The organism is Novosphingobium flavum (assembly GCF_014230315.1).
GTDB classification, from domain to species: Bacteria; Pseudomonadota; Alphaproteobacteria; order Sphingomonadales; family Sphingomonadaceae; genus Novosphingobium; species Novosphingobium flavum.
This window is the reverse complement of the sequence record NZ_JACLAW010000005.1, coordinates 173,015-288,357: the sequence shown is the minus strand read 5'-3', so window position 1 is coordinate 288,357 and position 115,343 is coordinate 173,015. Positions and strand designations below refer to the sequence as shown.

Genomic DNA, 115,343 nt, shown 5'->3' with positions numbered 1-115,343 from the left:
CGGGAAGGGCAGGACCTCACCGTGCTCGCCTATGGCACGATGGTCCACGTCACCCGGCAGGTCCTGGCCGAACACGGGATCGACGGGGAACTGATCGACCTCAGGACCCTGGTCCCGCTCGACATCGAGACCATCGAAACGTCGGTAAAGAAGACCGGACGATGCATGATCGTCCACGAGGCCACGCGCACCAGCGGCTTCGGCGCGGAACTGTCGGCGCTGGTGCAGGAGCGCTGCTTCTACCACCTTGAAGCTCCGATCGAGCGGGTGACCGGCTTCGACACGCCCTATCCCCATTCGCTCGAATGGTCCTATTTCCCCGGGCCGATCCGCATCGGCGAGGCCCTTGCGCGTTTGATGCGAGGCTAGAACGATGGCGCGGCTCGAATTCAGGCTTCCCGATATCGGCGAAGGCGTCGCGGAGGCGGAAATCGTCGAGTGGCACGCCGCAGTGGGGGATGCGGTCAAGGAGGGGCAGACCATCGTTGCCGTGATGACCGACAAGGCCACGGTCGAAATGGAATCCCCGGCCGACGGCGTCCTGCTGGAACGCTGCGGCGAGATCGGCGGCACGCTTGCCGTGGGGGCATTGCTCTTCGCGCTGGAGACAGCTGGAGACGAAGTCGCGCAGACCCCGGTTGAGGGCGTGGCTCCACCCCCGCCCCCGCCCTCATCCCCACCGGCGCCCCGCGAGGCGGAGCGTACCTTGCCGGCAAGCGGCCACCGCGTGCTCGCCTCCCCCGCGGTGCGGCAGCGCGCCAAGGCGCTGGGCATTGATCTGGCGACGGTCCCCGCCAGCGGCGAAGTGGTCCGGCACGAGGATCTTGATCGTCATCTCCTTGGCGCAGGTGGCCGCCTCCCCTTACCCGCCCCCACGCCCGTCAAGAGCGACCTGCAAGGCAAGGAAATCGCCGTCACCGGCCTGCGCCGCCAGATCGCCCGGCGGATGCAGGAGGCCAAGGCGCACATCCCCCATTTCACTTTCGTTGACGAACTCGACGTGACCGCGCTGGAAGACCTGCGCGCCGCGATGAACCGCGACCGCGGGGACCGGCCACCGCTCTCGGTCCTCCCCTTCTTGGTCGCCGCCCTGTGCCGCGCCTTGCACGACTTTCCCATGCTCAACACCCACTACGACGATGCGCGCGAGGTCCTGATCCGGTTCGACGCCGTTCATGTCGGTATCGCCACCCAGACCGAGGGCGGCCTGATGGTGCCCGTGCTGCGGGATGCGGCCGGGCTGGACCCGTGGCAGATCGCGGAAGGGATAGCCGCCTTGGCCAGCCGGGCGCGATCGGGCAAGATCGGCGGCGAGGAACTGCGCGGGTCCACAATCACGGTCACCGCGCTCGGGCGGCTAGGCGGGATCGCCGCGACCCCGATCATCAACCGCCCCGAAGTGGCGATCATCGCGCCGCACCGGGTCATCGACCGCGCGGTGCCCGTGGCCGGCGGCGGCATCGAAAGCCGCAAGATGATGAACCTCTCGATCAGCTGCGACCACCGGGTGATCGACGGATATGTGGCGGCCTCCTTCGTCCAGTCGATCCGCCAGATCCTCGCCGCGCCGGCCGCGCTGGCGCCCGCCTGAACCGCTTCACAGCCGGGCGATCGCCTCGCGCACGGCGGCGAGCACGGTGGGGATGTTGGCGAGCCGGTTCGCCTCCTCGTCCAGCATCGCCGCGAAGGCGCGCTTCTTGAGCGCGGAAAAGTCCGGCAAGGCGTGCCGCCTGGATGGGTCGACCGTGCTGGCGACGATGTCGATCAGCCGGTCGATCGCGTGAATCCGGCCCCACAGGTAGTCATGCTCGCGCGCGGCACGGCTGAGAAAGCCGCCGAACCCCAGCGCGGAGACGCCGCGCAGATCCCCGCAGCCGGCCTCGATGCACAGCGAGGTCGCATCGGCCGGACTGATCCGGTCAACGAGGACCTCTTCGAAGGCGCTGCTTTCCAGCCCCAGCGCATTCATCGCCGGGAGCACGACGACATCCCAGTAGGGCCAAGCGAGGTATCCGGTCAGCACGATCCGCCGCAGCGGCGGCGGGAGCGCGGCGACCAGCGGGGATGACAGGACCTCGTCCATTTCCTCGTTGCGCCCCATCAGGCCGCACGTTCGGCCAATCCGGGCCACGACCTTGCCGATCCGGGCCCGCTGGTCCGCCGCGTAGCGGACCGGATCGGGCAGCGGCCCGGTCTCCTCGGCGCGAAACAGCCGGCGCATGGCCGGCATCGGCAGCCCCGGCAGGAACGAGGGATCCTCGACGATGTAGAGCCGGCGCAGGCAATCGTTCACCTGCCGCTTGAGTTCGTCGACCGCGGCGAAGTCGGCCGGGCCGCCCGCCGCCTCGCCGCCCATCTGATAGAGGCTGTTGATGTGCTGGATGACATAGGACGCCCGCCGGATCTTGTAGCGGATGCCGAAGTCCACGATGAAACGCCCGAAGGCGGGCAATTCGGCATCCCGGCCGACCGTCTGGGGGATGTGATAGTCCGCCGGGAACATCCCTTCCAGTTCGCACCAGGCCTCGATCACCCGCCGCGCCCACTGGGCCTGGCGGGACTGCGGCTCGAAGGCGCAGGTGCGGCAGACGAGGCCAAGGATGACGTCCGCCGCCTCGAGCACCAGCGAGCGGACCCAGGCGTTGTAAACCAGCGCCGAACTGGCCAGAAGATTGGACGCCGTCAGCCGCCAGTGGCGCACCTGGGCTAGAGTGACCGGGCCGGACAGGTCACCTTCCGTGGCCTGCTCGAGCAGGGCTTCGACGTGCGCGTTGGAGATCCGGGCGATCGCCTTCAGGCGGCTGACCTGATCGTTGAAGCGGTTGGCTTCCTCCAGTTCCTCGTAGATCGGATCCTGCCGCGGCAGGTCGCTCAGCGCGCCGCGCAGCGTGGCGAAAAAGCCGGGCATCCCTGCGTGCGGGGTCATCCCGGAATGGTCGGGATGAGGATCGATATAGACCAGCCGACGGTCGACCTCGCGGTAGGCGGTGTGCAGGCGGATGGCATCAATCGCGGCGCGCAGGGGCTTGTTGTTGAGAATGCTGCCATCGAGCAGGACAGCATCCTCACCCTTCAGGCCGAGCTGCCGGTAATGCGCGAAATTGGCGGCGAGGAAGCGCTCCCGTCCCGGCCATTCCAGTTGCCGGGCGGCGACCAGCCGGTCCATCTCGTGGATCTGGGCGGGCGGAAAGGCGCCTGGATAGCTGGCCGAGGCGCGCGCGGCGAAGGCCAGCGCGGGCACATCCGCCAGGCCGAGGTCGGAACGGACCAGGCCATGGGACGACTGGACCGCCTGGAAGCGTAGGATCTGCCGGTGCTCGCGGTCCCGAATGACCGGTGGATCGTGAATGTAGATGGGCTTTTCCGCGCCGTGATAGTCGGTAACCGTGATCATCAGGTCGAGCCGCAGTTCCGGCGGCAGCAGGCTGGAGGGCGTAGCGCCGCCCCGCTCCATGGCCATCAACCCGTCGAGCAGCAGTCCCGAAAAGTGTGCGCCGTCGAACGGGGGCTTGAACCAGCGGGAGCGAACGAAGATCGAAAGCCGGCGCCGGATATCCGGATCGGCATCGCGGGGAAGCAGCCCTTCGCGCTCCATCCGGGCGAATAGCAGCCGCATGAACGGCGCGAAGTACCACTTGCTCCAGCGCCCTGCGCGCGCTTCGGGCGCGATCAGTTGCAGGATGTCCGCCTGTTCGAGCCACATTTCGGTAAGCGGGGCGAGGCTGAGATCGTGAACGATGGCGCGGGCCAGGACGATGCCGTTGATGCCTCCGGCAGACGAGCCGGAAATGACGTCGACCACGACCCGCAGATCTTCGAAGCGGCCGATCTGCTTGAGCATGTCGAAATAGACCGGCGCGGTCGATCCGGCCCCGTCGCCTTCCCCGTCCGGCGCAAAGACATACTCCGCCGCCTGCTTTTCGGCAAAATCGCGCGGGCCGTGATAGGCCTTCGAAGCCCGGAGCAGGTTCAGAACCTCGATGTTCACGCCGTGCTGGTAGATCGCGAGCGAGACGCCGCCATAATAAACGAGGGCGAGGCGAAGTTCCTTTTCCTGCATTGCCCGGCATCCGGATCAGGCAAGACAGACGCGACAACATGCCCTGCCAAGGCCGGATTGTACCGCAAGCAGGCGGGCAAGTCGCCCGAAATTGGAATTGTCGATCCGCCTAGGGCGCGGACTTCGGCCCTGACGGCACGTCGCCGCAATGGCTGGTGCAGGTCATGCCCGCGCCGGGGGTGAAGCCGCCACCGGTCACCCTGATCGTGGCACCGCTGCTCGCCCGATAGGCCGGGGCGTCGGTCTCCTCCAGCACGTCGCCGGCGGCGGGGACGGACCGGCCCCGGTGGAGCGCCGCGCCATTGCGGATGGGCGTGCGGTGCGTACCGCCGGGCGGCGCGCCCACGGTATTTGCGGCGGCGTTGATGCTTCCCGATATGGCCGCTCCCAAGGAGCGCATAGCCTTGCCCTGCGCGCCCGAACCGGACAGGATTTGCGCTGTTTCGACCGCCTCCTGCGCGGTGGCGGGAACGCAGGACCCCACCGTCAACAGTGCTGCCAAACCACGAACCGCTGCCTTGCACATCATCGGACTGCACCTCCAGCGAGGGAGCCCCACGCTACAACTCCGGCAAGGCGCTGGCAAGGAAACGCGAAACGGCGTCTATACGCGCATCAGGGCTGCTAGCTGGCGGACGCTGGGCATTTTCTCAAGTTGCCACGTGGCGGCGATCAGGCGCTGCGCGCGCGCCTTGCCCATCACCGGGGCGATGAGGTCAAGCACCTTCGCGCTGACCTCATCGGCCGAGAGCGGGTTCTCCGGGGTGCCCGAAGGGAAACGGGTGTGGTGCTTGAGGACGCGGCCGTCGTTAAGGGTCAGCTCGACGATGGCGCCGCGCGGAGCGGCGGGGTCCATCAGGCTCTCGTCAGGCACGACCGTGGTGCGGGCGCGGATGGCGAGGACCTGCGGGTTCTTCATCAGCGCGACGTCGTGGGCATCGTCGAACGAGACGGCGCCCTTGAGCAGCGCGACCGAGACGAGGTGGGGATTGTTGACGTCGGGCATGGCGCTGGTCCCGACGATGCCGACCGCATCGGTCGGCAGGCGCACGAGGATCGACTTCACCATGTCGGCGGTCAGCTTGTTTTCCCGGCGCAGGGTCAGCAGGGCGTCGAGCGCCGACTGGTTGGGATAGCCCACGGTATAGGTCTTGATCGCCGAGCGGGTGACGAAGAAGTCCTTGCCGAGGCCAGTGGTCAGCGCCGCCGGATCGGGCTTGGCCGAGAGGGCCTTCAGGAGGTTGTGCGTGCCGTCGAGCACGTCGTGAACCCCCGTCATCCCGGATTCGACCATGGTCACGGCCATGACCCCGTTGCGGGCGCCCATGCCGGCAAAGTCGAAGGCCTTTTCGATGTGGTCCTCGTCGTCGATCCACGACCACAGGCCCGAGACCTGCTGCGAGGCATAGGACAGGGCATGGCGCATCCCCGTCTCGCCCAGCGGGGCAAGGATGGCCGAACCGAGGGCGCAGTAAGTGGACGAAGTGCCCTCGGCGCTGCGGTGGCCGGCGCGCACGGAATCGGGCCCGAGCGCCATGAGCAGGCGGCAACCGAGATCGTAGCCGAGGACCACGGCGCGGATCAGGGCCATGCCCGAGGCGTTGTTCTTCTCGCCCATGGCAAGGGCGGCCGGGACGGCCGAGCAGCCCGGATGAGCCTTGGTGACAGGCTCGAAGTCATCCGTCTCGTCGGCATGGGCGAACATCGCGTTGGCGAGCGCGGCGTTGACCGCCGTGGTGCGGAACTGGCTGGCGACGACGCCGACCTCGGGCTTGCCGCCAAGGGCCTGGACATATTTCAGGGCGGCAAGGCCCGGCTTCATCCGCGCGCCTGAGATCATGGCGCCAAAGGTATCGAGGATGCGGTGCTTGGCGGCCTCGATCACCGCAGGCGGCAGCGCGGCGGTGCGCGAGGCGACCATGTGGCGGGCGACGATCCCTGTGACGTCGCCGCGCTCGGCCGCGCCCAGCGCCGTGGGCGCGAGGGCGCCGGTCGCGGCGATCCCGGCGAGCGCGGTGCGGCGGCTGATCGCGGTCACTCGCCGTCCCCCAGGTAGGGCGCCCGCCGGGGCAGACGCCAGGAGACGAAGAAGACCATGACCATCATCGCCGTGACATACCAGTAGAACGCGCCCTCGTGCCCGAGAGTCTTGGACCAGAGCGCGACATATTCCGCCGAGCCGCCGAACACCGCGTTGGCCAGCGCATAGGCGAAGCCGACGCCGAGGGCGCGGACTTCGGTGGGGAACAGCTCGGCCTTGATGATGCCGGAAATCGACGTGTAGAAACTGACCACGGCGAGCGCGGCGGTGATCAGCAGGCCGGCTGCAACCGGGCTGGTCGTGCCCTGCAACGCATTTACAAGCGGCACGGTCATGATCGCGCCACCCGCGGCGAAGATCAGCATGTTGGCGCGGCGGCCGATCCGGTCGGACAGGGCGCCCATCACCGGCTGCAGGCACATGAAGACGAACAGGCAGACGGTCATCACCTCACTGGCGGCGTTGATGTCGAGCCCGGCCGAGTTGACGAGGAACTTCTGCATGTAGGTGGTGAAGGTGTAGAACACGAGGCTTCCGCCGGCGGTGAAGCCTAGCACGGACAGGAAGGCGGCGGGGTGTTCGCGGATCAGCGCGGCGAGGCTGCCGGCGCGCTTGTCCTCGCGCTGTTCCTGCGAGGTGGTTTCCTGGAGCCGCATCCGCGCCAGCAGGGCGACCACGGCGGCAAGCCCGCCGATCAGGAAGGGAATGCGCCAGCCCCAGGCCTTGAGGTCGGCCTCGGGCAGGGTGTGCTGCAGCACCACCACCACCAGCGAAGCGCCGAGCTGGCCGCCGATCAGGGTGACGTACTGGAAGGAGGAGAGGAAGCCGCGCCGGCCTTCGACAGCAACCTCGCTCATGTAGGTCGCCGCCGTGCCGTATTCGCCGCCCAGCGCAAAGCCCTGGACGAGACGCGCCAGCATGAGCAGCGCCGGGGCCCAGGTGCCGATCGTCTCATAGGTCGGCAGGACCGCGATCGCGAGCGAGCCGAGGCACATGGTGAGGACCGAGGTGATCAGCGCACCGCGCCGCCCGTGCCTGTCAGCCATGCGTCCGAACAGCCAACCGCCGATGGGGCGCATCAGGAAGCCGGCGGCGAAGACCCCGGCGGTGTTGAGCAATTGCCCGGTGGGATCGGCCTTGGGGAAGAACAGCGGCGCGAAATAGACCGAGCAGAAGGCGTAGACGTAGAAATCGAACCATTCCACCAGGTTGCCGCTGGAGGCGGCGACGATCGCGCCGATCGAGGCGCGCGGGCTCGGCGCGACGATGCCGGCATCGGCGGGCGAGCTGCTGAAGACCGGTGAGGTCTCTGTTCCGGGGACGGCGTTCACGGCTGCGCGGCACCACGCTGCGGCGCGGCCGCCGCGGCTGAGCCCGAGAGCGTCACGCCCTGCCCCAGCGGCTGGCCCTTTTCCGGCTCGGGAAGCAGCAGGGTCACGATGCTCTGCACACTGTTGCTGGCGTTGGTGTTGTTGTGAACCACGCCAACCGGCAGCACCACCAGGGTGTTGGCCTTGGCGACGTAGGTCTTCATCCCGTAGATCACCGCCATCTCGCCCTTGCGGACGAAATAGACCTGATCGAAGGGATGGAGGTGCGTTTCCGTGCGCCCGCCGCCCGGCAGCATGTCATTCAGCCGTTCGAGCACGTTGAGCGATCCAGTGGCGCGCGAGGCGAGAATCCGCTCGTTGAGCGAGGCGTGGCCGGTGCCGCCGGCCAGTTCGCCGAGCGGCGGGGCAACCCGGACGAGGCTGGCCGCATTGGGCACCCGGCGCGGCGCGGCGGGGCGGATCAGGCCAGCAAGGTCGCGCTGCGGCGCGGGGGTGATAACCTCGAACACGTCCGCCTCCTCGCCCGAGGCATTCCAGATGCGGTGCGGCGTGCCGGCAGGGAGGAGCACCATGGTCTCCGGCTTGATCACGAAGCGCTCGTTGCCGATCTCGACATTGGCCTGCCCCTTGAGCACGAGGTAGGTGTGATCGACCGGGAGGCTGATCGAGCCGAGCGGCGCGGCGCGCGGCGCGAGCCGGGTATAGATGACCCACGAGCTGTCGAGCCCGCTGGCTGGACCGGCAAGGACCTCGCTCGACGAGCGGCCCTTGAACGGAGCGAAGTCGACCGGGCGCAGCGGACCGCGCGCCGCCGAGGTGTGGACGGGACCGGCGGGGGTCATGAGATCGGCCGGGGCGGCGCTGGCCGGGGCCGTGGTTGCGGCGGCGGCGAGCAGGGCCGCCGCGATCAGGTGGACGCGCTTCATGGTCATTTCCTCTTGGCCGCAGCCGGCCGGACGCAGGTGTAGTTCGCGGCATCGGCGCTGTCGCCCTTGCCGGTATAACGGGCGGCGGCCGGGAAGGCGCAGATCGGACGGGTCATGTCGGGCTTCTGCGGCGCCCCCGCGCCGCCATTGGGATTACCCGCCGAAGGCGCGCCGCCGCTGAGGTGCGCGCCGATCAGGCGCTTGGGGTCGGCACCCTTCTCGACCCAGTTCTCCAGCGCGGTGAGCATGTCATGCTCACCATCGGCAGGCTGGCCGGGCGCGGGCGCTATCGACCAAGGCCCCGGCCCGCCCGAGCAGTGGCCCATGCCCGGGATCATGAACAGGCGGTGGTAGCTGTCGACCAGATTGGTTGCGGACGCGACCGACATCTTGCGGCGCTTGACCAGGCTATCGACCAGGCTCTGGCGGAACTTGACCGCTTCCATCGGCGGGATGTTGGGATCGTCCCAGCCGTGGTACTGGATGACCTTGCCGCCGGCCGCGACGAACTTGTCGAGATCACGATTGCGGGTGTTCCAGCTGGAATCGAGGGTTTCCCCGCCGACCTGCATGGCGCGCAGGGCGGTCACGTCCTTGTCCCAGTCGAACTTCAGGTACTTCTGCCCGGGCAGGTAATCGGCATCGCCATAGGCCATGTACATCATGAACCCGCCCCACGGCCGGTCAGGCTTGGCCGGGTTGGTCTTGCCGGTGAAATAGGCGCCCCAGGTCAGCTCGCTGCCGGGCATGATCCCGGAGAACAGCTCGGCCCCGGTGCGAGGATTGCGCGGCCCGGCATAGATTGCGCGGACGATCGCCACCTGGCGCGGATTGAGGCAGGTCTCGCTCGCGGCGCCCGGCTTGCAGGCCAGCGCCTCGACCCGGAAGCGGCAGAGGCGCGGATCGGTCAGGAAGCGGTCGGTCGGCAGGCCCCCGTCCTTGCCCACGCACTGGCGCAGGACTTCCTCGTGGATCGCGGTGACCTGCGGGGCCTTGAGCGCATCGGCCGGGAACAGCAGCGAGGCCTGCAGCGTGTTCCACATCGCGCCCAGTTCTTGGCCGACATGGTCGGGCGTGGCCGCGCCAATTACGTAGCCGTCGAAGTCCTCAGGGTAGCGCAGCAGCTCGGTCAGGCCCTGAATGCCGCCCGCAGAGCAGCCGGTGTAATAGGCGTGATCGGCGGCCTTGCCGTAAAACTTCGCCAGAAGCGCCTTTGAGGCGACCACCGAGCTGTGCTCGCCCCGATAGGCATAGTCCACCACCTTTGCGCCGTGGCCCAGCGCCCAGGTTGCGTCCTCGCTCGCGCCGGGCGCATTGGTATGGCCAAGGTCGCTGGTCATCACGGCATAGCCGCGCTTTACCCCGCCCAGCGCGGAACGGTAGTTGAGGACGCCGAAGAAGCCGCCGTTGCCCACCGCCTGGAACTTGCCGTTCCACTTGCTGCCGACCGGCATCCACAGCTCGAACCTGATCTCGCTGTCCGCCGTGGGGCGCAGGGTTCCGCCGACGCGGCAGAACGGCTGCGCGCTTTCCTTGGCCAGCTGGGGCGAAACCGCGGCGAGCGAGGTCGTGACCTCGGCCGTGGTGACCGTCAGGCCCGCCAGCTTCATCCCGGCAAGGTCGGCGCAGGCGCTGTCCTGGGTCTGGGCCAGCGCGGGAGCGGCGGCGAGCAGCCCTGCCCCGACCAGGCCGACACCCGCCAGAGCGCGAGCCCCGGATCGCATCCGCGCGCTCACTTCCCGGTTCCCGCCGGCGTGGCCGCCGCTTCGAGCGCCTTCAGCTGCGCCTCGGTGCGGAACTGGAAGCGGACCACCTTGTTCGACTGATCGCATGGCACCCAGATCTCGTTCTTGTAGCGGTCATAGCTCATGTGCCGCGAGGCGCAGCCGAGGCTGGGGATCGGGAACATGGCCCATTGACCGGTGGTGGGATTGAGGCGGAAGGCCGCGTTGGCCATGCCGCTGTCGGTCCAGACGTTGTGGTCGTTGTCGACCGTGGTCTTGTAGGGGTGGGTCTTGAACGGCAGCTTGTAGTACTTGATCGCATGGGTGTTGATGTCGATCGAGGCGATGTGGTCCTGTGCCCACATCGGCACCCAGACCTTGTCGCCCTTCTTGTCCGCCGCAAGGCGGCGCGGCATGTTCATGTAAGGCAGCGGCGAGGCCGAGTTGATCGCCCAGGTGCCCCCGCCGATCGAATCGTACCAGGTCAGGTCTTCCGGGGTGGCGAGCGCCTTGCGCGCCGCATAGTCCGGATCGATCATGTCGAACTCGGTGACCTTGCCGGTCTTGGCGTCGCGCATGGCGACCTTGTCGACATAGCTTTCCGACCACCAGATATTGTCGTGCGCATCGACGGAAATGCCATAGGTCGTGCCGTCGCCCGGCGTGTTCTGCTGGAAGTAGTACCAGCCCGGATAGGCCACGTCCTTGCGGCCCAGCTCCGACGGATCGAACATGACCGTGCCGTAGCGGGCATTGGCGACGCCCCGGCCCCTGGAATCCCAGTCGGTCGAATTGCCCATGCCGCCCATCACTTGCGGCCGCTGCCAGTTGTCGAAGGTATCGGTTGTCGGGTTGAGGCGGACCATGTGGTCGCCGTTGTGCATCCAGATGTTGCCGTTGTCGTCAGGCTCGGAGATCTGTTCGAAGTAGGCCAGCCGCCCGCGTGCGTCGCGCGGGTTGAACACCTTCATCGCCCCGGTCTTCGGATCGAGCTTGATCACCGAACGGTTGGTCTCGAACGTCTCGCGCGCCTGGGTGATCCAGGCCTTGCCGTTGGCATCGGCGATCACGTCGTGGATCCCCACCTGGCCGTGCATGCCGACCGACGGCCCCAGCTCCCACTCGGTCCCGGTGAACCACGAGGGATCGTTCTGCGTCTCCTTGAGCGGCAGTTCGTATTCGGTCACCACCGAGCGGGCCGGATCGCCGGTGGGCCGCGCCAGCGGCTTGGGCAGGACCTTTGAATTGGGGCCGCGCGCTTCGGCCAGATACCTGGCCAGTTCCTCGCGGTGGCGGCGGATCACCTGCCCTTCCCAGCGCAGTTGCGCGGCCGACAGGTCGCCCGGCCGGAAGCCGTTGTAGAAGGCGTTCTCCATCGACTGGATGGCGATGTTCCAGCCCTTCTCGTCGAACCGGTTCTGCAGCGCCACGTCGAGACTGTGGCAGCCGGTGCAGGCGACGTAGAGGACCTGCTTCATCCGCTTCTGGGCCGGCGTCGCCTCGGGCAGGATGGTCGACCATTCGTAGCCATTGAGCTGCTGGCCGTAGGCGGCGAGCGGCTTCAGCGAGAAAGCCTGCCGCCCGGTATGGGCGCCGTCGAGCGCGACATCGGCCTTGGCGGCGGAGAAGCCCACGGCCTGGGCCATGACCTTGTACTGACCGGCAGCGAGGTGCGGGAAGATGTAGACCCCGCGTTCATCGGTGTGGACGCTGGTGGCGAAAGCCTGGGCCACGTTGCGCAGGGTCACGGTGACCCCGGCCATCGGCTTGCCCGAGCCGTCCTTGATCGCGCCCATCAGGCCCGGCACTTCGGGTGAGGCCATCTGCGCCTGGACCACGCTGCCCACCGTGGTGATAGCCGCGGCGGCGATGAGAAGGCGGGTGATCGTGCGCGTCAGGGCCGCGCTCTTGCTGGTTGCGGCCATTGTCAGTCTCCCCCGCCCTCTGCGGCACGCCCGCCGCCCTTCGCCCCCGGCAAGCGGCCGGCGAGCTGGTCCTCGGTCGGCTTGGCGCTGGCCGGGATGGTCTTCACATAGGCGATCACGTCATCGATCTGCGCCGGGGTCAGCGCATACTGATACCCGGGCATGTTGTCGGTCCCCTGCACCACGAACATGCGGATGCCGGCATCGCCGAGCGGGGTGATCAATTCCGGATCGAGGAACGGCCCCTTGGTGTTGTAGCTCGGCTGGCCCACTCCGTCATGGCAGTAGGCGCAGCGCTGCATGAAGATCACCCGGCCGCGATAGATGTTGTCGGGCAGGCCGTGCGGTCTGGCGAGGGCGGCGACATCGTAATCGCGCGTCGTGATCTTGAGCCCCGCGGGCGGCGGCGACGCGACATCCAACCCCTGTGCGCGGGCCAGGATCGAGCAGGTCGACAGCGCGACTCCCGCGATCACCGTCCAGCGCAGTGCATGCTTGGGAACCATTACCAGCGCACTCCCGCGATCAATCGGCCTTGGGGAACTTGATGTCGAGGTAAGTGACCGAACCGTCGACCTCGACCCAGCGGTGCGACACCAGTGCCGGGACCAGCACGATGTCGCCCGCCTTCAGATGCTGGCGATAGCCCCCGACCACGTCGGTCCCGGCAAGGTCGCCGGGATTGGACGCGCGCCGCGCCGGGTTGGGATTGGCCGGCTGCGGATCGAGGAACAGATCCTTGTGCGTGGCCGAATCGTGGCCGGTGACCCCGGTGATCGTGCCGCCGGTCTCCAGCACGCCGCCGCCGTCGGTGATCACGAAAACCTCGCTCAGCGTGCCGTGGGCATGGGGGCCCTCGGGCTTGACCAGGCGGATGAAGGCGGTGGAGTGGGTCGAATAGTTGATCAGCCGCTTGCTGAAGCCGCCGGGCTTACCGGTGGTCTTGTCGACCACGCTGGCGGCGATCGCCTGCATCTGCTCGCGGGTGATGTAGGTTCCCTTGTCGCGCGGCTCCTTCGGCGGGCCGGCGGGGGCGGTGGCAGGCGCAGCGGCGGCCGGGGCCTGCTGGGCCATGGCCGGAGCCGCGAGGGCGAGGAGCGCCAGGCAGGGCCCGGCCTTGAACAGGGTCTTCATGAGGTCAGGTCCTTCGCGGGATCAGAGCTTGAACAGGCGGGCAAGGTTGCCGCGCAGGATCAGGTTGCGGTCGCTCTCGGCGAAGTTGGCCTGGTCGATCAGCGAATGCGGCTGATCGAGCATGACGCCGGGCGAGTACATGTTGTCGGTACCAAGGCAGACCCGGTCCGGGCCGACCATCTCGACCATGTAGCGCAGCGAATCCGTCCAGTAGGTGAGGGAATCGAAATAGAACCGGCGGAAATACTGGAAGACCGCCTTGGGATATTTCGCGCCGCCGCGGTTTTCCATGCGCCCACCAATATAGGGGAAGGCGCCGCCGCCGGTGGTGGCGATGAAGTCGATGTCGGGATAGCGGTCAAGCGTGCCCGAGGAGATCAGCTTGCCCACGCAGACCGCCATTTCGAGCGAGTTGCCGAGCGAATTGGTCAGGCCCGGGAAGCGGTTGACCATCTCGTTCTGACCGGGCGTCACCCCCGAGGCCGCGTCGACCAGCCGCTTGCCACCGAACCAGTTGGCCTCACCGTCGAGCGGGTGCAGCAGGATCGGCAGGCGCAGTTCCTGACAGCGGGCGAAGATCGGCTGGAAGGCCGGCTCGAACATGAAGTCGCGGCCCGCCAGAGACGTCGGCAGATGAAGACAGACCATGCCCGGCTGGCCGGCAACGCGGTTCAGTTCGGCCAGCGAGCCGACCGGATCGGAACAGTTGACCTCGATCCCGGCGACGAAGCTCTTCGGATAGGCCTTGTGCGCGGCAATCGCGGCATCGTTGGAGACGCGCGCGATATAGGCGCCCTGCTCCGGCGTGACCCAGACCCACGGCCGGAAGCCGCCGAGGGTGAGGACCGACATCTGGATGCCGAGCTTTTCGGCTCCGGCGATGCGATGCTCGAGATTGTAGTTGATCGGCGGCAGGAAATCCGGCTGGCCCAGATCGGCCTTGGCCTTGAGGTAGGCCTCCGGCGCCCAGTGGCAGTGGACGTCGATCGAAACCGGCTTGGTCGGGCGCTGCGGGATCGTCCACATCTTGGGCGTGGCCCGTTCCGCGAAGCTCTTGCCCAGCAGCGAGGCGCCGGCCGGTGCCTTGGCGGTGGCGGCCACCTTGGCGAGGGCCTCCCCGCCGAGCAGTCCGCTCGCGCCAGCGCCCAGCCCGGCCAGGGCCCCCGCCTTCATGAAATTGCGCCGATCACGCTTCACCATCGTTCTCCCGTTACTGTTTCGCGCCTGGACCTCGCACCTTGCCCGCTTGGCTCGGCTATTCCGTTATGCCGCCCCAGGCGCGAGGCCGAAAGTATTGAACCTGCCCGTCACGCGCACAGCGGGCGACGGGCAGGCACCGCAGGCGGGCACACTTGCGCCCGCCTGCCCTCATCAGAACTTGGCGCGAACGCCGACCGTAAAGTAGCGGCCTTCGATATCATCGCCCTGCGCGAAACCGCCCAGGTAGTTCATCTGGGTCGCACCGCCGGTGCTCGCAAAGAACGGCGGCTTGGTGTTGAACAGGTTCTGGATGTTCAGGTAGGCGCTGATGCCCGGCTTGATGTCGTAGCCGATGTTGAGATCGGTGTAGCCGACGGCCGGGATGTTCGGGATGGCGAACTGGATCGACGCCGTGCCGTTCTGGCGCAGGGCCGCGCGCCAGCGTTCGCGAACGCTGATGTGCAGGCTGTCGATCGGGTCGAACTTGGCGTCGGCCACGACCTTCCACTTGGCGATCGGCGGCAGGCCGCCGACACCGTCTGCCGCGCCGCCCACGTCGACCACGCCGAGCGGGCCGTTGTCATACTTGAGGGTCGGCTGGTAGGTGACCAGCGCCCGCAGCGAGAACGGACGATCGCCGATGCGGTTCGCGTAGTTCAGCTCGAAGTCGATGCCGTGGGTGCTGAGCGAGGCCACGTTGAGCGACTGCGACTTGATCAGCGTCGGGAAGTTGGCCGAAGTGGCATACTGCGGCGTCCCGAAGGCAAAGGGGCGGACATAGAGATCGCAGACCGGACCCACCTGACCCGCATCGAGGCAGGCCTGCCAGGTTGCCGGCTGGAACGCGGCGATGCCGACGATCGCCTGGTTGATCTTGATCTTGTAGTAGTCGACCGCAAAGCTGAAGCCGGGGATGAAGCGAGGCTTGAACACGGCGCCAAAGGTCAGCGTGTCGGCCTTTTCCGGCTTCAGGTTCGGGTTGCCCTGGCTCTGCTGCGGCATGTTCGGGTTAGACCCGCCGGTCAGGATGTCGCTGTACGAGGTCAGGCTGATCGTCGTCGGTGCATAGAGGTCATCCAGCGTAGGCGCCCGGATGTCACGCGACCGCGTGCCGCGCAGGGTCAGGTCGTCCGAGACGTTCCAGACCACGCCGCCCTTCCAGGTCCAGACCACGCCGCTGGTGCTGTAATTGGTGTAGCGCGCCGCACCGTTCAGGGTCAGCGACTTGATCAGCGGCACGTCCTTGAGCAGCGGGACTTCGACTTCGGTCGCCAGTTCGGTCACCGAGACCGACCGCGTCGCCATCGGCACGCCGTCACCGCGGCCCAGCCAGCGCGCGGCATTCACGCTGTTGACGCAGTTGTACTGGATGCCGTTGCAATCGATCGGGTCGGTCGGCGAGGCGTTCGACTGGATGTCGAGCGAGGTCCGGCGCCATTCCCCGACCAGCGCCATCTTCACCGGACCGGCGGGGAGGTTGAAGAGTTCCCCGTTGATGTCGGCGTTGAAGTCGTTGGTCACATAGTGTTGGGTGTTGATGTTCGGCTGCACGAAATAGGCGATGGCCGCCGCGTTGCGCGGATCACTGGCGTTGAAGATGTTGTACGGCGCGCAGTTGGAGAACGTGGGGTTGGTCAGCGCCGCGTTGCAGACGATGTTGCCGCCGCTGTTGACCGCGTTGATCGAGGCATAGAACCGGTTGAGGTTCACGCCCGCATTGTTGCGGCGGGTGAAGCGCGATTCGGTGCGGTAGTAGTCGGCCTGCCACTTGAACCCGCCGATCGTGCCGTCGAGCCCGGCATCGACGTTGTAATAGGTCTCGAACGCATTGTAGCTGAAGATCGGCAGACCCAGTTCCATCTTCGAAAGCTGGAAGGTGTTGCCGGCGGGCTGGGCCGCAATGGTGGCTTGATAGGGCTGCTGAACAGAGGCCAGGAACGGGTTGCTGTATGCAATCAGGATCTTGGAGAACTGCGGGTTCTGCTGGCTGTAGTTCTGCTTGTACTTGGTCAGGATGCCCGAGGTGTGGAAGTGGATATCGTCAGTGATATCGTAGTCCACCCGCGCCATCGCCCGGTACAGCGACTGGGCCGCACCGGCCGTCGAACCCTTGAAGTAGGCGCCGTCGCCGCCAGCGTTGACCGCACCGGTGCCCGTTGGAGTGCCCGCATTGAAGGTGGTCAGGGTGCCTGTCGGCGTGAACTGCAGGTTGATGAGCGGGCCATTGTTGATCAGGCCCCCGAACGTGACCGAGTTGAGCGTGCCGCCGTAGACCACGCCCCAGGGATTGGCTGCCGAACCGGGGCTTGCGGTCGAACCCGCGACCGAGCCAACCATGCTGCCATAGTTGTTGAGGAACGGACGGTCGGCGCGCTTGAAGCCCGCGTTATCGACATATTCGAAGCTGGCGATCACATGGCCGCGACCTTCGTTGAAGTCCGCGCCCCAGCCGGCGCCGAGGCCGATCTTGCGATCGTCGCCATAGTCGGAGATGCCGGCGCGCGCATCGAGCTTGAGGCCGGTGAACTTGGTGTCGGTGATGAAGTTGACCACGCCCGAAACCGCATCGGAACCATAGGCGGCGGAAGCACCGCCGGTCACGACCTCGACCCGCTTGAGCAGGATCTGCGGAATCACGTCGACGTCGACCGCGCCGCCGTTCTGCGTCGAGCCGACCCGGTGGCCGTCGACCAGCACGAGGCCGCGGATCGTGCCGATCCCGCGCAGGTTGAGCGTATTGAAACCGCCGGTGTTGACGTTGGAGGTGGTGTTGATCGAGCCGAGCAGGCCCGGCAGCGAGTTGAGGCCTTCGATCACGCCCGCTGGCTGTGCGGTAAGCATCTGGTCGACGCTGGCCACGGTCAGCGGGGTCGGGCTGCTGTCGCCGTTGGTGACCAGGCGCGAGCCGGTCACGATAATGTCTTCCGACGGCTTTTCATCAACCGCGTCGGCAGCCTGTGCCAGCGCAACCTGCGCACCCACGGCAGCCTGAAACACAAACAAGGCCGTGCCAGCAATCCAGCGCGCGCGCCGGCTCTTCGAAGATCCGATCATACATCCCCCAATGGGCGCCCTGAGCGCCGTCTGGTTCCCAAATTCATATTCGTTCTGGGCACATTGCCGGAAGACGCGCCGGCCTGGGACGATCGCGCCTGCAATCGAGGTCCGCCCTTCCCGGCGATCCTGCGATTGCTGCAATGTGACGATGCCGACTTAGCAATGCTGCGCGGCTGCCGCGCCTAGCCGTCCGTCTAAAGTTGCGGGGGGCTTGGCCGGGGCTTCAGCTGTCGTGGCCGAGATAGCGCGCGCGCGGGGCCATCCCGAGGCTGATCACCAGCACCAGCGCCATCATGCCGGTGACGTAGTAGTAGAACCAGTTCTCGCGGCCGATGGCCTTGAGCGTGAGCGCAGCATATTCCGCCGTGCCGCCGAACAGGGCGTTGGCGAGAGCATAGGAAAAGCCGACGCCGACCGCGCGAACCTCGGCCGGAAACAGCTCCGCCTTCAGGATCGCGCTGACCGAGGTATAGAAGCTGATCATCACCAGCGCGGCGGCGATCAGGGCAAAGGCGGCCCACGGGCTGGTCACGCCGTGGAGCGCCTCGAGCAGGGGGATCGTGCAGAAGGTGCCGAGCGCGCCGAACACGATCATGCTCGCGCGGCGGCCGATCCGGTCCGACAGGGCGCCGAGCACCGGCTGGGCGCACATGAAGATGAACAGGCAGCCGGTCATCACGGCGCTGGAGGTGCGGATCGTCATCCCGGTCGAGTTGACCAGGAACTTCTGCATGTAGATCGTGAAGGTATAGAAGATCAGCGAACCGCCCGCGGTGAAACCGAGCACGGTCAGGAAAGCGGAGCGGTGATGGTTCCAGATGGCCGCGAAGCTGCCCGCTTCCTCGCGGTTGCGATCGGCAGCGGTCACGGTTTCGCTCAGCCGGAGGCGCATCACCAAAGCGCCAAGGGCGGTAATCGCGCCGATCACGAAGGGCACCCGCCAGCCCCACGCCCGCAGTTCGCCCTCGCTCAGCAACTGTTGGAGGATGACCACGACCAGCGAGGCGCTGAGTTGGCCGCCGATCAGCGTGACATACTGGAACGAAGAGAAGAACCCGCGCCGACCGCGCAGCGCCACCTCGCTCATGTAAGTGGCGGCGGTGCCATATTCGCCGCCGACCGAGAGGCCCTGGAGCAGGCGGGCGAGCAGCAGGACGACCGGGGCCATCGGCCCGATCGCGGCATAGGTGGGCATGAAGGCGATCACCAGCGAGCCGACGCACATCGACAGCACTGAGAGGACCAGGGCATTGCGGCGCCCGTGCCGGTCGGCAATCCGTCCGAACATCCAGCCGCCGAGAGGGCGCATGATGAACCCGGCGGCGAAAACCCCGGCCGTGTTCAGCAACTGGCCGGTCGGATCGGATCGGGGGAAGAAGGCCGGGGCGAAATAGATCGCGCAGAAGGCGTAGATGTAGAAATCGAACCACTCGACGAGATTGCCGCTCGACGCGGCCACGATCGAGGAAAGGCGGCGGCGGCGCTGGCCCTCGGTATAGGCACCGTCGCCGGCGGCATCGCCCCCGCGGCTGACGACCGTGACGCGGGCGCGCGGGCCGTCATCGCCTCGTGCAGCGTGGAGGCCGGTCTGCGGCATCAGACTTTCGCTCCTTCCCCTTGCTGCGTCCGGTTCGTTGGCAGCTGATCCGCCTCCTGAGCCGGGCATATGCCCACGCGCGATCAAGGCAAGGATTTCTTTTTGGCCTCGTCCCATGCGCTTTGGTCTATCATCGTGCATTCGGCCGGCGCCTAGCCATTCGTCTAGGCCGATTGCACAAGCCCTTGTTGGACACCCTGCCCGGCGGCTACAAATCTCTCCGGAGAGAACGGCCGGGCCGGAAGGGCCAAGGGAGAGAAAGGCGGCAAACCGTGCCGAGGCGATGACAGCAACCGCGCCGGGAGAGACCGGGTGAACCAGGTCCTGCCCGCCGTTCTCGTGATAACGGTCATTGCCGGCTATGCGCTGGCCCTGCTGCTGGCGGGCTGGTGGGGCGATCGCCGGGGCGGATCGGCCACGACGCGGCGGCTGGGTCCGCTGCGCTACAGCCTGTCGCTTGCCACGCTCTGCTCGGCCTGGACCTATTTCGGCGCGGTCGGCACGGCGAGCGAGGGATCCTGGTTGTTTTTCGCCAATGCGCTGGGGCCGGTCCTCGCGCTGACGGCAGGCTATCCGATGTGGCGCAAGGTGGCCGTGCTGGCCAAGCAGCAAAACGTCGGCTCGCTCGCCGATTTTCTGGCCGCGCGCTATGGCAAGAGCGCGGCGCTCGGCAGCCTCTGCGCGGTCGTGGCCGCGATCGGCGCCTTGCCTTACATCGCACTTCAGCTCGACATTCTCGGCAGTGCCTGGCGCTTCACCGTGGCGCCCGGAGGCCTTGCCAGTCACTCGCCGCTGCCGCCGCTCGTCGTCCTGGTGGGGATAGCGCTGATTTTCGGGGCGCGGCGCCCGAGCCTCAACCAGCAGAGCGCGGGCTTCGTCAACATCCTCTCGCTCGAGTCGATCGTGAAGCTGGTCGCCTTGGTCGCGGTGGCGGGGCTGGCAGCCGTGCTGATCGCACAGGCTCCGGGAACCCACACCGCCCCGGTTTCGGCGGCGGCGGCCGCTCCCGCTTCCGCCAAGACGGTCTCGTTCATCACCGTCATGCTGCTGTGCACGGCCACGTCGTTCACCCTTCCGCGCCAGTTCCACGTCGGCTTCGTCACGCTGGAGGAGGTGAACGATACGCGAGCGGCACGCTGGATATTGCCGGCCTATTTCGCGATCTGGTCGCTGGCGACCCTGTTGATCGCAATCTCGATCCGGTCCGATCCCGCTCTCCTGGCCGTTCCGGCGCCGCTGCGCCTGCTTGCCCTGCCCGGCCACCATGGCTCGTCCACCCTCACCCTGCTGGCCCTGATCGGAGGCATCTCGGCAGGCGCGGCAATGGTCGTGGTCGAGCTGACCGCGATCTCGGCCATGATTGCCAACGAGATCATGCTGCCGCTGCTCAGCCGGGTCACCCATCGCAGCGGTGCGCCGAGCGACGTCGGCCGATGGATCCTGTTCGCGCGGCGGGCCGCGATCATCGGCGTCGGCATCGCGGCGTGGGCCTACCACCGGATCATCGCCGGCACGGAAACGGCCGACCAACTGGGCCTGTCCGCCCTCGCCGTCTTCGCCCAGTTCCTGCCGGCGCTGATCGGCGGATTGTACTGGCGCCGCGCCCATGTCGACGGTGCCTTTGCGGGTATCGCGGCAGGCGCCACGCTGTGGCTGGTGACTATCGCCGCACCTTCGGTCATCGCCGCCAGCCACGGCGGCAGCCCGCCAAGCTGGGGGCACGAGACCGGGCGGACGCTGGAGATGGCGATCCTGCTCAGCCTCACGGTCAACGTGCTGATCTACGTCGTGCTGTCGCTGCTGGCCCGGCCGCGCCTGGTCGACACGGTCCAGGCCCGGATCTTCGTGGGCGACCTGCCCGAAGGACCCGACCCCGGCCACGGCCCCATCCGCGCCCGCCTGCGCGACATCGAACACCTGCTGGCGCGCTTCATCGGCCCGGAAGAGGCAGGCAAGGCGGTGCTGGAACTGCGCAGCCATTCCCTCAGCGGGCAGCCAAGCGACGACGAGCCGATTACCCCAACCCAGGTCAGGATTGCGGAAAAGCTACTGGCCGGCGTGATCGGCGCACCTTCCGCCCGTAACGTGGTCTCGCTCGCAATCTCGTCCGACGATCTCAGCAGCGGGGAGATCGACCACATCCTCGACGATGCGGCCGAGGCCGTCCATTTCAGCCGGGACCTGCTGCAGATCGCGCTGCAGGGGCTGGATCAGGGCGTCAGCGTGGTCGATCGCGACCACCGGTTGATCGCGTGGAACGGCCGTTACATGCAGTTGCTCAACCTGTCGGCGGCCGAGGTTTACGTCGGCAAACCGCTGTCCGACCTGCTGCTCGAACGGTCGGACGGGGAGGTGGTCAACGCGATCCGCTCCAACCTGCTCGGCCTCAATGGTTCGATCGCGCGGGGCGAGCCGCTGCAGGAGGAATGGCACCTCGAGGACGGGCGCATTCTCGAGGTCACCGGCAAGCCGCTTCCCCGGGGCGACTATCTCTCGACCCTGGCCGACATCACCAGCCTGCGCGAAGCCGAACGGGTTCTGGCGCAGGACAAGGAAAGCCTGGAGCGGCGGGTCGAACTGCGCACCCGCGAACTGACCGCAGCCAATTCCGCGCTCGCCGAGGCCAAGCGAGCCGCCGAGGATGCGACCGGGGCGCAGAAACGCTTCGTGGCCGCGGCGAGCCACGACCTCGTCCAGCCGCTTCACGCCGCCCGCCTGTTCATTTCCAGCGTCAAGGAAGGGGCCGATCTCTCGTCCGCCCACTCCGACCTGCTGCGCCGGGCCGACGATGCCGTGGACGGCGCATTCCGGCTGATGCGCGCCCTGCTCAACCTGTCGCGCCTTGAGACGAGCGCGGCCGAACCGGCGGTCGAAACCGTCGCGCTCGACCCGATCTTCGCCTCGCTGTGCGAGGAATTCGCCGATCAGGCCGAAGCGCGCGGCCTGCGCTTCGTGGTCCGGCCCACGACCTTTCATGTGACCAGCGACGGCGACCTCCTGCGCTCGGTGATCCAGAACCTCGTGCTGAACGCGATCCGCTATACCCCGAGCGGGACGATCCTCGTCACCGCACGGCCCGCCGGCACGAACATCCGGCTGGAAGTGCGCGACACCGGCATCGGCATCGACGCGGCCCACCTCGAGGCCGTGTTCAGCGAGTTCAACCGCCTGCCGCAAGCCGAGAAGCTGGCGGCCGGATCGGGGCTCGGCCTTTCGATCGTGGCGCGAATCTGCCATTTCCTCGGCCATCCAGTATCCGTACGCTCGAAGCCCGACCAGGGCAGCATCTTCTCGGTCGTGATCCCCCGGGCCAAGGCCGCAGCATCGCCGCGACGGCTTGCGGAGCCCACCGCGGGCCAGTCTCTCGACGGGATGACCGTGCTGTGCATCGACGACGAGCCCGACGTCCTGCTGGGGATGAAGGCCCTGCTCGAGCGGTGGGGAGCCCGGGTCGACACGGCGGGCAGCGGCCCGGAAATTCCGGCTACGGCGCATGGCTGGTCGGCCATCGTCGCCGACCAGCTCCTGCCCGGCGAGACCGGCATTTCCATCCTGCGCCGGCTGGCCGGACAGGCCCGGCTCCGCATCCTGCTGACCGCGACGGCCCAGGATGACTGGGAGGACGAACTCGCGGCAGAGGGCATCCGGCTGATGCGCAAGCCCGCGCCGCCGCTGCAACTGCGTGCGCTGCTAGCCTCGGTGTGCGCTCAATCCGCCGTCGGCACCTCGGCCACGACGGCCAGCAACTGAGCGCGGGTCTGGCAGCCGAGTTTCCGGAAAATCCCGGTCAGGTGGTACTTGATCGAATGCTCGCTGAGACCGACTTCCCAGGCGATCTGCTTGTTCATCTTGCCGCGCTTGACCCCATCGAGAATCCGCATCTGGATGGGCGACAGGCGCTCGCTGTCGTCCTTGTCCTGGCTGCCCGGCGGAAACCAGTCATGGCCGCCAAGCAAGGTGCGCAGCGCTGCCGACAGCGTGGCCGGACTTGCGCTCTTGGGAATATATCCCGCCGCGCCGCAGGCCAGCGCGGTCGCCACGGCGTGCTCGTCATCGCGGCCCGAGACGATCGCCACGGCAAGTTCGGTATAGCGCGCCTTGAGCCCGATCAGGCCGACCATGCCGGTCGCGTCGGCCAGTTGCAGATCGAGCAGCACAAGGGTCCCGGCGCCCCCCTCGCCCAGCCCGTCATACAATTGCTGCAGCGTGTCGAACTGTTCGACCACGGCAAGGGCATCGAGCCCCTCGACCGTGGCGGCCAGCGCTTCACGAAACATTGGGTGGTCATCCACCAACAGGATGCGCATGCCGCGCCTCTCCCTCAACCAATTCCGTTTTGCAGTAAAACTAACGGCAATCCCCCCCAAGGGCAATTGCCGCCGCAGCAAGAATGCCGGCTCAGTTTCGGGCCGAGCTGTCGATCAGGGTCGATACCAGCTGGGCGCGGCTATAGCATCCCAGTTTGCGGAATATTCCGCCGAGATGATATTTCACCGTATGTTCGCTCATGCCCAGTTCGTGGGCGATCTGCTTGTTCATCAGGCCTCGGCGGATGCAATCCAGCACCCGCGTCTGGGCGGCAGTAAGTTGCTCCTGCGGCTGCACTTCCTCCTGGTCGGGGAACCAGTCCTGCCCGGCCATCAAGGCTCCCAGCGCGGTGATCAGGCTGGATCGGCTCGCGGTCTTGGAGATGAACCCCGCCGCCCCGCAGGCCTGCGCTGACAGGACCGTCGCGCTGTCGTCATCCCCGGAAACGATCGCAACCGGCACTTGGGGAAAGCGCCCCTTGATTCTCATCAGGCCTTCCATGCCCGACTGACCGGGAAGATGCAGGTCGAGCAGGACCAGCGCCTCGCCCGGATCCCTTTCCAGCGACGCCTCGGCTTCCTTGACGGCCTCGAGCTGCTCTACCGTCACCGCCGGATCGATCGCCGCCACGGTGAGCGCGAGCGCCTGACGAACCAACGGATGATCATCTACCAGCATGACCCGCACAGCTTAGTGTCCTCTTCCTGCCTCCGGCGCTGCTTCTCCACCTGATGGGGCACGACCTGGAACGTGCGGGGACCAGACCACCTTTTTCGGGATTCGCCAAGCAGACTCGCGCCGGCAAGGCATGAGCGTCCAGTCCCCCAAGGCCGTCGGCGCTGGTTTGAGGTCCTTGCGGCAGGCACCGCCCGCCCGCGGTTCACGGAATGATGGGCGCCCATTCCTTCCGGATGGCGACGACCACCGTGGCCGCGCCCAGCAAAAGGAACACGAAGATCAGCGTCATCGGCGCCACAAACGAGCCGGTGAGGTGCAGCAGCCAGCCGGTCATCAACGGGGCGACGATTCCCGCTATGGCGACCGCGGTGTTCTGGATCCCCTTCACCCGGCCCACGATCGGACCCGGGATGAACATGATGCTGCACAGCGCAAGGTTATTGGCCGTGGCAAGGCCCAGCCCGGACAGCGAGAGCACGTTCCAGAACAGCGCAGCCTCGACGCTTTGCGACCACGCGCCCAGGACGACCGTGCTGGCAGCAGCGAAACCCGCCAGCACGAAGGCCTTGCGCACGAAGACGGCGCGCCCGACCCGCCCGATGATCACGTCGGCCAGCCAGCCCGACGCGAAGGCAACGACGGCGATCCCGGTAAAGCTGAAGAAAGTGTAGAATCCCATCTGCTCCAGCGACAGGCCGCGCTGTTCGATCAGATAGGCCGGCATCCAGGTGATGCAGAAGAACAGGAAGTAGTTGTAGCAGAAGTACACGACCAGCGTGGCGAGGATGAACGGGTTGGCCAGCAGCGACGAGAGACTGATGTTCTTCGCCGCGAGCCGCTGGACCACCTCTGCCTCGGCCTCGGAAGACACGCCGGCCTCGATCGGCAGGGCCCCCGTCCGCTCGCGGGCGACCAGCATCCACGGCACCAGCCAGATCACGCCGACAAGGCCGGTGATCAGGAACATGACCCGCCAGTCGAACATCACGATCAGCCAGGCCGCGGCCGGGGCGCCGAGCGCGGGGCCGAACTTGGTACCCAGGGCATAGAAACCCAGCGCGGCGCCGCTCCGGTCGGGATCGAAGTTGTTGCGCACCCAGCGATAGGTGGCCGGAACCACGATGGCCTCGGCCACGCCGATGATCAGCCGCATCAGGATCAGTGCCCACAGGGTCGACACCAGGCCGATCAGGGCGGAGGCCACGCACCACACGAAGAAGCAGATCGCATAGGGCCATTTGACCCCGTAGCGGTCGACCACCCAGCCCATCGGCACCTGCATGACCGCATAGGACCAGAAGAACGCCGAGTTGATCCATCCCCGGGCAATGTCCGAAAGGCCGAAGTGCGCCTTGAACGAGGCCACGGCGAGGGCCGAGGAAATGCTCACCCGGTCGACGAAACCGATCAGCGCGCCCAGCATGAGCAAGGTGAGGATCACCCAGCGCCGCACCAGCGCGGCCCGGGCCATTTCCGGGGAAGGCGAAACTATCGTGGCCATCTGACCTTACCCTTCTTTAGACTGCCAGACCCGCAAGAGCTCGGATTCGCGGGATACGCCTTGCGGCCCGGACCGAACCGGCCCGGACCCGCCGCGCCAGTTACTCGCCCTGCCGCTCACATCAAATGTTAACATTACGCGCGATGAAAGCCTTGGCCATCTTGTGTGCCCGGTCGGTCTGCGGCCCCGGCACGGCCACCCACTGATGATCGCAGCCCTCGAAGATCGTGTAGTCGCACTGGCCACCGGCCGCCCTGTAAGCCTCGACGAAACGGGTCTGGATGGGCGTCGGCACGTTGTCGTCCAACTCGCCCTGCATCACCAGCAGAGGCTTCAGCGTGAGATTCCCGCCGCGCTCGACGATTTCGCGCGGATTGGCCTCGTGAATGGTCTCCCACGGCACGAAGAACGTCTTGAGCTTTTCGATCATGCCCGTGTTCTCCAGCGACTGCGTGGTCTGGTAAAGCGCAAAGGTGTCGCTGGCAGGCGAGCGGGCGATCACGTAGTCGACTGCCGCGTCAAGCTCGGGATGCTCGGGAAACGGCAGTGCGGCATAACGCGGATTGCGCGGCTGCATCATCATGACTTCGGCCATGTGGCCCCCGCTCGAACTGCCGAAGATCCCGAACCGCGATGCATCGCCGTTCCACTTCGAGGCATTGGCCTTGAGCCAGCGCACGGCATAATTGGCATCCTGAAAGGCGGCCGGATATGGTGCCTCGGACGCCAGGGTATAGTCGATGGCCACGACCACGGCGCCGGCCACCGCCATCTTGCGGTCGAACAGTTCCTCGGCCTGCCGGTCCTTCTCATTCCAGCCGCCGCCGTGCAGGTCCAGGATCACCGGGAACGGGCCGGGTCCGACAGGCTGATAGATCCGGGCCAACAGCGGCGTTCCCTTCGCGGTGCGGCGATATTCGACTTCGCTGACCTTCAGCTTGAACCGCGCATCCGGATCATAACGGACCGTTGTGGCCGCATGACCCATGGAAGGAACGGCAGCGGCAAAGGCTGCGGCGGCCGTGCCCAGCAGCAAATCCCTGCGCCCGATTTCAGTGCGTTTCATGGCTTGGCTCCCTTAGTTCCTTGCCGTCCATTTGACCGGCACCATGCGCCGAGCGCACGGCGTCTTCGCCGCTGCCTTGGCCGGGTCCGTCACACAGACGAGATCGGCCATGTCGACAACGCCGACGCCCCGCAGCGATCCGTCTTCTTCGTCGAAGCCGGTCAGCGTCACCTTGACCTCCGCCTGCGTGCGCGCCGCTGCCGGCAAGGCGCGGCGCCCTTCGATCGTCGCAAACAGGTAGAACGCCGAGCCATCCGGATCACGCTGCCCGGTGAGAACGGCCTTGCCGGGGGTCAGCGGATATGTACTGCCCCCAAGGTCGATAGTCCCGGTGGCCCGGCCGGCGGCATCGACAGTGAACTGGAACCGGTAGGAAGGCGCCAGTCCCTGCCGCTTCAGCCACCCGGAACCGGGATTCAGCTGACCAGACCACACCTTCTTGCCGGGCTCCGCCGCGCCGACCAGCCCCGCCGCAACCGCCGACACCGCCACGACCGACGCGACGGCGGTCCGTCTCAACCAAACCAATGCCATGACATCGTACTCCTCAACCCCAGCCCTTGGGCTGAATATTCTTGTGTGTGATCGGACCGGAAACGAAGGCAGCCGCGATCAATACCTGAGGCGGACGCCGACCGTGAAATAGCGGCCAGCCACATCGTCCGTCGCGGAAAAGCCGCCGAAATGCCCTGGCGCGCCGCCGGTGCCGGGCGCGTTGCCCACCGGCGGATCGGCGTCGAACAGGTTCTGGACGTTGAGGGACAGCTGGAACTGCCTGTCGATGCTGTAGGCGACGTTCAACGACGTCTGCGCATAGGGCCTGATCCGGTTGTCGCCGGCGACGAAGGCCAGCGTCGGATCGCCCGACAGCTTCAGGGCGCTGCGCCACCGCTCCATGATGTCGACACGCAGATTGTCGGTCACGTCGTAGCTGAGGATGCCAGTCAGGCGCAGCGACGGGCTCGCGGTCAGACCGGCGGTGCCGAAGGCAACCCCGCCTTGGTCAACGGTGGGCACGCCGGGCTGGATATAGCGGATGTGCGGTTGGTAGGCCGCCAGCCCGCGGAACATGAACCGATTGCCGAACAGCCGGCCCTGGTAGTTCAGTTCTGCGTCAACCCCATGGGTGGTGATCTTGGCAAGGTTGATCGGCTTGGTCACCACCGCGATGAGCTTGCCGGTCGAGTCCCGCTCGATCAGGTCGCAATAAAGCGCGATGCCCGAAAGGTTGCAGCCGTTCTGAATGATCGCCTGCGAACCCTGAACGGAAACGATGGCGTTATTGATCGCGATGTCGAAATAGTCGAGCGCGAGGCTGAAGCCGGGCAGGAAGCGGGGCTTGAACACCAGGCCGACGGTCTTGGTATTGCCGATTTCCGCGGTCAGTCCGGGATTGGCCTGGTTGCGCTGGGTGACCGGCAGGCTCACGATGTTCTTCTGGTCCGCCACGGTCGCCACGCTCTGCACCGTGGGCGCGTAAAGGTCGCCCAGGGTAGGCGCACGGATATCGCGCGAGATCGTGCCGCGGAAGCGCAGGTCATCGCTGACGACCCAGCTTCCGCCCAGCTTCCAGGTCGTATAGCTGCCAACGCTGTTGTACTTCGTATAGCGCGCGGCCCCGGTGACCTCGACCAGTTGAAGCAGCGGCGCATCCTTGACCAGCGGCACGCTGGCCTCGACCGCGGCTTCCCACACGTTCATCGACACCTTGGGGCTGGACGAGAAGACGTTCTGCAACAGCAGGGTACGGCTGCCGGTCGCCACGCAGTTAAAGCGGAGATTGGTACAATCGGCCACCCCGTCGGCCGCGGAATTGCTCTGCGACTGGAACGACTGCGTGCGCCATTCGCCCGAAAGCGCCACGTTCACCGGGCCCGCCCAGGTTGCGAACGGCGATCCGCTGATGCTGGCGGTGATGTCGTCCTGCTTGGTGGTCGCAACATAGTGCGTATCGTCGAAGATGTAGTCGCGCGCCGCGGCGCTGGAGGCAGATGGCCCGAACACGTTGAGCGGCACGCAGTCCGCATAGGCCGCCGCGGTGGCCGCCTGCGTGGCGGCGTAGCAGACCGGCTGCCCCCCGCTACCCGGCACCGCATCGAGAGCGGCGGCCAGCTTCTGCTGGTTGGGGTTGTTGTAGAGGTCCGTCGTCAGGCGGGATTCGCCGTGAACATAGCCCACATCCCACGAATAGCTGCCGAACTTGCCGTCGAAGCCGGTCACGAACGACAGCTGCCGCGTATTCGGCACCATCGTCAGGCGCGATTCCTGCTTGAAGACCTGGCCGAACGTGAAAGTCGCCGCCGGAATCAGCGCCTGATAGACCGGTGACAGGAAAGCGTTCGTCTTGCTCATCGTGATGCCCGACAGGCTCAGTTCATCGCCGTAGAACACGTTCTTTTTGAAGTTGGCGCTGGCCGAGGCGAAGAAGTTGACCGTGTCCGAAAGCTCGGTGTCGAACCGCGCGAACACCTGGTGCGAGCGCTGCGAGGCTTTCAACGAGGTGTCGAAATATCCGCCTGCGCCCCCGCTCTGGGTCGCGGTCACGCCGGAATAGGTCGTGCCGGCAACAAACGGCGACAGCACGCCGTCCGCCGCGAAGTACTGGCCGGCCAGCGTGCAGCCGGTGCCGCAGGCGGTTATCCGGCCACCGAATGGCTGATTGGGCAGAGCGGAATCGCCGATGGAGAGATAGGGCACCGTCGTGCCGTTGCCGATTACCGTCGCCCGGTTGAACCATTCACGCTCCGAGCGGCGGGCGATGCCGTCGCTGTTGCGATATTCATAGCTGATTTCGAAATGGCTGCGCTCGCCGATCTTCGTGCCCCAGGCCAGGCCCAGTTCCTGCGAGCCATCGTCGTGCCGGCTCGAGATGCCGCCCTGCGCCTGCGCCTTCAGGCCGGTGAACGCGGTATCGGTGACGAAGTTGATGACGCCGGTCACCGCGTCGGAGCCATAGACGGCCGAAACCCCGCCGGTCACCACATCGACCCGCTGGATCAGCAATTGCGGGATGACATCGGCATCGACAATCCCCGTGAACGAGGTCGGCGGAACGCGCCGGCCGTCCATCAGCACCAGGTTGCGCTGCGAACCGATGTTGCGCAGGTTCAGCTGTGCCGCCGAGCCGTTGCCGCCGCCCGTCGCGCCAGTCGCCGAAGGGTTGGCCGTCTGCCCGCGCGAACCGGAGAACACCGGCATGACCTGGATCGATTCGGTGAGGCTGGTCGGCCGCACGTTCTGCAGCGTTTCCGTAGTCACGACCGTTACCGGGGTCGGACTGTCATCGCCGTTCTTGATGGTGCGCGACCCGGTAACGATGATTTCCTCGGGCGTGGCCCGCTCCGCTTCGGCCGGCTCCACCGGCGCACGGGGCGCCGAGGGGGCAGACTGGAGCGCGGAAACCGGCGTCCTGACCGCCTGTTCCTGGATGATGAATCCACTACCCGAGGCAACGTAGGTCAGGCCCGTACCCGCCAGCAATTGCCTGAGCGCGGCGACGGGCTCGTAAGCACCGTTCAGGCCCGAGGTCATGCGGCGGCCGATAATCTGGGGGCGATAGATGATCTGGAGCCCGCTCTGGCGCCCGAGTTCGCTCAGCGCCTTGCCCAGCGGCTGCGGCGCGATCCTGATCGCCAGCGGCTCGGCCCAGGCCGCCTGCGGCACCGCCGCGACACTCGCCAGGCAGAATGCAAGATATCCTCTCATCTGATGCCCCTCTTCCATGTTCGCATTTTTTGCTTTCAATGGAGAAGAGTGGCCATCGCGCCTTCCCCTCAGGGCGCGGCGAAAATATATTCGCCTAGGGACTGGTCAGCACGATCGCATCACGGTCCCGCGACGCCACCCTTGCCATCTTGAGGTCCACCAGGGCCGATACGAACGTCTCCGCATCGCCGGCGCGCAAGGCCGCGCTGAGGCGGTCGTCGGCCAGACCCGCGCCGGAGATCACGATCTTCTGCCGGCTGTAACGGTTCACCAGTTCGGCAATCCGCCCGATCCGTTCCTGTTCGAAGATCAGGCGGCCGTTCATCCACCCCTCCTCGGCGGCGAAGTCGGTCTTGATGAGCGTCCAGTGTCCCTTGCCGTCGTCGGTCAGGCCGCGCCCGGCGGTCAGGCTGACGGGCGCTTGCCGGGGGGCCTGCGGCAGCGCAGGGCTCGGCAGGGCCGCCACGACCACACTACCCTCGATCATCGCGACCTTGGCCGTGGCCCCTTCGCGGTCCACCACGAACCGGGTTCCCGTGGCGCGGACCGTCATACCGCCCTGGGCCACGATGAACGGGCGCGCTTCATGCGCCACCTCGAAGAAGGCCCGCCCGCGCTCGAGCACGATGTAGCGCTGGTCCTTGCCGAAGCGCAGCGCGATCACCGATTGCGCGTCGAGCACCACTTTCGAACCGTCGGACAGCGTCAGGCGGGAAACCTCGCCAACCCCGGTCGACAGGCTGGTCGAATGATCCTGCCCCCCGGCATCGGCCAGGCGCGCCGGCCTGGGGCTGTCGAACAGCGCCGGCATGAGCAGCGCGGCCGCCACCGATGCGGCCAGCCCCAGCCCGCCAATGCCCATCCACACCCACCGGCGGCGGCTGCGCACCTGCTCGCGCATCCGCAGGATCGCCGGATTGGTGCGCACGCTGTCGAGCGCCTCCCAGGTCGCGCAGCACTGTTCGTAAGCGGAGCGATGCGCCGGATCGGCATCGAGCCACTGCTCGAACGCCTGCTGCTGGGCCTCACTCATGTCGCCCGAGCGATCGCGCGCGAACCAGCGCGCAGCGTCCTCGGCCGGATCGGGCAGGATAGGAGCGCGGCGTTCCATCACTCCCCCCTGCCGATCGTGGCGGAAAGGCTGCGCAAGGCCGCCATGATGTGCTTTTCGACCGCGCTGACCGAAATGCCGTAAAGCGACGCGATCGCGCCGTAGGTCATGTCCTCGAAGCGGTGGGCCACGAAAATTTCCCGCGTTCGCGGCGACAGGTTCTCGATCGCCTCGACCAGCCGCGCCGCGTCGAACCGGGCGATGACGATCCGTTCCGGCGTCAGCCCGTCACTGTACTCCCCGGAATCCTCACCGTTCGATGGCAGGATATGGGGGCTGCTGCGCGCCCCCTTCAGCACGTTGGCCGCGACCGTGAAGAGATAGCCCTGCAGGTTCTCGATGCCGATTTCGCTGCGCCGGCTCTGCATCCGCACGAAGACTTCCTGGACGAAATCCTCGACGTCGGCGGCCGGCGCCCGCTTGGAAAAATACCGCCGAAGCGCCGGGGCGAAGCTTTCGATGCCTTCGCCCTCGTCCCGCTTCTTAGGAGTTTGCCGTGAAGTCATCTCGCCGAACGCACCTAGCCACCTGATTGCAAGAGTGCCCGATGCGAAAACCCCTCACCCCCAGCTGCAAATTTTTAGCACAGTTCTTCCGCGATGCCCCATCGAAGCGGCCAGGCCCGTCACAAATCTGCGCAATTGCCGCTCACGCTCAGCCCCCGCCCTCCCCGGCGGACAATGCTTACGCCTTCACCACCCGCTGCGCGATGGCACCGAACGGTTCAGTGCCGTCATCGGCCCGACCCACCATCCGCACCCGGTCCCCGAAGGCCATGAACGGCGTGGCCGGTGCGCCCCCGGCGATGATCTCGATCGCCCGGCGCTCCGATATGCAGGCCGAGCCGCGCACCGCATAGTCGCGGTTGGAAACGGTGCCGGACCCGATGATGGTCCCCGCCACCAGGTCGCGGGTTCGCGCGGCATGAGCGATCAGCTCGGGGAAGGAAAAGGCCATCTCCCCGCCATTCACCTGGCCAAAGCGCTGGCCGTTCCACTCGACGAGAAGATCGAGGCACACCCGCCCATCGCGCCAGCCCTCGCCCAGTTCATCGGGCGTTGCCGCGAAGGGCGCGGCACTGCACGGCGGCTTGGCCTGAACCCAGCCGAAGCCGGTCTTCATCTCGATCGGAGCGATGGCCCGCAGCGACCAGTCGTTGATCTGGACGATGAGCCGGATGTGCCGCTCCGCTTCCGCCGGGCTCACCCCCATCGGCACCGCGTCGACGATCACCCCGAACTCCCCCTCGAAATCGATCCCGTCGGCTTCGGAGACGAAGGGGATGTCATCGCCCGGTCCGTAGAACCGGTCGGACTGCCCCTGATACATCAGCGGGCGGTCGGTTGCGATCGGCGGCAGGTGAAACGCGATCTGCATCAGCTCGCCATGGTTGTGGAAAGCCGACCCATCCAGCCACTGCCACGAGCGCGGCAGCGGAGACCGGAGGGCGGCGGCATCCAGTTCCTCGCCTTCACCCGCCGCAAGGCGGTTGCAGTGTCCTTGCAGTGCCGTTGCAAATTCGTCCCAATTGTCCATTGCGGAAAGCAGGTTCGGGGCTGCATCCCCTGCAGAAATGCAGCGTTTCCCGTCACTTGAAACGAGAACCAGTTCGCCGTCGGGCGTTCCGTTCGCCCGGGTCGCAACGCGCACCGATCAGTCCTCGAAGATCGCCACGGCGCGGGTCCAACCCGCCGAGGCGCCCTTGATCTTGTGGGGAAAACAGGAAACGGTGAAGCCGTCGCCCGGCAGCACTTCGAGGTTATGCAGCTTCTCAAGGTGGCAATAACCAATCTCGCGCCCAGCCTTGTGCCCTTCCCAGATCAGCGAAGCATCGCCGGTTTCCGCGAATTTCTTGGCGGTATGGACGAAGGGCGCATCCCATGACCAGGCGTCGGTTCCGGTCACCCGCACACCCCGGCTGGTGAGATACATCGTCGCCTCGTATCCCATGCCGCAGCCGCGGCTGACATAGTCGGGATCACCCAGCGCCTTGCCGGCAGCCGTGTTGACCAGCACGATGTCAAACGGCTGAAGATCGTGCCCAATGCGCTTCAGTTCGTCCTCCACGTCCTGCGCTGTGACCACGTAGCCATCGGCGAAGTGGCGGAAATCGAGCTTTACGCCGGGCTGGAAGCACCATTCGAGCGGGATCTGGTCGATCGTCAGGGCCGCCGCGCCGCCATCCTGCGTGGGATGGAAATGCCAGGGCGCATCAAGATGCGTGCCGCTGTGCGTGGTAAGCTTGACCCATTCGGCCGCCGCGAAGCCGGCTGCGTCGGGTGTCTGCTCGGCCGTGACCCCGGGAAAGAAGTGCGCCAGTTCCGGCATGGTCTCGCCGTGGGTCTGGTACGTGATCTCCGGCTTGAGGAACGGCGGATCGGACACCACATCGTTGCACAACGTGATCGAGAGGTCGATGAAGCGGCGTGTCATGGGATGGCTGGCTCTTCGGTTGGGGGCATTGAGAAAATAGTGCCCGGAAGGCGAAACGCCAACGCCGCGCAGAGGCCGAGCAGGACCGCGATGCCAAGGGCCGAGGCCACGGCGGGCGCCCCGCCCAGCACCGGGGCCCAGCTGAAATAGAGGCTGCCGACCAGCGCCACGCCGAGCGCGGATCCGAGCTGCATGCAGGTCTTGAGCAGGCCCGAGGCGGAGCCGGCATGATCGCGGTCAACCTGGGCAACCGCGATCGGCCCGGTGCAGCCCGCCGCCATGCCCATGCCGATCCCGGCGACCACCATCCCCGGCACGATGGCGCTGAGCGGCCAGCCGAACGCAATGGCAAAGAGCACCTGGACCGCGCCGCCCGCCATGAGCAAGGCGCCCCACAGCGGCACCCAGCGGCCGAGGACCGGCAGGAGGCGGCGACTTACGACACCGATCCCAAACATCGCGCCAAGTCCGAACGGCATATGCAGCAGACCGGTCACGAGGGCCGACTGGCCCCGCTCGGCCTGAAGCGCAAAGGCGAAGACGAGAAGGAAACCGGCACTCGCAGCATTGAATGCAACGGCCATTCCGAGACCGAGCCGGAACGTAGCGATGCCGAACAGGGCGGGATCGAACAGCGCGGGCCTGCCCGCGATCATCCGCGCCCGGACGTGCCTCCAGCCGAGCATGGCGAGCGGCACCACGGCCACCAGCGGCAAGAGGTCCCAGGCATGGGCGCCCTGCCCTTCCGCGTCCATCAGCGGCCAGAGAAGCGTTCCGACGGCGGCGGCGAACCAGAGCATTCCCATCCCGTCGTAACCGACGTGCCGCCCGGACCGGACCGGGGGGAGGAACGCGCGCCCGGCCGCAAGGGCGGCGATGCCCACGGGCAGATTGATCAGGAACACCAGCCGCCAGCCAAGGCCGAACAGGTCTGCCTCGATCAGCAGACCGCCCAATATGGGCCCCGCGATCGCGGCCAGCCCGCCGATCACCCCAAACAGGGCCAGCTTCGCCACCCGTTCAAGAGGCTCGAACAGGACCTGGAGCAAGGCCATCGACTGCGGCGCCATGAGAGCGCCGGTCGCCCCCTGCAGCAGGCGGGCGATCACCAGCTCGTCGCCGCTGCGCGCCAGCCCGCAAGCAACCGACGCGAGCGTGAATCCGGTCACCCCGATCAGGAAAAGGCGGCGGTAGCCATAACTGTCACCCAGCCGGCCGCCGGCCATCAGCAGCAGCGCGAAGGCCAGAGAATAGCCCGCGACGATCCACTGCGATTCCAGCGCATCGACCCCGATCCCGGTACGGATGGCGGGCAGCGCCGTGTTGACGATCGTCAGGTCGACGATTTCCAGAACGAGCGCGACGATGAGCGTGAGGAGCGCGAGCTGCCTCTGCCTGGGAGAAAGACTTTGCGGGTCGGCCACGTCAGATCCGGCCCTCGCGCAGCATCGAAACCGCCGCGTCGCAGGCCCGCGCGGTCAGGGCCATGTAGGTCAGCGAGGGATTCTGACAAGCCGACGAACTCATCTGCGCGCCATCGGTGACGAACAGGTTGGCCACATCGTGGGCCTGGCTCCACTTGTTGAGTACCGAAGTGGCCGGATCGAGCCCCATGCGCGCGCCGCCCATCTCGTGGATCGCGGTGCCGCCCGGGCCCGGACTGTCGGAGCCCATCAGGACCTTGCCACCGGCTGCGGTGAGCATCTCGGTCGCATCGGCCTTGGCCTGTGCGAGGGCCGCGTGCTCCTCTTTGCCAAAAGCGAAGTCCACCTTGAGCACGGGCAGGCCATTGGCGTCGGTGCGGGATCGGTCGAGCGTCAGGCGGTTGGTAGGGCGCGGGACGCAGTCGGCAAAGCCGACGAGAACCACACGCCACATCCCCGGATGGCGCAGCTTTTCCTTGTAGTCCGCCCCGATCCCGGCCTCGCGCTTGCCCGCGCCCCAATTGCTTTGCAGCGCCCCGCCCTGGAATGAGAAGCCGCGGCTGTGCCCGGCCCCGTCCATCGTCTCCATGTTGCGATAGCGGGCGAGGATCACCCCGGTGGGCCGGTTACCGAAGCTGGTGTGCCCCTCGAACCCCGGCATCAGGGCCATCGCGGACAGCGTGTTGGCATGGTCCATGATATGCGTACCAAGCACGCCGCTCGAATTGGCGAGCCCGCCGGGCATGGCTTCGCTCACCGAATTGAGCAGGACCTGGACCGAGTTGAAGGCGCCTGCATTGAGAAACACGATCCGGCTGGTGGCGCGGCGGCGCTGTTTGGTTTTCGTCTCGATCCAGCGCACGCCGGTGATCCGCCCGGTGGCAGGATCATGGTCCAGCCCCTCGACCACGGCATCGGTGATGACCGTCAGCCGCCCGGTCTTCTGCGCCGCCGGCAGGGTGGACGACTGGGTGGAGAAATAGGCGCCGTAGGAGCAGCCGCGCGCGCAGATCGAGCGGTACTGGCAAGGAGCGCGGCCTTCCTCCAGCTTGGCCTGGGTCAGATTGGCGGTGCGGCCGATGGTCAGGCAGCGTTCGGGCCAGCGCTCGCGGATCGCCGCGCGCAGGTGCTGCTCGACCGCGTTCATCGCCATCGGCGGCTGGAACTTCCCATCGGGCAACTGAGCCAGGCCTTCGTTCTGGCCCGAGACGCCGATGAACTGCTCGACCTTGTCATACCACGGGGCAAGGTCGGCGTAGCGGATCGGCCAGTCGGTGCCGTGCCCGTCACGCGCATTGGCGCCGAAATCGTAGTCCGACCAGCGGTAGGCCTGCCGCCCCCAGGTGAGAGAGCGGCCGCCGAGCTGGTAGGAGCGAAACCACGTGAACTCGGTGCCCGGCCCCTTGGCATAGGGGTTCTCGGCGTCGTTCACGAAGTGGTTCTGGGTGAATTCGGTAAAGTGGCGGTTGAGCTTCTGGACCGGATATTCGCGGTCATAGAGCGCGGCGTCGCCGATCCCACGGAACGGCATCTCCCACGGCGCCTTGGTTTCGGTCGCATAGTCCTGCTGGTGGCGGATTTCGCGTCCGCGCTCGATCATCAGGACCTTGAGCCCGGCCTCGGTCAGTTCCTTGGCCGACCACCCGCCGGTGATGCCCGAGCCGACGACAATCGCGTCGAAATCCATCGTAATGCCTTTCGGTTCAGCCGAAATCGACTGCGGTCCAGTCGCTCGAGTAGGCGACCGTGGCGGGGGTTGCGGGCAGGTCCGCGTCCCAGCGGCCGGGGACGAGTTCGTAGCGCAGTTCCTGCGCTCCGCCGGTTTCGGACGTGTAGTAGCCAGTGAGGATAAGCGCCTTGATCGTGCGCCACGGGTGCGCCCCCACGCCTTCGGCGAAGGCCTCGACATCAAGCGCGGCGAGCAGGGACGCTCGGCCGGGCGCGGCGAGGAAATTGCCGCCGGCGCGGCGATTCAGCTCATGCTCCAGCCAATCTGCGTGGCGCAGCGAGCCATCGGGACGGGCAAAGCTAGCGAATGCCGGCAAGGCCGCCCCTGCATTCGGCGCGCGTGCGCCCTCGAGGCCATGGGCAAGAGCAAGCAGCACGAAATCACCGGTGCCGACCTCACCCGCGCCGGGGGTGCCGGTGCGGGGCAGGACCAGCTGACTGACCTCGCGCAACAGGGCGCGCAGCGCCTCGCTCGGCGCCTCGTCGTCAGGCAGCTCGGAAAGGCGCACGGCGGCGGCGGGCAACCCCGCCGCGAGCGCGACGAGGGCAGCAACGCCAAGGAAATCGCGGCGGTTCCAGCTGGGGCTTGCAGTGCCGGTCACGCAAATAATCCTTAGGCAGGTATGATCGAAGGGGGCGGGCGCTACAGGCCCGCTCCCTCCTTCAGGCGGCTCAGAAGTCGGCGGACACGCGGATGCCGTAAGTGCGCGGCGCGCCGAACTGCCAGTTGATGATATCGTCGGTGTTGGCAGCGGTGTAGGCCGCATAGAGCACCGGACGATAGTTCTCTATGTTCTGGACGTAGGCCTGGACCGAGTAGCGCTTGCCCACCGGCTTCCAGGTCAGGCTGGCGTCGGACTGGGTGAAGGCCTTTTCCTGCATGTCGCGGTAGTTGAAGATATCAGTGAAGTACTTGCTCTTGAACCGCGTCGACGCGCTGGCCGTCACGGTGCCCGCGCCGCCCAGATCGAATACGTGGTCATAGCCGACCGAGATCACCCAGCGCGGCGCCTGCGGAATGGCATTGCCGGAAAGGTTGGCGATGTCGCCCGGATAGGTCACGAGATCGAGGCCTGTGCGGGTGGGCACCGCCGGATCGAACACGTTGTAAGTGGCGGTGAAATCCTTGTATTCGGCATGCAGGTAATTCACGTTGGCCGTGAAGGTATCGTTCGGCGAAAGGCGGATCACCGTCTCGGCCTCGACACCCCAGATCACCGCCTTGCCCGCGTTGAAGGTCTGCCCGCCGACCGACGGATTGAGCAGGACGTCGTTCTGCAGGTCCTTGTAGTCGTAATAGAAGCCGGACAGGTTGAAGATGTTGTGGCCGCCGGGGCCGAAATTCAGCTTCGTGCCCACTTCGTAGGCGGTGTTGGTTTCCGGCCGGAAAGTCGTACCGGTGCCGTCGAAGCCGCCCGCCTTGTAGCCGGTCGAGACCTTGGCATAGACCAGGGTGTCGCTGTTGGGCTTGTAGTTGAGGCCAGCAAGCCAGTTGAACTTGTTGCCCTTGTAAGTGAGGTTGACCAGCGGCAGCGTGGCCTGGTTGGTCAACTCGATCGGACCGGAATTGAACGCGAAGGCGTAATTGGTCCAGGTGCCCGAACGGGTATCGTCGGTGTAGCGACCGCCGAAGACAGCGGTGATCTTCTCGCCCAGCGGCACTTCGACCTGGCCAAAGACCGACCAGTTCTTCGACGTCGTGGGATGGCGGAAGTAGTTCACATAGCCGCCGTTGGCGCCGATGAACGGAATGTAGAGGCCGCCGTTGGTGTTGAGCTTCTCCTTGAAGAAGAACGCCCCTGTCTGCCAGGTGATGCCGCTGGTCACGCCGTTGAGGCGCAGTTCGTGGCTCTGCGTTTCGACCGGGCTGCCGAAGTTGGTGAAGGCATAGGCCGGGCTGAGCGTGTTGACGCCGGTGGCATTGGTCTTGCGGTAGCCGCCGGTATACGTGAAGGTCGCGGCGCCCAGGTCGTAGGCGATGCGCCCGCGGACGGCATCGCTGGTCTGCTTGAAGGTGCTGAGCCCGGTGAGGACCTGATTGTAAGAGCCGCGATCGATGTTCGCGAGGAAGTTCGTGTTCGCGGGGACGCACTGCACGCCCGGCGTGCCGGGGCCGACTTCCTTCCAGCCGTTGAGCGCGCAGGTCGCGCCGGGACCGTTCGCCGCCTGGGTCAGGTCGACATAGGCCTGCGAGGCCGGGATGATATCGGTCTCGATGTGTTCGTAAGCCGCGTCGACCGTGAGATTTTCAGTCGGATTGAGGCGCAGGCTGGCGCGCACGCCCCAGCGGTGATCGTCGCCGCTGCGATTGCCCTGGCGGGTGACGTACCCACCGAGCTGGGTCGGAACCGTGTTGGGATGGAAGTTGTACCCGTCTCGGTCGGTATAGATGCCGGCGACACGGATTCCGCCGATATCCCCGAGCGGAACGTCGACGCCGCCTTCGAGCGTGACAAGATTGTAGTTGCCATAGGTCGCCGACGCATTGACGCCGAAATCCTTGCCCGGCTTGCGGCTGATGAAGTTAACCGCGCCGCCGGTCGAGTTACGACCATAGAGCGTGCCCTGCGGACCGCGTAGCACCTCAACGCGCTCAAGATCGAACGTGGCCGCGTTCAGGATGGTCGGGCGGTTGATATATTCGCCATCGATGTTGACCGCGATCGACTGGTCCTGCGCCTCGCCGATGCTGCTGGTGCCGACGCCGCGGACCGAGACCTTAACGTTCGTCGTGTCCTGCGTGATCTGCACCGAGGGCGAAATCTTCATCAGCGACGAGAAGTCGGTCACGCCCTTGTCACGCATCGTTTCGCCGGAAACGACGGCGATGGCGATGGGCACGTCCTGGACGTTTTCCGCCCGGTTCTGCGCGGTGACGACGATTTCCTCGTCCAGCCGTTCATCCGCTGCCGCCGCCTGAGCGAATGCGGGCGTCGCCAATGCCAGCGATCCCGCGCCGCACAGCAAGCCGAACGCAATCTTGCGAATAGCCATCTTCAAACACCTCCCGAGATGGTGGGCTCTTGCCGAGTCCACAAATTAGAATTTAAGTTTTATAATATCAGGAGCCCCTGTCAAGAACTATCATTCTAGTTCCTCGGGTTCCATTTTTGGCCTGTCAGGCGGTCTGCCCTTGGAGCGTCTCTGCAAACCAGTCGGCGATGCAGTCGCGGCCGTAGGCCATGTTGTCGGCGCCAACGTGCTCGACCCCGCCCTCGCGAGCGGTGAAGATCACCTTCTCGCGGCGGGGTGAGTTGACGAGCTGGTCGTAGAGGTCATCGGCGTAAGAGACGCTGATCTGGCGATCCTGTGCCCCGTGCGTAACGAGGAACGGCACGGTGATCCGGTCCATGTGCCCGTTGAGGTTCATGTCTTCCGACTTGGCGAGAAACTCGTCCATGTCCCTGGCGCCGAAGGCCCACATCACGTGGGCCCAGTAGTGCGGCACGGGGTTTTCACCCTCGCGCTTCATCCGCTTGTCCTGCACTTCACGCCAATTGTGGTTGGCGCCCCAGACCGCGCCCGAGGCGAAGCGCGGCTCGTAGGCGACGGCGCGCGGCGCAAAATGACCGCCGAGCGAAATGCCGGTCATACCGATGCGCTTGGGATCGACGTCGGACTGCCGTTCAAGCCAGTCGACCGCCTTCGAGGCCCAGCTTTCGGAATGTGGATCGACCGGCAGGCCCTGGAGGCGCAGCGCTTCGCCCGAGCCGGGCTGGTCGACGCAGAGGGTGGAAATGCCGCGCCGGGCCAGCGCCTCGGGCAGACGCGACCAGAAGAGCAGTTCCTTGCAGCTATCGAGGCCGTTGCAGTAGACCACGACCGGATGCGGCCCCGGCCCGGCTGCGCGCGTGTAAAGCGCGGGCATCGTACCGGTCTCGAGCGGGATCTCGACCCGCTGGCGGTTGATCTGGCCGAGGCGGGCCGAGCGTTCGAAGGCGGCGAGCGCCTTGGCGTAGGTTTCCTTGCGGCCGGGGTGGCCGTGGCCCTGCATCCGTTCGGCGGTGATCAGGTAGAGCGAGGCGCGCTCCAGCTTGTTCGAGGCGCTGAAGGCGCGGCCCCTCGCCTCGTCCTCAACGGCCAGTTCGATCAGCTTTTCGCCCATCGCGGCCCATTGTTTCATGAACTGCGGCGTACCGGCATCGGCGCCCGAGGCCGCCGCGTCGCGGATCGGCTGGCACATGTCGACGATTTCGCCGATCTGCGCCCCGCTCTCCAGCGCGATGGCGACCGATAGGTTCCAGATGTAGTTGGGGAAGTATTCGAACAGGGCCATGGGTACCGTCAGAAATAGGGGTGTGGATTGATGGTGGTTGGCTGGATCGGCTGCAGCACGTCCCAGTGCTCGACGATCTTCCCGCCCTGGAGGCGATAGATGTCAGCGACCGAACCGCCCTGACCTTCCGCGCCGGACCGCCCGCGGAGATGAATCACGGCCGTGTCGCCATCGACCACGATCCGCTTGATCTCGAACACCGAGCCGGGTGCGGAAAAGATCGGCCCCAGCGCCTTGACGGCCGCTTCGCGGCCATCCGCGATATTCGGATTATGCTGCACGTATCCGCGCGCGACGTGCGCTTCGAAGGCGCCCCGCACATCCTTGAGATCGTAGAAGCGATGCGCGAAGTCCTTGACCACGGCACGGTTGCGCTCGGTCAGCGAAGGCGCCGGGCGGGCCGATACGGGCCCGCTGCCGGCGACGATCGCCGCCACGACAAGGGCAAGACCGGCCTGCCGACGCATGTCAGGCTTCCGCCGCCTGGAACAGGCCGGGATTGGCATGGGGATGCGGCAGGGTCTGTGGTCCGCCAACGCCGATGCCCCACTGGTCCATGACCATCGGCGCGGGGGTGTAGACGGTGGGCTCGCGCGTCTCGAAGTCCACCACTTCCAGCTCCGAAGTATATTCGGTGACGAAGCCTCCCGGCGTAACGAAATAGGAGAAGGTGTTGTTGCCCGCCGTGTGCCGGCCCGGCCCCCAGCCGATGTCCACGCCCTTGAGCTTGAGGCGGTGCGCCCCGCGCATCATGTCGTCGACGGACAACATGTCGTAGGCGACGTGGTTGAGGCACGGCGGTCCGGGCAGGATCGCGAAACGGTGGTGCGCCGAGTTGCAGCGCAGGAAGCACATGAAGTCCCCCAGCCAGTCCGACACCTTGAAGCCCAGCACATCGGTGAAGAATTCCACCAGCGCATGATGGTTGGGCGAGTGCAGCACAATATGGCTGATCTTGACCGGGACCCCTTCCCAGTGGACCAGTTCGCGGCTTGGGCCGCGCGCGACATCGGCGGAGATTTCGAGTTCGAGCCCGTCGGGCGAGAAGAAACGGAAGCCGTAGCCGCCGCCCGGCGAGGTCAGTTCATGGGGCTGATTGACGATCCGGCAGCCGGCAGCTGCGACCTTGGCGCAGAGGGCATCGACATCGGCACGGCTATCGGTCGCCAGCGCGATCACGTCGATACGATTTTCAGGCGCCTGCCGCAGCCGCACCACATGGTGCTCGTCGTGACCCGGGGTCTTGAACCAGGCCATGCCGTCGTCCGACGGGACCGAATCGAGCCCCCAGACATCGGCGTAGAATGCCTTCTCGGCATCGAGGTCGGCAACGCCGTAGCCGACATAGCGGATTTCGGTAACGCGGGTCATGGATCTGTCCTTCAAATCGGCTGCGAGACGACCGCGAACATTTCCGCGGTGGCCTTGTGATTATCGACCGGCGGGCCCTTGCCGATCTGGCCGTTGCAGATCGCGAGGCTGGCGCGGACAATGTAGGCGCAGCGCTCGAACCGCCGGTCGCGGTAGGCTGCGAGCGCCTGCTCGACGCTCTCTGCCTGCTCGATCTCCTCGGCCAGCACGATAGCGTCCTCGATCGCCATGCCCGCGCCTTGCCCCAGGTGCGGGGTGGTGGCGTGAACCGCGTCGCCGAGCAGACCGATCCGGCCCTTGTTCCACGGTCCTTCGACCAGCATCCCTTCGAGCGGACGATAGACCACGCCGGCATCGTCGGTGATCTGCTCGCCCAGATCGCGGATCGCCGGGGCGCAGTTCGCCAGCTTGCCCCGCATGGCGGCGGCAAGGCCTTCCGTCGGGTACTTGGGGTTCCCCAGCTCGGGCGTGGTAACGTACATGTACATCAGGTCAGCGCTCATCGGGACAAGGCCGGCCCCGGTGGGACCATTGTAGACCTGCAAGGCATCAAGGCCGGGGCTGCGCGGAAAGTTGTAGCGCCACACCGACTGGCCGGTGAACTCGGGCCGCTCCGCCTCGGGCAGGATCATGTCGCGGGTCTGCGAATAGACCCCGTCGGCGCCGATCACGGCATCGTATGCGCCCTCGGTGCCGTCGGAAAAGCGCGCGCGGACCTTGGTGCCGTCATCGTCGAGACCGGCGACCGTCAGGCCGAGCCGAAGTTCAGCGCCCAGCGCCTTGGCCCTGTCGCCCAGCACCTTTTGCAGCGCGCGGCGGCCGATGCCAACGTTGGCGGGCTTGCCCTCGACCAGCCGCGGCGTGGGAATGCGGGCGACCTTCGTACCGTCGGGCGCGAAGACTTCCACCGCGTCGAATCCGCAGGCCGCATCAAGGAAGGCATCGAGCACGCCGAGTTGGTCCATCGCCCGGACCACGTTCGACTGCTGGATGATGCCCACGCCATAGACCGACCACTGCGGATCGCGCTCGATCAGGGTAACCAAATGGCCCTTGCGCCTGAGCGCGATGGCCGCAGAAAGCCCGCCGATGCCGGCGCCGATAATGAGAATATCGAGATCGTTCATCGTTCTGTCGCGCGCGGCGCAAAGCCCGCTGCGCGTTTCTCCCATGTGCGGCAGACACATTGTCCGCTCGATCGTCGCAGGCAGAATTAGAACGCGGGTTGCAATTATCCGAATGATTTGTTTGTATGGTTTTCCATTCACAGGACAAATGGAACATGCACTTCAAGGGACTGGACCTCAATCTGCTGGTCGCGCTCGACGCGTTGCTCGAGGAAGCCAGCGTCACGCGCGCGGCCAAGCGCCTGCATCTCAGCCAGCCGGCTGCAAGCGCGGCCTTGCGGCGCCTGCGCGGCTGGTTCGGCGATCCGCTGCTGATCCAGCATGGCAAGCGCCTGATGCTCACTCCCTATGCCCTGCGCCTGCGGCCGCAACTGGCGGAACTGCTGGCCGGGATCGACGCCTTCGCCAGCCAGCCAGCCCTGTTCGATCCTGCAGCCACGCACCGCCGGTTCCGCGTTTCCATGTCGGACTATCTCGCCAACGTGGTGCTGCGCCCGCTGACCATAGCCGTTGCTGCGGCGGCGCCAGGCATCGAACTGGAGATCGTCTCGCCCGACGACAATTCGGCAGACCTGCTCGATCGTGGCGAGATCGACCTGCTGATGATCCCGCAGGAGTTCATTTCCCCGCAAAACCCGTCAAGGTTGCTGCTGGAGGAACAGCACGTCGTCGCCGGATGGAAGGACAACCCTCTCGTCCAGCGCCCGCTCACCGCCGAGGCTTTTGCGGCGGCCGGGCATGTCTCGGTGCGGGTCGGACGAATCACGCGCCTGACCTTTGCCGAGGCGCAGTTGCGCGCGCTGGGGATTACCCGGCGCGAGGAAGTGATCGTCCCCTCCTTCGCCATGGTGCCCGACCTGCTGGTGGGCACTTTCCGGCTGGGGATCATGCACGAACGCCTGGCCCGCCTGGCTGCGCGGCGGACCGACATCGCCATCGTGCCGCTGCCGTTTGCCTTCCCGCCGATGCGCGAGATGGTCCAGTTTCACCGCGCGCGGACGGACGATGCCGGTCTCAACTGGCTCCTGCAGCAAATCGATCGCGTCATTCGCGCCAATGACGCACCGGCCGGATTCCCCCTTGACGAAGCAACCTCACAATGAGAATGATTGTTCTAATAAAGTAGCGACACGCCAAGTCGCCAGGCATACGGGCCGGGATCTCGCAAAGGAGCCGGGCCGCGGGGCCGCCATTTGGGAGACTGACGTGTTCCTGGCACCCTGCATCGAGTGGCATTTTGCCGAATACCCCAATCTTGCGGACCGCGTGCGGGCCGCCGCGCGCGCGGGATTTACCGCTGCCGAATTCCATCTCTGGCGCGACAAGGACATGGCCGGCATCGCCGCCGCGCTGGACGAGACGGGGCTGGCCCTGACCGGGGTCTGCGTCGATCCGCGCCGCTCCATCGTTGATCCGGCAGAGCGCCGTGAATTGGCGGCGGCCGTACAGGAGACGATCGCGGCAACCGCAAGCCTCGGCAAGCCGCCGCTGATCGTAGCTTCGGGCTTCCGGGTCGAGGGCATGAGCGAGGAAGAGCATTTTGCCAACGCCGTCGCCGCGCTGAAGGAGGCCGCCGCTCTCGCCGAGCAAGCCGACGTGACCCTGCTGCTCGAACCGCTCAACACCCGCCTGTTCTCGGCGATGTACCTTGTCAGCACCAAGCTGGGGCTCGACCTCATCGATGCGGTGGCAAGCCCCAACCTGCGCCTGCTCTACGACGTCTGGCACAGCGCGGTCATGGGCGAAGACATGGCGGAGGTGCTGACCGGCCGCATCCATCTCGTCGCACACGTTCAGGTCGCCGACATGGACGAACGCAACGAGCCAGGCACCGGAACGCTCGATTGGCCGCGCGTCATGCAGACCCTGCGCGATCTCGGCTATCAGGGCGGAATAGGGCTGGAATACTTCCCGACCCTGCCGATCGACCAGTCCCATGCCAAGGCTCGGGAGGCGCTGGGGCTCTAGGCCCCGCGCCGACCCGCAACCGGGAGAGTTGCCGTGGCCCAGAACAGACCACCATTGGCCGCCAGACTGCCTTTTGCCGAACGCCTGAGCTACGGCTTCGGCGATCTTGGCACCAGCCTCGCCTACAACATGGCGAGCGGCTTCCTGCTCTATTACTATACCGACGTGGTCCGCCTGCCGGCGGCGGCTGTCGGCACGGTGTTTCTAGTGGCGCGCCTGCTCGATGCGATCATCGACATTCTCGTCGGCATCGCCGTGGATCGGACGCACAGCCGGTGGGGCCGCACCCGTCCCTGGTTCCTGATCACCGCGCTACCCTATGCGGTGGTCACCGTGCTGGTCTTTTCGGTCCCGGCGGGATGGTCGCAGGGTGCGCAGCTGGTTTTTGCATTCGTCACCTTCAAGGCGCTCGGCCTGCTGATGTCGTCTCAGGCCATTCCCTATACCGCCCTGATGCCGATGATGACCAATGACCGGCACGAGCGCCTGAAGCTGGGAGGGATGCGCTCGGTGGGCACTTCGGTGTCGGTCGTGCTGGGCACGGCGGCGACCATGCCGCTGGTCGGGCTCTTCGGCGGGGGCGACCTCAGGCACGGGTTCCAGGCCGTGGCCGCCCTGTTCGCGGTGGTCGGGCTGACGGCCACGGCGGCGCTCTTCCACTTTTGCCGCGAGCGTTTCGAGGATCACGCCAGCCCCCGCTTCGCCATCCTGCCCGCCGTGCGGCAGATGCTGGGAAACCGGGCCTGGCTGGTCTGCTTCGGCTTCTGCCTGACCTATTTCATCCGGTTCGGCCTGATGATGTCGGCCACTACATATTTCGCGATCGAGGTGCTTGGGCGGCCTTGGATGATCTCGGTCATGCTTCCGGCGGTTTCGGGGATGTTGTTGCTGTCTTCCTTTGTGGCGCCGCCGATCCTTGCGCGGACCGGGCTCAGGGCCGGTAGCACAGCGGTGCTGGCTGTCGCCGCCGCCCTGTTCGGGCTGCTGCCGCTGGCCGAGAACAACACCGCCCTGTTCCTGGCGCTCTATTTCCTCGCCTGCCTTGCCACCTCGATCACCATCACGGCTGCTTTCACGATGATTGCCGAGACGGTCGATCACCACGAGGCCCAATTTGGCGTGCGCCGCGAGGGCCTGCTCTCGGCCGGGGTCAGCCTGTCGACCAAGGTCGGCATGGCGGTTGGCACGGCAGGGTTCGCCTGGCTCCTCGGCGCGGTCGACTATACCCCCGGCGCCAATTCCGAAACGGCGCGGGAAGCGATCCGCTGGGCCTATTATGGCAGCGCCGTCGTGCTGCTCACGCTGCAGACCGTGATCGTGCTGGCCTGGCCCACCCTGCGCCGCCCGGCGCCCGTGCCGGCAGCAGCCTGAAAAACCACAAGAACCCAAGGGAGAGAGAACGATGAAAGCGAATGCGCTTGCCCTGTTGCTGGGCGCCGTAGCGATGCCCGCCGCCGCGCAGGTCATCGTCACCATAGACTATCGCCCGCCCGAGACCGTGCAGCGTGTTGGCATCCCGGTGAATCCAAAGGAACAGCGCATCAAGGTGCTGATCATCTCCGGCCAGAACTCCTATGAGCACGACTGGACCGGCGTGAACAACATGCTCCGCACCCTGATGCAGGACACGAAGCGGTTCGATGTGCGGGTTACCGAAGACTTCGACCACGGCGACCTTGCCACGCTCAAGGGCTACGACGTGGTGCTGCTCAACTACTCCAGCCGCTGGAACTATGCCGATCCTGCCCAGCACCTCTGGTCTGACGAAGCCTTCAAGGCGCTGTACCAGTATGTGCGAGAAGGCGGCGGGCTGGTTGCCTATCACTCGTCGTTCACTTGGGGACGCGACGTGCCGGAATACAAGCGGCTGATCGGTGCGGCGATGGAGCCGGGGTCCAGCCGCCGCGCGCCGCCGGGGGCCTTTCCGGTGCATATCGTGGATCGCTCACACCCGATCACGGCGGGGATGCGCGAGTTCGTCTGGACCTACAACGACGATATGTACACCAACATGGCCTTCGATCCGGAGGCCCGGATTCATGTCCTCGCGACAGCACGCGACTCTTCAGCAAGCTACGACCCGAAGCTGACCGGGCCCAAGTATCCGGTGGCGGCCTACACACCCGAGAAGCTAAAGGCGATGAAGGGCATGGATGCGGACCATCCGCAGGTCTGGACCGCGGACTATGGCAAGGGCCGGGTGTTCTCGATCACCCTCGGGCACGACGAGGTCAGCCTGCACTTCCAGCCGCTGCAGACCCTGATCCTGCGCGGCACCGAATGGGCGGCGACGGGTGCGGTCACCTTGCCTGTGCTGGAAGAGGCGAAGGACTATCCCACGAAGTAAATTCGTTGCGGAGGGCACCTTTTAGGGTGCCCTCCGCAACGAACCTGATGAATCAGTTGAGCCCCAGCTTTCCTCCGGCGGCCGCATAGGCGCGAAAGGCCTCGAAGCGCGCGGGCGAGGATACCGCAGGCCGCATCCCAGGCCGATCGCCGATTACCATCGCGTTCACCGTTGTGGCCCCGATCTTGGGCCACGCACGCGCTTTGAGCGACGGATTTCCGGTGCGCATGAAGGCGAGGACAATATCCTGCCATTGCCGTGAAACGGCGTGGTCGGCCGCGGTGAACACCCGGTCGCCGTGGCCCAGCGCACCGAACACGTAGGGCAGGCCCGAGGAGTGGAACGCGCCCCATGCCTTGCCGCCGCGGGCCGGCGGATAGGGATGGTCGTAAAGATAAGTATGGACCGGCTGGCCGGAGGCCGCCGTTCGCGCGCGCGACCACAGGATCAGGCCGGCCATGTAGCGATCCCGGCTAATCAGGACGTTCGACCTGGACACCTCGTCCTCCGTCGCGTGCGGATAAAGCGCCTGCAAACGGTCTGCAAAGGCACCATATCGGCCGCGCACCGCACGTTCAAAATCGGCGGGAGTGCGTACGGACAGGTCGATCATCTCTGCCGCATTGTAACCCGTCAGCAACGGCACGGCAGAGACCACCCGCCCCGCCGCATCGCTCGGATCGTGGGGCAGGACCACGCCATCGACATGGGGCACGTAGACGAAGCGGGGGACGCCCCCACCCTCGGCCGGCCCCATCCGGGTTGCCTCTACCAGCCGGTCGGCCGAGGCGGCTCGCAAGACCTCGACCGAAGGCGCATCGAGACGTTTTCCCAGCGCCGCGCCATCGCTCTCGCCCACGATCCGATTCGGCGCATCGATCGCCATGCTGGCGCCGCTGAACGAGATCGCACGGGCGAACAGGCCCTTCGCCAAGGGCGAGACGAGCAGGTCGTTGACCGAGGCGGCGCCGGCGGATTCACCCGATACGGTGACGTTCGCCGGGTTGCCGCCGAAGCCGGCGGCATTGTCCCTCACCCAGCGCAGGGCAGCGATCTGATCGAGCAGGCCGTAGTTGCCCGAGGTCTTGAGAGGAGATTCGGCGGTAAGTCCCGGATGGGCGAGAAAGCCGAACACCCCCACCCGGTAATTGATCGTGATGACCACGGCGCCCCGCGCGGCAAGGCCCGACCCGTCATAGACCGGCAGACTCCCGGCCCCGCCCTGAAACGCTCCGCCATGGATAAAGACCAGCACCGGCAGGCCGCGCCGGCCCCCGGCGGGCTTCCAGATGTTGAGCGTCAGGCAGTCCTCGCTGATCGGCGCACCGGCCACGAATTCCGCCGTGTAAGGACCCCATGCCCCGGCTAGCGCCTGATAGCAGGCCGGACCGGGACGGGTGGCATCGCGATGGCCCTGCCACGGACTGACTGGCAAGGGCTCTCGCCAGCGGCGCTGCCCCGTGGGCGGGGCGGCATAAGGAATGCCGAGGAAGGCCTGGACGGCGCCTCGCTCGATCCCGCGGACTGATCCGGCCTCGGTCTGCGCAACCGGATCGGCGAGCGCAGCGCCCGCCGAAACGGCGAGGGCGAGCGCGAGGCAATGACTGATGTGAACCATGGCGCGCTCAGTACTCGAAGGTTTCGGACATGGTGCGATAGGGCACCGGCGGCGGGGCATCGAGGGTCTGGCCGGTATCGGTGCGATAGGGATTGTTGCGCATTTTCGCCGGCCCGTCGGGCTTCGGCATCAGCACCGGCTTGCCGTCCTCGCCGAAGTACATGAGATCATCGCTGAAAGGGTTGTCCTGCGACTTGGCGGCGAAGGGAATCCAGCCCATGCCGAGCGGACTCCGGGCGATCTCGTAGCAGTGGAAGTGCCAGATCTTCCACTGGCCGTCCTGACGGATGAAATCGACCCCGTACTTGGCGAGGATCTCGTGCATCCACACCCGCTTGCCATCGACCATGACGTCCTTCACGTACATGAATTCTGGCGCGAGCTTGGCGGCTTCGGGATCGGTCAGGCCCGATTCCACTCCAGACATGACCCATAGGCCCTTGGCCGTCTGCCCATCGGCCGCGACCTCTATCAGCGGCGAGGCGACATAGTGGAACACCAGCTTGCCCTTCGGGTTGGGCCGCTGGGCGTGGTAGGCCGTGATCGACTCCCACGACGTGTAAACCCCGTTGTTGCTGTATTGCGCGCGGATTCCCGGCGTGCCCTTCTTCGCCCAGAGCGGGACGATCTCGGGATCATGGAAAGCGTTGTGCAGGTACATGTAGCGCGAGAACAGATTCTCGATCTCGCCCCGGTCCCGGCTCGCGCGGGCCAGCGTTCGCAATTCGGCGATCTCTGCCTTGAGCGACGACACCTCGGTTCCGCCTCCCTTCGTAGCTGCGGCGGCCGGAACGGCGATGGCCAATAATGCCGTGAATGCAAGCACCTGCTTCATATTTCTCTCTCCCTTTGTAAGATGCCGTGAGCGAGCGCCGCGACCAACAGAAGCAGCGCGATCAGCACGCCGTTCTGCGGCAAGGCCGCAGTCTCGCCGCGCACCGTGTGGACGGCGGCGGCAATCAGCTGATTGGCGATGAGGACCAGCGCCGCCGACCGGCACCAGCACAAGCCGGCCGGAAGCACCGCGCCCAGCAGAGCGAGAGCGCAGACCAGTTCGCTCCACCCGACCGCCCTTCCCAGCGCCGCGGGCAAATGCACCGTCCAGGCGCCGTGGCGGGCCAGTTCAGCGAGCGGCGCGAAGGCCTTGTTCCAGCCGACGAAGCCGAAAATTGCTGCCAGCATCAGCGCGGCCACGAACAGACTGGCGCGGCACAATCCTTGCGCCACGCGGCTCCCGCGCCCTTCTGCCGAACTGCCCACGGCGATCTCCCCATTTCACCCGGCCTGCCAACCTGACCGTATTTTTCAGAAGAAATATATTGATTCTAAATTTCGATCAAGGCACCACAATCGCGGCTTGACGGATGGGCCGATTTATACGAATATCCGTTCCAATTAGGGCCCAGGCCCCAGGGGAGAGAGTCTGAACGCAGGCCCCGCCGCAATCGCGGCGCAGGCCTGCCTCACCTCACGCCCCGCCCCCTGAACAAGCAACCTTGCGGAGGTTTTCATGGCCAGTGCAATCAAACGGGGCGTCAGCCTCTATTCCTATCAAAACGAGACATTCCAGGGGAAGATGACCCTGGAAGACTGCATCCGCACCAGCGCGGAACTCGGCGCCAAGGGCATCGAGATCATCGGCGAGCAGACCTTCTGGGGCTGGCCCGAATATGGCGCGGCCGACGCCGACGTGGCCAACTGGCACAGCCTGATCGGCAAGTATGACTGCACCCCGGTCAGCCATGACTTCATGCTGGACTACAAGCGCTACAAGGGCCGCGAAATGGCCTTCGAAGAACAAGTCGCCAGCGTGAAGAACGACATCGATTTCGGCGCCCGCCTCGGTATGAAGTTCATCCGCGCGCTTGTCTCGATTTCGCCTGACGTGCTGGTGGCGGCTGCGCCCTATGCCGAGGAAAAGGGCATCAAGATCCTGATCGAGGTGCACGCCCCGCTGCACTTCGATCATCCGTGGATCGTCCGCCACGCCGAAGCCTATGAAAAGAGCGGGTCCGACGCGCTCGGCTTCCTGCCCGACATGGGGATGTTCCTCCATGCCTATCCGCCGGTGTGGAAGGAGCGCTTCCTGCGCCAGGGCGCCCAGCCCGAAATCGCCGACTACATCGAGAAGGCCTATCAGGACCGCGTCCTTTCGGAATACGTGATTCTTGGCGCGATGCAGATGGGCGCAAACAAGGCCGCGATCTCCATGGCCGAAGCCCTGCGCCACAACTCGGCCTTCGAGCCGAAGCGTATGCTGGAATTCATGCCGCGCATCCACAACATCCACGGCAAGTTCTACCAGATGACCGAGGACTGTGTTGAGCCGTCCATCCCCTACGACAAGATCGTCGAGGTGCTGCAGAAGGGCGGCTATCAGGGCTACATCTGCTCGGAATACGAAGGCAACCGCTGGATCGAGGACGTGGAAGAACCGGATTCGGTCGAACAGGTCCGCCGTCAGCAGGTCATGCTGGCCAAGCTGCTTGGCGAAGAAACCGTCCCTGCCCTCAAGACGCCCGTCGCGGCCTAAGGAGTACCGAGCCATGATGGACAACAAGATGATCGTCGAAGGCAGCCTGCGCAACGTCGAAGGCGGTTTCGCCTTCCTCGGCCGCCTTCCCTACTATCGCGGCCTCGGCCTCTCCATGATCGAGGACATCCAGATCACCGTGGACGGCGAAACCATTGCCCGCGAGGACGTACGCTTCACCGTGCGCGGCAAGACCTACACGCTCGACGAAATGGAAACGGTTTACGACAACCGCTGGAACTTCGGCGAAAAGGCTCTGATCAGCGCACTGAAGCCGGGCGGTCTGGGTGCGGGCGGCCACGAGGTCACTTTCGCCGTGCGCTATCGCGTATCCTACCTGCCCTTCGTGCCGACCACGAAGGACACCAAGGAACTGGCGCTGGCCGCCTGAAAACCGGGGAGCTGAGAATGTTTGATCGCCGCGACGTGCTGAAGGGGGGCACGGCTGGCCTTGCGGCTGGCTGGCTCAATCTTCCGCCTGTCGCGGCGTCAGCATCGGAGCAAGGCTGGCGTCCGCTCTTCAACGGACGAGACCTCACCGGTTGGACCATGTTCCAACAAGGCGCCGAAGGTGGTGATCCCCACCACGTCGTCTCGATCGAAAAGGGGACGCTGCACTTTCTCGGCCCCCACTATGCCGGACCTGACAAAGCAACCTTCGGCCATGTCGCCACAGAGGCCGAGTATAGCGATTATCACCTGCGGCTGGAATTCTGCTGGGGGGAGCGGCGCTTCGCTCCAAGGGCCCTTCAACGCCGGAACAGCGGCCTGCTTTTCCATATGAGGCCAGAACGTGACCGCCTCTTTCCGGACTGTGTCGAATTTCAGATCGAGGAAAGCGACGTCGGTGACGCGATCATGGTCAACACGCGAGCGCTCCAGGGCCCACTGCTGGGCGGAACTCCCCTATGGCCCAACTATCTGCCCTTTCTGCCGCGAACCTATCAAGAACCGGTCATCGCGGGAGACATCGCTCGGCAATGGCATCGTCATTCCGGTCAGTTCGAACGGCTGGATGGTTGGAACACACTCGACCTGTACGCTTTCGCTGACAAGGCCGCCCAACTGGTCAACGGGCGGATCGTCAACACCCTGTTCGGGATGATCGACCGAACGGGTACCGCCTTACACAAGGGCCGCATTGCGCTTGAGTTCGAGGCGGCCGAAATCCGGTTTCGCAACGTGGTGATCCGCAACCTCTCATCAGATGAAATCGCACGGATAAATTCGGGCGCCTGAATGCCCAGAGAACGTGCCAAGGGGAATGAGGCATGATCGATCGTCGCAACCTTCTCGCTGCCGGCGCCCTGACCGGAATCGGTGCCATGGCCGGAGCCGCGCCGCGCCGCATGGCCCGCCCGGCCCCGGTCGACCCGCGCTTTCCGCAAGGCTTCCTCTGGGGCGCGGCGACGGCCGGGCATCAGGTGGAAGGACAGAACGTCAATTCCGACGTCTGGTTTGCCGAGCATGTTACCCCGACCGTCTATGCCGAGCCCTCGGGGGATGCGGCCAACAGCTTCAACCTGTGGCCGACCGACATGGACCTCGTGCGCAGTCTCGGCCTCAACACCTATCGCTTCAGCCTCGAGTGGGCGCGGATCGAGCCGGCACCGAGCGAGTTCTCGCTCGCCATGCTCGATCACTACAAGGCGATGATCGAGGGGTGCCGGGCGCGCGGGCTCAATCCGGTGGTCACTTTCAACCACTTTGCCTGCCCGCGCTGGTTTGCCGCGCGCGGCGGCTGGAGCAACCCGCAAGCGCCGGAACTGTTCGCCCGCTATTGCGACCGCGCGGCGCGGCACCTTGCGGCCGGGATCGCCTATGCGCTCACGCTCAACGAGCCGAATCTTGCGGGCGTGTTGCAGGAACTTCTTCCCGGCAATCTGCTCGAGGCCGACAAGGCCATGACCGCCGCCGCCGCGCGCGCCTTGGGCGTCGATCACTTCGAGGCGGGCAACAACCTTTCGATCCGCGATCCTGCGGCAACGCAGGCGGGGCTGCTGCGCGCCCACAAGCTGGGCCGCGCCGCTATCAAGGCCGTTCGCCCGGACCTGCCGGTCGGCGTGAGCCTGGCCATGCTCGACGAGCAGGCGGTCGGACGGAACAGCCTGCGCGATGCCAAGCGCGAACGCTATTACGGCCCCTGGCTGCGCGCGGTTCGCGGCGACGATTTCGTTGGCGTGCAGAATTACGAGCGCAGCGTCTGGACCGACAAGGGCAAGCTCCCGCCCCCGCCCGGCGCGCGGACCAATATGATGGGCGCGGAGGTCTATCCGCCCTCGCTGGCGGGCGTGGTGCGCTATGCCCATGCCGTGACCGGCCGGCCGGTGCTGGTCACCGAACATGGCGTCGGCACGGACGACGACACGATCCGCCAGTGGCTGATTCCGGAGGCCCTGGCCGAACTGAAGCGGGCCATGGCCGAGGGCGTGCCGGTGCTGGGCTACATCCACTGGTCGCTGGTCGACAATTTCGAGTGGGTGTTCGGATACCGCATCCACTTCGGCCTGTGCTCGCTCGACCGTGCGACCTTTGCCCGCACGCCCAAGCCCAGCGCCCATTTGCTGGGGCGGATCGCCCGCGCCAACGCGCTGGGCTGATCCGCCCGCCAGCCTTACTTGCCCCCAGTCTCGGCGCGGCGCATCTGCATCAGCCTGCGCCGGGCCCGGATCGCGCCTGCATCCGAGGCAAGGACCAGCGGGCGCATGTCCCAGAAGTCGGTCTCGCCCATCGCGGCGGCCTGGGCCGAGATCATCGGCTCATCCTCTTCGAGGAACACCCGCCGGGCGAGTGCTTCTGCCTCGGGACCGGGCTCGTGCGTGAAGAAATAATGGGTCGAGCCCTGCGTTTCGGGGGTCAGGATATGCGGGTTGGCGATCGGCGGAATGATCAGGTCCTGTCCGCCCGTTCCGGCCCGGGCCATGCGGATGAACAGGGCAAGGTTGGCCGGGGCATGCCAGCGCATGTGGAGCGACTGGTCGACCGTCTGCCCTTCCCCCACCAGCGGCATCGACCAGCCCGGCGGCGGCGCGCCGGCGGTATCCCACTTGTTCCAGATCGCGCCGGTCGCATCGGTTTCGACCGTCTGGTTGCCGTGGCTGAACAGCGATCCGTTGGTGCCGAAGCTTTCGACGTGGAGGAATTCGGCGTGGCTGAGATCGAGCAGGTTGTCGGCGATCAGCTCGTAGTTCACCTCCATCACATAGCGCGAGCGCCCGACCGGCGGGCCCGCGTCGATGAAGGAAAAGTCGGGAACGAGCGCCGGATCGGCCATGGCTGGGTCACCGGGCCAGAACCACAGTCCGCCATGCGCCTCGACCACCGGGCAGATGCCGAGGCGGGCCGTGGCCGGCAGGGGATTGCCGAAAGGGTTGTGGATGCAGGCGCCGCTGCCGTCGAAGGTAAGGCCATGATAGCCGCAGGTTATCCGCCCGTCGGCAAAGCGCCCCATGCTGAGCGGGACGAAGCGGTGCGGGCAGCGGTCGGCCACCATGACCCAGCGGCCGTCGCCTTCGCGCCAGATCAGCCAGGGCTTGTCGAGCAGCTTGCGCGCGAGGAAGCCGCCTTGCGGCACCTCCTCCGCCCATGCGGCCATGTACCATGCGTTGCGGACATATTCGGACACCGTTTCGCCTCCTTGCAAGAAGGGCACGGACAATGACTGGAATGTAGCTGCATCGCCCGCACCCACCGCGGGCCAGATGCCCGCAATATGCCGTGGGGCCTGCAGCTGGCAGCCCGCATGCAGGCTACCCTCCCAAGCCGGACGCGCTGTCCGGCTACCAGGCTGTCTGTCCACCGAAGTGGACAGAGGCCGTCTAGTTTAGAATCAATATTCGCGTCAACCGATTCCCATCAGCCGTTTGTTGAGTTCGCGGTCGGCGCCGCCGGCGGCGAAGTCGTCGAAGGCGTGCTCGGTAACCCGGATGATGTGGCGGTCGATGAACGGCGCGCCCTCGGCCGCGCCCTGCTCGGGATGCTTCAAGGCGCATTCCCATTCCAGCACGGCCCAGCCGGGGAAATCGTACTGCGCCATCTTGGAAAAGATCGCGGCAAAGTCGACCTGCCCGTCACCCAGGCTGCGGAAGCGCCCCGGCCGATCGGCCCACGACTGGTAGCCGCCATAGACCCCCATCCGGCCGTTCGGGCGGAACTCGGCGTCCTTGACGTGGAAGCACTTGATTCGCTCGTGGTAGATGTCGAGGTAGGCGAGGTAATCGAGCTGCTGCAGCACGAAGTGGCTGGGGTCGTAGAGGATATTGGCGCGCGGGTGGTTGCCGACCCGCTCGAGGAACATCTCGAAGGTCGCCCCGTCGTGGAGGTCCTCACCGGGATGGATCTCGTAGGCGGCATCGACCCCGTTGTCCTCGAACACGTCGAGGATCGGCTTCCAGCGCCGGGCGAGTTCATCGAAGGCGTCTTCGACCAGACCCGCCGGACGCGCCGGCCACGGATAGAAGTAGGGCCAGGCCAGCGCGCCGGAGAAGGTCGCGTGGGCAGTGAGACCGAGGTTGCGGCTGGCCTTGGCGGCCAGCTTGACCTGCTCGGTCGCCCACTCCTGCCGCGCCTTCGGGTTACCCCGCACATGGGGCGCGGCGAAGGCGTCGAACTGCGCGTCGAAGGCTGGGTGGACCGCGACGAGCTGGCCCTGCAGGTGGGTCGAAAGCTCGGTGATGGACAGCCCCTTCTCGGCCAGCATCCCGGTGATCTCGTCGCAATAGGTTTGGCTGGTCGCGGCCTTCTCGAGGTCGAACAGGCGCGCGTCCCACGAGGGGATCTGCACGCCCTTGTAACCGAGCCCGGCGACCCAGTCGGCAATCGACTCCAGCGTGTTGAACGGAGCGCCATCGCCCGCGAACTGGGCGAGGAAGATGGCGGGGCCCTTGATGGTCTTCATGGCGGTTCCTCTCAGACGGTCAGCTTGACCCAGCCGGCGTTATCGCGGCTGGCGGCCACGGCGGTGGCGATGAAGGCCATGCCGCGCAGGGCCGTGTCGATCCCCGGCAGCAGCGGGGCTTCTTCCCCGCGCAGCACGGCGGCGAAATCGCGGTAGATATTGGCGAAGGCCTCGAGATAGCCCTCGGGGTGCCCGGTGGGGGTGCGGGTGCGCAGGGCGGCATCGGGGCCGAGCTGGCTGCCCCCGGCATGGACGATCTCGGTGCGCCCATCGAGCGTGTTGATGGTGAGCGTATTGGGCACTTCCTGCTTCCAGATCAGCCCGGCCTTGTCGCCATAGACTCGGATGCGCAGGCCATTCATCTCGCCCACCTCGATCTGGCTGGCGAGCAGCACGCCCCTCCCCCCGTTCTCGAAGCGCAGCAGGACCGAGCAGTCATCATCGACCTGCCGACCAGGCACCACGGCACCAAGATCGGCGAGCAGCTCGGTGACCTTGAGGCCGGTCACGAATTCGGCCAGCTGGAAGGCATGGGTGCCGATATCGCCGATGCAGCCGCCCGGCCCCGAGCGCGCCGGATCGGTGCGCCATTCGGCCTGCTTGCCCGAGGCCTCCCCGGCGAGCCAGCCTTGCGGGTACTCGACCACGACCTTGCGCACCGTGCCCAGCGCGCCCGAAGCGATCCGTGCGCGCGCCTCACGCACGAGAGGATAGCCCGAATAGGTGTGCGTCAGCCCGTAGGACAGGCCCGAGGACGCGACATGCCCGGCCAGTTCCTGCGCCTCGGCGAAAGTCGCGGTCGCCGGCTTGTCGCTCAGCACCGGCAGCCCTGCCGCCAGCGCCGCGCGGGCAGCGGGCAGGTGGTGGAAATTGGGGCTGACGATCGCCACGAAGTCGATTCCGTCGCCCCGCGTCTTCTCACCCGCGAACATCGCCTCCATCGAGGGGTAGGCCCGCTCCGGATCGATCCGGTAAGTCTCCGCCGCCGCCCGGCTGCGCCCGGCATCGCTCGAAAAAGCCCCGGCGACCAGCTCGATCTCCCGGTCCAGCTCCGCCGCGATCCGGTGGATCGGGCCGATGAATGCTCCGGGACCGCCTCCGATCATCCCCATGCGCAATCGGCGCATCTCAGTTCTCCCAAAATTTGATTTGTAATCTCTATTCTAGTTATGTAGTTTGGACGTCGTCAAGTGGGAACAGGCTGGAACAACGGCCGCCCCAGCATGCGGAGATGGCATTGCTCAAAGGATTCTTCCGGTCACTAACCCTGCGACCGCAGGGTTTTACCATGATCGTCGCCGCCTTCCTGCCGGTCTTCGCGATCATCGCGATGTTTCCGGTGGTCGCCTCGATCATCACCCACTTCAAGGACGATCCGGACGCGGCGATAAAGGTTCCAGCCATGGTGACCGCACCGGGCTATGCCATCGCGGTCCTGGCCCCATTTGCCGGACTGTTCGTCGACCGCTTCGGACGCCGGCGACTGCTCCTGATCTGCACGTTCTTTTACGGGATCGTGGGGACCGCCCCCTTCCTGCTGGAAGACCTTGACGCCATCATTGCCACGCGCATCCTTCTCGGGGTCTGCGAGGCGGGTATCCTGACCATCGTCAACACCCTGATTGCCGATTATTGGGACGATTCCGGACGGCGCAACTGGCTGATGTTGCAGGGGCTGGTCGGCCCCGCCTTCCAGCCGCTGGTCTTCTTCCTTGTCGCCGCAGTGGCGGCCGTGCGCTGGAACGGCGGTTTCCTTGTTTACCTGATCGCGCTGCCGATCTTCATCTCGATGTATTTCTTCCTGTTCGAGCCGAAGCGGCCGGAGGGCGAAGCCGCCTCGACGGTCGCCGAGGATTCGGGCCCCTTCCCGCTCGCCACGGCGGCAATGGTCGGGGGCATGACCCTTTTCGCCTCGGTTCTCTACTACGTGTTCATCGTGAACGGCTCGATCGTGTGGGGTGAACTCGGGGTGAGCGACCCGATGGACGTCAGCAAGGCAACGGTCATTCCCAGCCTGTTCATCCTTGCCGGGGCTTTGCTGTTCCGGTTCGTCTCGCGTTATTCCAACGCGGTGCAGATTGCCGTTTTCATGGCCCTGTTCGGGCTGGGCCTTGGCGGGATCGGCCTCGCCCGAAGCATCGGCTCGATGCAGGCTGCCTTGATCGTGCAGCAAACCGGCGCCGGCATGGCCGTTCCCGCCCTGATTGCCTGGGCGCAGTCCAAGTTCGGCTTTGCCCACCGCGGCCGGGGCATGGGGGTCTGGACCAGCGCCTTTTTCCTGGGCCAGGCGATATCACCGATCATCGTTGGCGCCGTGGCCAAGGCCAGCGGCTCGATGCAGCACGCCTTCCTGGTGACCGGCATGACTGCCCTTGCCACCTCGGCGGCCCTGCTGGTCGGCTCTCGCGGTTATGCCCGGGAGGCCCTTGCACGCTGACGAACCACAAGAGTTCGCACGCTAAATGTGCGATTGGAGCAGGGGGAAAACCGGGCTATGCGAAGCGCCGTCAATTCTAGTTCTCCCATTCCGATCTCCAGGGCAACACGTGCATGACCGGTAAGACTCCCAGCAAGACCAAGGCCAAGGCAACGACGTTCACGGTGGAAACCGTCAGCCGCACTCCGCAGCAGGGCCGCAGCAAGGCCTCGCTGGAACGGATGCTCGGCGCGGCCCGCGCCCTGATGGTGGAGCGGGGAAGCGAGGACTTCACCCTGATCGAGGTGAGCAAGCGCGGCAATGTCTCGATCGGTTCGATCTATCTGCGCTTCGAGAGCAAGGACAACCTCGTCCGCGCCGTGATCGCCGAGACGATGGAGCATATGGAGCGCAGCGAGGATGCGATGCTCGCCACGCTCGAGCAGGGCTGTTCGAGCCTGCGGGAATTCGTTCCCGCATTCGTCGAAGCCTACGCCGGGGTCCTGACCGACAATGCCGCGCTGCTGCGGCTGGCGATGACGCGGGCGGAAAACGACCCGCTGGTCGCCGAGCCGGGCAAGCGGGCCGCGCTGCGGGCGGTCGCCTTGGTGAAAGCGGCGCTGCTCCATTACGCCGACGAATTCGGCGGCACCGATCACGAGACGCGCGCCGAAGCGGCCTATTACATCATCTTCGCCACCCTCGCCCGCCAGTTGAGCCTCGGCTCTTCGCGGGAATCGGTCACCGACTATGACTGGGCGGAACTGAAGCGGGAACTCGGCCGGATGTGCCTGGCCTATCTGACCGCGGCGTGACGCAGCCCTGAACCGGGTTCGGCACGACCGCATGAAAAGGGAGAGACGTCGAATGCTGAAACCCGCGCTACTGGTCGCCGCGCTTGCCATCTTGCTGCCGGGCGGGAACGCCACGGCGGCCGAGCCCGGCCCGCCTGCGTTCCGGGTAGTGCCCGCCCCCGCTTCGCTGCGCCCCGCGATCGAACTGGGCAGCGGAGCCGGCCGCGAGCAGTGGGAAGCGTTCACCGATCAGGTGAGCGTCCGCAATGTCACCGGGGCCGCGCTCTATCCCGTTCTTCCCGCCGCCGGACGTGCCAATGGCAAGGCGGTGATCGTGGTGCCGGGCGGCGGATACCGGTTCGTCTCGATCGAAAGCGAGGGCTTTCGCATGGCCGATGCCTTGGCCGCGGATGGCTATGCGGCCTTCGTGCTCAAATACCGCACCATGCCGACCACGCGCGACATTCCCACCTACCTCGGCGAGACGATGAAGCTGTTCGCGAGCATGGGCAAAAGCACCCTCGCGGACAACCCGCCCGCCGTCGATGACCTTGCCGCCGCGATCGACTACGTGCGTTCGCACGCCGCTGACTGGAAGCTCGATCCGGCGAAGATCTCCGTGGTCGGCTTTTCGGCGGGATCGCGCACGGCGATCCGGCTGATCGAGAACAAGCCGCAGGCGCGGGCGCTGGAAAACGTCGCCCTGCTCTACCCGCCGATGACCGAGGCGGTGAAGCCCGGCCCTCGCCCGCCGCTGTTCCTGGCGATCGCCAACGACGATCCGCTGTTCCGACAGGGCGGCCTTGGGCTGGTGCAGGCGTGGCTGGGCGAGAGCCGGCAGGTTGAATTCCACCTCTATTCCGGCGGTTCGCACGGCTTCGGGATGCGTCTGGGCGGCACGACCAGCGACTTGTGGATCGGACAGTATATCGCCTGGCTGAACCGCCATTAACGGATCGGGAGAGCGGGATTGCCCCGCTCTCCCGAAACGGTCAGCTGGCGAGAATCCGGCGGCACATCGCCTGATGGCGGCGGACCTGCTCGAAGGCATCGCGCGTGTCGTAGGCGTGGCCTTCCCATTCGGAAACGATCGTGCCGGTGAAGCCGCCGTCGCGGAACAGCGGCAGGATCGTCTCGTAGTCGATCGCTTCCTCGACGCCGTCATCGTCCACCCCATAGAACTTCCCGTGAATGTGGACGGTGCGGTCGACCAGCGCGGCCCAGCTCTTCGGATCGTTGTTCGCAAGGATGAAGAAGGCCAGGCTCGCCGCCTGGATGTGCGCGGGGGCATGGCCATCGGCCAGCGCCTTTTCGCGCAGCTTGCCGGCCTTCTCGTGGCTCATGCCCGGCTCCAGCCAGATCTCCTTGAGCATGTCGAGCAGGCTTTCCTTTGCCCCTGCCCGGCGCGCGGCATCGAGCATCGAGGCGGGAATGCGGCTGGCCGTGCCGCCGAAATCTGGAATCCACCCCAGCGCGGGCGAATTCAGCTTGTCGTACATCTCGCCATAGGCCTGTACCGCCGGGTGCCCGGCCCACATCGGCGCGTGGACTTCCACCCCCATCACGATGCCCAGTTCCTCGGCATAGGGCGCGATCTCGGGCAGGAGGTGAACCGGCAGCGCGAACTGCGACCGTGCCACTGGGAAGCCCAGCTTGGCGGCCGAGCGCAGCTGGCGCTTGTGATATTCGACCAGCGTCGCATCGTCGATCGGCTGCTGGCCGGGCTTCAGGAAGCGGTCGGAATTGATTGCCAGAGAGGTCGGATTCAATCCGGTTTCCGCGATGAGGTCCTTGAACCGCGCCGCGAAATCGTCGCTGATGTCAGGGAATTCCTTGAGGCTCTGGAAGCCGATGATCTCGATGTTCGGCCCCAGCCCGCGTTTTGCCACCTCGTGCAGCAGCCCGGGCAGGTCGAACTGGCGGCTAAGCCATTCGTTGGTGAAGGAATAGAGCGTGACGCCGACTTGCGGCCCCGTTGCGCTGGTCATTCTGGAAATCCTCTCGCTCGCTCAGTTCACGCTGAGCAGTTCGGTCTGCGGGTTGGCCCGCTTCATGCCGGGGATGTAGGGCGGGTTGACGTTGATCGTCAGCGCCACCTTGTGCTCGGAACCCGGCGCCAGGCAGCGGCCGGGCAGCACGAGAAAGGCGCTGTCGCGCACGAACCAGAAACGGTTGGTCTGCTCGCCCAGCTCGGCAAGTGGCCACGACGCGCCGTCGTATTCGACCTGCGCTTCGGACAGGTCGACCGGCTCTCCGTCGATCGCCAGTGCCGCCACTTCAACGGTCGAAAACGGCAGCGAGCGATACCACGGCAAGCGCATGGCAAGGCGCAAACCGGCGGGCGTCGCGCTCAGCCCCTCCTCTCCGATCACGCGTTCGACTGGCAGCATGGAAGGCTCTCCCTTTCGCATAATTAGAAAGGCGGTTCTAATTATCGCTTGACAGGAGGTCAAGGCCCGTGCTCAAGAAAATCGAACGAAAATTCTACTTATCTACGGACCCCAGGAGAGCATGGACCAGTTCGACTACATCATCGTGGGGGCAGGCTCCGCCGGCTGCGTGCTGGCCAACCGGCTCAGCGCGAACCCACGCAATCGCGTCCTGCTGATCGAGGACGGGGGAACCAACCAGCACCCCTTCATCAGGATGGCCGGCGGCTTCGTGAAGATCATGGGCAACCCTGAGTATTTCCGGGTCTTCCCGCTGAAATCGCGCCCCGGGATGCGCCCTGGCATTCACACCTACGGGCGGGGCCTCGGCGGATCGTCAGCGATCAACGGCACCTGGTATCTGACCGGGATGCCGGACGATTTCGACGGCTGGGCAAAGCAGGGACTTGCCGGCTGGGGCTGGGACGAGATTTCCCGCTGCTACAAGAAGTTCGAGGACTACCGGGATCCCGGCGCGCACCCGGGCCGAGGCCAGGGCGGCGAATTGCAGGTCACGCCGTCGACATACCGGTCGCCCGTGTTCGATGCCCTCGCCGCCGGCTTCGGTACGCAAGGAATGCCCTGGCTGGACGACATCACAACGCCCTATGCGCACGGCGTCGGCCGCTCGCAATATACGGTGGACCGCAAAGGCGAACGGGAATCGTCCTACAAGGCCTTCGTCAAGCCTGTGCAGAACCGCCACAACCTCACGATCGCCACCTTTACCGCGGTCAAGCGCGTGCTGATCGAGAACGGCCGCGCTACCGGCGTGCTGTGCGAACGCAATGGCGAGGAAGTGACCTTCGGCGCGGGCGAGGTAATCCTCTCGGCCGGGGTCTATGGCTCGCCCCAATTGCTGCAATTGTCCGGCGTCGGACCCGGCGCGACGCTGCAATCCCTTGGCCTGTCCGTCGTGAAGGACCTCACTGCGGTCGGTCAGAACCTTGCCGACCACCAGAAGTTCGGCGTCTCGTTCGACCTCCATAACCACCCCGGCACCAACCGCGAATTCTTTGGCTGGCGCCTCTATCGCAATGCGCTGCAGTATTTCGCGACCGGCACGGGCCACCTCGCCCGCGTCGGAATGCCGCTGACGGGCCTGGTCGCCAGCGAGGGCGTCGATCCGCGCTGGCCAGATTTCCAGGTCGCCGCCGCGCCCTTTGCCATGCGCACCATCAACGAGATGGCCGAACGCCCGGGCAGCCCGCTGACCCCCAAGCCCGGCCTCACCTTCTCCGGCTATCACCTGCGGCCCCGCAGCCGCGGGGCGGTTACCCTCACCTCTCCGGATTTCCGGCAGGCGCCGCAGATCGATCCCGCCCTATGGTCCGATCCCTACGACAAGGCGAAGGCGATCGAGCTGTTCAAGCTGTTCCGCGCCATCGCCGTGTCGGATCCGCTCAAGGCGTTCATCGGCACTGAGCGGATGCCCGGTCCTGCCGTTCAGGACGACGAGGCCATTGAGGCGGAACTGGCCAAGATGGTGGAATGCGGCCTTCACGGCACCGGCACTTGCTCGATGGGCACAGACCCGGCGAACTCGGTCGTCGATATCCACTGCCGGGTCCACGGGATCGCGGCCCTGCGGGTGGTCGACTGTTCGATCATGCCGACGCCGGTTTCCGGCAATACCAATGGCCCGGCCATGGCCGTGGCAGAGCGTGCGGCCGAACTGATCCTGGCCGACCAACAGGGATAGCATCCGGAAAATCGGGCGGCGCTGTGACGCGCCGCCCGGTCACCTCAGACCCGATCGCAAAGCTGACGGAACGATGCGAGCGCCTCGGCGGTCGAGGCTCTGGTCGGATAGCATTCAACGCCGATCAGCCCGGAATAACCGACTGACCCGAGCAGCGACAGCTGCCGCTCCCAATCAACCGTGCCCGAACCCGGCTCGCCCCGCCCCGGCACGTCGGCCACCTGCACATGCTCAAGCAGGTGGCTCACCTGCGGCAGGATCGCGGCGGGGTCCTCGCCCTCCACGATCGAGTGGTAGATGTCATAGAGCAGGCGCACGCGCGGCGAGCCGACCTGCGCGATCACCGCCAGCGCATCCTCGGTCTGGCTGAAAAGGACGCCCGGGTGGTCCATCCGGGTATTCACCGGCTCGAGCATGATGATGAGCCCCAGTTCTTCCGCGATCGGCACGATAGAGGCAACGGCCTCGGCCACGATCGCCAGCTGCACCGGCCGCTTCATGTAAGGCACGCCCGGCCCCGACCCCACGACGATGCGCGGGCAGCCGAGCGCGACCGCATCTTCCCCCGCCTTGCGGAACAGGTCCCGAAAACCGGCATGGGTATCGCGGTCGACCAGGCGGGTTCGCGGATCGGCAACAACGCTCACCAGGCTCGCCCCATTGTCGGCCAGCGCGGCAGACAGGCAGGCAAGATCCCGCCCGTCGGTAGTGAACAGCTCCACCTTCGTAAAACCCGCGTCCGCCGCAGCCGCCACACGGTCCTCGATACGGTCGCCCGCTTCGTGGAACATGTACTCAAGGTTCACTGAAATATCGAATGACACAGCCTTTTCTCCTCCCGGCACGTCTGATCGACAGGTGGCTGGAGGAGCCCCTCCGCTCGCCTGTCGGCGCGGCGAAACTTCGCCATTGCCTCGCGCCAAATATACGAATAGATATTTTATTTCTATAAAAAAGGGGAGAGAGAATGCTCAGATTGTCCCGCCAACTCGACTACGGCCAGCCGGCGCCGCCATTTGCCCTGCCCGATACAGATGGACGGATTCGCACGCTGGAAGAGTTCGCCCCGGCTCCGGCCCTGCTGGTTGCCTTCATCTGCAATCACTGCCCGTTCGTGCTCCATCTGCTCGACGGACTGATCGGGCTCGCGCGCGAATATGAGCCGAAGGGCCTGCAGGTCGTGGCGATCTCGTCGAACTGGCCTGACGAATATCCGGACGACGACTATGCCCACATGCAGGCACTGGCTGCGGACAGGGATTTCCCCTTCCCCTACCTGCACGATGAAAGCCAGGACGTGGCCCTGGCCTACAACGCGATCTGCACGCCGGACTTCTTCCTCTACGATGGCGAGCGCCGCCTCTACTACGCCGGCCAGTTCGACGAGAGCAGGCCGAGCATCAACCGCCCGCCCATGCCCGGCATGCCGCCGCTGCGGACCGATCTTCCCGTTACCGGCGATGACATGCGCGCCGCGCTGGACGCCCTGCTGGCCGGCCTCCCGGCGCCTCAGCCGCAGCGCCCGAGCGCTGGCTGCTCGATCAAGTGGCGGCCGGGGAAGGATCCCTCATGGGCGTGACCTCTCGCATCTGGGTCCCGGCCGCGAGCGTGCAGCCGCAGGAGCGGGGGCCTGACTATTTCGCGCCGGTGGACGGAGCGCCGTGGTCGGAAGGAAGCGGGTTCTACCGGGGGTTCTTCAGCGCTTTTCGCTTGCGCGGCGGCAAGGATGCCTGGTTCCACTTCCCCATTCCGGCCATCGTCGAGCAGGACGGCCAGACTCTGCACCTCACTGAATTGCAGCTCATGTGGGAAGTGCTCGATGGCGCGCGCCTGTCATGGGCGACGCTCCAGCACGGCGGCATGGAGCGGGTCGAACTGATCCCGCGACTGACCTCGCCTGACAGTATTGCCGTGCCGGCCGACATCCCCGCCGAAGCCCGCCCGTGGCACCCGCAATGCGACCGGCGGCTCAGCACCTTCACGCTCGAACGCCCGCTGCCGCTGCGCTTCGGCATACAGCTGTGCGTGATGGCGAGTGCCGCGGAAACGGACGGAACGGTGCGATTTTTCGGCGCGGGAGCAAGACTGACGGCCGGCTGACCGGCACCGCATGGGTGGCGACAAAAGTCCGCACCCGATGGGAGAAGTGCAGTGAAACCAATGGTACGCATCAAGCATCGGTTGAATTGGCCAGAGCGCATCGCCTGGATGATCTGCGCCATGCCGGAATTGCTCAAGTCCTTCGCATGGGACGCTTTCGTCCTGTTCTTCTACGCGCAGGTCGTGGGTCTCAAGGGCTGGCTGCTCGGCTTGGCCATTGCCGTGATCATCGCGTTCGACACCATTGTCGACCCATGGATCGGGGCCTTCTCCGATCGCCTGACCAAGGCGCCGCTTGGCCGCCGGCACTCCCTGATGTTCGCGGCCATCCTGCCCTTCACCATCGGGATCGCCGCTGTCTTCAACCCTCCGGCCGGGATGGATCAGCTGCAGATATTCGGCTGGCTGCTCGGCACAGGCCTGCTTGCGCGCTGCGGCATCTCGCTGTGGACGGTCCCGGCCTATGCCCTGGGCGGAGAACTGTCGACCGACGTGACGGAACGGCGCCTGATCGCCGTGATGCGCAACATCGGCAATCAGCTGATCATCCTTACCGTGCCTGCGGTCGCATTCGGGATATTCTTCGTGCACAGCGCCGCCTTTCCCAAGCCGCAGCTCAACCCGGCCCCCTACACCCCGTTCGGCGTGTTCGTGGCACTGCTCGGCGGCGTGCTCATGCTGATCGGGGCGCTCGGCACCTATCGCCGGGCCCGCGCGATCGAGGCCACCACGTGCGACATCGCTCCGGACGGGCCCGGCAGCAGCCCCCTCGCCATTCTCAAGGACATGGCGCGTGCGATCCGCATTACGCCGAATGTGGGGCGATTGCTGTTGGTGGCCTTTCTGGTGCTGTTCACCAACTCGGTCATCAACCAGCTGTCGCTGCACCTTGCCACCTACTTCTGGCAGCTGGACGAGACGTGGACCCCACGCCTGCTGATGGCGGCGACGTTCGGCTCCATTCTCGCCATGGCGCTGGCCCCTGTTTTCCTGCGGATGTTCAGCACGCGCGACGCCATGATGCTGGGCTTGGGCGCCTTCTTCGTCGCCCAGGCCTTTGCCATCATCCTGCCCCTGTCCGGCCTGTCCCCGCCGCCCGGCACTGCCGGCATCGGCGCCCTGATGTTCGCCCTGCGCTTTATCGGCGGCCTCGCCTACGGGCTCTACGTCGTACCGTTCAACGTGGTGACCTACGACATCGGCGACGAGCACGAGGCGAACACCGGCCGCCCGGCACAGGGCATGGTGGCCAGCTTCATGTTCATCGGCCTCCAACTGGGGAGCGGCGCGGTTGCGCTTCTGGCCGGTTCGTTCCTTGGGCTGATCGACTTTCCCGTCGGCCTGCCGGTGGGGCAAATGCCGGCGGGCAAGGTACAGGCTCTCGCGTGGTTCGTGCTGACGCTGGTCGTGCTGGCGGGCGGCGCCATGGCAAGGCTTGTCGGCACTTTTCGGATCGGGCCCGCCCACGGCTAAAGGCCGGCGGGGAGGCCTAGACAAGATCACGGCTCGGCCCGCAATAGGCATGTAAACGTCGAGGATGCCGTGAGTATTCGATCAGATCCACGATGCTCATGGCACTCACGCGGTGAAGCTCGATGCGGGCGACATGCTGCTCTATGACGGGGGCACGATCCACGAAGTCCGCCCGGTAACATCCGGCGAGCACACCGGCGCCTTCTTCTGGATCCAGAGCGGCGTGCGCGATGCGGCACGCCGCCACCTGCTCCATGAGCTGGACAAGACCATCAGCGCATTGCGGGAAGCAGCCGCCCCGTCCGGAGAAATTATCCGCCTCACGGCGCATTATCACGCCCTCATCCGGATGTGGGCCGAAGTCTGACGGTATCCGGTTCCCGATGCTCGGGTTCCCTCTGTCATCGGCCCGCCGAAGGTAGTACAGTCCCTGCTACGGCGACATGGCCACGACCTTGCAGCAAGCGGGTCGGACATGACCGCCGATGACTGAGTGTACGGGATACGCCGGCGCTCCTGAGCCATGCCTCGATCGGGCATGGGGCAACGCCGAGTCGGCTCCCATGACCAGAATGGAGAGCGACTGATGGCAATTGCCCACCCATCTTCCATCGCCCCGGCAATGGAAGACATTCGCATTCGCAAGATCACGCTACGTGACTTGCGCACCGCCCTTTCCCAAGGCTGGGAAGACTTCATGGAGAAGCGGGGCGATCTGGTTTTCGTCGGCCTGATCTATCCGATCGCGATCGCGCTGGGGACGCTCTATGTCCTGCGCGTGTCGATCCTGCCCCTGCTCTTTCCGATTGCCGCCGGATCGATCCTGCTCGGGCCTGCCGCAGCTAGCGGATTTTACGAACTCGCCCGGCGGCGCGAGCAGGGATTGGATGCCCGCTGGCGTCATTTCCTCGACGTGCTGCGCGGCCCGCGCGCCGAACCGCTGTTCGCGCTGTCCGCCATCCTGACGGCGCTGTTCGTGCTCTGGATCGCAGTGGCCTGGTACATCTATGTGAATACGATGGGCCTGGATGCTCCGCGCACCCCGCTGGCGTTCCTGCAGGCCGTACTGGCCACGCCGGAAGGCTGGGCCATGATCGTCGTCGGCAATCTCGTGGGACTGGGGTTTGCGATCACCGTGCTGGCGATCAGTGCCGTGTCCTTCCCGATGCTGGTCGATCGGCCGGTGTCATGGAAGGTCGCGCTGCGGACCTCGGTTCGGGTCGCCTGGAAGAATCCGGTGACGATCGCGGCATGGGGCCTGATCGTGGTCGGATTGCTGGTCCTGGGAGCGCTGCCGGCGCTGGTCGGCCTGGCGGTTGTCCTGCCCGTGTTGGGTTACGCCACCTGGCATCTCTACACGCTGGCGGTTGAGCGCTAGTTGCTCGCAACCTTGCCTGCCCCGGCCGCCGGAAGCGGCTGGGGCAGCGGCGGAGGACTATCCCCCATCGTGGCGAGATAACGGATGACGGCAGCCCGGTCCTGCGCCCCGGAAATTCCGGCGAAGGCCATCTTAGTACCCGGCACCATGCGGGCCGGCGAGGCAAGGTAGGCAAACAGCCGTTCGTAACTCCACGCGCCCTGCTGGGCCGCCATGGCGGCCGAATAGGAAAAACCGGGCCGCGATGCCACGCTCCGGCCGACGACGCCCCACAGATTGGGCCCGATCCTGTCCGGACCTCCCTTTGCGAAATCATGGCAGCTCGCGCAGACCTGCGCCCTGCTCTTGCCAGCCGCCAGGTCGGCGCCGGCCAGCAGCGCGCCGAGATCGACCGGCCCGGCCGGGACCGGCGCGGCGCGCCTGACCGGGAGCGGGGCCGCGTGTGCATTGTCCTCTTGAAAGGCCGTCAGGCGGTTGCGGTCGGCCGGCCCGTCCAGTCCGCTCGGCCATTGCTGCTGGAGCCTTGCCATGTCGACAGGCGGCGGCAGGTCTTCCACCGGCCGGTATGCCAGCCGTCCCGTATCGCCGACCGGCACCATTTGCCTGACGATCCAGCCAAGCGACCAGGCGACCGCCAGCGATCCAGCAATGGCCGTGGCAATCGCGAGCCGCCTTGACCGGATCATGGCTCAGCCTCCACCGTTCATGAAGATCGCCCTCGTCCAGAACACGTAGTCGGACTCGAACAGCATGATTCGTACCAGCACGAGCAGCGCGAGGGGCGGCACCAGAATGGCATAGACGAGCGAGAGCCGCTCCCATGCCATATGCATGAAGATCGAGATGATCAGACCCGCCTTGAGCAACATCAGGGTTACGATCAGTCCCCAGCGGACTATGCCCTGGAACTGGAAGTAGTCGACCATGTACGACAGGGCGCTGAGCACGAAGAGATAGGCCCAGACCTTGAGATAGAGGCCGATCGGATGCTGCTGGGGCATGTCCGGCGCGGCGGGTGACGCATCCTTGTCCATGGCGGCTCCTTCCCCCTCACCAAAGGTAGAAAAAGGCGAAAATGAAAACCCAGACGAGATCGACGAAGTGCCAATACAGGCCCGCGATCTCGACGGCGGAGTAATCGCCTGTCCGGTCGTAGTGCCCACGCAGGACCTTCGAGGCGACGATCAGCAGCAGGATCACCCCGCAGGTGACGTGCAGGCCGTGAAATCCGGTGATCATGAAGAAGCTGGCGCCGAATTGCGGCGCGCCCATCGGATTGCTCCAAGGGCGGACGCCTTCCTCGAAGATCAGCTTTGTCCATTCAAAGGCCTGCATGCCGACGAAGGTCGCGCCGAACAGGGCCGTTGCCAGCATCAGTGCGGCGGTCTTGCGGCGGTCTCGCCGGTAGCCGAAATTGACCGCCATCGCCATGGTGCCGCTGGAACTGATCAGCACGAAGGTCATGATCGCGATCAGGATCAGCGGGATCGGATGCCCGCCGATGGTGAGCGCGAACACCTCGGCCGTATCCGGCCAGGGCAAGGTCGCCGAGGCCCGCATCGTCATGTAGGCGGTGAGGAAGCAGGAAAAAACGAAGGTGTCGCTGAGCAGGAAGATCCACATCATCACCTTGCCCCAATGGGTCTGGCGAAAGACTTCCTGATCGTTCGACCAATCGGCCGCAACATCGCTCAGGTCCTGACGGGCCTGCCGATGCTCTTCCTGCTTCATCATCAATTGCGACATGACGACATCATCCCGCTGCGATTTTCACGTCGATAACAGCAATACCAGAAGCACGATCCACACGAGCAAAAGGAAATGCCAGTAGATCGCGCAAAGCTGGATCCGGAGCCGGGCATCATGCCCCCCGGCCGGAGGATAGGGGGCATGCAGGCCGGCAATCACGCCGCCCGCCAGGTGCAGCCCGTGCAGGGCGGTCAGCAGATAGAAAAAGGCATTGGCTGGGTTTGCGGCGAGGAAATAGCCGCCGGCCTGATAGTGCCGCCACAGCAGCAGCTGGCCAAGCAGGAACAGTACGCCCAGCCCGTTGCCCAGCGCGGCGGCCGAACGCATCGGCGCGGCCTCGCCGCTCCGGGCCAGGCGCCGCGCCGCTTCCCAGGCCAGGCAGCCAAGCGCGAGCAAGCCGGTGTTGATCCAGAGCTGCGGCGGCTTCGGCAACGGCCGCCAGTCTCCCGCCGTACCGTGGCCCATGTTGCCGTGGATGCCCATGCGCATCAGGTAGGCGGCGGACAGCAGGGTGAAGATCACCGTAGCCACGCCCATGAAGGCGACAAGCCCCACCTTGGCGGCCGGCGGGCGATAGTCCGCCGGATCGCTGCGCCCGTCGATGCCCGGGTTCTGCCAGCTCTTCTCGGCAAGGCGGGCGATCAGGCTCATGACGGCGGCTCGGTCTGGGGGATGAAGTCCCGCGCCGCGCCGGGCACGCTGTAATCGTAGGCCCAGCGATAGACGATGGGGAGGTGCGCCCCCCAATTGCCATGCCCCGGCGGGGTTTCGGGCGTCTGCCATTCGAGGCTCGCCGCGCCCCAGGGATTGGGCTCCGCCTTGGGACCCCAAAAATAGCTATGGATCATGTTGTAGAAGAACACGGCCTGCCCGGCGAACACAACGAAGGCGGCAATGCTGATCATCTCGTTGGCGGTGTGGACCGACTGCGGGATGAAGCCCGTTTCGCCCAGCGCATAGTAGCGCCGAGGCACGCCGAGGATGCCAATGTAATGCATCGGCAGATAGATCACGTAGACCCCGAGGAAAGTGATCCAGAAATGGATCTTGCCCAGCGCGTCGTTCCACATCCGGCCGGTGATCTTCGGATACCAGTGATAGATCGCCCCGAAGATCACCAGGATCGGCGAGACGCCCATGACCATGTGGAAGTGACCGACGACGAAGAACGTATCGGAAAGGGGCACGTCGACGCTGACATTGCCCAGGAAAAGCCCCGACAGCCCGCCGTGGATGAACGTAAAGATGAACCCCAGCGCGAACAGCATGGGGACGCGCAGATGGATGTCGCCGCGCCACAGGGTCAGCAGCCAGTTGTAGACCTTGATCGCGGTCGGGATGGCGATGATCAGGGTCGAGGTTGCGAAAAAGTACCCGAAATAAGGGTTCATTCCGCTCACATACATGTGGTGGGCCCAGACGACAAAGCTGAGCCCGCCGATGATCACGATCGCCCAGACCATCATTCGGTAACCGAAGATGTTCTTGCGCGCATGGACGCTGATCAGGTCCGACACGATGCCGAACGCAGGCAAGGCGACGATGTAGACCTCGGGATGGCCAAAGAACCAGAACAGGTGCTGGAAGAGGATCGGGCTCCCCCCCATGGTCTGGCTGGTCTGCCCCATCGATTGCATCGCGGGCATGAAGAAACTGGTGCCCGCCAGATGGTCGAGCAGCATCATGACGGCCGCCACGAACAGGGCCGGAAAGGCCAGCAGCCCCATGATCGAGGCGATGAAGATGCCCCAGACCGACAGCGGCATCCGCATCAGCGTCATCCCGCGGGTCCGCGCCTGCAGCACGGTCGTCACGTAGTTGAGGCCGCCCATCGTGAAGGCCACGACGAAGATCGCCAGGCTGACCAGCATGGTGACGATGCCCCACTGGTGGCCGGGAGTCCCCTCGCTGATGGCCTGGGGCGGATAGAGCGTCCAGCCGGCGCCGGTCGGCCCACCGGGGACGAAAAAGCCGGACAGCAGGACCACCACCGAAAGCAGGTAGATCCAGTAGCTCAGCATGTTGACGAAGGGGAACACCATGTCCCGCGCGCCGACCATCAGCGGGATCAGGTAATTGCCGAAACCGCCGAGCAGCAGGGCCGTAAGCAGGTAGACCACCATGATCATCCCGTGCATCGACACGTATTGCAGGTAGTTCTCGGGAGTGATCCCCGAATAGGCGCCGGGGAAGCCCAGTTGCAGCCGCATCAGGACGGAGAGGACCAGCGCGACCAGCCCCACCGCGATGGCGGTCAGGCTGTACTGGATGGCGATGACCTTGTGATCCTGGCTCCAGACATATTTGCCGGCCCAGGTCTTGGGGTGATGCATCGGCCTGAGGTCGTCTGCGATCGTCGTCGCCATCAGTGTTGCTCCCCGTGGCCCGTGGCGGGCCCACCTTCGACATGGGCCGGCGCGGCCGCATTCACTTCAGGTGCGGCCCCGGTGATAGTCTGCCCGAAGGCCTGCTGCCCGGAGAGCCAGGCATCAAAGGCCTTGCGGCTCTCCACGATGACCGACCCGCGCATCACGTAATGCCCCGATCCGCACAGTTCGGCGCAGAGGATATCGTACTTCCCGGCCCGCGTCGGCTTCATCCAGAAATAGGTCACCATGCCCGGCACCAGGTCCATCTTTGCGCGGAACTCTGGCACGTAGAAGTCGTGCAACACGTCTTTCGAGCGCAGCACCATCTTCACCGGCTCACCGACCGGGAGGTGCAATTCACTGGCCTCGACAATGATGTCGTCGCGGCCGAACGGGTCGTTGGGGTTAAGGCCAAGAGGGTTTTCCGGGGTCATGTACTGGACCGCGGCGGTTCCCAGCGCCCGGTCCGCGCCGGGGAAGCGGAAGGACCACTGCCATTGCTGCCCCACGGCCTCGACGACCGCCGCATCCTTGGGGATGGTCACGAAACGGCCCCAGGCGACCAGTCCCGGCGCGAGCATCGCGGCGATGCCGACGGCCGTCCAGAATGTCAGTCCTTTCTCGAGTGCGGCGTTCTCGGGCTCGAACCTTGCCCGGCGCCCGGGACGGTGCCGGAAGCGCCACAGCGAATAGGCCAGGAACAGGTTGAGCAGGACGAAGACCACGGCGCAGATCGCGATGGTTATGCGCAAGGCGGAATCAATTGATCCCCAATCGGCGGCAAGCGGCGTCTGCCACCACGGACTGAGCCAGTGGAAGGCGATCGAGCCTATCACCAGCACGACAATTGCAATCGCAACGGGCATAGGCCCCTGCCCCATGCTGCGCAGCAAATCCCGCCATGCATTCCGGCAGAATTCGACTCGCCGCGCGGCCTAAAACCGCGCGCGACAATTTTAGGCCCAAAAGTGACGGAAGGAAAGCAGGGTCACGGCGTGATCCCGAAACGGGAAATCACGAGCCGCAGAACCTGCGCCGTCCGCCGACCCGGCTCGGTCCAAGCGCTGTTCACGCTCACCATCCGCCGGGTCGAAACCGTCAGTTAAATCGTCCCGGCTTGGCGAGCCAGTTGGCGACGTAGTCGAACAGGCGGGCCTTGGTGTCCCCGAACTGGGGACCGCAGGAATTGAGGAAATGCTCCGACCCTTCAACGCCGACCTGCTCCTTGTCGCGAGCGCCAAGGTGGTCAAACACCAGTTCGCCCGGCACCACGAACTGGAAGCAGGTGTTGGTCATCACCAGACTGGGGACGCGGACGCCCTCGGCCTGCCCGATCGGGGTGGACAGGGACGACGACCAGTCGACCCCGGTGATGTCGTCGGCGGTCAGGGCGAAATTCGCCGACACGCGGATGGCATCGTTGGCCAGGTAGCTGCGCAAGGTCGAATTGGATGGCGAAGGCGCGGCGCGGCGGGCGTCGACCCTGCGCAAGGCATCCTCACCCACCGGCGCGGCAGGCCCGCGGATCGAGCGCAGGACCGTGGTTTCCCGCGTCCCGTCAGCCTTGAGCAGGAGGTGTGGGCGCTTGGACCGGGACAGGATCGAAAGGTCGGCGTAGTGCAGGCTGAGCGCACCGCCCTGGATGTCGGCGCCCATGAAAGTGAACGGCTCGTCCGCCCCGGCGCCCGTGGCGCGTTCGAGTTCGCGCAGACGGGCGGCGGACTTGCTGACGATCGTCTGGTACCGGGCCGACTGGGCCGCGAAATAGCGCTTCCGGAACGCCGGCGAATAGGTGCCCGCGCCCTTCGCCACGTCGAACCCGTTGGCGGGGCTGAAGACATCGAGATCCATATGGCTGCGCTTGCCGTCCGGCGCATAGGTCGGATCGATATTGCTGGTGCGCGAGGCAGCGCCCGGGCCCGGGTCGAACAGGATCAGCCCATCGGGCGCGGCAAGGCCCTTCGCCTCGGCGGCGGTGCAGCGGTAGATCAGCGTTGCGCGCTGGCAAGCCGCAACGCCGTTGGCGGCGACATTGGCGTAGAGCGTAGTCGAGGTGGCCCCGCCGCCCCAGCCGGTCAGCACCACCTTGCCCGCCTGCGGCAGCGCCCGTGCGGCGTGGATCGCGGCCGAGAGCTGGGGAAAGCCGAGGAAAGCGCTGGAGAAGTGACCCGCCGGAGCCTCGGGCGAATGGACGTAGAGCACGCGGTACCCGCGCGTGGCCAGTTCGGCGGCGATGCGGTTGAAGGCAAGGTGATCGAACGAGACCAGCACCACCCCGGTCCGCGCCTGTCCCTTGGGCTCATAGAGCAGGGCCGTGCCGAGCCCGCCCGGCAGAGTCACCGGGCTGGACCGGTAGGCGGCGGTTTCCAGCGGATCGATCGGCTTGCGCGGGCGTTCGCGCGGGGCGTCGGGTGCGGGCGGTACCGGCGGCGCGACCTGCGCGAAGGCGGTAGCGGCAATCAGGCCTGCCGCCAGGGCAAACACACGGCTCGCGCGCTTCATTGGCAGTTCTCCCATTATGAATTGACGGATTATCTCTTCGGCCGTGTGTAGCGACTGTCGGACCGGCGGGGTGATGCGAAAGAGGTGCGACGCTATTGCGCTTGCGCCGGCGAAGGACACAAGCCCGGAACGAATATGGGTCCCGAAGCGGCGGGCGAAACAAGGCCGCCCACCGCCAGGATTGTTCAGGCCGACAACCCAATCAGATCTTCAGCCGGAAGCCGAAGGTGAAGTAACGGCCAATCGGATCATCTCCGGAAACCGGCGAAGCGAGGCCCGCCTGGTTATTCGCAAGGTTGTTGAACGGCGCCGGGGAGCGGTTGAACAGGTTCTGGACGTTGAAATAGATCTCGCCCTGCTTGATCTTGTAGCCCAGATTCAGGTTGGTGTACCAGCGCGCCGCGATGTTCGGCGGCATGGACGGATCGAAGATGTAGGTCGTCGTCGAGTCCTTCGGCGCCCAGTTGATCGGGCCACGATAGCGTTCCTGCACCGTTATGTCGAAATTGTCGGTGACACCCATGCGGGCAACGATCGTCCCGCGCCAGCGCGGGGTCCATGTCGCAAAGCTGCCACCGGCTCCGCCGTAGTCCACAGTCGCCCCAGAAAGGTCGATCGTGATGTTGTGCGGCTGGTAGCTGAACAGGGCCCGGATGCTGAACGGACGATTCAGCACCCGGGTGACGTAGTTGCTCTCGATGTCTACGCCGTTGGTCTTTTGGCGACCGACGTTCAGCGACGTGGTGTAGAAGGTGGTCGCCGCATTGGCGAAGCTGGTATCGGTACAGCAATTGTTGTTGCCGCGGACAATCAGGGCGCACAGAGGCGACGAACCGCCGCTGCTGATGCACGCCAGCTGCGTGGCCTGCTGCGTCCCGTTGAAAGACAGGATCGCGTCCTTCACACGGATGTTGAAATAATCGACCGCGATGCTGAAGCCCGGCATCCACTCGGGCCGGTAGACCGCGCCCAGGGTGAAGGTATCGGCCTTTTCCGGGACCAGGCTGGAATTGCCTTGGGCAACGCTGAGGGCCGGCGCCGGATTGCCGCCCGTCCCGTTCAGGAGAACCGACGGGCGGATCAGGAAGTCCTGAACGCTCGACGAACTGAACGCCGACGGCTGATAGAGCTCATGCATCGTGGGCGCGCGGATGTCGTGGGAGCGCGTGGTCCGGATGGTCAGCTCGTCGGTGACCTTCCAGTCGAGTCCGGTCTTCCACGACCAGATGCCGCCCGTGGTCGAGTAGTTGGTATAGCGGGCGGCGCCGTTGAAGGTCAGGCTCTTGGCGAGAACGAAGTCCTGGAGCAGCGGAACCCCAGCTTCGATCGCGGCTTCCTTCACCGTCACGCCGATTTCGGGGCGCCCCAGGGTTTCGCCCTGGAGGAAGGCCTGGGTCGTCCTGCCGCAGTTGGTGGTATTGGTGTTGAAATTGAACAGCAGCCGCAGCCCCGAACAGTCCAGCGGATTGGTGGGCGAGGCCGGCGTGCTCGAGGCCACCAGCGCGTAGGTGAGCCGGCGGGCCTGACCCGAAACAGCGATCGTGACCGGGCCGGCCCAGGTGCTGAACGGCGAGCCCGCGATATAGGCTTCGACATCGTACATCTTGGTGGTGGTGGTCGATTCCAGCGGATCGAAGAACCAGTCCGCCTCGGCCTGGGAGATCTGGCCGCCGAAGGCGTGCGTGAACGGGACGCAGCCCGCATAATATTGCTGCATGGCCGGCGTCAGCGACGCCTGACCGGCCGCCGTGCTGACGTAGCATACCGGGTTACCGCTGGAGTCGAGCACCACGTCGAGCGCGGCATCCATCTTGCGGGAGTTCATGGCGTTGGTCTGCAGCACGCGCATCACGTTCTTCGTGTAGACGCCGGCGACTTCCCACTTCCACCCGCCGAAATTGCCGTTGAAGCCGGTATCGATAGTGAAATTGTGGCCGGTCGTATCGGTGAACTGGCGGTATTGCGGTGTGCTCGGATCACCCAGGGTGCGGCTGAAAGCGAAGGTCGCATAAGGGTTGGCGGCGAGGAAGGCGGCCGGGGTCGTGCCCGATGGCAGGTTGGCCAACATCGCGTTGCGCGCCGCGACCGGCAGCAGCGGGTTGTTGAGGAACACCGGTACTGCGTTGCTCGCGTTGTCCGCGCGGGCCGTGGCGTTGTAGATCGAATAGCCGCCGTTCTTGTTGATGGTCCCGAAGGCCTTGGCGTAGAACTTGATGTTGTCGGTCAGTTCATAGTCGAACCGGCCGAAGAACTGGTGCATCCGCAGCGAGGCCTTCAGCGAGGGATCGAAATAGGAGCCCGTGCCGTTGACGTAGGTACGCGTGCCGTAGAGCGTACCACTCATCGGCAGGACCACGCCGGTCGGCGAAAAGTAGGAGCCAGGCGCAGTGGCCAGCGGATTGGTCAGCGTTCCACTGCTCAGACCGCCAATCGCGCCAATCAGGCCGCCGAACGCACCGTCATAACGCGTGGTGTTCGAGTCGAAGCGATAGGTGGCGGTGCCGGCCGCCGAGGTCAGGGCGGTGGTGAGATAGCGAGCCCGGCCCCAGTCACGCGAGGAGCGCTTGTCGATGCCTTCGTCGTTACGATACTCATAGCTCAGTTCAATATGGCCGCGCTCGCCAATGTTGGCGCCCCAGGCCGCGCCCAGGGTCTGCTGCCGGCCGTCATTGAGGTTGGAAATGCCGTACTGGCCGTTGACCTTGAGGCCCTTGAACTTGCTGTCGGTGATGAAGTTGACCACGCCGGTTACCGCGTCGGCACCATAGACGGCCGAAACACCGCCCGTGACCACGTCGACACGTTGCAGGAGCAACTGCGGGATCATGTCGATGTCGACCGTGCCGTTCGGTGCGTTCGGGGCAACGCGGTGGCCGTCCATCAGGATCAGGTTGCGGGTCGGCCCGAAGTTGCGAAGGTTGAGCACGTTCGCGTTGGGATTGGGGTTGCCGTTGTTGGCCGAGCCGGCCTGCGGCTGGGTGAACTGGCCCTGCGAACCGGCGAACTGCGGCAGGCTGTTGAGCTGATCCGCGACCGTGCCCGGATTGACCTTCTCGATTTCCTGGATGTTCACCACGGTGGTCGGCGTCGGCATATTGTTGCCGTTCGATACCACGCGAGAACCGGTGACGACGATGTCTTCCGTTGCAGCCGTGGTCGACGCCGCACTGCCCTGCGCGAGGGCCGGTTGCACGGCAAGTATGCTGACGCCGGTCAGCAAAGCGATTCCAGTGATCTTTCGCATTGGCAAAATCCCCCATTTGCACGCTGACGAGCTCGGCCCGTTCTTTTAGCCCTCCTGATCAGACTCAGGATCATGGTCCGTCAGAATGTTTGTTGTGGCCCAGTAACGGGGGCATTCGCCTATCACTTCTGCTATCAGGGGCCTTTGCCTGCGCCGACGGAGACCGCCAAGATGCGCGGCCCTTCCGCCGGAGGGCATCACAAATGCTTCGCGCCGGCCTCGCATTTGCCGGCTGGACGGGAACGGTCACAAAAGGGACTTCGTCCAACAACCGACCAAGGATCACGGATGACGACCTCTTGACCTCTCCACGGACGGAACATAATAAGAACATATGAGAATCGCCCCTGCCCCGATGCACGACAGAGCGGCGCCGGCTGAAGCGCCTCGCCGGGCCTTCGGCATCGCCTCGCTCGATGCCACGCTGGGCGGCGGGCTGGCGCGGGGGCGGGTCCATGAGGTCTATGCGGCCGAAAGCGATGATGCCGCCAGTGCAACCGGATTTACCGTGGGCGCGGCAATCGGCATGGTCGATCCGGGGCGAACGGTCCTGTGGCTCCGAACGCTGCGCGCTGCGCGGCTTGGCGGCGTGGCCCAGGCCAATGGCTGGAGCGAACTGGGCGGCGCGCCGGGGCATGGCCTGGTGGGCGTGGTAGGCGATGCCACGGCCCTGCTGCGCGCCGCCGTCGATGCCTTGCGCTGCACGGCGCTGGGGGCGGTGATCGTGGAAAGCTGGGGGACCATGCGCGAACTGGACCTGACCGCCAGCCGCCGCCTGGCCCTGGCTACCGAACAATCGGGTGTGCCGCTGCTCCTGCTGCGCCATGACGCTTCGCCCGTGCCCAGCGCGGCGCAGACCCGCTGGCAGGTAGCCGCTGCCCCGTCGCAGGCGCTGCCCGGCCATGCGCCGGGGCGGCCGACTTTCGACGTGACCTTGCTGCGTCAGCGATCCGGCCCTTCCGGCTTTGACTGGCGACTGGAGTGGGATCGTGACCAACGCATGTTCCGTGAAGCGCCGCTATCTGGCGTTGTGGTTCCCTTTTCTGCCTGCGGACAGGTTGCGACTGGAGGAAACGGATCAGCTTTCCCGGACGATCGCCGCGCCGCTTGATGCGCCGCTGGCGCTTGTTGCCAAGGTCAGGGGCGCGCTGCGCCTGCGTGCGGTCAATACCCAGGCCCAGGCCTTGGGGATCGCGCCTGGCCAGACGCTGGCGGATGCGCGGGCGCTGCACCCCGACCTGCAGGTGGCCGACATGGACGAGGAAGCCGACCGGCACTGGCTGAAGCGGCTGGCGGAACATTGCATCGCCTGGTCGCCGCTGACCACCACCGCGCCGCCCGACGGCATCACGCTGGACATTACCGGGGGCGAGCATCTGTTCGGCGGGGAAGCAGGCCTTGCCGCCCAGGCGGAAGATGCCTTTACCGCAATCGGGATGACGGTGCGCGTGGCCGTTGCAGCAACCGCGCAAGGGGCGCAGGCGCTCGCCCGCCATGCCCCCTTGCCCATCAGGGACGAACGAGAGGCTCTGCGCGCCTTGCCCGTGCTCGCACTGGGGCTGGAGGACGAGGCGACGCTGGCCCTGCGCCGGGCAGGATTGAAGACCATCGGCGATGTCGCCGCGCGCCCGGCGGCCAGCATCGCCGCGCGTTTCGGTGCGGAAGCGATGACCGCGCTGCGCCGCCTGCTGGGCGAGGAACAGGCCCCGATTACCCCGATCACCCAGCCTGAACCGCTGCATTTCGAGCGCCGCTTTGCCGAACCGGTTGCCCTTCAGGCCAGCATTGCCGCCTGTTTCCTCAGCCTTCTGCACGAAGCCGCGCGCACGATGGAAGAGCGCGATCTGGGGGGAAGGCGCTTTGTCCTTACCCTGTTTCGCAGCGATGGCGCGCGCCGCCGCTTGGCCATCGAGACCGGCCTGCCCACACGCGATACCGCCTCGGTGCTGCGCCTGTTCGATGAGCGGATTGCCGCCCTGGCCGATCCGCTCGATCCCGGGTTCGGCTACGACCGCATCACGCTGTTCCTGCCGGTGACCGAACTGCTCGTCGCCAGCCAGCCCGCGCTGGACGGCAACGCGCAGGACACGGCAGCGCTGGCCGACCTGATCGACCGGCTGAGCACTCGGCTCGGCCCTGCCAGCCTGTGCCGGTTGGCCCCGCAGGACAGTCATATTCCCGAGCAGGCACAGCTCGCCCTGCCCGCAATCCACGAACGCATGCCGGTCCCCTGGCCTCAGCCCTCCGCAGGCGAACCACCGATACGGCCGCTGTTCCTGTTCGATCCGCCCCAGCCCGTCGAAGTCATCGCAGAAGTGCCGGACGGACCTCCCCACCGCTTCCGCTGGCGGCGCAAGCTTCACGAAGTGCGGCTTTACGAGGGACCTGAACGGATCGCCTCGGAATGGTGGCGACGCAAGGGCGGCGAGGCCCCCGGCAAGGGCGGGCTGACCCGCGACTATTACCGCATCGAGGACGCGCGCGGACGGCGCTACTGGATTTTCCGCCATGGGCTTTACGAGGAAAAGCCCGATCCGCGCCAAGGACCCAGGTGGTACATGCACGGGCTGTTCGCATGAACGGCGCTCCGCCCTTTGCCGAACTTGTCGCGGCCACCAACTACAGCTTCCTGCGCGGTGCCTCGCATCCGGCGGAAATGGTCGCCCGCGCCCATGCGCTCGGGATGACGGGGCTGGGCATCGCCGATCGCAACACGGTGGCCGGGGTGGTCCGCGCGCATGTCGCTTGGCGCGAGGTGGGAGGACTGGCCGGTGGGTTCCGGCTGGCAGTGGGCGCGCGGCTGGCCTTTGCCGACGGCACACCGGACGTGATCGCCTATCCCGCCACCCGCCATGGCTGGGGCCGCCTGACCCGGCTGCTGACGCTCGGCAACCGGCGCACGGAGAAAGGCGATTGCCGGCTCACCCTGCCCGACCTGCTGGACCATGCGGAGGATCTGCTCCTGATCGCCACCGGAAGGGAGCAGGCGTTGCTGGACAGGCTGGCCGAGGTCCGCCCCGGCGCGGTCTGGCTGGCGACGGCCATGCTCAGGGCCGGCGCCGATGCCCGGCGGCTGGCGGGAGCGCAGGCCCTGTCGGCCGCAACGGGCGTGCCCCTGCTCGCCACCAACGACGCACTTTACGCCCGGCCGGAAGCACGGCCGCTCCACGACATCCTGACCTCTATCCGCGAAGGCACGACCATCGCCGGGGCGGGCCGCCGCCTGCTCGCCAATGCCGAGCGGCATCTGAAGGCTCCGGCCGAGATGAGCCGCCTGTTTCGCTCCTGCCCTGAAGCGATCTGCGCCACTACGGATTTCCTCTCCCGCATCGACTTCACGCTCGACGACCTGAAATACGAATACCCGCACGAATCCGTGCCCGCCGGGTGGGAGCCACAAGGCTGGCTGGAGCACCTCGTGCAGGAAGGCGGCCGGGCCCGCTTCCCGCAAGGCCTGCCGGAGACATACCGAGCCGTCCTGAACGAAGAGTTCAAGCTGATCCGCAAGTGCAATTACGCTTATTACTTCCTCACCGTGCACGACATCGTCCGTCATGCCCGCAGCCTCGATCCGCCGATCCTGTGCCAGGGGCGCGGCAGTGCCGCCAATTCGCTGGTCTGCTACTTTCTCGACATTACCCCCATCGATCCGGTCCGCGAGAAACTGCTGTTTTCCCGCTTCCTGTCAGAAGCGCGCGACGAGCCGCCCGACATCGACGTGGATTTCGAGCATGAACGCCGCGAGGAGATCATGCAGTACATCTATGCCCGCCATGGCCGCGAGCGGGCAGGCATCGCCGCCACCGTGATCCACTATCGCCCCCGCAGCGCGCTGCGCGAAGTGGGCAAGGCGCTGGGCCTGAGCGAGGACGTGACCGCGCGGCTCGCCTCCACCATCTGGGGCCACTGGGGCGACGACGTGCCCGAAGCGCGCGTGGCCGAAGCCGGGCTGGACATGGCCAACCCCGCGATCGCGCGATTGAAGGCGCTGGTCGACCAGTTGCTCACCTTCCCCCGCCACCTCTCGCAGCATGTCGGCGGCTTCGTGCTGACCGAGGGGCGGCTCGACGAACTGGTGCCAATCCACAACGCAGCAATGCCCGACCGCACCTTCATCGAATGGGACAAGGCCGACATCGAAGCTCTGAGGCTGATGAAGGTGGATGTGCTGGCGCTCGGCATGCTCACCTGCATCCGCAAGAGCTTCGACCTGTTGCGCCGACACGGCCTTGGCGATCACGATCTCCAGAACGTGCCGCTGGAAGATGAAGAGCAGGAAAAGGTCTACAGAATGCTCCAGCGCGGCGACAGCATCGGCACGTTTCAGGTCGAGAGCCGCGCCCAGATTGCCATGCTGCCACGGCTGAAGCCCAGGGAACTGTATGACCTTGTCATCCAGGTTGCGATCGTTCGGCCGGGCCCGATCCAGGGCGGCATGGTCCACCCCTATCTGCGACGGCGAAACGGGGAGGAGGATGTTGCCTTTCCCAGCCCGGCGCCGCCACACGACCGGAACGAATTACACGAAGTGCTTGGCAAGACGCTGGGTGTGCCGCTGTTTCAGGAACAGGCGATGAAGCTGGCGATCACGGCGGCGGGCTTTTCCCCGACCGAGGCCGATGGCCTGCGCCGCGCCATGGCCACCTTCCGCAATCGCGGAACCGTTGCCCCCTACCGTGATCGCATGGTCGGCGGCATGACCGCGCGCGGCTATGAGCGCGACTTTGCCGAGCGCTGCTTCGAGCAGATCAAGGGTTTTGGCGAATATGGCTTTCCTGAAAGCCACGCACAGGCCTTCGCGTGGCTGGCCTATGTCTCGTCATGGCTGAAATGCCGCCATCCGGCCGTGTTCACTTGCGCGCTGCTCAACAGCCAGCCGATGGGGTTCTATGCCCCCGCCCAACTTGTCCGCGATGCGCAGGAGCATGGGGTCGAAGTCCGCGCGGTAGACGTGAACGCCAGCCATGGCGACTGTACGCTGGAAGGACCGGACGGCAGCCCACTCGCGCTGCGGCTGGGCTTTGCCCGGATCGACGGCTTTCGTGAGAACTGGGCCAGGGAAATCGTCGAGGCCCGTCGCGGCGGTGCTTTCGCTTCGGCCGAAGACCTTGTCCGGCGAGCAGGCTTGCCCTCGCTCGCACTGCGCAAACTGGCCGACGCGGATGCCTTCGGCTCGTTGGCGCAATCGCGCCGCGATGCCTTGTGGGAAGTACGCCGCACACCGCCCACCCAGTTGCCGCTGTTCGCCTCTGCCGATGCCCCCGAACTGGGAAGAGAAGTCGGCCCACGCCTGCCCGCGATGCCCCTGTCGGAGGAAGTGGTGGCCGATTACCAGACCGCCCGTCTTTCACTCAAAGGGCATCCGATGCAGTTCCTGCGTGAAAGCCTAGCCCGCGAAGGCGTGCTGGCCTGCGCCGATGCCAATGCAGCGCCGGATGGCCGGAAAGTCCGCGTCGCCGGCGTGGTCCTCACCCGCCAGCGTCCCGGCAAGGGCAACGCGGTGTTCATCACGATCGAGGACGAGACCGGAATCGTCAACGCACTGCTCTGGTCACGCGATCTGGAAAGGCAGCGCCGGGCGGTCATGATTGCCCGCCTGATGCTGATCGAGGGCGAGATCCAGAAGAGCAAGGAAGGCGTGGTCCATTTGATGGCCACCCGCGTGATCGACCGCACCGCGATGCTCGGCGGTCTGGCCGATCAGCCGCAGGTGATCCCGCAAACTTCGCGCGGCGACGAGATCCGGCACCCCCAGCGCCCGCGGACGCACGGCCATCCCCGCAATGTCAGGATCCTGCCCAGGTCACGGGATTTCCACTGACGCCGCCCGGCTACAGGCCAAGCCTTGCCCAGAACTCGCGGGCATCGGCAATTTGGCTGGTTCCGCCATCCGGCCTGCCGGCAACGACCAGCCGCCAAGACGGATGCGGCAGGCGCGGCACATAGCCCTTTGCAAGAGGGGTACGACGGCGGTGCAAGCGTGTTGAATTTGCCATTTTCGTTCCTTCCAGGTCAGGAAGCACGAGCCGGCGTGGTCGCGTAGGCGTCGTGCGCTTTAGCCGTTGGTGACGCGGAGCAAGCTGACAGAATCAAAAGCCGCGGCTGACATGCGGGGCAGGCCCGGTGCGTCAGCGAGATAATGCCTACCAATTCGATAGAGTATTTCCAGAAAGAAAACCTTGAGCACTCGTGACCGTTGCTTTCCGGCCCCGGTTTCTCAGCCGCCCACCGTCACGCCGTGCCGGCCGAGGAGGGCCGCCGCATTGCCAAACAGCACCCTGGCGTGATCGGCAGGCGCCAGCCCCGCTTCGGCAACATGGCGCACCACGCCGCCGATATCCGCGGAAGGTCCGTAGTCCGAGCCGAACACGACCTGCGACGCGCCGAACACGCGCGACGCCGCCGCGATCGCGGCAGGCCCCTGCCCCGCCGCCCCTGTATCGAACAGCAACCGCTTGAACCGGGGGCTGAGCGCTATGCCGGACCGGGTGACGGACTCGGCCAACAATGCGCTCACCCCCGATCCGCCGAGCATGGCGATCTGCACGGTTACGTCGGGATAGGGATCGAGGAACTCGGTATAGCCGAGGGTGACGACCGACGAAGCGAACTGCCACGCTGTGTCGAGTGCGCCGCGCACCTCGGCCGTATCGGCATGGAGCGTGAGGGGCGGCTGGCCGGAAACGGACTGGTGAGCGAAGCCGGTGTGCAGGAAAAGATGGCTGCCGAGGCGCTGGGCCGCTTCGAGGATCGGCGCGAAATGGCTGGCGGCATCGAGGCTGGCGAAGCCGTTGACCGGCAAGACCCCGCCGATGAAGCCGAGCTCCTGATGTCCTCGCTGCAATTCGCGCACCGACCAGCCGATGTCCGAGGTGGACAGCGCGGCAAGGCCGCTGAACTGGCGGGGATGAGCGCGCACGACGGCGGCAAGATCGGTGTTGTAAGCGGACCACAAGGCCACCGATTCCGCCGGGCTGAGGTTGGGATCGATGCCGAGGGTCGTCGGCCAGGACAACAGCTGATGCGCGATTCCGAGGGATTCGAGATGGGCCAGCCGCACGTCGATATCCAGCCATGACGGCCCCAGTACCGCGGCCGGGCCAGCCTGACCCGCAAGCGGACGCGCCAGCAGCGTTCGGCCGCGATCGTCGTGCAGGACGCGCGGGCCGGACAGGCGCTGGCCGAGCGAGGCCAGCACGGCGGGCGAAATCCAGTGGCTGTGCAGGTCGATGATCGGACCCGAGACGGCGGCGGCAGGACGCGGCGCGGGCCGAGTGGCCGCATCCAGGGCGCCCGACAGGGCAAGCGACGCTCCGGCAGCCCCCCGGATCAGCGCACGGCGGGAAAGGTCCATAGGGAAAGTCCTCGAGTGAAAGGGAGCGCAAAGGCGCGAGAGCGGGCGGGACGGCACGCGGCCGCCCCGCCCTTGCCGGTCAGAAGTTGTAGCTCAGGCGGCCATACCAATAGCCGCCGCTGGCGCCTTCCGGATGGATGAAGCCGTAGCGGTTGATGCCGTTGACCTGATTGGCGACCAGATACTGGTGAGGATAGACGTCGAAGATATTGCGGCCGCCCGCCGCCAGTTGCAGCTTGGGCGTGACCTGCACACGAACTTCCGCGTTCACGAACCAGTCCGGCCCGTAATACTCGTCGTAGGCCGCCGTGGTCGGATGGGTGTACCAGTAGGAGCCGTAGCGGACTTCATCGACCTGCAAGGTCCACGGACCGCGCGTGAACACCTGCCCCAGCAGCAGCTTGTTTTGCGGCGTGCCACGTTCGAGGTCCAGCTTCTGCCCGCGCGTGAACAGCGTAGCGCCGGCCACCCCGGTCTTGAGGTTGTAGGCGCGGGTGGACATCAGGCTGTAACCGGCCGTCAGCGTCACCTCGCCGAAATCGAACTGGTGATGGAAGCGGCCCACCGCATCGACGCCGCGCGTGCGGGTGTCCATGCCGTTGGTCAGGAACGAGGCGGCGGTGATGTTGGCATCGCCGGCCGCCGTGGTGGCATCGGTCACCACGGTTCCGGTGAGACCGTTGCCGGTGGCCGCAGCGGCCAGCAGGATCAGGCCGCTGAGCTTGATCTGGTAGGCATCGACCGTGAACGACAGATCGCGCGAGGGTTGCCAGACCGCGCCGGCCGACAGGTTGACCGACTTCTCCGGCTTCAGGGCGCCGCCGCCGAGCGCGATGGCGACGGCAGAATCGGGGCGATAGGTACGGGTGCGGGTCGTGGTCAGCACCGTGCCGGAATGGCTCCAGTTCGAGGAGAAGCCGGTGCTCTGATTCTGGATCTGGCCGATGCTGGGCGCCCGGTAGCCGTTGGAGACGCTGCCGCGCAGAGCAAAGGTTGGCGTGATGTCATAGCGCAAGGCAATCTTGCCGGTGGCCGTGCCGCCGAAGTCGGAATAGTGCTCATACCGCCCGGTGACGCTGATCAGCAGGGGATCGACCGGACGGACATCGAAACCGAGGTAACCACCGACCGTGGTGCGGGCGCGCGAGCCAAGGTCCCACGGACCAAGGCCGCTGGCATCGGCGGTTCCCCAGCGGGTGGCGGCCCCGGCGTTCGGCCCGTCGAGAACGGGCACGCCGCCATTGTTCCACGATTGCTCGTCGCCGCCGACATAGGCCCCCCAGGTTTCATGGCGATAGGACAGGCCGCCGATCAACTGGACCGGGTTGGACAGGCCCAGATCGGCATCCTTGGACCAATCAAGATTGGCATTGACCTGATCCGAACGGTATTGCCCGAGGTAGAAATCGGTCTGGCTGGCAAGGCCATAGCTCGGCGCGTCGAGGTTATGGATGAAGCGGTCGAGGATGTTCGTGCCGTAATTGGCGCTGAGATCGAACTTGCCGAGGCTGCCACCATCGATCTTCAGGCCGAGCGTGCCGGTGTAATCGGTGAGGCGCACATCGGTGATCGGCTGAAACCCATTGGGGAACAACGCACGGACGACGGCATCGGCGGAGGGAACCTGCGGGTTCACCCCGTTCTGGGTACGGGTGTAGGAATAGTCGAACCAGCCATAGAGCCTGACGTTGCTGCTCAGGCCGGTTTCGGCATTGACCAGGAATGCATCGTGGCGCACCTGCGCATTGCCCCAGGCGCCGACGGAGTTGCGGTCTGCCGTGATTTCGCGCGGGTCCCACGAAAGTCCGGCCGGCAGCACCGCCGATGGGCTGTAGTTCGTGGGCGCGGAAGCCGAGACGACGGAATTGCCGCCGGCATCGACCAGGAAATAGCGGCGGCGGATGTCGGGGCCCGAACGATCCGTCTGCCCGCGATAGGACAGGTCGGCGCTGACGTTGATGAAGCCGTCGCCCGGCAGCGGCGCCGCCGCCCAGCCGTTGATCGCGCGGGTCGGGCCATCCCCTTCGTAATACTGGCCAACCTCGGCATTGATCCCCCCGCCATGATCGTCGCGCCGCAGGACGAGGTTGAGTACGCCCGCGATGGCATCCGAGCCATATTGCGCCGAGGCCCCGTCGCGCAGGACTTCGGCCCGGGCCAGTGCACTGACCGGGATCTGGTTGATGTCGACATAGTTGGAACCCGGCCAAGGATCGACCCCGCCGGTCTGCGCCGAATTGTGCAGGCGCTTGCCGTCGACCAGCACCAGCGTCAGGTCAGGGCTCAGCCCGCGCAGCGAGGCGGAACGAATGCCGCTGGAACCCTTCGACGCGTTCTGACCCTGCGGGAACTGGAAGGAGGGCAGGATGTGCTGAAGCGCCTGATTGAGCACGACGCCGCCGGTGCCGATCTCCTGATTGGAAACGACGTCGACCGGGGTTGATGATTGCAGGACCGTGGTGGCGCGGGTCGAACCTACGACCACGATGGCATTGCCGTCACCGCGCGATGCATCGGCATCCGCGGCCGCATCGTCGGCGGCGCCGGCTTCTGCAGCGACTTCGGCCACGGCATCATTCGACGTGGCTGCGGCAAGGGCGGGCGTGGCAACTGAGGTTGCGAGCAGGGAAACAAGTGCAATTCGGGAGAGAGTCATGACAGGAATCCAAGGGGAATGGGCACGCGGCGGCCTCCGGCGAGAACCGGTGACGGCGAGGCCAAGGAAAGGGAGAAATGGAGAGGCCGGGCGCCCGTTCAGCGATCGATGATCGGTCCGTCGAGCGGCACGCCCACGGCGCCGCCGCCGAACGGGCCGTTGTTTTCCACACAGATCCGTTCGGGCTGTTCGTTGAGCAAGGGCTGTCCCGGCCGATTGGCGGCGATCACCTCGTAGTGCCAGCCATCAGGCTCGTCGGCCTCGGTATAGCGGCGGGCGGGGATGAGCGCGGTCCACGGGCGGGTATAGACGCCGGGATCGGTGAAGGTCGCCCGGTAGTCATATCGCTTGCCGTCGGGATCGAAGATGAAGCGCTCCTCTATCGCGGCGTTCTCGCTGGCGAAATCGCCGGTGCGCCCAAACAGGGCCTTGCCGTTGCTGTTGGTCGTGCTGACGACGAGCGTGTTGCCTTCCCAGTGGCCGCGCGAATCCGCGTTCCACAGCTTGATCTGCGGCGGAAGATGGGGCGACTGGTCGAGCTTGATGATCCGGGTGCCGGAATTGAACAGGAGCACGACGTAGCCGGGATACTGGCGGATTTCATAACCGTGCCAGATGAACGACTTGGGCACGCCGGCCGGGGCGCAGCGTGCCAGCGGTTCGATGTAGCGGGGCAGATCGGGATTGGAAAAGTGCGCTTCGAAGTCCTTCTGCAAGGCGCGTGCAGCGGGGGTGTAAGGCACCTGCCCATCGGCCGGATCGACGACCCGGCTGGGCGCGCGTTGCTCGCGCGGCAGGCCCGCCTGCTTGCTCGGCTCTCCGGGCGGTCCGGCCTGCGGATCGGTCCAATTGCTGTGGTTGGCGATCAGGTTGGACCAGTGCCCTTCGACGTCGGGCTGGCCGTCCCGCCGGCGCTTGCCGGTCCATGCGCCGGCCTTGACCGGGGTGAAGGAGCTGACGAAGCGCAGGCCCGACCCGGCCGGGACCTGGGAACGTTCGGTCGCTGCTGGCGCGGCGGGCTGGGCCGAAGCGGCGGCGCCGGCAAGCGCGACGGCGAGGATTGCAGCCGTGGTCTGGATAGCGGTGCGCATCACTTGCCCTCCTTGTGCGGGTAGTAATTGTCGTAAGGCAGGGTGAAGCAGTAATCCTCGATCAGCTGGAAGTTGTCGTCGCGCCGCCGGTTGAGCAAAACCGACAGGTTCCACGGCTTGGCATAGACTTTCGGATCGTCGATCGTGGCCGAATAGCGGATCGTATCGCGATCGACGAACGACCACTTCTCCACCACGTGAAGGTCTTCGCTGTGATAGTTTCCGGCGCGGTCGAGCCATGTCTCGTCGTTGAACTCGGTCACGTCGACGACCAGGGTGTCGCCTTCCCAGTGGCCGCGCGAATCCCCCAGCCAGTAAGGCTCGTCGATATCCTTCGGGTGGCCGGTGCCATTGGTGTTGATGGTGCGGACCTGATGGCCGAACTGGTGCACGAGAGTGATATCGCGCTCACGCTCGAATATCTGGAACGGCGCAGGGTAATAGACGCTGCGCGGCACGCCCAGTGTCCAGCACTTGAGGCGCGGATCGTCCTTGGCGCGATTGGCGAAATTGGCCTGCCGCTGGCTCAAGGCCTCGGCGCGATAAGGCAGGTTGCCCCCGGCCACCACGCCCGCCGAGGGCGGCGCGTCACGGCGGCCCGAATGGGGCTCCAGATCGTAGTCCGCCTCGCTCAGCGTCTGCCAGATTCCGGAGAAGTCCGGATGACCGTTCGGCAGGCGGGGAATGTCCTGTTGCTGGGCCAGCGCCGGATGCGGGGCAGCCAGAAGAAGCGTTATTGCCGATGACAGGGCAAGAACAGCCTTGCGCCCTCTTGCAGTAAAATCCGCCCTGATGCGGGTTTTGTTGTTTGGCATGAAATTCTCGCACAGATTTTCAGCGCCATCACCTGGATCGGTCCGGCGCGTCACTCCGGCCTAACTTCGCCACCATTGCTGCGGAACGCACGATTCCTCGTTTGCTTAGCGCGATCTCTTATAAGCCCCTGCCCCGCCGCAAGCGCGCACCTTTAGCGCGATCGGTCAGATCGATATGCTCATGCGTTCGTTCCGCTCGGCCGCGCTCCCCGATAGCCCTTGCCGTCACGCCCGGACTGGCCGGGCCGATTCCGCAAGATCAGGATGGACGACCGATGATTTCCGAATGGCTCGCCGGCCTGCAATACCGGCTGGGCGCCACGATCGACACCGCGGGGCACATCGTGCCCGACACGTCCTGGAGCGCAAGGTTGCAGGGCTCGGACCGGCTGTGGATGCTGATCGAGGGCACGCATGTCCTGTCGCTGATGCTGTTCGCCGGCACGATCCTGTTCGTTGACCTGCGGTTGCTGGGCGCGGTTCTGCGGAGCGTGCCCGTTTCGCGCGTGGCGGGCAGCCTGCTGCCGTGGACGGTTGCGGGATTCCTGGTCACGGTGACGACCGGCTCCGCGCTCTTCTTCTCGGACCCGCTGGAATACTTCCACAACTTCGCATTCCGCCTGAAGGCCCTGTTCCTGCTCGGCGCCGCCGTGAACATCTTCTGGTTCCACTTCCGGGTTCAGGCGAACCGGCCGCAGTGGGACGGCGCCGAAGTGCCGCCGCGCGCCGCGCGGATCAGCGCGGCAACCTCGCTGGCGGTGTGGTTCGCGGTGATCGTGGCCGGACGCTACATGGCCTACGACTGGGTCAAGTGCATGAACCCCGGCGCGCTGGTCAGCGAGATCGCCCAGTGCAGCACCTATGACGCCACCCTTGCAGAAATAGATGCGGAGACCGCGCAATGAGCATCAGCATCAACAGCCTGATCCCTGCCGTGCAGGCGCCGCTGGAACGCTTCGGCCAGACCGAATGGGTGCGCGAACTAAACCAGACCGCCTGGCTGTTCGCCCTGGTCGAAACGATCCACCTGATATCGCTGGTCGTGCTGGGCGGGGCCGTGCTCGTGCTCAACCTGCGGCTCCTCGGACTGGTCCTCGGTGACGTGCCGGAGCAGGTGATAGAGCGGAATACCCGCCCGTGGCTGCGCGCGGGCGTGATCGGCACTATCGTGACCGGCACCTACATGGCCGTGGCCACGGTCGTCACCTTGCTGCCCAATGCCGCATTCCTGGTGAAGATGGTCGCCCTTGTTGCGGCCATCCTGCTGAGCACGGCCGTGGCGCGGCGGCTGCGGCTCGGCCAGTCGGACAATCCGGCCGGCTCGCGGCTTCTCGCCGGATCGGCCGTGGCGCTGTGGCTGGCCGCCCTGATCCTGTTCGCCGCCACCCGCACCATTGCCGCCGGGGCACTGCTGGTCGGGCTGGCCGGGCTGGCCCTGCTGCTTGCCGGGATCGCCGTGCGCCGCGATGGCGGGAACTGGACGGCCCTGCTGCGCTCGCCGCAGCGGCTTGGCGCCTTCTCTTCCACGCTGGCGTGGGTGACGGTTGCCGCTGCCGGCAGGTGGATCGGTTTCAGCTGAACTTCCTCTCCCACCCTGGAGCCCTGCGCCGCGCATCCCCGTTGATGCGCGGCGCTTTTTTGCGTTCCGCTCAGCGCCGGGTTCCCGCTATCGTCATAAGCATATTCGGTTTGATTGGTTCTGCGCCCACGGCCCGACCCTTAAACGCCCCATGACTTCAACGATTTGGGGCCTGATCATGTTCGTTCTTCGCACTCACCGTCGCCGCAGCACGCGGCTTGCCGGCGGCCTCGCCGCCACTGCCCTTGCGCTCGGCCTCGCTGGCGGGGCTCCGGCCCTTGCCCAGACTGCCGCAGTTGCCGCGCCTGCCGCTGCGCCCAAGCTTTCCCGCGCTCAGGTCGACGCCCTGCTCGCAACGCCCGACAAGGTGGTGTTCATCGACCTGCGCCGGCCCGACGAGATTTCCGCGTTGGGGACATTGCCGGTCTACCTCAACATCCCGATCAGCGAGCTCGACCGCTTCCTTGCCTATATCCCGCGCGACCGGCAGGTGGTGACCGTATCGAACCATGCCGGCCGCGCCGCCAAGGGCGCGGCCATCCTTGCGGACAAGGGCTTTGCCGTGGCCGGGGTGGTCGGCGTCGAAAACTATGCCGAGGAAGGCGGCGCCCTCTACGGTCGCAAGGTCGTGACCCCCGCCATCGCGGGCGTGGTCAAGGCCGATACCCGGGTGGAAGTGATCCGCGAGGGGTTTGCCGGAACCGAAGGCCCGATCGCCCTGGCCGACGGCTCCGTCCTGTTCACCGAAGGGCGCGCCGACCGCATCGTCAAGCTGGGCGCGGACGGCTCCGTCTCGACCTATCTGGAGCACATCGGCGTCCCCAACGCGCTGGCGCTCTCCGCCAGGGACGAACTGCTCGCCGTGCAGACCGCGCCTGCGGCCATCGCTGTTCTCCAGCCCGCTCCGAAGGTTCTTGCCGCCAAATTCGCCGGCAAGCCCTTTGGCCGGCCCAACGATTTCGCCCTGGCCCGAAGCGGCGACATCTACTTCTCCGATCCCGGCGCCCCGCAGCAGCCGGGTGCGGCGCCGGCCACCCCCAATCCCGCGTTTTACTGGCTCGACCACAAGGCGAAGGTCCACCTCGTCGCCAGCGACATTGCCCGCCCCAATGGCGTGGCCCTGAGCCCGGACGAGAAGACGCTCTATCTCGCCAACACGGCCGGCGAATACCTGATCGCGTTTGCCGTGCAACCCGATGGCAGCCTTGCCGGGCGGCACGATTTCGCGAAGCTTGCCGGCTTCAGGCAGACGGCGAACGGTCCTTCGAGCGGGGCGGACGGCATCGTCGTGGACAAGGATGGCCGCGTCTACGTTGCCACCAGCGCCGGGATCGAGGTCTTCGCGCCGGCGGGGCAGCCGCTTGGCGTGATCACCCTGCCCAAGCAGCCGCAGAACCTCGCCTTCGGCGGGAAGGACCATGCCTTTCTTTACGCAGTCGGCCGGGGCTCGGCCTACCGCATCGCCACCCAGACGGCCGGCGTGAACCGGCCCGGCAAGTAAGCCGGGCCGCAGCAAAGCCTTTGCAAAGGATCATTGACGTGAAGAACCCGAGCCCGCGCGCACGCCTGCGCCGCGCTGCCTTGCTTGCCGGCACCTTGTTGCTGGCCCCCACCCCCGCACTGGCCCAGGGCGCGGCGGTAGCGCCCCTTGCCGCCGATGCCGAAGCGGCCGCCGATGCCGGCGATGCCATCGTCGTCACCGCCCGCAACCGCGACGAGAACATCAACGATGTGCCGATCCCGATTTCGGTGCTGGGCGGCGAAGCCGTGGCCAGCCAGCGTGTTTTCACCCTGGCCGACCTGACCCAGCGCGCGCCGGGCCTGACCGCCACCACTCCCAATGCCCGCCGCACCGGGGTTTCCCTGCGCGGCATCGGCAAGACCAGCGGCAACGACAACATGGAGGCCGCCGTCGGCGTGATCGTCGACGACGTGTTCCTCGACCATGTCGGCATGACCTACCAGGACTTCACGGACCTGGCTCAGGTCGAGGTCCTGCGCGGGCCGCAGGGCACGCTGCTGGGCAAGAACACCTCGCTGGGCGTCATCAAGTATTCCAGCAAGGCGCCAAGCTTCACGCCGGAAGGCAGTCTTGAACTGGAAGGAGGCCTGTCCGTGCCTTCGTTCAAGGCGCGCGCATCCTATTCGGACGCGCTGGTGGACGATGTCCTCGCCTGGCGCGGCAGCTTTTCCTACGACAGCCAGCGGGGCGACATCATCAACGTCAACCCCTCGTTCAACAACCGCTTCCACGAGCGCAACCGCTGGGCCGGGCGGTTCCAGCTACTGCTCAAGGCGAGCGACAACCTGTCGTTCCGGCTCAACGTGGATGGCGCCGAAACGAACGAGAACAGCAACACCAAGCCGTTCATGATCGATCCCACCACGCTCGCCGACGGTTCGCCGCGAACCGGGCTTTCTTACACCAGCCGCCTCGCCCGGGCCTATTTCGGTGGCTACACGCCCATCATCGGATCGTGGACGACGATCGACATGGATCAGGCGCTGCCGCTGATCACCCGCAATTACGGCGCCTCATTGGTGACGACGTGGGATGCCGGGCCGTTCGAGGTCAAGTCGATCTCCGCGATCCGCAAGTTCCACTTCGACGCCAACAACGACAGCGAGCAGACCCGTTTCGCGATCAACCGGGGCGGCACGCTGGTCGACAGCGAGCAGCTCTCCGAGGAGCTGCGCCTTTCAGGCAAGCTCGGCCGGACGCTGGACTATCAGGCCGGGGCCTATTTCTTCGGGATCGACACCAAGACCACCAGCCGCACGCTTTATGGGGCGGATGCCGGCGCGTTCTATGCCACCGACGCGCAATATGCCGCGTTGGCGGCCAACCAGCTGCTGCTGCAGAATTCGCTCAAGAACGTGCGCTCGACCACTTTCCAAAACCCGGTATCGACCAGCCAGGCGCTGTTCGGGCAGGTGAACTGGAGCCCGGTGGACCGCTTCACCCTGACCACCGGCCTGCGTTACACCTGGGAGCAGAAGCGCTCGGTCACCAGCAAGTCGGCGAGCTATGCCGACGGCACGGCGCTGGTGGCGACCGGCAATAGCGCGGCGGACGCGATCCGCGCCAGCCAGCTTGGCGCAAGCTTCACGAACGTTACCGGCATTCCGATCCATGCCGGATCGGTGGCCTGGCTGGTCAACCCGAGCTTCAAGGTGACGCCCGACCTGCTGCTCTATGCCTCGGCCAGCGGCGGCGGGAAATCGGGCGCGGTGGCCTTCGACAATACCGGCCTGCCGCGCAACGTCCTGCCGGAAAACACGACCGATTTCGAGCTGGGCTTCAAGGCGCAGCTGCTCGATCGCAAGGTGAATTTCAGCGCCAACCTGTTCTACACCAAGGTCCGCAACTACCAGGCGACAACAAGCATTGCCGATGCCACTTCGTCCACCGGCTACAGCTCGGTCTTGGGCAATATCCCCGGCATCCGCGCCAAGGGCGTGGAATGGGAAGGGTCGTTCACCCCGGCGGAAGGCGTTAATTTGAACTTTGCCGGTACATACAACGACGCCCTCTATACCGACTGGTCAACCGCAACCTGCCCCCGCTCCTATACGGCGGCGGTCTGCAACAACACCGGCCGGCAGATCGTCGGCGCGCCGAAGTGGACCCTGATCTTCGGCTTCGACGTGGAGCGGGAGATTTCCGGCAGCGGCCTCACCCTCCACGTCTTCGGCAATGACACCTACCGCACGGCGCACAACCTGGAGCAGCTGCTTTCGCCCTATGGCTGGCAAAAGGCCTATCACATCACCGACGCCGGGATCGGGGTGATCACCAAGGTCGGCCAGGTGCGGACCGAGTTCAGCATCGTCGCCAAGAACCTGTTCAACACCTTCTACACCACCAGCGTGAACGACTTCAGCAACAACGCCCCCGTTGGCTACGACGGCATCGGCCCCCGCCGCTACGTCGGCGCGCTGGTTCGCGCCAAGTTCTGAGCACAGGAGCCCTGATCATGTCCAAATCCATTCCGCTCATCGCCGCTGCGCTGGCTGCCGGAGCCGTGCTGGCGCCGGCAGCGGCCCTCGCCCACCACGCCTTCGCCGCCGAGTTCGATTCCTCCAAGCCGGTGGTGCTCGACGGGGTCGTGACCAAGGTCCGCTTCGTCAATCCGCACAGCTGGGTCTATCTCGACGTCAAGAACCGGGACGGCTCGGTCACCAACTGGGGCTTCGAGTTCGGCACGCCGAATTCGCTGCGCGCCAGCGGAGTGACGCGCGAGGTGGTTTCGGCCGGGACGCCGATCCGCCTCGCCGGATACAAGGCCAAGAACGGCGGTCCCTTCGGTTATGCGACGACCGTGGTCCTGCCCGGCGGGCGCCAGGTTCGCACCGGCAGCGCGCCCGATGCCCCGCCGCCGCCGATCACCCGCTGACACCGCAGCCAGCACAACGAAAAAGGGGAGGTCCGCAGATCGCGGACCTCCCCTTTTTTCATGCGGCAGCAGCTATGGTCAGCCGAACTTGCGCGCGAGAAGATCGGCGGCGGCGGCCGCATCGGCCTGCTCGATCGGCGCCTTGTAGACGTTGACCATCTTGGCCACCGCATCGCGCCAGAACTGGGCGCCCTTTCCGCGCGGCTGGGTCACGATATAGTCGAGCGAGTGGCAGGCCGCGCAATTGTTGACCACCACGGCGGCCTCGTCACCGGCAAGCTCGGCTGGCACGGTGCCGACCGGCAGTTCGATCGACACCGGGCGCGCGGCAATCACGGCGGGCACGGCAATCAGCGCCGCCCCGAAGAGAAGCATCCCGGCGCGCATCACACGGCCTCCACTGTCAGCGTTTCGACCACGTTGCGCATATAGCCCGCGGGCTGCCAGCGCGGCTCCAGCGGCTGGCTTTCCCCGCTCACCGAAATGGCACGCACCTTGATCCGGTGACGGCCCCGGTCCAAGGTCAGGCCCAGCCGCCACGGGCGGAACGAATAGCGGCCCAGATCCTCACCCAGCCGCGCATCCTGCCAGGTGCGGCCATCGTCCGCCGATAGCTGCACCCGGGCAATGCCGCTTCCGCCGTCAAAGGCGATGCCTGCCAGTTCGACCACCCGGCCAGCCGCGATCCGGGCGCCATCGGCATGGCTGGTCACAAAGGAGCGAATGTTGAACCGGCCAATCGGCTTGGTCTTGTCGGGCTTGCCGCCCGGCGCCACGCAATTGCAGTCATTATCCGGGATTCGATAGGCGGTCTTCATCCAATAGCCGTCAAATTCGGAATCCACGACGTTGATTTCATTGAGATGCTTGACCCAGTAGGTGCCATAATGGCCGGGCACGACCAGCCGCAGCGGATAGCCGTTGAGGAAGGGCAGGTCTGCCCCGTTCATCTGGAAAGCAACCATCACCTCGCCGTCGCGGGCGTGATCGATATCGAGCGCCTTGACGAAATCGGGCACGGTATCGACGGGCGGATTGTCCAGCCCGTTGAAGGTGACCTGCCGCGCCCCGGCGCGAACCTCGGCCCGGTCGAGCAGGGCCTTCAGCGGCACTCCGCGCCAGCGCGCATTGCCCATGGCCCCGTTTCCAAGCTGCCCGCCCCCGACGCGCGGTTCGACGAAGCCGCGGCTGTTGCCCGAACACTGGTTGACGGCGACGATCTCCCGCACAGGGAAATCGCGCTTGAGCTGTGCCAGCGACAGGCGCAGCGGCGTGCCGACATGGCCCCCGATCTCCAGCCGGAAGCTGGCCGGATCGATCACCGTGGGCAGGCCCGACAAGTGATAGCGCACGAAGAACGCGTCATTCGGCGTGATCAGTCCTTCCCGGAACACCGCCCACGGCGTTTCCGCCTGGGGCGGGCGCGCCGTGAGCAGGATCATCGGCCGTTTCTGCGGCAATTTCGCCAGCTGCCTTTCACCATTGGCGAAGGGCAACTGCACGGTCGGGCCGGCAGCAATGGCGGCCTTGCCCATCAGGGTGAGGCCGGCTCCGGCCACGAAGGCCCGTCGATCAAGCGGCGACATCGAATTGAATTTCCTTTGCTGGGACAGAGCTGAACTGCAGGTCGTGGCGTTCCTCGAACCGGTCGATTGGTCGCGGGACGGGCTGGATCGGAGCCCGCCTGCGTCCGCTCAGCACTTCCGGATCGAGATGCGGCGCCAGCATGGCAATCAGCTGATAGGCGTAGTTTCGCAGCAAGGTGCCCTGCTGCACCGCGATCTTGGTGCTGCAGGTGCCGAAGAAGCCCTTGGTCGCCGGGATCGGCACCAGCCCGCCTTCGGGGCCGTTCTCGATCGCCATCTGGGCCACGATGCCGATGCCCGCGCCCAGCCGGACATAGGTCTTGATGACGTCCGCATCCATCGCGCGCAGGCGGATGTCGGCATTGAGCCCGGCTTCCTCGAAGGTCTCCTGAACGCGCCCGCCGCCGGTGAATTCGGGACTGTAGGTCACGATCGGCCATTGCGCGAGGTCGGCAAGATCCGGCGCGGAAACGTCCAGCAGGGGGTGGCCCTCGGGGGCAATGACCACGTGCTCCCAGCTGAAGCAGGGATAGGTATCAAGATGCGGCTGGTTATCCACCGCCTCGGTGGCGACACCGATATCGGCGTCGCCGCGCAGGAGGGATTCGACCACGAAATCGGGGCTGCCCTGACGCAATTCCACCTCCACCTCGGGAAACAGTTCGCGAAAACGCAGCAGGACCGGCGGCAGGACGTAATTGGCCTGGTTGTGCGTGGCCGCAACAACGAGCCGCCCCTTGTCTGCGTCCACGAACTGGGCCGAAAGGCGCTTCAGATTATCGGCTTCCTGCAGCAGTTGGTCAATCACCCGCGATGCCGCCTCACCCGCCGGGGTGAGCCCGACCAGCCGCTTGCCCCGCCGCACGAAGATCTCGATCTTGAGCTCCGCCTCAAGCTCGCGGATTTGCTTGCTGACGCCGGATTGCGACGTGAACAGCTCTCCCGCCACCTTGGTCAGGTTAAGCTCGTTCTGCACGGCGGCGCGCACATAGCGCAATTGCTGGAAATTCATGCCCCTCGCCCCCGGCCGGAGGCAAAGCTGGGGCGTGGTTTGGCATTGAATGATGGTTCGCTCATGGTCCCTGCGCCTTGTTGTTTCGCATCCAGCGCAGGGTAGCGATTTAATTGACTACTGATTTAGTAGACATTTGACCGACAGGCAAGCCGGCCTAAGGCGCAATCGTGCTTTGCACATGAAAAGGTGTTCTTTCCCCGATCCCGCCAGCCTCGCCTATGGAGCCGCCCGTCATAGGAGAATTCGATGTCGTCGAGGTCAGTTTCCCGCATTGCGCTGCTCGCCGCCGCGGCATTCGCCTCGGTGGCGGCCATGGCGGAAAACCCGTCCAGCGACATTCCGCTGCCCGAATTCATGGGGCACGTCCTGCAACGCAACGCGGAACAGTTGTGGGCCTGGAGTGCGGAAGAAAGTGACGGCACCGGCGCCCATTCGGGGGCGCCCCGAACCGAGGAAGAATGGGAAGCCGCCGAAAGCGACGCGCTGACGCTGGATCAGCTGTCCTACGTGCTGCAGGGCCTGGCCAGCCGCCCCGACGATCCGCGCTGGGACAAGCTGGCCACCGATCTTCGCAGCGCCGCGACAGCCAGCGCAAGCGCTGCGGAGCGCAAGGACTACCCCGCGCTTCTTGCCGCCGGCGAAGATATCAACGCCCGCTGCGTGGCCTGCCACTGGACCTTCGCGCCGCAGTTGGAAGTTACCCCGCCGCCGGTTCCCCTGTCCTGACCGCCGAGGGCCGGCCAGCGCCGGCTCGCCCGCAGCGCCCCGGCAGCCAGAGCGCGAATGCGCCGAGCAGAAGGCATCCATCCAAGGCGGAAACCGGCCATTGGCCTGCCCTGAAAATGGCGAGATGCAGCAAGGCCGTGGCGGCCAGTGCGCAGGCAAGAACGATCCGCATTAACGGACCATCCATCAGCGACGGTCTGGCAATCGCGGCACCCAGCCCGGCAGCCAACGTCAACCAGAACAGGGCCGTCAGCGGCGCGTCCGGCCCGAGAAGCCAGCGCTCCCACGCGGCAAGGACCAGCGCGAGCGGGGTTCCCCAGACGACGAGGTTCCAGGCCGCCGCGAGACGGGCCGTCGGCAGGCCCTTGCGGCGGCGCTTGTTGAGCCACAGGGTCGTGCCGGTTGCGGTAAGGACGCAGAGCGCCAATCCCATCGCAGCATAGGCCAGCTGCATGGGCAATCCGGCATAGTTCCCGAAATGCAGTCCATAGGTCGATGCCGCCGCCTGCCGCCCGGTGGCACCATCTGACAGCCCGACCTTGCCGAGATAGTCGCCCGCGCCGCTGAAGCCGTAGGATTCGCCGTAGATCAGCCTGCGCGGATGCTCCGCCAGCACCTGGACGAACTGGCCGCGCGTGGCGGGATCGTGAACGATGACATAGACCGGCCGGGCCTGCGCAAAGCGGGCCTGAACCGAGACAACAGCCCGCCCGGCATTGGCGAGCGGCGCGGGCGCAGGATCGTGCGCTGGTTCGTTACCGAAGATGCTGGCACTGACCGCCTCCCGGTCTCCGCCCTTGTCGGTCTGGGCCAGCAGCGCGATCCCGGCGGAGCTGAGCCCGATGGCGGCCCCCGTCAGCGCGATCATCAGCGCGAATGGCAGGGTCAATGTCCCCAGCCGATTGTGCCAGTCCGCACGGGCGATCTGCGGATCGCCGCGCATGCGCAGGCGAAAGGCGTCCTTGAATATCTTCGGCAGCGCGAGCACCCCGGTCACGCTGACGGCCGCCAGCACCGCGCCCAGCGCACCGACAAGCAACATTCCCCACTGGACCGGCAGGGTCAGGTTTATGTGCAGGGCGAGAAGAAATTCGCTCCAGCCGTTCGCCTCGCGCACAGTCGGCCTGCCCGCGGCGTCGACGTACCAGGCCGAATGGTCGGTCGTGACCACGGCGCGCGGCAGGTCTGCATCGGGCATCCGCAGGTACAGGTGGGTGGTTCGCGGCTTTCCTTTCTCCAGCGCAAGAGCCTGCACCATGGCGTTCTGGACCGCGGCGGGAGAAAGGGTCTCGTATTCGGCGACATTGGGCTGTTCCCATCGCTGCCACCGCTCGGCCACGACGACGATCATCCCGCTCAGGGCGACGATGTAAAGCGCTGCGCTCGCCAGCAGGCCGATGGCGCCGTGGCCGGACAGGGCCTGCTTGGCGAGACTCGGCCGCCGGACACGGATCTGGTTCACGAAATACCCCACAGGAAAGCGCCCAGCAGCGCGGCGCTGAGCGGCGGCAGGACCATGCGAACAGGGCCGGGCAAGGTCATTTGCCAGCACATCAGCGCGGTCCAGATCACCGGCTGCAGGAACAGGGCGAGCGCCAGACTGTCGGCATCGAGGTCCGACCCGCCCCTGACCAGCGCCTGCACGGCAAAGGCCAGCCACTGTGCTGAGCAAAAGGCCACCGGGACGACCAGGACGAAGACCGCCAGCCGCCGCGCGACATCGCCCCAGTCCAGCGGCGTGGCCAAGGCAGCGGCTTGCCGGACGGCGTTGGGCGCCGAAGCCGGTGACCGCCAAGCGGCGTGAAGAACAAATCCCAGCGCCGCGATCATCCCGATCGTCAGCCCCGTGGCCATGCCCCAGGCACCGCCGCCCCGCGCGAGGACGACCAGCGCCACCGCGCCAAGCGCCCACCCGGCAAGGGCGACGGACCTGCGCCCGCCCCACCCCGCGCGAATTACGGCGACCGACAGGCCGGCCATGATCCATCCGATGGCAGTAAAACCGGTCACCGCGCCGCTCGTCAGTACTTGACCGTGAGGGTGCCCAGCACCGTTCGCGGCGCGCCGTAATAGCCCTGTTCGAAAGTCAGCGAGGTGAGGTATTTGACGTCGGTGACGTTGCGCACATTGGCGCTCAGCGTCACCCTGGGCGTGATCGCGTAACTCACCAGCAGGTCGAGCAGCGCATAGGCTTCCTGCTCAAGGCGAACCGTTTCGCCCGTGGTGGAAGATACCGTGCCCGGATCGAAGTAGAAGCCGCTCTGGTATTGCAGCGATGCACCGAGCTTGAGTGCGCTGAGCGCGGGCGGCGAATAGGTGGCGTTGAACTTGGCAGTCGTGCGCGGAACGAAGGTGCGGGCCGGATCGCCGTTCTCGTCGCGGATGCGCATCGTGGTGAAGCCGCCGGTGAGTTGCAGCCCTTGGGCGGGCGAACCGGCAAGTTCGAACTCCACCCCTTCGGAGCGGGAATCCACCCCGGCATAGATGGTCCGGCCAAGCACCGTGTCGAAGCCGGCCGCCTGTGCCGTGTTGTTCTGCCGGGCACGGAAAACGGCGGCCGTTGCCAGCAGGCCCCCGCCGAAGAACTCACCCTTCACCCCCGCTTCGATGTTGTCGCCTTCGATCGGATCGAGCAGGCGGTTGTTGGCGTCGAACTCGGTCTGCGGATTGAAGATGGTCGCATAGCTTGCATAGAGCGTCACGTTGGCCGTGACGTCGAAGGTGGCGCCGGCAAAGGGAAGGAATTTCTTCCGGTCGTAGTTCTGGGGCGTGCCGTAGGATGTGCCGTCGCTGCTCGCATGGGTGTAGTTTCCGCCCAGCATCACCTTGAACGGATCGGCCAGGTTGAGCCGCACCAGGCCGTAGACCGTCTCCTGCTTGCGGTTGATGTTGAGGCTCTCGGTAAAGTCCGGAAAGTCGGGTTCGGGAAATGTGCCGGAGAAAAGCTGATCGAGCGAGATCGGCACGCCGACCGTGCTGTAGTCATAGGCCGAGTCCTGGATATAGCCCTCCGCGCTGCGGACGGCGCCGAACAGGACGTCATGCTTGCGCCCGCCGATCGAAAGCTTGCCGGCCACATGGGCGTCAATCGTCAGGTTGCGGGTCTGGCCGCGGAACGCGCCGGGATAGGTGTAGATGCCGTCGCCGGTCTCGCGATCGGGATTGCCGTAGACGTAGAACAGCTTGTCGTTCTCGTCGTTGGCCCGGCGCAGCACCGTCAGCGTGGCGGTCCAATCCTCGCCCCAGTGATGCGTGAGGTCACCGAATATCTGCCGCTCCGTCACGCCCCAGCCCGCCCAGTCGGGGCCCGTGTTGTCGGACCGGGCGAAGTCGACCCTCGTGCCATCGGTGTAGTAGAGCGGCACCGCCCCCCACTGCGCGGCGCGGCTCTGGTGGTGCTGATAAGCAAAGCCCGCGCTCGCAACGGTGTCCGGCCCGAGGTCAGCCTCGACGATGCCATAGCCGGTCCAGCGGCCCAGGTGATAGCGGTCGAGGTAACTGTCGGTATCGAGATAGGCGCCCACTGCCCGCGCGCGCACCGAACCATCCGAGGTGAGCGGCACGCTGATATCGCCATCAAGACGGAGGTTGTCGTAGGAGCCATATTGCGCGGAAACCGATGCCCGCAGGTCGCGGTACGGACGCTTGCGGATGAAGTTCACGACGGCCGAGGGATTGCCGGTCGGCGTCAGCAGGCCGGGAGCGCCGCGCACCACCTCGATCCTGTCGTAGATCGCCGTATCGAGCGAACCGGTCTGGATGCCGAAGGCGAAGGGCATGCCCACGCCATCGATCTGGAAGGTCTGGATGTCGTAGCCGCGCGCTGAATAGTAAACCCGGTCGGTCTCGGCAGCGAGCACGTTGACGCCGGGAACAGTCGCCAGCAGCTGGTTCACGTCGTTGAGCTGGAAATCGTCGATCTGCGCGCGGGTGACGACGCTGACCGATTGCGGCGTTTCCTTCTGGCTGAGCGGCAATCGCGTGGCCGTGCGCTGTTCCGCCACGCCGTAGTCTTCGTTGCCCTCCGTCCGCTGCCCCGTGACGACGATCGTCGCATCGCGCTGCTCCTCGGCTGCAGCATCGGCGGCGGCACTGGCCGCCATCAGCGAAAAGTCGGCCACTGCCGGAGTCGAGTTCGCTGCCGCAGCAGCCAGGAGCGCGGGAATAAGGGCCGTCATAGGGGCTTTCTTTCTCTTCGGAATAGGTAACCAGGGACCAGCACGAATGCGAAGTAAGCTGCTAATGCGACTGATTATCATTTACAAGAAGAGTTTTGTCGACAGACTTATACGCCTGGACCAATGCAGGAATCGTCCGCCCACGGCTCCGCGCCCCGATGGCGAGGCGGAGGATGGTCAGGTCATTTTCCGGAAACCTTGGGCCGCACGCTTGCGCGCCTTACCCGAAGAACAGGCAATGCCGCGCAGCCCTATGCGAGCGGCAACCCCGACCTATGAGCTTCGCCGCAAGCGCGCTCAGGCAGGCTCTTGCCCGTCCTTCGCCTCAGGGCATTCTCTCCGCGCCATTGCCCCTCGCCCTCCGCCTGACGAGCCGCGCGGCAAACAGGATCGCCAACCCGGCGATCAGGGCCATCCCCGCCCATACCCCCACCACCAGCGGCGAGCGGCCGCCATTTTCCAGCCGCAACCGGCGCACGCTTGTGGCATCGACCGGGCTCCCCGCAGCATTGCCGAACTGCGCGCGGACGTAATTCGCGACCAGCGCGATCTGCGCATCGTCCAGCGCGTTGCCGATCCGGGATGCGGCGCCGAATGCGGGCATGAACGATTCGCCCCGCCCGCCGCGTGCGGGAACGCCGTGAATGATCGCCAACACGGCATTGTCGGCCCGCGCAGCGCCAAGCGCGCTGTTGCCAACAAGGCCGGGAAAGCCCGGACGCCCCGGCACCGAAGCCGTTCCGCGCCCGTCGAGGCCGTGGCAGGAGGCGCAGGCCGCGACGTAGAGACCACGGCCGGTCGGCAGTCCGTTCCCGCCGAGACTGAAGCTCAGGCGGTCCGGATCGGGCCGGCCGTATCCGCTGCGCGGCGCCGTATCGCCCGGATTACGCAGCGGCTTCTGCCCTTCGAGATAGGCTGCAATGGCGGAAAGATCCTCACGCGGGAGGAAACGCAGACTGTGTCCGACCACCTCGCCCATCGGCCCACCAGCCACGGCCCGGCCGGGCAGGCGGCCACTCGACAGGTATGTGACAATGTCCTCGCGCGACCATCGGCCGATCCCGCTGACCGGATCGGGCGTGATGTTGAAGGCCTGCCAGCCTTCCACGATACCACCGGCAAGATTGCGGCTCATGTCGAGCCCTTGGGTCAGCGTACGCGGGGTGTGGCATTCGTTGCAGTGCCCGAGCGCCTCGGCAAGATAACGGCCGCGATTGTATTCCCCGCCCCTGCCCGGCTCCGGCGCGAACCGCCCTGGCGTGAAGTTGATCCACTTCCAGACACGCAGCAAGGGCCGGTAGCCAAAAGGGAACAGCATGTCATTGGCAGGCGCCGTCCGCCGCACCGGCGGAAGCGAGAACAGATAGGCCTTGATCGCCAGCACATCGGCATCGGACAGGCGGGTGTACTGGACATAGGGAAAGGCCGGATAGAGTTGCTCGCCCGCGCGGCCGACGCCATCGTGCAGGGCGCGCAGGAATTCCGCATCGCTCCACGCTCCGATGCCGGTTTCGCGGTCGGGCGTGATGTTGGGCGCATGGATGGTGCCGAACGGCGTGGCGATCGCCTTGCCCCCGGCGAATGCGGGCTGGCCTTCCACCGTATGACAGGCGACGCAGTCGGCTGCCGTCGCCAGAATGCGCCCGCGCCCGATCAGCGCAGGGCTCGGCCCGCCCTGGCCGAACGCGGGGGCGGACAGCACCAGCAACGGCGCGGCGACGCGAAGAAAAGCGCGCATCCTCACACCTCTCCCGCCAGCATTTCACCAAGGCGCAGCCCGAGCGCGACCGCGGTGAGGGTCGGATTGACGGTCGAAGCGGAAGCGAAGACGCTGGCCCCGGCAATGAACAGGTTGGCGTGGTCATGCGAACGGCAATCGCGATCGACCACCGACGTCGCCGGGTCGTCGCCCATGATGGTCGAGCCCATCGGATGGGCCGGGAGCCGGAACGTGGTGCGATCGCCAAATCGCTCCTGCATGGCCAGCGCCCGGTCGAGGGCGGCGAAGTCCGCGGCCACGCGGGGACCGGCGCGGCGCGTATAATCGCTGATATCCATGTGAATGCGCGGCGTGGGCAGGCCGAGGCTGTCACGCCGGCTGCCTAGGTCGATCCGGTTCGCGGGATCGGGTAGGTTCTCCGCCCCGGCCAGCACGTTGACGTAGCGGGCCGAATCATGCCGGATCCGCTCATCCAGTTCGCGGCCGATGATCCCCTGCTGGAGCAGCCGCCGGGTGACCATCGCGTTGGGCGCGCGGTTGTTGCTGAAATAGCGAATCGCGCTGTGCTCGCGCCGGTGTGCGCCATCGCGCAGTTCGTTGGCCGTGCCTTGCTGCACGGGCCCCTGCCCCGGCCACAATTCATCACGCGCCAAGCCCTCGAAGGCCAGCGACGGATGCGTCATCAGGTTGCGGCCGACCTGATCGGACCGATTGGCGGCTTCGGACATGAGCAGCAGCTTGGGCGTCTCGATCGTATGGGCGGCAAGCACCACGGCACGGGCGCGGCGCCGACCCAGCGTTCCGTCCGGGGCCATGGAGTGAACCGCCTCGATCCGGCCGCCCGCCCCCTTTTCCAGCCGGTGAACCACCGTGTCGGGCACCACCTTGACCCCGGCCCGCTCGGCGCGGTCGATCGCCATGTCGCCGGAATACATCGCGCCGATCGGACAGATCGGCGAACAGTTGTTGTTGCCGGCGCAAGCCGGGCGGCCGTCATAGGGGCGGGTGGCGCGCAGGTTCGGCTCGTCGATGAACCGGAAGCCGATCTGCGAAAAAGCCCCGGCGATGGCCCTGGTGTAGTCGCTCCACTGCTCTGCCGGCAGCGGATAGGGTGCCGAGCGCGGCGGAAACGGCCCCACGCCCTGCCCGCTCTGGTCATCCTCGTCGCTGCCCGCGCAACCGGTCAGCTGCTCGGCAAGGGTATACCACGGCTCCAGCTCGTCGTAGCCAAGCGGCCAGTCCCGCCCCACGCCGTAAACGGACTTCATCCGGAAATCGTTGGGCAGCATCCGCCAGAAGGCCGCACTCCAGTGCCAGGTCGTTCCGCCCACCAGCCGGATGTAGGACGGCAGCCACTTCATCGGCCCGACATTCTCGATGTACTGGTCGGAATAGCGGCCGCCCGAACTCTTCGGTGCGTGGGGAAGTTCGGGGTAGAAGGCGTTGAAATCATTCTTGTTCGCGCCCGTGCGGAAGGCCTGCAGCATCTTCCAGCGCGAGGTGCGCGGACCGGCTTCGAGGATCATCACCGACTTGCCCCTGAGGGCGATCCGCTCTGCCACGAAGGCGCCGACAATCCCCCCGCCGATCACGATCACGTCGGCATCATAGTCCCCGCTCACGCCGGTTCGCTCCGGTTCCACCAGCCGGGGCCGCCCCGGGCGTAAGTCGGCGTGGGCGTCTTGTCCCCGGTCGGCCGATACATCAGCGCTTCCTCGAGGCTGACGTTGCGGCTCGGCCGGTCGATCCCGGTCGATCCCAGATAGAGCGCGGCGATCAGGCTCAGCGCCGGGCCCATCATCGCGGGATCGGCCGCCAGCGCCGAGGCGCGGAATGCCTCGACGTCGGCAAGCCGGGCCGCGCCGATAGCCGCGTCGAGCGCGCGCAGCCGCTCGCCCATGGCCGGCTCATCTGCGATCAGGGCGGAGACTGCCCGCTCCACGAACTCCGGCGAAAGATCGGGCTTTGCCGTGAGGAAGCGGGCCAGCCGGGTGACATCGGGAACGCCGGAAGATGCGGCCGCAGTCGCGGCGCCAACTGCGCCGTTGCGACTGAGCAGCAGTGTGGAGGCCCCCAGCGTCGCCAGCGCGGTACCGGCAACGAACCGGCGCCGGTCGGTGCCTCGCCGCCGGTCGGTAGGTCCGTCCGCGCCCGGCGCGTCCGTGGCTTGGGCCTTGTCATCCATCCCGCTTTTTCCTCTCCGATCGGCGATGAGCCGCGCGGCCGTTGTGATCGGTCCCAATATCGAACGCTACCGCGCATTTGCGCAACGCCGATGCATTTTTGCCGCGCTGCCTGAACCAGGCAAGCTCCCCCGCGCGGCGCGACTGATGACGGCCAGAACCCGCCCGGCCTCATGCCAGACCGCCATCCGAACCGCCCCTGCGCAAAAAACTATCAGCCGAATGCAAGTTCCCTGTGGAGCGCCACAGACAAGCCGATTATCGTTCCGATCAGCCCAGACGTCGACTGGACGTCCAAGAGAATGGGCATTGGCGGAGAGAGGCGAGACCGATGAAAGCCGTGGTTCTGGAAGGCATCAACCGGATCAGCCTGGCCGAGCGGGCTTCTCCACCCGCCCCGGGGCCGCATGAAGTGCGGATCAAGATCCACACGGTCGGCATCTGCGGGTCCGACGTCCATTACTACACGCATGGCCGCATCGGGCCCTACGTGGTCGAGCAGCCGATGGTGCTCGGGCACGAGGCCTCGGGAACGGTCACTGCCATTGGATCGGAAGTCCGGCACCTGTCCCCCGGGGACCGGGTCTGCATGGAGCCCGGCATTCCCGACCCGCTCTCGCGCGCGGCGCGGCTCGGCATCTACAACGTCGATCCGGCGGTGACCTTCTGGGCGACCCCGCCGGTCGATGGATGTCTCACCGAAGAGGTCATCCACCCTGCCACCTTTACCTACCGGCTGCCCGACCACGTCAGCTTCGCGGAAGGCGCGATGGTCGAGCCGATGGCAATCGGCCTGCAGGCGGCCACCCGTGCGCGGATTCGGCCGGGCGACACCGTGGCCGTGATCGGCGCCGGCACGATCGGCATGATGACCGCCCTCGCCGCCCTTGCCGGCGGTGCCGCGCGGGCGATCGTTTCCGACCTGTCCCCCGTCAAGCTGGAGATCGCCGCCCGGTATCGCGGGGTCATCCCGTGCGATCCCGCCGTCCGCTCGCTGAACGATACCGTCCGCGAAGTGACCGAAGGCTGGGGCGCCGACGTGGTGTTCGAGGCCAGCGGCAGCGACCGGGTGTTCGAGGACATCTTCGACGCGGTCTGCCCCGGCGGAGCCCTCGTGCTGGTCGGCATCCCGTCGGCGCCGGTTCCGCTCGACGTGGCCGCAGCCCAGGCACGCGAGGCCCGGATCGAAACGGTGTTCCGCTATGCCAACATGTACGACCGTGCGCTGGCCCTGATCGCCTCGGGCAAGATCGATCTCAAGCCGCTGATCGGCGAAACCTTTCCCATCGATCAGGCGGCAAGCGCCTTCGCCCGCGCCGCCGAGGGGCGGCCGGGCGACATCAAGCTGCAGATCGCAGTTTCCGGGGCCGAGGGCTGAATGGCCGCGCCCGTGCCCGATGCCGAAGCCGGCGGGGGCTTGGCCAGTTCGCTGGTCGGCTGCCATTCGGCGCGCGAACTGATCCCGGAAGACCCCGTCAACGCTTTCCGGTGGTTCGAGCACGACTATCCGGCCCCCGTGGCGCGCTGGAACCACCACCCGGAATACGAGCTGCACCTCGTGCGCGAAGGCACGGGCAAGGTGCTGGTGGGTGACTATGCCGGCCGGTTCGAGGCCGGCCATCTGGCTCTCATCGGCCCCAACCTGCCCCATGACTGGATCAGCGACCTCGCCCCCGGCGAGGTGATCGCCCGCCGCGACACGGTGATCCAGTTCGATGGCGAACGGTTCCGGCGCGGCAGCGCGCTTTTTCCCGAACTCGCGGAGATGAACCGCCTGCTCGACGAGGCCGCTTGCGGGATCGAATTCCTTGGCGCGACCGCACGGCGTGCCGCCGCCGAACTCGCCGCGATCGGCGAGGCGCAGGGCCTGGAGCGACTGTCGCGCTTGTTCGCCCTCATCGGCCTGCTGGCCCGCGCACCGGCCGGGGAGCGGCAACGGCTGGCCAGCCCGATCTTCTCCGTCGCGGTCGATACGGCCTTCGAGACCGTGATGGATTACATCCGCGAAAACCTGTTCGGCGACCTCAGCATGGCCGAGGCTGCACGCTTAGCCGGGATGAGCGAAACCAGCTTTTCGCGCCAGTTCAAGCGCCGCGCCGGCCGCAATTTCGTCGAGTTCGTGCGCAAGCTGCGGATCGGCCAGGCTTGCCGCCTCTTACGCCAGACCGACATGCCGGTCGCGGCGATCTGCTTCGACACGGGCTTCGGCAATCTGTCTAATTTCAACCGCTTCTTCAGGCTTGAAACGGGCCAGTCGCCAACGGAATATCGCAACCGAACCGCAAACGGGCTACCCCGGGCAGCCTGAGCAAGAAACGCGTGAACATGGGATGGTGAGAGGGTTGATGATCAAGAGGATGCTGCTCACCGCGCTGGCCGTGAGCGCCATGACCGCCTGTTCGGGCGCGCCTGACGACGGCGTCTCGATCACCGTCGCGACCGTCAACAACTCCGACATGATGCGGCTCAAGACCCTGTCTCGGGAGTTCGAGAAGACCCATCCGAAGATCCACCTCAACTGGGTGGCGCTGGAAGAAAACGTGCTGCGCCAGCGGGTGACGACCGATGTCGCCACGCGGGCCGCGCAGTTCGACGTCGTCACCATCGGTTCTTACGAAGTGCCGATGTGGGCACGGCAGGGCTGGCTCGCCAAGCTCGACCAACTCGGGCCCGACTATGCCGCGAACGACCTGATCCCCGCCATGCGCCAGGCCATCTCGGTCGACGGCATCCAATATGCCGCGCCCTTCAACGGCGAGAGTTCGATCACCTATTACCGTCAGGACCTGTTCCGGAAGGCCGGCCTCGTCATGCCGGCGGAACCGAAGTGGGATTTCATCGTCCAGGCCGCCCGCAAGCTGCACGCCCCCGCTCACGGCACCTACGGCATCTGCCTGCGCGGCAAGGCCGGCTGGGGCGAGAACATGTCGCTGCTCAACACCATGGCCCATTCGTTCGGCGCGAGCTTCTTCGACATGAACTGGCGCCCGCAGTTCGATACGCCCCAGTGGAAGACGACCGTTGAAACATGGAGCGGCCTGATCCGCGATTTCGGCCCACCCGGCGCCGTCGCCAACGGGTTCAACGAGAACCTGTCGCTGTTCGCTTCAGCCAAGTGCGCGATGTGGATCGATTCCACGGTCGGCGCCCCGGTGCTCGCCGATCCCCGCTCGTCCGGGGTGGCCGACAAGGTCGGCTTCGCGGCGGCGCCCGATGCCGGGCTCGGCCGCCGGGCCAGCTGGCTATGGACCTGGGCCCTGGCAGTTCCGGCCGCCTCAAGGAAAGCCGCGGCTGCCCAGCAGTTCGTCGCCTGGGCGACCGGGCCGGCCTATGCAAAGCTTGTGGCCTCGCGCGAAGGCTGGGGCAATGTCCCGCCGGGCACCCGCATCTCGCTTTACGCCAATCCAGAATATCGCAAGCTGGCGCCCTATGCCGAGGTGACGCTGGCGGCCATCGCCGCGGCCCATCCGGCCGATCCGGCGATCCGGCCCGTACCCTATACCGGCATCCAGTACGTCTCGATCCCGGAATGGCAGGGCATCGGCAGCGAGACGGGGCGCATCTTCTCCGGCGTCCTCGCCGGGACGACCACCGTCGACGCGGCGCTCGCCGAGGCGCAGTCAGCCACGCTCAGGCAGATGGCGAAGGCCCGGAAATGACCGTCAGGGCCTCCCGCCACGCCCGGCGTCTCGGACGACTGCTCGTCACGCCCAGCGTTGTCGCCTTGCTGGCATGGATGATCGTGCCGCTGGCGATGACCCTGTGGTTCGCCGCCCTCGATTACCGCCTGCTCGATGCCGGGCCGGCGCGGTTTGCCGGCCTCGCCAATTTCGCCGCTCTCCTCGCCGATCCCGGCTTTTACGCTGCCGTGATCACGACGCTCTATCTCCTCGCCCTCGCCCTTGCCCTCAGCGTCGGCGGCGGCCTGGTCCTCGCCCTCCTGCTTGATGTGGCCGCATTCGGGCGCGGCGCGTTGCGGGTCCTCGTCATATCCCCCTTTTTCGTGATGCCGACCGTGGCCGCGCTGGTCTGGAAAAACCTGATGATGTCGCCGGTTTCCGGGGTGCTCGCGTGGATCGCGCAGGGGCTCGGCCTGCCAGCGTTCGACTGGTTCGCCCATGCGCCGCTGGTGGCCGTGGCGATCATCGTCGCGTGGCAGTGGCTACCCTTCGCGGCGCTGATTTTCCTCACTGCCCTGCAATCGCTCGATTCCGAGCAGCGCGAGGCGGCCCAGCTCGATGGCGCCGGCCCGATCGCCATGCTCCGCTATCTCACCCTGCCCCACCTTGCCCGCCCTGCGGCGGTGATCGTGATGATCGAGACCCTGTTCCTGCTTAGCCTCTTTGCCGAAATCTTCGTCACCACCGGCGGCGGGCCGGGCAATGCCACCACCAATCTCGCCTTCCTGATCTACCAGCAGGCCCTGCAAAGCTATGACGTCGGCGGCGCGTCCGCCGCCGGGCTGGTGGCCGTTGTCCTCGCCAATATCGTGGCGTTCTTCATGGTCCGGCTGATCGGCCGGTCGCTCACCGCATGAAGCGCGGCGCCGCCCACCGCATCGTGCTCACCGCGCTCGCCTGGGCGGCGGCGTTGGCCGTGGCGTTCCCCTTGCTGTGGACCTTTATCACCAGCTTCAAGCCCGAATTGGAAGCCGTTGCCTTCCCCCCGCGCCTGACCGGGGTCGACTGGACGCTGGAGAACTACCGGACGGTGCTCGACGAAGGCGGCTATGCCCGCTCCGCGCTCAACTCCGTGGTTATTGCCGGCGCTTCCACCCTCGCCGCCATGGCGCTGGCGATTCCCGCCGCCTGGGCCATGGCCTTCGCACCGACCCCGCGCACCCGCGGCCTGCTGCTGTGGATGCTCTCGACCAAGATGCTACCCCCAGTCGGCGTCCTGATGCCGATCTACCTCATCTACCGTGACGCCGGGCTGCTCGACACCCGCGCCGGGGTGATCCTGCTGCTGGCCCTCGGCAACCTGCCGGTGCTGGTCTGGATGCTCTACACCCATTTCCGCGAGGTTCCCGGCGAAGTGCTCGAGGCCGCCCGGCTCGACGGCGCGAGCGTGGTCCAGGAACTGACGCAGGTGCTGCTGCCGCTGGCGCTTCCCGGCCTCGCCTCGGCCTTCCTCCTGATCTTCACCCTCGGCTGGAACGAGGCCTTCTGGACGCTCAACCTGACCAGTACCGAGGCCGCGCCGCTGACGGCCTTCATGGCCACCTTCTCCAGCCCCCAGGGGCTGTTCTTCGGACGGCTCTCCGCCGCTTCGATCCTTTCCATCCTCCCCATCGTGGCGATCGGCTGGTTCTGCCAGCGCCAACTGGTGCGGGGACTGACCTTCGGAGCCGTGAAATGAGCCAGATCGAACTCCACGGTATCACCAAGCGCTTCGGCGATCACCGCGCGGTCGACCGGATTGATCTCGCCATTGCCCGGGGTGGAATGACCGTGTTCGTCGGCCCTTCGGGCTGCGGCAAGACCACGCTGCTGCGCCTGATCGCCGGGCTCGAGGACCCCGACGAGGGCCGTCTGCTGATCGATGACGAGGACATGACCGGCACGGCCCCCGCGCAGCGCGGCCTGGCCATGGTATTCCAATCCTACGCGCTCTACCCGCACATGACCGTGCGCGCGAACATCGGCTTCGCGCTCAAGCTGGCGGGCATGGCAAGGCCGGAGATCGACGCGCGGGTGGAGCGGGTCGCCGCCATGCTCCACCTCACGCCCTATCTCGATCGCCGTCCCGCCGCGCTCTCGGGCGGGCAGCGCCAGCGGGTGGCGATCGGCCGGGCCGTGGTGCGCGAGCCGCGCGCCTTTCTCTTCGACGAACCGCTCTCCAACCTCGACGCGGCCCTGCGCGGACGGATGCGGGTCGAGCTGCGCCGGCTTCAGCAGGAACTCGGCACGACCGCGATCTATGTCACTCACGATCAGGCCGAAGCGATGACGATGGCCGACCGTATCGTCGTGTTCCGCGACGGGCGGATCGAACAGGCGGGCAGGCCGCTCGAGCTCTACCACCGCCCCGCCAATCGCTTCGTCGCCGGCTTCATCGGCTCGCCGGCCATGAACTTCCTCGCCGGCCCGCGCGCCGCCACGTTCGGCGCTGCGGAGATCGCCATCCGCCCCGAAGACCTCACCGTCGCCGCCGAGGGCTGGAGCGGAACGGTGACCGTGGTCGAACACCTCGGCGCGGAAAGCTACGTCCATCTCGTGCTTGAAGACGGAGCGCCGCTGGTGTTGCGCAGCCGCCCCGGCGAGGAGCCGGCAAACGGCGCGAAGCTCCGCGTCGCCCCCGTCGCCGCGAAGGTGCATCGCTTCGGGAGCGACGGCCTCGCGCTGGGCTGACGCACCGGCGGCAAGAACCTACCAGCCTGCAGCAAGGATGGCGTAGCACCCGCCCGGCCTCACGATTATCGGCAGCCGCATCACGGAGGACGGGGATGTCAGCAATGCCGACCGGACACGAGACGGGCGGCCGTTCCGCCCGGAAGCCGCGTTATCAAAGGGCCATCGCCTCCCTGCTGCTGGGCCTTTCCATCGCTCTTGCCGCCGCCGCGCTCACCGGACGCGTCGAGGCGCAGACCGAGGATAGCCAATATACCGCGCAAGCCATTCTCGACGGCGCGCGCCTGTTCACGGCAAATTGCCAATTGTGCCATGGCGAGAACGGCAATGGCGTCGGCGGGGTGGACCTTGCCCGCCAACAGTTCAAGACCGTGCGGACCGACGACGACATCATCGCCCTCTTGCACAACGGGGTTCCCAGCGCCGGAATGCCGGCCTTTGCCTCGTTCCA

General features: G+C 66.1%; 96 protein-coding genes and 1 pseudogene (2 of these 97 running past the window's edge). 37 read left to right on the top strand and 60 right to left on the bottom strand.

What is annotated here, in order from left to right; translation table 11 throughout:
• Together H7F51_RS08320 and H7F51_RS08315 are read left to right on the top strand one after the other, a co-directional pair.
• Positions 1-369: the 3' portion of an alpha-ketoacid dehydrogenase subunit beta gene (locus H7F51_RS08320; protein ID WP_185663817.1), read on the top strand. It extends 636 nt beyond the left edge of the window; the window shows 369 of its 1,005 coding nt (coding positions 637-1,005); its start codon lies beyond the left edge, outside the window; it ends in the stop codon at positions 367-369.
• Positions 370-373: 4 nt separating this feature from the next.
• On the top strand, positions 374-1,591 hold the full coding sequence (locus tag H7F51_RS08315; protein WP_185663776.1) for a dihydrolipoamide acetyltransferase family protein: 1,218 nt from the start codon (positions 374-376) through the stop codon (positions 1,589-1,591).
• A 6-nt stretch (positions 1,592-1,597) separates the two neighbouring features.
• Here the strand turns inward: H7F51_RS08315 and H7F51_RS08310 are convergent, their stop codons facing one another.
• The 12 genes from H7F51_RS08310 to H7F51_RS08255 all read right to left on the bottom strand — a co-directional run bounded on the left by H7F51_RS08310 (position 1,598) and on the right by H7F51_RS08255 (position 18,995).
• On the bottom strand, positions 1,598-4,060 hold the full coding sequence (locus H7F51_RS08310; RefSeq protein WP_185663775.1) for a patatin-like protein: 2,463 nt from the start codon (positions 4,058-4,060) through the stop codon (positions 1,598-1,600).
• A 109-nt stretch (positions 4,061-4,169) separates the two neighbouring features.
• Positions 4,170-4,550, bottom strand: a complete 381-nt coding sequence (locus H7F51_RS08305; protein WP_185663774.1) for a hypothetical protein — start codon at positions 4,548-4,550, stop codon at positions 4,170-4,172.
• A 114-nt stretch (positions 4,551-4,664) separates the two neighbouring features.
• Positions 4,665-6,098 (bottom strand): MmgE/PrpD family protein, encoded by a 1,434-nt coding sequence (locus tag H7F51_RS08300; protein ID WP_221774062.1) that lies wholly within the window; start codon positions 6,096-6,098, stop codon positions 4,665-4,667.
• The gene (locus H7F51_RS08295; RefSeq protein WP_425491015.1) at positions 6,095-7,432 is read right to left on the bottom strand and encodes an MFS family transporter; all 1,338 of its coding nucleotides are present in this window, start codon (positions 7,430-7,432) and stop codon (positions 6,095-6,097) included. The genes H7F51_RS08300 and H7F51_RS08295 overlap by 4 nt, the downstream gene beginning before the upstream one ends.
• Positions 7,429-8,358: a cupin domain-containing protein gene (locus tag H7F51_RS08290; protein WP_185663773.1), complete on the bottom strand. Its 930-nt coding sequence runs from the start codon at positions 8,356-8,358 to the stop codon at positions 7,429-7,431. The genes H7F51_RS08295 and H7F51_RS08290 overlap by 4 nt, the downstream gene beginning before the upstream one ends.
• Positions 8,359-8,360: 2 nt before the next feature.
• Positions 8,361-10,082 (bottom strand): tannase/feruloyl esterase family alpha/beta hydrolase, encoded by a 1,722-nt coding sequence (locus H7F51_RS08285; protein ID WP_185663772.1) that lies wholly within the window; start codon positions 10,080-10,082, stop codon positions 8,361-8,363.
• 8 nt (positions 10,083-10,090) lie between these two features.
• Positions 10,091-12,007 carry a carboxypeptidase regulatory-like domain-containing protein gene (locus tag H7F51_RS08280; RefSeq protein ID WP_185663771.1) on the bottom strand — a complete coding sequence of 639 codons (1,917 nt, stop codon included), beginning with the start codon at positions 12,005-12,007 and terminating at the stop codon, positions 10,091-10,093.
• Positions 12,008-12,009: 2 nt separating this feature from the next.
• Complete coding sequence (locus H7F51_RS08275; RefSeq protein WP_185663770.1) at positions 12,010-12,513, bottom strand: c-type cytochrome; 504 nt, start codon at positions 12,511-12,513, stop codon at positions 12,010-12,012.
• Between the two features lie 19 nt (positions 12,514-12,532).
• Positions 12,533-13,141 (bottom strand): hypothetical protein, encoded by a 609-nt coding sequence (locus H7F51_RS08270; protein ID WP_185663769.1) that lies wholly within the window; start codon positions 13,139-13,141, stop codon positions 12,533-12,535.
• A gap of 21 nt (positions 13,142-13,162) precedes the next feature.
• On the bottom strand, positions 13,163-14,338 hold the full coding sequence (locus H7F51_RS08265; RefSeq protein WP_221774061.1) for an amidohydrolase family protein: 1,176 nt from the start codon (positions 14,336-14,338) through the stop codon (positions 13,163-13,165).
• Positions 14,339-14,512: 174 nt separating this feature from the next.
• The gene (locus H7F51_RS08260) at positions 14,513-17,395 is read right to left on the bottom strand and encodes a TonB-dependent receptor domain-containing protein (RefSeq protein WP_185663767.1); all 2,883 of its coding nucleotides are present in this window, start codon (positions 17,393-17,395) and stop codon (positions 14,513-14,515) included.
• Positions 17,396-17,621: 226 nt separating this feature from the next.
• Positions 17,622-18,995: an MFS family transporter gene (locus H7F51_RS08255; protein ID WP_185663766.1), complete on the bottom strand. Its 1,374-nt coding sequence runs from the start codon at positions 18,993-18,995 to the stop codon at positions 17,622-17,624.
• Positions 18,996-19,307: 312 nt separating this feature from the next.
• On the opposite strand from H7F51_RS08255, the gene H7F51_RS18890 reads away from it, so the two are divergent.
• Entirely contained in the window at positions 19,308-22,745 is a 3,438-nt protein-coding gene (locus H7F51_RS18890; protein ID WP_185663765.1) for an ATP-binding protein, read from the top strand.
• On the opposite strand, the gene H7F51_RS08245 is transcribed toward H7F51_RS18890, so the two are convergent.
• The 18 genes from H7F51_RS08245 to H7F51_RS08160 all read right to left on the bottom strand — a co-directional run bounded on the left by H7F51_RS08245 (position 22,703) and on the right by H7F51_RS08160 (position 43,723).
• Positions 22,703-23,302: a response regulator transcription factor gene (locus H7F51_RS08245; protein WP_185663764.1), complete on the bottom strand. Its 600-nt coding sequence runs from the start codon at positions 23,300-23,302 to the stop codon at positions 22,703-22,705. The two genes, H7F51_RS18890 and H7F51_RS08245, sit on opposite strands and share 43 nt — an antisense overlap.
• 91 nt (positions 23,303-23,393) lie before the next feature.
• Positions 23,394-23,981 carry a response regulator transcription factor gene (locus tag H7F51_RS08240; protein WP_185663763.1) on the bottom strand — a complete coding sequence of 196 codons (588 nt, stop codon included), beginning with the start codon at positions 23,979-23,981 and terminating at the stop codon, positions 23,394-23,396.
• A 202-nt stretch (positions 23,982-24,183) separates the two neighbouring features.
• Positions 24,184-25,482: an MFS transporter gene (locus H7F51_RS08235; protein WP_185663762.1), complete on the bottom strand. Its 1,299-nt coding sequence runs from the start codon at positions 25,480-25,482 to the stop codon at positions 24,184-24,186.
• Positions 25,483-25,603: 121 nt separating this feature from the next.
• Positions 25,604-26,548, bottom strand: a complete 945-nt coding sequence (locus tag H7F51_RS08230; RefSeq protein WP_185663761.1) for an alpha/beta hydrolase — start codon at positions 26,546-26,548, stop codon at positions 25,604-25,606.
• A 12-nt stretch (positions 26,549-26,560) separates the two neighbouring features.
• Positions 26,561-27,082, bottom strand: coding sequence for a hypothetical protein (locus H7F51_RS08225; RefSeq protein ID WP_185663760.1), 522 nt, complete (start codon positions 27,080-27,082; stop codon positions 26,561-26,563).
• Between the two features lie 78 nt (positions 27,083-27,160).
• Positions 27,161-30,253, bottom strand: a complete 3,093-nt coding sequence (locus H7F51_RS08220) for a TonB-dependent receptor (protein ID WP_185663759.1) — start codon at positions 30,251-30,253, stop codon at positions 27,161-27,163.
• Between the two features lie 94 nt (positions 30,254-30,347).
• Positions 30,348-31,364 carry a FecR family protein gene (locus H7F51_RS08215; RefSeq protein WP_185663758.1) on the bottom strand — a complete coding sequence of 339 codons (1,017 nt, stop codon included), beginning with the start codon at positions 31,362-31,364 and terminating at the stop codon, positions 30,348-30,350.
• Positions 31,364-31,870, bottom strand: coding sequence for an RNA polymerase sigma factor (locus H7F51_RS08210; RefSeq protein WP_185663757.1), 507 nt, complete (start codon positions 31,868-31,870; stop codon positions 31,364-31,366). Before H7F51_RS08210 ends, H7F51_RS08215 begins: the two co-directional genes overlap by 1 nt.
• A 178-nt stretch (positions 31,871-32,048) precedes the next feature.
• Positions 32,049-33,014 (bottom strand): fumarylacetoacetate hydrolase family protein, encoded by a 966-nt coding sequence (locus H7F51_RS08205; protein ID WP_185663756.1) that lies wholly within the window; start codon positions 33,012-33,014, stop codon positions 32,049-32,051.
• Between the two features lie 3 nt (positions 33,015-33,017).
• Entirely contained in the window at positions 33,018-33,797 is a 780-nt protein-coding gene (locus H7F51_RS08200) for a cyclase family protein (RefSeq protein ID WP_185663755.1), read from the bottom strand.
• Positions 33,794-35,221 (bottom strand): MFS transporter, encoded by a 1,428-nt coding sequence (locus H7F51_RS08195; RefSeq protein ID WP_185663754.1) that lies wholly within the window; start codon positions 35,219-35,221, stop codon positions 33,794-33,796. The genes H7F51_RS08200 and H7F51_RS08195 overlap by 4 nt, the downstream gene beginning before the upstream one ends.
• A 1-nt stretch (position 35,222) precedes the next feature.
• Entirely contained in the window at positions 35,223-36,908 is a 1,686-nt protein-coding gene (locus tag H7F51_RS08190; RefSeq protein WP_185663753.1) for a GMC oxidoreductase, read from the bottom strand.
• Between the two features lie 16 nt (positions 36,909-36,924).
• The gene (locus H7F51_RS08185) at positions 36,925-37,551 is read right to left on the bottom strand and encodes a gluconate 2-dehydrogenase subunit 3 family protein (RefSeq protein ID WP_343061251.1); all 627 of its coding nucleotides are present in this window, start codon (positions 37,549-37,551) and stop codon (positions 36,925-36,927) included.
• A gap of 70 nt (positions 37,552-37,621) precedes the next feature.
• A complete protein-coding gene (locus tag H7F51_RS08180; protein WP_185663751.1) occupies positions 37,622-39,943 on the bottom strand; it encodes a TonB-dependent receptor in 2,322 nt (773 codons plus the stop codon).
• Positions 39,944-40,067: 124 nt separating this feature from the next.
• Positions 40,068-41,225: an alpha/beta hydrolase family protein gene (locus H7F51_RS08175; protein ID WP_185663750.1), complete on the bottom strand. Its 1,158-nt coding sequence runs from the start codon at positions 41,223-41,225 to the stop codon at positions 40,068-40,070.
• An 8-nt stretch (positions 41,226-41,233) separates the two neighbouring features.
• Entirely contained in the window at positions 41,234-41,692 is a 459-nt protein-coding gene (locus H7F51_RS08170) for a nuclear transport factor 2 family protein (protein ID WP_185663749.1), read from the bottom strand.
• A gap of 1 nt (position 41,693) precedes the next feature.
• A complete protein-coding gene (locus H7F51_RS08165) occupies positions 41,694-42,596 on the bottom strand; it encodes a VOC family protein (protein ID WP_185663748.1) in 903 nt (300 codons plus the stop codon).
• A gap of 11 nt (positions 42,597-42,607) precedes the next feature.
• Positions 42,608-43,723 (bottom strand): FAD-dependent oxidoreductase, encoded by a 1,116-nt coding sequence (locus H7F51_RS08160; protein WP_185663747.1) that lies wholly within the window; start codon positions 43,721-43,723, stop codon positions 42,608-42,610.
• 155 nt (positions 43,724-43,878) lie between these two features.
• On the opposite strand from H7F51_RS08160, the gene H7F51_RS08155 reads away from it, so the two are divergent.
• The 4 genes from H7F51_RS08155 (at position 43,879) to H7F51_RS08140 (ending at position 48,038) form a co-directional block, all read left to right on the top strand.
• On the top strand, positions 43,879-44,826 hold the full coding sequence (locus tag H7F51_RS08155; protein ID WP_185663814.1) for a LysR family transcriptional regulator: 948 nt from the start codon (positions 43,879-43,881) through the stop codon (positions 44,824-44,826).
• Positions 44,827-44,929: 103 nt separating this feature from the next.
• A complete protein-coding gene (locus tag H7F51_RS08150; RefSeq protein WP_185663746.1) occupies positions 44,930-45,691 on the top strand; it encodes a TIM barrel protein in 762 nt (253 codons plus the stop codon).
• Between the two features lie 54 nt (positions 45,692-45,745).
• Positions 45,746-47,062 carry an MFS transporter gene (locus tag H7F51_RS08145; protein WP_185663745.1) on the top strand — a complete coding sequence of 439 codons (1,317 nt, stop codon included), beginning with the start codon at positions 45,746-45,748 and terminating at the stop codon, positions 47,060-47,062.
• Between the two features lie 31 nt (positions 47,063-47,093).
• Positions 47,094-48,038: a ThuA domain-containing protein gene (locus H7F51_RS08140; protein WP_185663744.1), complete on the top strand. Its 945-nt coding sequence runs from the start codon at positions 47,094-47,096 to the stop codon at positions 48,036-48,038.
• Between the two features lie 52 nt (positions 48,039-48,090).
• Here H7F51_RS08140 and H7F51_RS08135 read toward each other — a convergent pair whose 3' ends face one another.
• From H7F51_RS08135 to H7F51_RS08125, 3 genes are read right to left on the bottom strand one after another with little or no spacing between them, the layout of a single operon-like run.
• Positions 48,091-49,656: a carboxylesterase/lipase family protein gene (locus tag H7F51_RS08135; protein WP_185663743.1), complete on the bottom strand. Its 1,566-nt coding sequence runs from the start codon at positions 49,654-49,656 to the stop codon at positions 48,091-48,093.
• 7 nt (positions 49,657-49,663) lie between these two features.
• Positions 49,664-50,491 carry a nuclear transport factor 2 family protein gene (locus H7F51_RS08130; protein WP_185663742.1) on the bottom strand — a complete coding sequence of 276 codons (828 nt, stop codon included), beginning with the start codon at positions 50,489-50,491 and terminating at the stop codon, positions 49,664-49,666.
• Entirely contained in the window at positions 50,488-50,916 is a 429-nt protein-coding gene (locus H7F51_RS08125) for a DoxX family protein (RefSeq protein WP_185663741.1), read from the bottom strand. The genes H7F51_RS08130 and H7F51_RS08125 overlap by 4 nt, the downstream gene beginning before the upstream one ends.
• A gap of 250 nt (positions 50,917-51,166) precedes the next feature.
• Here H7F51_RS08125 and H7F51_RS08120 point away from each other — a divergent pair, with 250 nt between their 5' ends.
• Genes H7F51_RS08120 through H7F51_RS08105 form a run of 4 tightly spaced genes read left to right on the top strand, consistent with a single transcriptional unit; the run spans position 51,167 to position 54,789 of the window.
• On the top strand, positions 51,167-52,189 hold the full coding sequence (locus tag H7F51_RS08120; RefSeq protein ID WP_185663740.1) for a sugar phosphate isomerase/epimerase family protein: 1,023 nt from the start codon (positions 51,167-51,169) through the stop codon (positions 52,187-52,189).
• A gap of 13 nt (positions 52,190-52,202) precedes the next feature.
• Positions 52,203-52,580 carry a C-glycoside deglycosidase beta subunit domain-containing protein gene (locus H7F51_RS08115; RefSeq protein ID WP_185663739.1) on the top strand — a complete coding sequence of 126 codons (378 nt, stop codon included), beginning with the start codon at positions 52,203-52,205 and terminating at the stop codon, positions 52,578-52,580.
• A gap of 17 nt (positions 52,581-52,597) precedes the next feature.
• Positions 52,598-53,428, top strand: a complete 831-nt coding sequence (locus H7F51_RS08110; protein ID WP_185663738.1) for a 3-keto-disaccharide hydrolase — start codon at positions 52,598-52,600, stop codon at positions 53,426-53,428.
• Positions 53,429-53,460: 32 nt separating this feature from the next.
• Positions 53,461-54,789, top strand: a complete 1,329-nt coding sequence (locus H7F51_RS08105; protein ID WP_185663737.1) for a family 1 glycosylhydrolase — start codon at positions 53,461-53,463, stop codon at positions 54,787-54,789.
• A 14-nt stretch (positions 54,790-54,803) separates the two neighbouring features.
• On the opposite strand, the gene H7F51_RS08100 is transcribed toward H7F51_RS08105, so the two are convergent.
• From H7F51_RS08100 to H7F51_RS08090, 3 genes are all read right to left on the bottom strand, one after another.
• Positions 54,804-55,814: a Rieske 2Fe-2S domain-containing protein gene (locus H7F51_RS08100; protein WP_185663736.1), complete on the bottom strand. Its 1,011-nt coding sequence runs from the start codon at positions 55,812-55,814 to the stop codon at positions 54,804-54,806.
• A gap of 216 nt (positions 55,815-56,030) precedes the next feature.
• On the bottom strand, positions 56,031-57,086 hold the full coding sequence (locus tag H7F51_RS08095; RefSeq protein ID WP_185663735.1) for a sugar phosphate isomerase/epimerase family protein: 1,056 nt from the start codon (positions 57,084-57,086) through the stop codon (positions 56,031-56,033).
• An 11-nt stretch (positions 57,087-57,097) separates the two neighbouring features.
• A complete protein-coding gene (locus tag H7F51_RS08090) occupies positions 57,098-58,213 on the bottom strand; it encodes a Gfo/Idh/MocA family protein (RefSeq protein ID WP_185663734.1) in 1,116 nt (371 codons plus the stop codon).
• Between the two features lie 161 nt (positions 58,214-58,374).
• Here H7F51_RS08090 and H7F51_RS08085 point away from each other — a divergent pair, with 161 nt between their 5' ends.
• The 3 genes from H7F51_RS08085 (at position 58,375) to H7F51_RS08075 (ending at position 61,248) form a co-directional block, all read left to right on the top strand.
• A complete protein-coding gene (locus H7F51_RS08085; RefSeq protein WP_246447990.1) occupies positions 58,375-59,523 on the top strand; it encodes an MFS transporter in 1,149 nt (382 codons plus the stop codon).
• Positions 59,524-59,636: 113 nt separating this feature from the next.
• A complete protein-coding gene (locus H7F51_RS08080; RefSeq protein WP_185663732.1) occupies positions 59,637-60,317 on the top strand; it encodes a TetR/AcrR family transcriptional regulator in 681 nt (226 codons plus the stop codon).
• 52 nt (positions 60,318-60,369) lie between these two features.
• Entirely contained in the window at positions 60,370-61,248 is an 879-nt protein-coding gene (locus H7F51_RS08075) for an alpha/beta hydrolase (protein ID WP_185663731.1), read from the top strand.
• Between the two features lie 40 nt (positions 61,249-61,288).
• On the opposite strand, the gene H7F51_RS08070 is transcribed toward H7F51_RS08075, so the two are convergent.
• Together H7F51_RS08070 and H7F51_RS08065 are read right to left on the bottom strand one after the other, a co-directional pair.
• Positions 61,289-62,284 (bottom strand): sugar phosphate isomerase/epimerase family protein, encoded by a 996-nt coding sequence (locus H7F51_RS08070; RefSeq protein ID WP_185663730.1) that lies wholly within the window; start codon positions 62,282-62,284, stop codon positions 61,289-61,291.
• A 21-nt stretch (positions 62,285-62,305) separates the two neighbouring features.
• On the bottom strand, positions 62,306-62,686 hold the full coding sequence (locus H7F51_RS08065) for a C-glycoside deglycosidase beta subunit domain-containing protein (RefSeq protein WP_185663729.1): 381 nt from the start codon (positions 62,684-62,686) through the stop codon (positions 62,306-62,308).
• A gap of 121 nt (positions 62,687-62,807) precedes the next feature.
• On the opposite strand from H7F51_RS08065, the gene H7F51_RS08060 reads away from it, so the two are divergent.
• On the top strand, positions 62,808-64,427 hold the full coding sequence (locus H7F51_RS08060) for a GMC family oxidoreductase (RefSeq protein WP_185663728.1): 1,620 nt from the start codon (positions 62,808-62,810) through the stop codon (positions 64,425-64,427).
• 44 nt (positions 64,428-64,471) lie between these two features.
• Here the strand turns inward: H7F51_RS08060 and H7F51_RS08055 are convergent, their stop codons facing one another.
• Positions 64,472-65,251 carry a TIM barrel protein gene (locus H7F51_RS08055; RefSeq protein WP_185663727.1) on the bottom strand — a complete coding sequence of 260 codons (780 nt, stop codon included), beginning with the start codon at positions 65,249-65,251 and terminating at the stop codon, positions 64,472-64,474.
• A 143-nt stretch (positions 65,252-65,394) separates the two neighbouring features.
• On the opposite strand from H7F51_RS08055, the gene H7F51_RS08050 reads away from it, so the two are divergent.
• The 5 genes from H7F51_RS08050 to H7F51_RS08030 all read left to right on the top strand — a co-directional run bounded on the left by H7F51_RS08050 (position 65,395) and on the right by H7F51_RS08030 (position 69,378).
• Positions 65,395-66,006 carry a thioredoxin family protein gene (locus H7F51_RS08050; RefSeq protein ID WP_185663726.1) on the top strand — a complete coding sequence of 204 codons (612 nt, stop codon included), beginning with the start codon at positions 65,395-65,397 and terminating at the stop codon, positions 66,004-66,006.
• Entirely contained in the window at positions 65,997-66,527 is a 531-nt protein-coding gene (locus tag H7F51_RS08045; RefSeq protein ID WP_185663725.1) for a hypothetical protein, read from the top strand. Before H7F51_RS08050 ends, H7F51_RS08045 begins: the two co-directional genes overlap by 10 nt.
• Positions 66,528-66,587: 60 nt before the next feature.
• On the top strand, positions 66,588-68,000 hold the full coding sequence (locus H7F51_RS08040) for an MFS transporter (protein ID WP_246447989.1): 1,413 nt from the start codon (positions 66,588-66,590) through the stop codon (positions 67,998-68,000).
• Positions 68,001-68,112: 112 nt separating this feature from the next.
• On the top strand, positions 68,113-68,367 hold the full coding sequence (locus H7F51_RS08035) for a hypothetical protein (RefSeq protein ID WP_185663724.1): 255 nt from the start codon (positions 68,113-68,115) through the stop codon (positions 68,365-68,367).
• Between the two features lie 219 nt (positions 68,368-68,586).
• Positions 68,587-69,378 carry a DUF2189 domain-containing protein gene (locus H7F51_RS08030; protein WP_185663723.1) on the top strand — a complete coding sequence of 264 codons (792 nt, stop codon included), beginning with the start codon at positions 68,587-68,589 and terminating at the stop codon, positions 69,376-69,378.
• On the opposite strand, the gene H7F51_RS08025 is transcribed toward H7F51_RS08030, so the two are convergent.
• From H7F51_RS08025 to H7F51_RS07990, 8 genes are all read right to left on the bottom strand, one after another.
• Positions 69,375-70,064, bottom strand: a complete 690-nt coding sequence (locus tag H7F51_RS08025) for a c-type cytochrome (RefSeq protein ID WP_185663722.1) — start codon at positions 70,062-70,064, stop codon at positions 69,375-69,377. The two genes, H7F51_RS08030 and H7F51_RS08025, sit on opposite strands and share 4 nt — an antisense overlap.
• Positions 70,065-70,067: 3 nt before the next feature.
• Positions 70,068-70,412 carry a cytochrome C oxidase subunit IV family protein gene (locus H7F51_RS08020; protein ID WP_246447988.1) on the bottom strand — a complete coding sequence of 115 codons (345 nt, stop codon included), beginning with the start codon at positions 70,410-70,412 and terminating at the stop codon, positions 70,068-70,070.
• A 16-nt stretch (positions 70,413-70,428) separates the two neighbouring features.
• Positions 70,429-71,124, bottom strand: coding sequence for a heme-copper oxidase subunit III family protein (locus tag H7F51_RS08015; RefSeq protein WP_246447985.1), 696 nt, complete (start codon positions 71,122-71,124; stop codon positions 70,429-70,431).
• A 24-nt stretch (positions 71,125-71,148) separates the two neighbouring features.
• Positions 71,149-71,778 carry a cytochrome c oxidase subunit 3 family protein gene (locus H7F51_RS08010; RefSeq protein WP_185663721.1) on the bottom strand — a complete coding sequence of 210 codons (630 nt, stop codon included), beginning with the start codon at positions 71,776-71,778 and terminating at the stop codon, positions 71,149-71,151.
• Positions 71,775-73,493 carry a cytochrome c oxidase subunit I gene (locus H7F51_RS08005; protein ID WP_185663720.1) on the bottom strand — a complete coding sequence of 573 codons (1,719 nt, stop codon included), beginning with the start codon at positions 73,491-73,493 and terminating at the stop codon, positions 71,775-71,777. Before H7F51_RS08005 ends, H7F51_RS08010 begins: the two co-directional genes overlap by 4 nt.
• The gene (locus H7F51_RS08000) at positions 73,493-74,362 is read right to left on the bottom strand and encodes a cytochrome c oxidase subunit II (RefSeq protein WP_185663719.1); all 870 of its coding nucleotides are present in this window, start codon (positions 74,360-74,362) and stop codon (positions 73,493-73,495) included. Before H7F51_RS08000 ends, H7F51_RS08005 begins: the two co-directional genes overlap by 1 nt.
• A gap of 232 nt (positions 74,363-74,594) precedes the next feature.
• Complete coding sequence (locus H7F51_RS07995) at positions 74,595-75,998, bottom strand: dienelactone hydrolase family protein (protein ID WP_185663718.1); 1,404 nt, start codon at positions 75,996-75,998, stop codon at positions 74,595-74,597.
• A gap of 202 nt (positions 75,999-76,200) precedes the next feature.
• Entirely contained in the window at positions 76,201-79,242 is a 3,042-nt protein-coding gene (locus H7F51_RS07990; RefSeq protein WP_185663717.1) for a TonB-dependent receptor plug domain-containing protein, read from the bottom strand.
• A 334-nt stretch (positions 79,243-79,576) separates the two neighbouring features.
• Between H7F51_RS07990 and H7F51_RS07985 the strand changes: the two genes are divergently transcribed.
• Genes H7F51_RS07985 through H7F51_RS07975 form a run of 3 tightly spaced genes read left to right on the top strand, consistent with a single transcriptional unit; the run spans position 79,577 to position 85,063 of the window.
• Entirely contained in the window at positions 79,577-80,353 is a 777-nt protein-coding gene (locus H7F51_RS07985) for an ImuA family protein (protein ID WP_185663716.1), read from the top strand.
• Complete coding sequence (locus H7F51_RS07980) at positions 80,250-81,821, top strand: Y-family DNA polymerase (protein ID WP_185663715.1); 1,572 nt, start codon at positions 80,250-80,252, stop codon at positions 81,819-81,821. Before H7F51_RS07985 ends, H7F51_RS07980 begins: the two co-directional genes overlap by 104 nt.
• The gene (locus tag H7F51_RS07975; protein WP_185663714.1) at positions 81,818-85,063 is read left to right on the top strand and encodes an error-prone DNA polymerase; all 3,246 of its coding nucleotides are present in this window, start codon (positions 81,818-81,820) and stop codon (positions 85,061-85,063) included. The genes H7F51_RS07980 and H7F51_RS07975 overlap by 4 nt, the downstream gene beginning before the upstream one ends.
• 396 nt (positions 85,064-85,459) lie before the next feature.
• Here H7F51_RS07975 and H7F51_RS07970 read toward each other — a convergent pair whose 3' ends face one another.
• The 4 genes from H7F51_RS07970 to H7F51_RS07955 form a co-directional block, all read right to left on the bottom strand.
• Entirely contained in the window at positions 85,460-86,596 is a 1,137-nt protein-coding gene (locus H7F51_RS07970; protein ID WP_185663713.1) for an amidohydrolase family protein, read from the bottom strand.
• Between the two features lie 79 nt (positions 86,597-86,675).
• Positions 86,676-89,252 (bottom strand): TonB-dependent receptor plug domain-containing protein, encoded by a 2,577-nt coding sequence (locus H7F51_RS07965; protein ID WP_185663712.1) that lies wholly within the window; start codon positions 89,250-89,252, stop codon positions 86,676-86,678.
• 98 nt (positions 89,253-89,350) lie between these two features.
• On the bottom strand, positions 89,351-90,343 hold the full coding sequence (locus H7F51_RS07960; RefSeq protein ID WP_185663711.1) for a hypothetical protein: 993 nt from the start codon (positions 90,341-90,343) through the stop codon (positions 89,351-89,353).
• Positions 90,343-91,158 carry a hypothetical protein gene (locus H7F51_RS07955; protein ID WP_221774059.1) on the bottom strand — a complete coding sequence of 272 codons (816 nt, stop codon included), beginning with the start codon at positions 91,156-91,158 and terminating at the stop codon, positions 90,343-90,345. The genes H7F51_RS07960 and H7F51_RS07955 overlap by 1 nt, the downstream gene beginning before the upstream one ends.
• 275 nt (positions 91,159-91,433) lie before the next feature.
• Here H7F51_RS07955 and H7F51_RS07950 point away from each other — a divergent pair, with 275 nt between their 5' ends.
• The 5 genes from H7F51_RS07950 (at position 91,434) to H7F51_RS07930 (ending at position 97,134) form a co-directional block, all read left to right on the top strand.
• Positions 91,434-92,063, top strand: coding sequence for a DUF6644 family protein (locus H7F51_RS07950; protein ID WP_185663710.1), 630 nt, complete (start codon positions 91,434-91,436; stop codon positions 92,061-92,063).
• Positions 92,060-92,737, top strand: a complete 678-nt coding sequence (locus H7F51_RS07945) for a DUF6644 family protein (RefSeq protein ID WP_185663709.1) — start codon at positions 92,060-92,062, stop codon at positions 92,735-92,737. The genes H7F51_RS07950 and H7F51_RS07945 overlap by 4 nt, the downstream gene beginning before the upstream one ends.
• A 178-nt stretch (positions 92,738-92,915) precedes the next feature.
• On the top strand, positions 92,916-94,238 hold the full coding sequence (locus tag H7F51_RS07940; RefSeq protein WP_185663708.1) for an SMP-30/gluconolactonase/LRE family protein: 1,323 nt from the start codon (positions 92,916-92,918) through the stop codon (positions 94,236-94,238).
• A 38-nt stretch (positions 94,239-94,276) separates the two neighbouring features.
• Complete coding sequence (locus tag H7F51_RS07935; RefSeq protein ID WP_185663707.1) at positions 94,277-96,697, top strand: TonB-dependent receptor domain-containing protein; 2,421 nt, start codon at positions 94,277-94,279, stop codon at positions 96,695-96,697.
• A gap of 17 nt (positions 96,698-96,714) precedes the next feature.
• Positions 96,715-97,134: a DUF6152 family protein gene (locus H7F51_RS07930; protein WP_185663706.1), complete on the top strand. Its 420-nt coding sequence runs from the start codon at positions 96,715-96,717 to the stop codon at positions 97,132-97,134.
• Between the two features lie 78 nt (positions 97,135-97,212).
• On the opposite strand, the gene sorB is transcribed toward H7F51_RS07930, so the two are convergent.
• From sorB to H7F51_RS07915, 3 genes are read right to left on the bottom strand one after another with little or no spacing between them, the layout of a single operon-like run.
• Positions 97,213-97,521, bottom strand: coding sequence for a SorB family sulfite dehydrogenase c-type cytochrome subunit (gene sorB / locus H7F51_RS18640; RefSeq protein ID WP_185663705.1), 309 nt, complete (start codon positions 97,519-97,521; stop codon positions 97,213-97,215).
• Positions 97,521-98,720 carry a SorA family sulfite dehydrogenase catalytic subunit gene (sorA, locus tag H7F51_RS07920; RefSeq protein WP_185663704.1) on the bottom strand — a complete coding sequence of 400 codons (1,200 nt, stop codon included), beginning with the start codon at positions 98,718-98,720 and terminating at the stop codon, positions 97,521-97,523. The genes sorB and sorA overlap by 1 nt, the downstream gene beginning before the upstream one ends.
• Entirely contained in the window at positions 98,707-99,732 is a 1,026-nt protein-coding gene (locus H7F51_RS07915; protein ID WP_185663703.1) for a LysR substrate-binding domain-containing protein, read from the bottom strand. Before H7F51_RS07915 ends, sorA begins: the two co-directional genes overlap by 14 nt.
• Positions 99,733-99,981: 249 nt before the next feature.
• On the opposite strand from H7F51_RS07915, the gene H7F51_RS07910 reads away from it, so the two are divergent.
• The gene (locus H7F51_RS07910) at positions 99,982-100,461 is read left to right on the top strand and encodes a hypothetical protein (protein WP_185663702.1); all 480 of its coding nucleotides are present in this window, start codon (positions 99,982-99,984) and stop codon (positions 100,459-100,461) included.
• On the opposite strand, the gene H7F51_RS07905 is transcribed toward H7F51_RS07910, so the two are convergent.
• From H7F51_RS07905 to H7F51_RS07880, 6 genes are all read right to left on the bottom strand, one after another.
• Positions 100,433-101,923, bottom strand: coding sequence for a PepSY domain-containing protein (locus H7F51_RS07905; protein ID WP_185663701.1), 1,491 nt, complete (start codon positions 101,921-101,923; stop codon positions 100,433-100,435). The two genes, H7F51_RS07910 and H7F51_RS07905, sit on opposite strands and share 29 nt — an antisense overlap.
• Positions 101,920-102,471, bottom strand: coding sequence for a hypothetical protein (locus H7F51_RS18885; protein ID WP_185663700.1), 552 nt, complete (start codon positions 102,469-102,471; stop codon positions 101,920-101,922). Before H7F51_RS18885 ends, H7F51_RS07905 begins: the two co-directional genes overlap by 4 nt.
• 11 nt (positions 102,472-102,482) lie before the next feature.
• Positions 102,483-104,639, bottom strand: coding sequence for a TonB-dependent siderophore receptor (locus H7F51_RS07895; RefSeq protein WP_185663699.1), 2,157 nt, complete (start codon positions 104,637-104,639; stop codon positions 102,483-102,485).
• Between the two features lie 325 nt (positions 104,640-104,964).
• A complete protein-coding gene (locus tag H7F51_RS07890; protein ID WP_185663698.1) occupies positions 104,965-106,377 on the bottom strand; it encodes a cytochrome c in 1,413 nt (470 codons plus the stop codon).
• 2 nt (positions 106,378-106,379) lie between these two features.
• Entirely contained in the window at positions 106,380-107,981 is a 1,602-nt protein-coding gene (locus tag H7F51_RS07885) for an FAD-dependent oxidoreductase (protein WP_185663697.1), read from the bottom strand.
• Positions 107,978-108,544 (bottom strand): sugar dehydrogenase complex small subunit, encoded by a 567-nt coding sequence (locus tag H7F51_RS07880; protein WP_185663696.1) that lies wholly within the window; start codon positions 108,542-108,544, stop codon positions 107,978-107,980. Before H7F51_RS07880 ends, H7F51_RS07885 begins: the two co-directional genes overlap by 4 nt.
• A 329-nt stretch (positions 108,545-108,873) precedes the next feature.
• On the opposite strand from H7F51_RS07880, the gene H7F51_RS07875 reads away from it, so the two are divergent.
• The 8 genes and pseudogenes from H7F51_RS07875 to H7F51_RS07845 form a co-directional block, all read left to right on the top strand.
• On the top strand, positions 108,874-109,920 hold the full coding sequence (locus tag H7F51_RS07875; protein ID WP_185663695.1) for an NAD(P)-dependent alcohol dehydrogenase: 1,047 nt from the start codon (positions 108,874-108,876) through the stop codon (positions 109,918-109,920).
• Entirely contained in the window at positions 109,921-110,850 is a 930-nt protein-coding gene (locus H7F51_RS07870; protein ID WP_185663694.1) for a helix-turn-helix domain-containing protein, read from the top strand.
• Between the two features lie 37 nt (positions 110,851-110,887).
• Positions 110,888-112,201: an ABC transporter substrate-binding protein gene (locus H7F51_RS07865; protein ID WP_221774058.1), complete on the top strand. Its 1,314-nt coding sequence runs from the start codon at positions 110,888-110,890 to the stop codon at positions 112,199-112,201.
• Positions 112,198-113,079 (top strand): carbohydrate ABC transporter permease, encoded by an 882-nt coding sequence (locus H7F51_RS07860; protein WP_185663693.1) that lies wholly within the window; start codon positions 112,198-112,200, stop codon positions 113,077-113,079. Before H7F51_RS07865 ends, H7F51_RS07860 begins: the two co-directional genes overlap by 4 nt.
• Positions 113,076-113,900 (top strand): carbohydrate ABC transporter permease, encoded by an 825-nt coding sequence (locus H7F51_RS07855; RefSeq protein WP_185663692.1) that lies wholly within the window; start codon positions 113,076-113,078, stop codon positions 113,898-113,900. The genes H7F51_RS07860 and H7F51_RS07855 overlap by 4 nt, the downstream gene beginning before the upstream one ends.
• Positions 113,901-113,965: 65 nt before the next feature.
• Positions 113,966-114,319, top strand: a pseudogene (locus H7F51_RS18965) (ABC transporter ATP-binding protein); the annotation flags it as partial.
• A 90-nt stretch (positions 114,320-114,409) separates the two neighbouring features.
• The gene (locus tag H7F51_RS18960) at positions 114,410-114,892 is read left to right on the top strand and encodes a TOBE domain-containing protein (RefSeq protein WP_425491016.1); all 483 of its coding nucleotides are present in this window, start codon (positions 114,410-114,412) and stop codon (positions 114,890-114,892) included.
• A 104-nt stretch (positions 114,893-114,996) separates the two neighbouring features.
• Positions 114,997-115,343, top strand: the start of a protein-coding gene (locus H7F51_RS07845) for a c-type cytochrome (RefSeq protein WP_185663690.1). The gene runs 490 nt beyond the window's last position; 347 of the gene's 837 nt are visible here — the first part of the coding sequence; it begins with the start codon at positions 114,997-114,999; its stop codon lies beyond the right edge, outside the window.

Bases quoted from the DNA above. Each gene is read 5' to 3' on its own strand.
- H7F51_RS07955 (WP_221774059.1), bottom strand. From the start codon at position 91,158: ATGCCAAACAACAAAACCCGCATCAGGGCGGATTTTACTGCAAGAGGG.
- H7F51_RS08315 (WP_185663776.1), top strand. From the start codon at position 374: ATGGCGCGGCTCGAATTCAGGCTTCCCGATATCGGCGAAGGCGTCGCG.
- H7F51_RS08030 (WP_185663723.1), top strand. From the start codon at position 68,587: ATGGCAATTGCCCACCCATCTTCCATCGCCCCGGCAATGGAAGACATT.
- H7F51_RS08075 (WP_185663731.1), top strand. From the start codon at position 60,370: ATGCTGAAACCCGCGCTACTGGTCGCCGCGCTTGCCATCTTGCTGCCG.
- H7F51_RS07915 (WP_185663703.1), bottom strand. From the start codon at position 99,732: ATGAATTTCCAGCAATTGCGCTATGTGCGCGCCGCCGTGCAGAACGAG.
- H7F51_RS08095 (WP_185663735.1), bottom strand. From the start codon at position 57,086: ATGAAGACCATCAAGGGCCCCGCCATCTTCCTCGCCCAGTTCGCGGGC.
- H7F51_RS08240 (WP_185663763.1), bottom strand. From the start codon at position 23,981: ATGCTGGTAGATGATCATCCGTTGGTTCGTCAGGCGCTCGCGCTCACC.
- H7F51_RS08175 (WP_185663750.1), bottom strand. From the start codon at position 41,225: ATGGCCCTGTTCGAATACTTCCCCAACTACATCTGGAACCTATCGGTC.
- H7F51_RS08190 (WP_185663753.1), bottom strand. From the start codon at position 36,908: ATGGATTTCGACGCGATTGTCGTCGGCTCGGGCATCACCGGCGGGTGG.
- H7F51_RS08160 (WP_185663747.1), bottom strand. From the start codon at position 43,723: ATGAACGATCTCGATATTCTCATTATCGGCGCCGGCATCGGCGGGCTT.
- H7F51_RS07875 (WP_185663695.1), top strand. From the start codon at position 108,874: ATGAAAGCCGTGGTTCTGGAAGGCATCAACCGGATCAGCCTGGCCGAG.
- H7F51_RS07890 (WP_185663698.1), bottom strand. From the start codon at position 106,377: ATGCGCGCTTTTCTTCGCGTCGCCGCGCCGTTGCTGGTGCTGTCCGCC.
- H7F51_RS07855 (WP_185663692.1), top strand. From the start codon at position 113,076: ATGAAGCGCGGCGCCGCCCACCGCATCGTGCTCACCGCGCTCGCCTGG.
- H7F51_RS08255 (WP_185663766.1), bottom strand. From the start codon at position 18,995: ATGCCGCAGACCGGCCTCCACGCTGCACGAGGCGATGACGGCCCGCGC.
- sorA (WP_185663704.1), bottom strand. From the start codon at position 98,720: ATGTCGCCGCTTGATCGACGGGCCTTCGTGGCCGGAGCCGGCCTCACC.
- H7F51_RS08235 (WP_185663762.1), bottom strand. From the start codon at position 25,482: ATGGCCACGATAGTTTCGCCTTCCCCGGAAATGGCCCGGGCCGCGCTG.
- H7F51_RS08165 (WP_185663748.1), bottom strand. From the start codon at position 42,596: ATGACCCGCGTTACCGAAATCCGCTATGTCGGCTACGGCGTTGCCGAC.
- H7F51_RS07910 (WP_185663702.1), top strand. From the start codon at position 99,982: ATGTCGTCGAGGTCAGTTTCCCGCATTGCGCTGCTCGCCGCCGCGGCA.
- H7F51_RS08025 (WP_185663722.1), bottom strand. From the start codon at position 70,064: ATGATCCGGTCAAGGCGGCTCGCGATTGCCACGGCCATTGCTGGATCG.
- H7F51_RS08050 (WP_185663726.1), top strand. From the start codon at position 65,395: ATGCTCAGATTGTCCCGCCAACTCGACTACGGCCAGCCGGCGCCGCCA.
- H7F51_RS07895 (WP_185663699.1), bottom strand. From the start codon at position 104,639: ATGACGGCCCTTATTCCCGCGCTCCTGGCTGCTGCGGCAGCGAACTCG.
- H7F51_RS07880 (WP_185663696.1), bottom strand. From the start codon at position 108,544: ATGGATGACAAGGCCCAAGCCACGGACGCGCCGGGCGCGGACGGACCT.
- H7F51_RS08180 (WP_185663751.1), bottom strand. From the start codon at position 39,943: ATGGCTATTCGCAAGATTGCGTTCGGCTTGCTGTGCGGCGCGGGATCG.
- H7F51_RS08120 (WP_185663740.1), top strand. From the start codon at position 51,167: ATGGCCAGTGCAATCAAACGGGGCGTCAGCCTCTATTCCTATCAAAAC.
- H7F51_RS08270 (WP_185663769.1), bottom strand. From the start codon at position 13,141: ATGAAGACCCTGTTCAAGGCCGGGCCCTGCCTGGCGCTCCTCGCCCTC.
- H7F51_RS08110 (WP_185663738.1), top strand. From the start codon at position 52,598: ATGTTTGATCGCCGCGACGTGCTGAAGGGGGGCACGGCTGGCCTTGCG.
- H7F51_RS08085 (WP_246447990.1), top strand. From the start codon at position 58,375: ATGATCGTCGCCGCCTTCCTGCCGGTCTTCGCGATCATCGCGATGTTT.
- H7F51_RS08210 (WP_185663757.1), bottom strand. From the start codon at position 31,870: ATGACTTCACGGCAAACTCCTAAGAAGCGGGACGAGGGCGAAGGCATC.
- H7F51_RS08080 (WP_185663732.1), top strand. From the start codon at position 59,637: ATGACCGGTAAGACTCCCAGCAAGACCAAGGCCAAGGCAACGACGTTC.
- H7F51_RS08170 (WP_185663749.1), bottom strand. From the start codon at position 41,692: ATGCGTCGGCAGGCCGGTCTTGCCCTTGTCGTGGCGGCGATCGTCGCC.
- H7F51_RS08260 (WP_185663767.1), bottom strand. From the start codon at position 17,395: ATGATCGGATCTTCGAAGAGCCGGCGCGCGCGCTGGATTGCTGGCACG.
- H7F51_RS07870 (WP_185663694.1), top strand. From the start codon at position 109,921: ATGGCCGCGCCCGTGCCCGATGCCGAAGCCGGCGGGGGCTTGGCCAGT.
- H7F51_RS08040 (WP_246447989.1), top strand. From the start codon at position 66,588: ATGGTACGCATCAAGCATCGGTTGAATTGGCCAGAGCGCATCGCCTGG.
- H7F51_RS08220 (WP_185663759.1), bottom strand. From the start codon at position 30,253: ATGAGAGGATATCTTGCATTCTGCCTGGCGAGTGTCGCGGCGGTGCCG.
- H7F51_RS08005 (WP_185663720.1), bottom strand. From the start codon at position 73,493: ATGGCGACGACGATCGCAGACGACCTCAGGCCGATGCATCACCCCAAG.
- H7F51_RS08200 (WP_185663755.1), bottom strand. From the start codon at position 33,797: ATGACACGCCGCTTCATCGACCTCTCGATCACGTTGTGCAACGATGTG.
- H7F51_RS07965 (WP_185663712.1), bottom strand. From the start codon at position 89,252: ATGACTCTCTCCCGAATTGCACTTGTTTCCCTGCTCGCAACCTCAGTT.
- H7F51_RS07945 (WP_185663709.1), top strand. From the start codon at position 92,060: ATGAGCATCAGCATCAACAGCCTGATCCCTGCCGTGCAGGCGCCGCTG.
- H7F51_RS08280 (WP_185663771.1), bottom strand. From the start codon at position 12,007: ATGGCCGCAACCAGCAAGAGCGCGGCCCTGACGCGCACGATCACCCGC.
- H7F51_RS07860 (WP_185663693.1), top strand. From the start codon at position 112,198: ATGACCGTCAGGGCCTCCCGCCACGCCCGGCGTCTCGGACGACTGCTC.
- H7F51_RS08020 (WP_246447988.1), bottom strand. From the start codon at position 70,412: ATGGACAAGGATGCGTCACCCGCCGCGCCGGACATGCCCCAGCAGCAT.
- H7F51_RS07985 (WP_185663716.1), top strand. From the start codon at position 79,577: ATGAGAATCGCCCCTGCCCCGATGCACGACAGAGCGGCGCCGGCTGAA.
- H7F51_RS08130 (WP_185663742.1), bottom strand. From the start codon at position 50,491: ATGAAGCAGGTGCTTGCATTCACGGCATTATTGGCCATCGCCGTTCCG.
- H7F51_RS08230 (WP_185663761.1), bottom strand. From the start codon at position 26,548: ATGAAACGCACTGAAATCGGGCGCAGGGATTTGCTGCTGGGCACGGCC.
- H7F51_RS08140 (WP_185663744.1), top strand. From the start codon at position 47,094: ATGAAAGCGAATGCGCTTGCCCTGTTGCTGGGCGCCGTAGCGATGCCC.
- H7F51_RS08135 (WP_185663743.1), bottom strand. From the start codon at position 49,656: ATGGTTCACATCAGTCATTGCCTCGCGCTCGCCCTCGCCGTTTCGGCG.
- H7F51_RS07970 (WP_185663713.1), bottom strand. From the start codon at position 86,596: ATGGACCTTTCCCGCCGTGCGCTGATCCGGGGGGCTGCCGGAGCGTCG.
- H7F51_RS08060 (WP_185663728.1), top strand. From the start codon at position 62,808: ATGGACCAGTTCGACTACATCATCGTGGGGGCAGGCTCCGCCGGCTGC.
- H7F51_RS08115 (WP_185663739.1), top strand. From the start codon at position 52,203: ATGATGGACAACAAGATGATCGTCGAAGGCAGCCTGCGCAACGTCGAA.
- H7F51_RS07990 (WP_185663717.1), bottom strand. From the start codon at position 79,242: ATGCGAAAGATCACTGGAATCGCTTTGCTGACCGGCGTCAGCATACTT.
- H7F51_RS07975 (WP_185663714.1), top strand. From the start codon at position 81,818: ATGAACGGCGCTCCGCCCTTTGCCGAACTTGTCGCGGCCACCAACTAC.
- H7F51_RS07960 (WP_185663711.1), bottom strand. From the start codon at position 90,343: ATGCGCACCGCTATCCAGACCACGGCTGCAATCCTCGCCGTCGCGCTT.
- H7F51_RS07950 (WP_185663710.1), top strand. From the start codon at position 91,434: ATGATTTCCGAATGGCTCGCCGGCCTGCAATACCGGCTGGGCGCCACG.
- H7F51_RS08070 (WP_185663730.1), bottom strand. From the start codon at position 62,284: ATGACCAGCGCAACGGGGCCGCAAGTCGGCGTCACGCTCTATTCCTTC.
- H7F51_RS08275 (WP_185663770.1), bottom strand. From the start codon at position 12,513: ATGGTTCCCAAGCATGCACTGCGCTGGACGGTGATCGCGGGAGTCGCG.
- H7F51_RS08000 (WP_185663719.1), bottom strand. From the start codon at position 74,362: ATGCCCGTTGCGATTGCAATTGTCGTGCTGGTGATAGGCTCGATCGCC.
- H7F51_RS18960 (WP_425491016.1), top strand. From the start codon at position 114,410: ATGCGGGTCGAGCTGCGCCGGCTTCAGCAGGAACTCGGCACGACCGCG.
- H7F51_RS08285 (WP_185663772.1), bottom strand. From the start codon at position 10,082: ATGCGATCCGGGGCTCGCGCTCTGGCGGGTGTCGGCCTGGTCGGGGCA.
- H7F51_RS07865 (WP_221774058.1), top strand. From the start codon at position 110,888: ATGATCAAGAGGATGCTGCTCACCGCGCTGGCCGTGAGCGCCATGACC.
- sorB (WP_185663705.1), bottom strand. From the start codon at position 97,521: ATGCGCGCCGGGATGCTTCTCTTCGGGGCGGCGCTGATTGCCGTGCCC.
- H7F51_RS08245 (WP_185663764.1), bottom strand. From the start codon at position 23,302: ATGCGCATCCTGTTGGTGGATGACCACCCAATGTTTCGTGAAGCGCTG.
- H7F51_RS08090 (WP_185663734.1), bottom strand. From the start codon at position 58,213: ATGCGCCGATTGCGCATGGGGATGATCGGAGGCGGTCCCGGAGCATTC.
- H7F51_RS07940 (WP_185663708.1), top strand. From the start codon at position 92,916: ATGTTCGTTCTTCGCACTCACCGTCGCCGCAGCACGCGGCTTGCCGGC.
- H7F51_RS08310 (WP_185663775.1), bottom strand. From the start codon at position 4,060: ATGCAGGAAAAGGAACTTCGCCTCGCCCTCGTTTATTATGGCGGCGTC.
- H7F51_RS08105 (WP_185663737.1), top strand. From the start codon at position 53,461: ATGATCGATCGTCGCAACCTTCTCGCTGCCGGCGCCCTGACCGGAATC.
- H7F51_RS08215 (WP_185663758.1), bottom strand. From the start codon at position 31,364: ATGGAACGCCGCGCTCCTATCCTGCCCGATCCGGCCGAGGACGCTGCG.
- H7F51_RS08015 (WP_246447985.1), bottom strand. From the start codon at position 71,124: ATGTCGCAATTGATGATGAAGCAGGAAGAGCATCGGCAGGCCCGTCAG.
- H7F51_RS08225 (WP_185663760.1), bottom strand. From the start codon at position 27,082: ATGGCATTGGTTTGGTTGAGACGGACCGCCGTCGCGTCGGTCGTGGCG.
- H7F51_RS07995 (WP_185663718.1), bottom strand. From the start codon at position 75,998: ATGAAGCGCGCGAGCCGTGTGTTTGCCCTGGCGGCAGGCCTGATTGCC.
- H7F51_RS08010 (WP_185663721.1), bottom strand. From the start codon at position 71,778: ATGAGCCTGATCGCCCGCCTTGCCGAGAAGAGCTGGCAGAACCCGGGC.
- H7F51_RS08065 (WP_185663729.1), bottom strand. From the start codon at position 62,686: ATGCTGCCAGTCGAACGCGTGATCGGAGAGGAGGGGCTGAGCGCGACG.
- H7F51_RS08290 (WP_185663773.1), bottom strand. From the start codon at position 8,358: ATGAAGCGCGTCCACCTGATCGCGGCGGCCCTGCTCGCCGCCGCCGCA.
- H7F51_RS08045 (WP_185663725.1), top strand. From the start codon at position 65,997: ATGGGCGTGACCTCTCGCATCTGGGTCCCGGCCGCGAGCGTGCAGCCG.
- H7F51_RS07930 (WP_185663706.1), top strand. From the start codon at position 96,715: ATGTCCAAATCCATTCCGCTCATCGCCGCTGCGCTGGCTGCCGGAGCC.
- H7F51_RS08155 (WP_185663814.1), top strand. From the start codon at position 43,879: ATGCACTTCAAGGGACTGGACCTCAATCTGCTGGTCGCGCTCGACGCG.